Annotated in this window: 111 protein-coding genes and 6 pseudogenes (2 of these 117 running past the window's edge); 73 read left to right on the forward strand and 44 right to left on the reverse strand. The window is 38.3% G+C overall.

Features of this window, described 5'->3' with window-relative positions; all coding sequences use genetic code 11:
• Positions 1 to 2,575: the 5' portion of a carbamoyl-phosphate synthase large subunit gene (carB, locus tag ANA_RS12485; RefSeq protein ID WP_015080423.1), read on the reverse strand. It extends 680 nt beyond the left edge of the window; the window shows 2,575 of its 3,255 coding nt (coding positions 1–2,575); the start codon lies at positions 2,573 to 2,575; its stop codon lies off the left edge, out of view.
• Positions 2,576 to 3,035: 460 nt separating this feature from the next.
• Positions 3,036 to 3,590 (reverse strand): Dps family protein, encoded by a 555-nt coding sequence (locus tag ANA_RS12490; RefSeq protein WP_015080424.1) that lies wholly within the window; start codon positions 3,588 to 3,590, stop codon positions 3,036 to 3,038.
• Positions 3,591 to 3,950: 360 nt separating this feature from the next.
• On the opposite strand from ANA_RS12490, the gene ANA_RS12495 reads away from it, so the two are divergent.
• On the forward strand, positions 3,951 to 4,187 hold the full coding sequence (locus ANA_RS12495) for an Asr1405/Asl0597 family protein (protein ID WP_015080425.1): 237 nt from the start codon (positions 3,951 to 3,953) through the stop codon (positions 4,185 to 4,187).
• Positions 4,188 to 4,288: 101 nt separating this feature from the next.
• Positions 4,289 to 4,909, forward strand: coding sequence for a (2Fe-2S) ferredoxin domain-containing protein (locus ANA_RS12500; RefSeq protein WP_015080426.1), 621 nt, complete (start codon positions 4,289 to 4,291; stop codon positions 4,907 to 4,909).
• A gap of 52 nt (positions 4,910 to 4,961) precedes the next feature.
• On the opposite strand, the gene ANA_RS12505 is transcribed toward ANA_RS12500, so the two are convergent.
• The 5 genes from ANA_RS12505 to ANA_RS12525 all read right to left on the reverse strand — a co-directional run bounded on the left by ANA_RS12505 (position 4,962) and on the right by ANA_RS12525 (position 10,010).
• Positions 4,962 to 5,513, reverse strand: a complete 552-nt coding sequence (locus tag ANA_RS12505) for a hypothetical protein (RefSeq protein ID WP_015080427.1) — start codon at positions 5,511 to 5,513, stop codon at positions 4,962 to 4,964.
• Positions 5,510 to 6,058 carry a restriction endonuclease gene (locus ANA_RS12510; protein ID WP_015080428.1) on the reverse strand — a complete coding sequence of 183 codons (549 nt, stop codon included), beginning with the start codon at positions 6,056 to 6,058 and terminating at the stop codon, positions 5,510 to 5,512. Before ANA_RS12510 ends, ANA_RS12505 begins: the two co-directional genes overlap by 4 nt.
• Before the next feature lie 131 nt (positions 6,059 to 6,189).
• The gene (locus ANA_RS12515; RefSeq protein ID WP_015080429.1) at positions 6,190 to 6,921 is read right to left on the reverse strand and encodes a hypothetical protein; all 732 of its coding nucleotides are present in this window, start codon (positions 6,919 to 6,921) and stop codon (positions 6,190 to 6,192) included.
• A complete protein-coding gene (locus tag ANA_RS12520; protein WP_015080430.1) occupies positions 6,921 to 8,657 on the reverse strand; it encodes a protein kinase domain-containing protein in 1,737 nt (578 codons plus the stop codon). Before ANA_RS12520 ends, ANA_RS12515 begins: the two co-directional genes overlap by 1 nt.
• A gap of 225 nt (positions 8,658 to 8,882) precedes the next feature.
• A complete protein-coding gene (locus ANA_RS12525) occupies positions 8,883 to 10,010 on the reverse strand; it encodes a CO2 hydration protein (RefSeq protein ID WP_015080431.1) in 1,128 nt (375 codons plus the stop codon).
• On the opposite strand from ANA_RS12525, the gene ANA_RS25380 reads away from it, so the two are divergent.
• The gene (locus tag ANA_RS25380; protein WP_085929747.1) at positions 10,009 to 10,269 is read left to right on the forward strand and encodes a hypothetical protein; all 261 of its coding nucleotides are present in this window, start codon (positions 10,009 to 10,011) and stop codon (positions 10,267 to 10,269) included. The genes ANA_RS12525 and ANA_RS25380 overlap by 2 nt on opposite strands.
• On the opposite strand, the gene ANA_RS12530 is transcribed toward ANA_RS25380, so the two are convergent.
• Together ANA_RS12530 and ANA_RS12535 are read right to left on the reverse strand one after the other, a co-directional pair.
• Entirely contained in the window at positions 10,255 to 11,751 is a 1,497-nt protein-coding gene (locus ANA_RS12530) for an NADH-quinone oxidoreductase subunit M (protein WP_015080432.1), read from the reverse strand. The genes ANA_RS25380 and ANA_RS12530 overlap by 15 nt on opposite strands.
• A gap of 91 nt (positions 11,752 to 11,842) precedes the next feature.
• Entirely contained in the window at positions 11,843 to 13,699 is a 1,857-nt protein-coding gene (locus ANA_RS12535; protein ID WP_015080433.1) for an NAD(P)H-quinone oxidoreductase subunit F, read from the reverse strand.
• A gap of 656 nt (positions 13,700 to 14,355) precedes the next feature.
• Here ANA_RS12535 and ANA_RS12540 point away from each other — a divergent pair.
• From ANA_RS12540 to ANA_RS12555, 4 genes are all read left to right on the forward strand, one after another.
• The gene (locus ANA_RS12540; protein ID WP_015080434.1) at positions 14,356 to 14,664 is read left to right on the forward strand and encodes a carbon dioxide-concentrating mechanism protein CcmK; all 309 of its coding nucleotides are present in this window, start codon (positions 14,356 to 14,358) and stop codon (positions 14,662 to 14,664) included.
• 45 nt (positions 14,665 to 14,709) lie between these two features.
• Positions 14,710 to 15,054: a carbon dioxide-concentrating mechanism protein CcmK gene (locus ANA_RS12545; RefSeq protein ID WP_015080435.1), complete on the forward strand. Its 345-nt coding sequence runs from the start codon at positions 14,710 to 14,712 to the stop codon at positions 15,052 to 15,054.
• 6 nt (positions 15,055 to 15,060) lie between these two features.
• On the forward strand, positions 15,061 to 15,366 hold the full coding sequence (locus ANA_RS12550) for a EutN/CcmL family microcompartment protein (protein WP_015080436.1): 306 nt from the start codon (positions 15,061 to 15,063) through the stop codon (positions 15,364 to 15,366).
• Between the two features lie 150 nt (positions 15,367 to 15,516).
• On the forward strand, positions 15,517 to 17,178 hold the full coding sequence (locus ANA_RS12555; protein WP_015080437.1) for a ribulose bisphosphate carboxylase small subunit: 1,662 nt from the start codon (positions 15,517 to 15,519) through the stop codon (positions 17,176 to 17,178).
• A gap of 63 nt (positions 17,179 to 17,241) precedes the next feature.
• Here ANA_RS12555 and ANA_RS28230 read toward each other — a convergent pair whose 3' ends face one another.
• Complete coding sequence (locus ANA_RS28230) at positions 17,242 to 17,367, reverse strand: hypothetical protein (RefSeq protein WP_256370232.1); 126 nt, start codon at positions 17,365 to 17,367, stop codon at positions 17,242 to 17,244.
• A complete protein-coding gene (locus tag ANA_RS12560) occupies positions 17,312 to 17,548 on the reverse strand; it encodes a hypothetical protein (protein WP_041458048.1) in 237 nt (78 codons plus the stop codon). The genes ANA_RS28230 and ANA_RS12560 overlap by 56 nt, the downstream gene beginning before the upstream one ends.
• Here ANA_RS12560 and ANA_RS12565 point away from each other — a divergent pair.
• Both ANA_RS12565 and ANA_RS12570 read left to right on the forward strand, forming a co-directional pair.
• Positions 17,547 to 18,356 carry a carbon dioxide concentrating mechanism protein gene (locus tag ANA_RS12565; RefSeq protein ID WP_015080438.1) on the forward strand — a complete coding sequence of 270 codons (810 nt, stop codon included), beginning with the start codon at positions 17,547 to 17,549 and terminating at the stop codon, positions 18,354 to 18,356. The genes ANA_RS12560 and ANA_RS12565 overlap by 2 nt on opposite strands.
• 100 nt (positions 18,357 to 18,456) lie before the next feature.
• Positions 18,457 to 19,248, forward strand: coding sequence for a BMC domain-containing protein (locus tag ANA_RS12570; RefSeq protein WP_015080439.1), 792 nt, complete (start codon positions 18,457 to 18,459; stop codon positions 19,246 to 19,248).
• 34 nt (positions 19,249 to 19,282) lie between these two features.
• Here ANA_RS12570 and ANA_RS26600 read toward each other — a convergent pair whose 3' ends face one another.
• Positions 19,283 to 19,453 carry a hypothetical protein gene (locus ANA_RS26600; RefSeq protein ID WP_041458417.1) on the reverse strand — a complete coding sequence of 57 codons (171 nt, stop codon included), beginning with the start codon at positions 19,451 to 19,453 and terminating at the stop codon, positions 19,283 to 19,285.
• A gap of 83 nt (positions 19,454 to 19,536) precedes the next feature.
• Here ANA_RS26600 and nblR point away from each other — a divergent pair, with 83 nt between their 5' ends.
• The 3 genes from nblR (at position 19,537) to ANA_RS12590 (ending at position 21,728) form a co-directional block, all read left to right on the forward strand.
• On the forward strand, positions 19,537 to 20,250 hold the full coding sequence (gene nblR, locus ANA_RS12580; RefSeq protein ID WP_015080440.1) for a response regulator transcription factor NblR: 714 nt from the start codon (positions 19,537 to 19,539) through the stop codon (positions 20,248 to 20,250).
• 158 nt (positions 20,251 to 20,408) lie between these two features.
• Positions 20,409 to 20,936, forward strand: a complete 528-nt coding sequence (locus ANA_RS12585; RefSeq protein WP_015080441.1) for a DUF192 domain-containing protein — start codon at positions 20,409 to 20,411, stop codon at positions 20,934 to 20,936.
• Between the two features lie 564 nt (positions 20,937 to 21,500).
• Positions 21,501 to 21,728, forward strand: a complete 228-nt coding sequence (locus ANA_RS12590; protein WP_015080442.1) for a DUF2949 domain-containing protein — start codon at positions 21,501 to 21,503, stop codon at positions 21,726 to 21,728.
• A 60-nt stretch (positions 21,729 to 21,788) separates the two neighbouring features.
• Here the strand turns inward: ANA_RS12590 and ANA_RS12595 are convergent, their stop codons facing one another.
• The 8 genes from ANA_RS12595 to ANA_RS12630 all read right to left on the reverse strand — a co-directional run bounded on the left by ANA_RS12595 (position 21,789) and on the right by ANA_RS12630 (position 31,336).
• Positions 21,789 to 22,940 (reverse strand): pyridoxal-phosphate-dependent aminotransferase family protein, encoded by a 1,152-nt coding sequence (locus ANA_RS12595; RefSeq protein ID WP_015080443.1) that lies wholly within the window; start codon positions 22,938 to 22,940, stop codon positions 21,789 to 21,791.
• A gap of 167 nt (positions 22,941 to 23,107) precedes the next feature.
• Positions 23,108 to 23,353 carry a DUF5340 domain-containing protein gene (locus ANA_RS12600; RefSeq protein WP_015080444.1) on the reverse strand — a complete coding sequence of 82 codons (246 nt, stop codon included), beginning with the start codon at positions 23,351 to 23,353 and terminating at the stop codon, positions 23,108 to 23,110.
• 173 nt (positions 23,354 to 23,526) lie between these two features.
• Complete coding sequence (trpC, locus tag ANA_RS12605) at positions 23,527 to 24,408, reverse strand: indole-3-glycerol phosphate synthase TrpC (protein WP_015080445.1); 882 nt, start codon at positions 24,406 to 24,408, stop codon at positions 23,527 to 23,529.
• 148 nt (positions 24,409 to 24,556) lie between these two features.
• Positions 24,557 to 25,987, reverse strand: a complete 1,431-nt coding sequence (lpdA, locus tag ANA_RS12610; protein WP_015080446.1) for a dihydrolipoyl dehydrogenase — start codon at positions 25,985 to 25,987, stop codon at positions 24,557 to 24,559.
• Positions 25,988 to 26,119: 132 nt separating this feature from the next.
• Positions 26,120 to 27,295, reverse strand: coding sequence for a hypothetical protein (locus ANA_RS12615; protein WP_015080447.1), 1,176 nt, complete (start codon positions 27,293 to 27,295; stop codon positions 26,120 to 26,122).
• A gap of 25 nt (positions 27,296 to 27,320) precedes the next feature.
• A complete protein-coding gene (locus tag ANA_RS12620) occupies positions 27,321 to 28,361 on the reverse strand; it encodes a hypothetical protein (protein ID WP_148279049.1) in 1,041 nt (346 codons plus the stop codon).
• Positions 28,362 to 28,608: 247 nt separating this feature from the next.
• Complete coding sequence (truB, locus tag ANA_RS12625) at positions 28,609 to 29,490, reverse strand: tRNA pseudouridine(55) synthase TruB (protein ID WP_015080449.1); 882 nt, start codon at positions 29,488 to 29,490, stop codon at positions 28,609 to 28,611.
• Positions 29,491 to 29,575: 85 nt separating this feature from the next.
• Entirely contained in the window at positions 29,576 to 31,336 is a 1,761-nt protein-coding gene (locus ANA_RS12630) for an alpha/beta hydrolase (protein ID WP_015080450.1), read from the reverse strand.
• Positions 31,337 to 32,100: 764 nt separating this feature from the next.
• On the opposite strand from ANA_RS12630, the gene ANA_RS12635 reads away from it, so the two are divergent.
• Positions 32,101 to 33,663, forward strand: coding sequence for a serine hydrolase (locus ANA_RS12635; protein WP_015080451.1), 1,563 nt, complete (start codon positions 32,101 to 32,103; stop codon positions 33,661 to 33,663).
• 95 nt (positions 33,664 to 33,758) lie between these two features.
• A complete protein-coding gene (locus ANA_RS12640; protein ID WP_015080452.1) occupies positions 33,759 to 34,031 on the forward strand; it encodes a ribbon-helix-helix domain-containing protein in 273 nt (90 codons plus the stop codon).
• Here ANA_RS12640 and dprA read toward each other — a convergent pair.
• The 6 genes from dprA to ANA_RS12670 form a co-directional block, all read right to left on the reverse strand.
• Positions 34,028 to 35,143, reverse strand: a complete 1,116-nt coding sequence (gene dprA, locus ANA_RS12645; RefSeq protein WP_015080453.1) for a DNA-processing protein DprA — start codon at positions 35,141 to 35,143, stop codon at positions 34,028 to 34,030. The genes ANA_RS12640 and dprA overlap by 4 nt on opposite strands.
• An 89-nt stretch (positions 35,144 to 35,232) precedes the next feature.
• Positions 35,233 to 35,889 carry a DUF2301 domain-containing membrane protein gene (locus tag ANA_RS12650; RefSeq protein ID WP_015080454.1) on the reverse strand — a complete coding sequence of 219 codons (657 nt, stop codon included), beginning with the start codon at positions 35,887 to 35,889 and terminating at the stop codon, positions 35,233 to 35,235.
• A 72-nt stretch (positions 35,890 to 35,961) separates the two neighbouring features.
• On the reverse strand, positions 35,962 to 36,690 hold the full coding sequence (locus tag ANA_RS12655) for an ABC transporter ATP-binding protein (protein WP_015080455.1): 729 nt from the start codon (positions 36,688 to 36,690) through the stop codon (positions 35,962 to 35,964).
• 277 nt (positions 36,691 to 36,967) lie between these two features.
• Positions 36,968 to 37,195: an indolepyruvate ferredoxin oxidoreductase subunit alpha gene (locus ANA_RS12660; RefSeq protein WP_015080456.1), complete on the reverse strand. Its 228-nt coding sequence runs from the start codon at positions 37,193 to 37,195 to the stop codon at positions 36,968 to 36,970.
• Between the two features lie 84 nt (positions 37,196 to 37,279).
• Complete coding sequence (locus tag ANA_RS12665) at positions 37,280 to 38,485, reverse strand: ATP phosphoribosyltransferase regulatory subunit (RefSeq protein WP_015080457.1); 1,206 nt, start codon at positions 38,483 to 38,485, stop codon at positions 37,280 to 37,282.
• Entirely contained in the window at positions 38,485 to 39,417 is a 933-nt protein-coding gene (locus ANA_RS12670; protein ID WP_015080458.1) for a J domain-containing protein, read from the reverse strand. Before ANA_RS12670 ends, ANA_RS12665 begins: the two co-directional genes overlap by 1 nt.
• A 274-nt stretch (positions 39,418 to 39,691) precedes the next feature.
• On the opposite strand from ANA_RS12670, the pseudogene ANA_RS28545 reads away from it, so the two are divergent.
• The 9 genes and pseudogenes from ANA_RS28545 to ANA_RS12705 form a co-directional block, all read left to right on the forward strand.
• Positions 39,692 to 40,000: pseudogene (locus ANA_RS28545) on the forward strand (transposase); the annotation flags it as partial.
• A 24-nt stretch (positions 40,001 to 40,024) separates the two neighbouring features.
• Positions 40,025 to 40,333, forward strand: a pseudogene (locus ANA_RS28550) (transposase); the annotation flags it as partial.
• 279 nt (positions 40,334 to 40,612) lie between these two features.
• Entirely contained in the window at positions 40,613 to 40,780 is a 168-nt protein-coding gene (locus tag ANA_RS24620; RefSeq protein ID WP_371260342.1) for a hypothetical protein, read from the forward strand.
• A gap of 121 nt (positions 40,781 to 40,901) precedes the next feature.
• A complete protein-coding gene (locus ANA_RS12680) occupies positions 40,902 to 41,858 on the forward strand; it encodes a ribonuclease Z (RefSeq protein WP_015080459.1) in 957 nt (318 codons plus the stop codon).
• Positions 41,859 to 41,908: 50 nt separating this feature from the next.
• Positions 41,909 to 42,385: a thioredoxin-dependent thiol peroxidase gene (gene bcp, locus ANA_RS12685; protein WP_015080460.1), complete on the forward strand. Its 477-nt coding sequence runs from the start codon at positions 41,909 to 41,911 to the stop codon at positions 42,383 to 42,385.
• A 41-nt stretch (positions 42,386 to 42,426) separates the two neighbouring features.
• Positions 42,427 to 42,792, forward strand: a complete 366-nt coding sequence (locus ANA_RS12690) for a four helix bundle protein (protein WP_015080461.1) — start codon at positions 42,427 to 42,429, stop codon at positions 42,790 to 42,792.
• Positions 42,793 to 42,831: 39 nt separating this feature from the next.
• Complete coding sequence (locus tag ANA_RS12695; RefSeq protein WP_015080462.1) at positions 42,832 to 43,458, forward strand: type I restriction endonuclease; 627 nt, start codon at positions 42,832 to 42,834, stop codon at positions 43,456 to 43,458.
• Between the two features lie 13 nt (positions 43,459 to 43,471).
• The gene (locus ANA_RS12700) at positions 43,472 to 44,644 is read left to right on the forward strand and encodes an IscS subfamily cysteine desulfurase (RefSeq protein WP_015080463.1); all 1,173 of its coding nucleotides are present in this window, start codon (positions 43,472 to 43,474) and stop codon (positions 44,642 to 44,644) included.
• A gap of 113 nt (positions 44,645 to 44,757) precedes the next feature.
• Positions 44,758 to 45,294, forward strand: a complete 537-nt coding sequence (locus ANA_RS12705) for an amino acid permease (protein WP_051155184.1) — start codon at positions 44,758 to 44,760, stop codon at positions 45,292 to 45,294.
• Between the two features lie 218 nt (positions 45,295 to 45,512).
• Here the strand turns inward: ANA_RS12705 and ANA_RS12710 are convergent, their stop codons facing one another.
• On the reverse strand, positions 45,513 to 50,948 hold the full coding sequence (locus ANA_RS12710) for a translocation/assembly module TamB domain-containing protein (protein WP_015080464.1): 5,436 nt from the start codon (positions 50,946 to 50,948) through the stop codon (positions 45,513 to 45,515).
• 357 nt (positions 50,949 to 51,305) lie between these two features.
• Between ANA_RS12710 and ANA_RS12715 the strand changes: the two genes are divergently transcribed.
• Positions 51,306 to 51,725, forward strand: coding sequence for a DUF3110 domain-containing protein (locus tag ANA_RS12715; RefSeq protein ID WP_015080465.1), 420 nt, complete (start codon positions 51,306 to 51,308; stop codon positions 51,723 to 51,725).
• A gap of 7 nt (positions 51,726 to 51,732) precedes the next feature.
• On the opposite strand, the gene ANA_RS27705 is transcribed toward ANA_RS12715, so the two are convergent.
• Together ANA_RS27705 and ANA_RS28235 are read right to left on the reverse strand one after the other, a co-directional pair.
• Complete coding sequence (locus ANA_RS27705) at positions 51,733 to 51,963, reverse strand: hypothetical protein (RefSeq protein ID WP_235081828.1); 231 nt, start codon at positions 51,961 to 51,963, stop codon at positions 51,733 to 51,735.
• Positions 51,954 to 52,079, reverse strand: coding sequence for a hypothetical protein (locus tag ANA_RS28235; protein WP_256370277.1), 126 nt, complete (start codon positions 52,077 to 52,079; stop codon positions 51,954 to 51,956). The genes ANA_RS27705 and ANA_RS28235 overlap by 10 nt, the downstream gene beginning before the upstream one ends.
• Positions 52,080 to 52,097: 18 nt before the next feature.
• Between ANA_RS28235 and murQ the strand changes: the two genes are divergently transcribed.
• Positions 52,098 to 53,045, forward strand: coding sequence for an N-acetylmuramic acid 6-phosphate etherase (gene murQ, locus ANA_RS12720; protein WP_015080466.1), 948 nt, complete (start codon positions 52,098 to 52,100; stop codon positions 53,043 to 53,045).
• 166 nt (positions 53,046 to 53,211) lie between these two features.
• Here the strand turns inward: murQ and rpiA are convergent, their stop codons facing one another.
• Entirely contained in the window at positions 53,212 to 53,922 is a 711-nt protein-coding gene (gene rpiA, locus ANA_RS12725; RefSeq protein WP_015080467.1) for a ribose-5-phosphate isomerase RpiA, read from the reverse strand.
• Positions 53,923 to 54,234: 312 nt separating this feature from the next.
• On the opposite strand from rpiA, the pseudogene ANA_RS12730 reads away from it, so the two are divergent.
• Positions 54,235 to 54,930, forward strand: a pseudogene (locus ANA_RS12730) (S-layer homology domain-containing protein).
• Here the strand turns inward: ANA_RS12730 and ANA_RS12735 are convergent.
• The 4 genes and pseudogenes from ANA_RS12735 to ANA_RS12750 all read right to left on the reverse strand — a co-directional run bounded on the left by ANA_RS12735 (position 54,927) and on the right by ANA_RS12750 (position 60,149).
• On the reverse strand, positions 54,927 to 56,144 hold the full coding sequence (locus ANA_RS12735) for a M20 family metallopeptidase (protein WP_015080468.1): 1,218 nt from the start codon (positions 56,142 to 56,144) through the stop codon (positions 54,927 to 54,929). The pseudogene ANA_RS12730 and the gene ANA_RS12735 overlap by 4 nt on opposite strands.
• 70 nt (positions 56,145 to 56,214) lie before the next feature.
• Positions 56,215 to 56,892 carry a dethiobiotin synthase gene (bioD, locus tag ANA_RS12740; protein ID WP_041458052.1) on the reverse strand — a complete coding sequence of 226 codons (678 nt, stop codon included), beginning with the start codon at positions 56,890 to 56,892 and terminating at the stop codon, positions 56,215 to 56,217.
• Between the two features lie 58 nt (positions 56,893 to 56,950).
• Positions 56,951 to 58,176, reverse strand: a pseudogene (locus tag ANA_RS12745) (RNA-guided endonuclease InsQ/TnpB family protein).
• 290 nt (positions 58,177 to 58,466) lie between these two features.
• On the reverse strand, positions 58,467 to 60,149 hold the full coding sequence (locus ANA_RS12750; RefSeq protein WP_015080471.1) for a serine/threonine-protein kinase: 1,683 nt from the start codon (positions 60,147 to 60,149) through the stop codon (positions 58,467 to 58,469).
• A 545-nt stretch (positions 60,150 to 60,694) separates the two neighbouring features.
• Here ANA_RS12750 and ANA_RS12755 point away from each other — a divergent pair.
• Entirely contained in the window at positions 60,695 to 61,711 is a 1,017-nt protein-coding gene (locus tag ANA_RS12755; protein WP_015080472.1) for a ribose-phosphate pyrophosphokinase, read from the forward strand.
• A 163-nt stretch (positions 61,712 to 61,874) separates the two neighbouring features.
• On the opposite strand, the gene ANA_RS12760 is transcribed toward ANA_RS12755, so the two are convergent.
• The 3 genes from ANA_RS12760 to ANA_RS12770 all read right to left on the reverse strand — a co-directional run bounded on the left by ANA_RS12760 (position 61,875) and on the right by ANA_RS12770 (position 63,842).
• Positions 61,875 to 62,447, reverse strand: a complete 573-nt coding sequence (locus ANA_RS12760) for an HD domain-containing protein (RefSeq protein WP_015080473.1) — start codon at positions 62,445 to 62,447, stop codon at positions 61,875 to 61,877.
• A 106-nt stretch (positions 62,448 to 62,553) separates the two neighbouring features.
• Complete coding sequence (locus ANA_RS27710; protein WP_235081829.1) at positions 62,554 to 63,189, reverse strand: hypothetical protein; 636 nt, start codon at positions 63,187 to 63,189, stop codon at positions 62,554 to 62,556.
• A 50-nt stretch (positions 63,190 to 63,239) separates the two neighbouring features.
• Positions 63,240 to 63,842: a serine/threonine protein kinase gene (locus tag ANA_RS12770; protein WP_015080475.1), complete on the reverse strand. Its 603-nt coding sequence runs from the start codon at positions 63,840 to 63,842 to the stop codon at positions 63,240 to 63,242.
• Positions 63,843 to 64,126: 284 nt separating this feature from the next.
• Here ANA_RS12770 and typA point away from each other — a divergent pair, with 284 nt between their 5' ends.
• On the forward strand, positions 64,127 to 65,917 hold the full coding sequence (gene typA / locus ANA_RS12775) for a translational GTPase TypA (RefSeq protein ID WP_015080476.1): 1,791 nt from the start codon (positions 64,127 to 64,129) through the stop codon (positions 65,915 to 65,917).
• A 77-nt stretch (positions 65,918 to 65,994) separates the two neighbouring features.
• Here the strand turns inward: typA and ANA_RS12780 are convergent, their stop codons facing one another.
• The 7 genes from ANA_RS12780 to ANA_RS12815 form a co-directional block, all read right to left on the reverse strand.
• Positions 65,995 to 68,604: a chloride channel protein gene (locus ANA_RS12780; RefSeq protein ID WP_015080477.1), complete on the reverse strand. Its 2,610-nt coding sequence runs from the start codon at positions 68,602 to 68,604 to the stop codon at positions 65,995 to 65,997.
• A 306-nt stretch (positions 68,605 to 68,910) separates the two neighbouring features.
• On the reverse strand, positions 68,911 to 69,264 hold the full coding sequence (locus ANA_RS12785; protein WP_015080478.1) for a hypothetical protein: 354 nt from the start codon (positions 69,262 to 69,264) through the stop codon (positions 68,911 to 68,913).
• A 904-nt stretch (positions 69,265 to 70,168) separates the two neighbouring features.
• Positions 70,169 to 71,572, reverse strand: a complete 1,404-nt coding sequence (locus ANA_RS12795) for a serine/threonine-protein kinase (protein ID WP_015080479.1) — start codon at positions 71,570 to 71,572, stop codon at positions 70,169 to 70,171.
• Positions 71,573 to 71,674: 102 nt separating this feature from the next.
• The gene (locus ANA_RS12800; protein WP_015080480.1) at positions 71,675 to 72,988 is read right to left on the reverse strand and encodes a TldD/PmbA family protein; all 1,314 of its coding nucleotides are present in this window, start codon (positions 72,986 to 72,988) and stop codon (positions 71,675 to 71,677) included.
• A 132-nt stretch (positions 72,989 to 73,120) separates the two neighbouring features.
• Positions 73,121 to 73,978: a Tab2/Atab2 family RNA-binding protein gene (locus tag ANA_RS12805; RefSeq protein WP_371260343.1), complete on the reverse strand. Its 858-nt coding sequence runs from the start codon at positions 73,976 to 73,978 to the stop codon at positions 73,121 to 73,123.
• Positions 73,979 to 74,170: 192 nt separating this feature from the next.
• Positions 74,171 to 74,857: a uracil-DNA glycosylase gene (locus tag ANA_RS12810; protein WP_015080482.1), complete on the reverse strand. Its 687-nt coding sequence runs from the start codon at positions 74,855 to 74,857 to the stop codon at positions 74,171 to 74,173.
• A gap of 125 nt (positions 74,858 to 74,982) precedes the next feature.
• Positions 74,983 to 75,189, reverse strand: coding sequence for a hypothetical protein (locus ANA_RS12815; RefSeq protein ID WP_015080483.1), 207 nt, complete (start codon positions 75,187 to 75,189; stop codon positions 74,983 to 74,985).
• Positions 75,190 to 75,407: 218 nt separating this feature from the next.
• Between ANA_RS12815 and ANA_RS12820 the strand changes: the two genes are divergently transcribed.
• From ANA_RS12820 to ANA_RS13030, 45 genes and pseudogenes are all read left to right on the forward strand, one after another.
• A complete protein-coding gene (locus ANA_RS12820; protein ID WP_015080484.1) occupies positions 75,408 to 76,706 on the forward strand; it encodes a competence/damage-inducible protein A in 1,299 nt (432 codons plus the stop codon).
• Between the two features lie 661 nt (positions 76,707 to 77,367).
• A complete protein-coding gene (locus tag ANA_RS12825; RefSeq protein WP_371260405.1) occupies positions 77,368 to 78,633 on the forward strand; it encodes a glycosyltransferase family 4 protein in 1,266 nt (421 codons plus the stop codon).
• A 190-nt stretch (positions 78,634 to 78,823) separates the two neighbouring features.
• Positions 78,824 to 79,249 carry a hypothetical protein gene (locus ANA_RS12830; RefSeq protein ID WP_015080486.1) on the forward strand — a complete coding sequence of 142 codons (426 nt, stop codon included), beginning with the start codon at positions 78,824 to 78,826 and terminating at the stop codon, positions 79,247 to 79,249.
• Positions 79,250 to 79,256: 7 nt separating this feature from the next.
• Positions 79,257 to 80,213: a GDP-mannose 4,6-dehydratase gene (locus ANA_RS12835; RefSeq protein ID WP_015080487.1), complete on the forward strand. Its 957-nt coding sequence runs from the start codon at positions 79,257 to 79,259 to the stop codon at positions 80,211 to 80,213.
• A 95-nt stretch (positions 80,214 to 80,308) separates the two neighbouring features.
• Complete coding sequence (locus ANA_RS12840) at positions 80,309 to 80,764, forward strand: DUF29 domain-containing protein (protein ID WP_015080488.1); 456 nt, start codon at positions 80,309 to 80,311, stop codon at positions 80,762 to 80,764.
• A gap of 57 nt (positions 80,765 to 80,821) precedes the next feature.
• The gene (locus ANA_RS12845) at positions 80,822 to 81,442 is read left to right on the forward strand and encodes a hypothetical protein (RefSeq protein WP_015080489.1); all 621 of its coding nucleotides are present in this window, start codon (positions 80,822 to 80,824) and stop codon (positions 81,440 to 81,442) included.
• 143 nt (positions 81,443 to 81,585) lie between these two features.
• Positions 81,586 to 82,422, forward strand: a complete 837-nt coding sequence (locus ANA_RS12850; RefSeq protein ID WP_015080490.1) for an ABC transporter permease — start codon at positions 81,586 to 81,588, stop codon at positions 82,420 to 82,422.
• A 148-nt stretch (positions 82,423 to 82,570) separates the two neighbouring features.
• Positions 82,571 to 83,404, forward strand: coding sequence for a Uma2 family endonuclease (locus ANA_RS12855; protein WP_015080491.1), 834 nt, complete (start codon positions 82,571 to 82,573; stop codon positions 83,402 to 83,404).
• A 43-nt stretch (positions 83,405 to 83,447) separates the two neighbouring features.
• The gene (locus ANA_RS12860; protein WP_041458422.1) at positions 83,448 to 83,912 is read left to right on the forward strand and encodes a DUF29 domain-containing protein; all 465 of its coding nucleotides are present in this window, start codon (positions 83,448 to 83,450) and stop codon (positions 83,910 to 83,912) included.
• A gap of 14 nt (positions 83,913 to 83,926) precedes the next feature.
• Positions 83,927 to 84,016 carry a DUF29 domain-containing protein gene (locus ANA_RS27715; protein ID WP_148279050.1) on the forward strand — a complete coding sequence of 30 codons (90 nt, stop codon included), beginning with the start codon at positions 83,927 to 83,929 and terminating at the stop codon, positions 84,014 to 84,016.
• Positions 84,017 to 84,177: 161 nt separating this feature from the next.
• Complete coding sequence (locus tag ANA_RS12865) at positions 84,178 to 84,789, forward strand: retropepsin-like aspartic protease (protein WP_015080493.1); 612 nt, start codon at positions 84,178 to 84,180, stop codon at positions 84,787 to 84,789.
• 158 nt (positions 84,790 to 84,947) lie between these two features.
• Positions 84,948 to 86,207, forward strand: a complete 1,260-nt coding sequence (locus ANA_RS12870) for an ABC transporter ATP-binding protein (RefSeq protein WP_015080494.1) — start codon at positions 84,948 to 84,950, stop codon at positions 86,205 to 86,207.
• Between the two features lie 8 nt (positions 86,208 to 86,215).
• On the forward strand, positions 86,216 to 87,118 hold the full coding sequence (locus ANA_RS12875; RefSeq protein ID WP_015080495.1) for a hypothetical protein: 903 nt from the start codon (positions 86,216 to 86,218) through the stop codon (positions 87,116 to 87,118).
• Between the two features lie 35 nt (positions 87,119 to 87,153).
• Positions 87,154 to 88,245 (forward strand): DegT/DnrJ/EryC1/StrS family aminotransferase, encoded by a 1,092-nt coding sequence (locus tag ANA_RS12880; protein WP_015080496.1) that lies wholly within the window; start codon positions 87,154 to 87,156, stop codon positions 88,243 to 88,245.
• Between the two features lie 17 nt (positions 88,246 to 88,262).
• Positions 88,263 to 88,742 carry a GNAT family N-acetyltransferase gene (locus ANA_RS12885; protein ID WP_015080497.1) on the forward strand — a complete coding sequence of 160 codons (480 nt, stop codon included), beginning with the start codon at positions 88,263 to 88,265 and terminating at the stop codon, positions 88,740 to 88,742.
• Positions 88,743 to 88,754: 12 nt separating this feature from the next.
• Positions 88,755 to 90,005, forward strand: a complete 1,251-nt coding sequence (locus ANA_RS12890; RefSeq protein WP_015080498.1) for a glycosyltransferase family 4 protein — start codon at positions 88,755 to 88,757, stop codon at positions 90,003 to 90,005.
• Positions 90,006 to 90,288: 283 nt separating this feature from the next.
• Positions 90,289 to 91,188 carry a glycosyltransferase family 2 protein gene (locus ANA_RS12895; protein WP_041458423.1) on the forward strand — a complete coding sequence of 300 codons (900 nt, stop codon included), beginning with the start codon at positions 90,289 to 90,291 and terminating at the stop codon, positions 91,186 to 91,188.
• A gap of 25 nt (positions 91,189 to 91,213) precedes the next feature.
• Positions 91,214 to 91,615, forward strand: a pseudogene (locus tag ANA_RS12900) (glycosyltransferase); the annotation flags it as partial.
• Between the two features lie 121 nt (positions 91,616 to 91,736).
• A complete protein-coding gene (locus ANA_RS12905) occupies positions 91,737 to 92,720 on the forward strand; it encodes a DUF2887 domain-containing protein (RefSeq protein WP_015080501.1) in 984 nt (327 codons plus the stop codon).
• A 734-nt stretch (positions 92,721 to 93,454) separates the two neighbouring features.
• Positions 93,455 to 94,300: a DUF2887 domain-containing protein gene (locus ANA_RS12910; RefSeq protein WP_015080502.1), complete on the forward strand. Its 846-nt coding sequence runs from the start codon at positions 93,455 to 93,457 to the stop codon at positions 94,298 to 94,300.
• 320 nt (positions 94,301 to 94,620) lie between these two features.
• A complete protein-coding gene (locus ANA_RS12915) occupies positions 94,621 to 94,815 on the forward strand; it encodes a hypothetical protein (RefSeq protein ID WP_015080503.1) in 195 nt (64 codons plus the stop codon).
• Positions 94,816 to 94,924: 109 nt separating this feature from the next.
• On the forward strand, positions 94,925 to 96,130 hold the full coding sequence (locus ANA_RS12920; protein ID WP_200863823.1) for a glycosyltransferase: 1,206 nt from the start codon (positions 94,925 to 94,927) through the stop codon (positions 96,128 to 96,130).
• 14 nt (positions 96,131 to 96,144) lie between these two features.
• Positions 96,145 to 96,840 (forward strand): glycosyltransferase family protein, encoded by a 696-nt coding sequence (locus ANA_RS12925; protein WP_015080505.1) that lies wholly within the window; start codon positions 96,145 to 96,147, stop codon positions 96,838 to 96,840.
• Positions 96,841 to 96,848: 8 nt separating this feature from the next.
• Positions 96,849 to 98,054: a glycosyltransferase family 4 protein gene (locus ANA_RS12930; RefSeq protein WP_015080506.1), complete on the forward strand. Its 1,206-nt coding sequence runs from the start codon at positions 96,849 to 96,851 to the stop codon at positions 98,052 to 98,054.
• A 203-nt stretch (positions 98,055 to 98,257) separates the two neighbouring features.
• Positions 98,258 to 99,523 (forward strand): MBOAT family O-acyltransferase, encoded by a 1,266-nt coding sequence (locus ANA_RS12935; RefSeq protein ID WP_235081831.1) that lies wholly within the window; start codon positions 98,258 to 98,260, stop codon positions 99,521 to 99,523.
• A 31-nt stretch (positions 99,524 to 99,554) separates the two neighbouring features.
• The gene (locus tag ANA_RS12940; protein WP_015080508.1) at positions 99,555 to 100,544 is read left to right on the forward strand and encodes a hypothetical protein; all 990 of its coding nucleotides are present in this window, start codon (positions 99,555 to 99,557) and stop codon (positions 100,542 to 100,544) included.
• 37 nt (positions 100,545 to 100,581) lie between these two features.
• The gene (locus ANA_RS12945) at positions 100,582 to 101,550 is read left to right on the forward strand and encodes a glycosyltransferase (RefSeq protein ID WP_015080509.1); all 969 of its coding nucleotides are present in this window, start codon (positions 100,582 to 100,584) and stop codon (positions 101,548 to 101,550) included.
• Between the two features lie 152 nt (positions 101,551 to 101,702).
• Positions 101,703 to 101,948: a DUF29 family protein gene (locus tag ANA_RS12950; protein WP_051155185.1), complete on the forward strand. Its 246-nt coding sequence runs from the start codon at positions 101,703 to 101,705 to the stop codon at positions 101,946 to 101,948.
• A 24-nt stretch (positions 101,949 to 101,972) separates the two neighbouring features.
• A complete protein-coding gene (locus tag ANA_RS12955; protein ID WP_015080510.1) occupies positions 101,973 to 103,232 on the forward strand; it encodes a glycosyltransferase family 4 protein in 1,260 nt (419 codons plus the stop codon).
• Between the two features lie 337 nt (positions 103,233 to 103,569).
• On the forward strand, positions 103,570 to 104,697 hold the full coding sequence (locus tag ANA_RS12960; protein WP_015080511.1) for a glycosyltransferase family 4 protein: 1,128 nt from the start codon (positions 103,570 to 103,572) through the stop codon (positions 104,695 to 104,697).
• Between the two features lie 9 nt (positions 104,698 to 104,706).
• A complete protein-coding gene (locus tag ANA_RS12965; protein WP_015080512.1) occupies positions 104,707 to 105,345 on the forward strand; it encodes a class I SAM-dependent methyltransferase in 639 nt (212 codons plus the stop codon).
• Positions 105,346 to 105,379: 34 nt separating this feature from the next.
• The gene (locus tag ANA_RS12970; RefSeq protein WP_015080513.1) at positions 105,380 to 106,441 is read left to right on the forward strand and encodes a glycosyltransferase family 4 protein; all 1,062 of its coding nucleotides are present in this window, start codon (positions 105,380 to 105,382) and stop codon (positions 106,439 to 106,441) included.
• A 10-nt stretch (positions 106,442 to 106,451) separates the two neighbouring features.
• Entirely contained in the window at positions 106,452 to 107,822 is a 1,371-nt protein-coding gene (locus ANA_RS12975) for an O-antigen ligase family protein (protein ID WP_015080514.1), read from the forward strand.
• Positions 107,819 to 109,009 (forward strand): glycosyltransferase, encoded by a 1,191-nt coding sequence (locus tag ANA_RS12980; RefSeq protein WP_015080515.1) that lies wholly within the window; start codon positions 107,819 to 107,821, stop codon positions 109,007 to 109,009. Before ANA_RS12975 ends, ANA_RS12980 begins: the two co-directional genes overlap by 4 nt.
• Positions 109,010 to 109,020: 11 nt before the next feature.
• Entirely contained in the window at positions 109,021 to 109,422 is a 402-nt protein-coding gene (locus ANA_RS12985; protein WP_083881460.1) for a Uma2 family endonuclease, read from the forward strand.
• Positions 109,423 to 109,639: 217 nt separating this feature from the next.
• On the forward strand, positions 109,640 to 110,452 hold the full coding sequence (locus tag ANA_RS12990) for a Uma2 family endonuclease (protein WP_015080516.1): 813 nt from the start codon (positions 109,640 to 109,642) through the stop codon (positions 110,450 to 110,452).
• Positions 110,453 to 110,473: 21 nt separating this feature from the next.
• Positions 110,474 to 110,758 (forward strand): ribonuclease toxin HepT-like protein, encoded by a 285-nt coding sequence (locus tag ANA_RS12995; protein WP_371260406.1) that lies wholly within the window; start codon positions 110,474 to 110,476, stop codon positions 110,756 to 110,758.
• Positions 110,759 to 111,003: 245 nt separating this feature from the next.
• Entirely contained in the window at positions 111,004 to 111,651 is a 648-nt protein-coding gene (locus tag ANA_RS13000; RefSeq protein WP_015080518.1) for a class I SAM-dependent methyltransferase, read from the forward strand.
• A 23-nt stretch (positions 111,652 to 111,674) separates the two neighbouring features.
• Positions 111,675 to 112,457, forward strand: coding sequence for a glycosyltransferase family 2 protein (locus tag ANA_RS13005; RefSeq protein ID WP_015080519.1), 783 nt, complete (start codon positions 111,675 to 111,677; stop codon positions 112,455 to 112,457).
• A 5-nt stretch (positions 112,458 to 112,462) separates the two neighbouring features.
• Positions 112,463 to 112,723, forward strand: a complete 261-nt coding sequence (locus tag ANA_RS13010) for a DUF2281 domain-containing protein (protein WP_015080520.1) — start codon at positions 112,463 to 112,465, stop codon at positions 112,721 to 112,723.
• Complete coding sequence (locus ANA_RS13015; protein ID WP_015080521.1) at positions 112,720 to 113,106, forward strand: type II toxin-antitoxin system VapC family toxin; 387 nt, start codon at positions 112,720 to 112,722, stop codon at positions 113,104 to 113,106. The genes ANA_RS13010 and ANA_RS13015 overlap by 4 nt, the downstream gene beginning before the upstream one ends.
• A gap of 203 nt (positions 113,107 to 113,309) precedes the next feature.
• A pseudogene (locus ANA_RS27720) lies at positions 113,310 to 113,489 on the forward strand (glycosyltransferase family 2 protein); the annotation flags it as partial.
• A 12-nt stretch (positions 113,490 to 113,501) separates the two neighbouring features.
• Positions 113,502 to 114,137, forward strand: a complete 636-nt coding sequence (locus ANA_RS13020) for a YdcF family protein (RefSeq protein ID WP_015080522.1) — start codon at positions 113,502 to 113,504, stop codon at positions 114,135 to 114,137.
• A complete protein-coding gene (locus ANA_RS13025; protein WP_015080523.1) occupies positions 114,085 to 114,660 on the forward strand; it encodes a WcaF family extracellular polysaccharide biosynthesis acetyltransferase in 576 nt (191 codons plus the stop codon). Before ANA_RS13020 ends, ANA_RS13025 begins: the two co-directional genes overlap by 53 nt.
• 312 nt (positions 114,661 to 114,972) lie before the next feature.
• Positions 114,973 to 115,343: the 5' end (the start) of a GumC family protein gene (locus ANA_RS13030; protein ID WP_015080524.1), read on the forward strand. It continues 1,873 nt past the right edge of the window; 371 of the gene's 2,244 nt are visible here — the first part of the coding sequence; it begins with the start codon at positions 114,973 to 114,975; the stop codon falls past the right edge of the window.

Genomic DNA, 115,343 nt, shown 5'->3' on the forward strand with positions numbered 1-115,343 from the left:
TCCGTGATGCTCTGGGGTTAGCTTCCAAAATATACACTTGGGGAGAATAACCATTTGCACCAACTACAGCAAATTGAATATTCATTAATCCCACTACAGATAGAGCTTGTGCTAGTTGAACTGTCCATAACCGGATTTGGTTGAGGACTGCGGGAGAAAGGGAAATGGAAGGTAAGGAACAAGCTGAGTCACCGGAGTGAATTCCCGCCTGTTCAATGTGTTCCATGATGCCACCAATGACAACATTACCAGTATGATCGGCGATCGCATCTACATCCACTTCAATGGCGTTTTCTAAGAACTTATCAATTAAAATCGGGTGATCTGGTTCTACTTGCACAGCAAAGGTCATGTAGCGTTCTAACTCAGTATCAGAATAAACGATTTCCATCGCTCGTCCTCCCAATACATAGCTAGGACGCACTACCACAGGATAACCAATGCGCTTGGCAACAATCAAAGCATCTTCATAACTTCTCGCCATACCATTAGGCGGTTGAGCGATATTCAATTCTTGCAGAATCTTTTCAAAGCGTTCCCTGTTTTCCGCCATATCTATAGAATCGGGAGATGTTCCCCAAATCTTGGTGATACTATTGGAGTTTTGTAAATATTCTTGCAGGGGAATGGCTAATTTTAATGGTGTTTGTCCACCGAATTGGACAATTATCCCCACGGGGTTTTCGGCTTCAATGATGTTGAGAACGTCTTCTTTAGTTAATGGTTCAAAATACAGGCGATCGCTGGTATCGTAATCTGTAGAAACTGTTTCTGGGTTAGAATTGACCATAATTGTTTCATACCCGGCATCATGTAAAGAATACGCAGCATGACAACAACAATAATCAAACTCAATTCCTTGACCAATGCGGTTTGGTCCACCACCCAAAATCATCACCTTGGGTTTATCTGTTGGTAATACTTCCGTTTCTTCTTCGTAGGTAGAATAGTAATATGGGGTCAGAGCCTCAAATTCAGCAGCACAGGTATCAACGGTTTTGTAAACGGGGATAACTTCTAGCTGTTTGCGATAGGTGCGAACTTCATCTTCTTTGGTTTTTGTAGCATAGGCTATTTGGCGATCGCTAAAACCATTTCTTTTGACATCATACATTTGTGCTTTTGTCAACTGCTTTAGAGGAGTGCGTTTGAGAAATTTTTCTATTTCTAGCAGTTCTTGTAATTTATCTAAAAACCAAGGGTCAATTGCCGTTAGTTCATAGATTTCCTCATTACTCATTCCCAACTGCATAGCATGACGCACAGAAAAGATGCGTTCTGGGTTAGGAGTCCGTAATTGAGCGCGAATTTGTTCCCCACTGGGCAATTTTTCGGCTTTATCACAACCCCAACCAGCGCGTCCGGTTTCTAGGGAACGCAAAGCCTTTTGAAAGGATTCATTAAATGTCCGGCCAATAGCCATTGCTTCTCCCACAGACTTCATTTGGGTAGTTAAAACCGCTTCTGAACCAGGGAACTTTTCAAACGCAAACCGGGGAATTTTCGTAACTACATAATCAATTGTTGGTTCAAAGCAAGCGGGAGTTTTTTTGGTGATATCGTTTTGCAATTCATCCAAAGTGTAACCTACAGCTAACTTCGCCGCAATTTTGGCAATGGGGAAACCTGTGGCTTTGGAAGATAAAGCCGAACTACGAGATACACGAGGATTCATTTCAATTACCACCACGTCACCATTAACGGGATTTACGGCAAACTGGATATTAGAACCGCCGGTTTCTACACCAATTTCGCGGATAATTTTAATGGCCATATCCCGTAACCGTTGATATTCTTTATCGGTCAGGGTTTGGGCGGGGGCAACGGTGATAGAATCTCCGGTATGAATCCCCATAGGGTCGAGATTTTCAATAGAACAGATAATCACGACGTTATCGGCTAAATCCCGCATGACTTCTAATTCATACTCTTTCCAACCCAATAAAGATTGGTCAATGAGAATTTGGGAAACGGGACTAGCGTCAATTCCTACTTGCGCCATTTCTTCAAACTCTTCTTGATTATAGGCGATACCCCCACCAGTCCCCCCCATTGTAAAGGCTGGACGGATAATTAAGGGATATGTGCCAATTTGGAGAGCGATCGCTTTTGATTCGTCTAAAGTAGAAGCTGTACCACTGGGACATACTGCAACCCCAATCTTAGCCATAGCTTCATTAAACAGTTTTCTGTCTTCGGCTTTTTCAATTGCGGGTAACTTCGCACCAATTAACTCGACGTTGTATTTATCTAAAACGCCATTTTTCGCTAACGCTACAGCCAAGTTAAGGGCGGTTTGTCCTCCCATTGTTGGCAACAAAGCATCTGGTCGTTCTTTGGCGATAACTTTTTCGACTATTTCCGGTGTTAGCGGTTCAATATAGGTGCGGTCGGCTGTTTCCGGGTCGGTCATAATGGTAGCTGGGTTGGAGTTTACCAGCACGACTTCATAGCCTTCTTCTCGCAAGGCTTTACAGGCTTGAGTTCCAGAGTAATCGAATTCACAGGCTTGGCCAATCACTATTGGTCCTGAACCTAACAGGAGTATTTTTTTGAGGTCTTGACGACGGGGCATAGTTTTTACCTTAGATGACAAAAATACAAATCTTGACTATTTTAAGGGTCTTTATGTCCTCATTATCAACTTTTCCGGGTAGCGGTTGCGTTAAGGGGAAGAATTTATGGGAATGGGGGATTTTTGGTAATGGTTTTTACGTTTTTTTTCTCACGCAGAGGCGCAGAGGCACTCCAGAGAATCTAATTGTTTATTTATTCGTTATGGATTATGACAATAAAGCTGCACAGATAATTAATTTATCTTTTTTTATCTGCGTTTATCTGCGTTCATCTGCGTTCAATTATTTATTGTTAGATATATAAAATAGGCAATAAAAATAATTGGCTTTAAAGTCCTGATATAGAAAATGGCAGAAATGGTAATTTACTCTTTTCTGCCAAAAGGATTAATTTTGTAAAATTCTCAATTACTAAAATTTTCTCTGTCTTGATTTTGTTAAATTGAGATTATGAGAAGTTTAATTTTGAGCAAGTTGCACAAAACCCAAGGTTAAGCTATCTTTAGCTAGAAAATGAGCTAAGTGATAAGCTCTTTCTTCAGTTTTTAAGAGGATTTTTTCGTATAAGTAGCGTGTGCCTCTATCACCTAAACTCTCTGCCTGTGCGGCTTGACGGCGAATTACTCCAATTAATGCTTGTTCGGCAATTAGGTTATTTTCTACCATCTTCCGAGCAGAAAATACGCCATCTGCTTCTGGTTCAAAACAGCATAATTCAGCTAATTTACTAAAACTTGCTGCGGGTATACCACCCAAACCATTCAAGCGCTCGCCGATTTCATGGATGTGATCTTGTACTTCTTTATAACTGGCGTTAAAGAATTCATGCAGTGAATTGAATTCTGCACCTTCAACTACAAAATGATGTTTTTGGTATTGTAAGTACAATGCCTGAAAACTAGCTAATACGACATTAAATCCTTCAACAACTGGGGCGGTAACACTGTGATCTAGTAATACAGGATTGTCGTAAACCTGACCAAAATTGTGTAATATAGTTTGCGTATCAGACATGGTTTTTCTCTCTTTTTAACAGTTATAGTTTTTAACTGCTTATTTTTAACATCTTAGCATTTTCAAAATAAAATCAAGGCTACTAAATCTAAAAAATTTTGGCATTATTACCAATCATAAGTATCAATTTTTCTGCGATATCTATGCTTAAAGATATATATTTGGTATTTATCTTGACTTCAGCCTCAAAGTGTGCATATATCTCTATAAAGAAAAAATGAGATTTTTTCTCAAAATTAATGATAATATTTTGCAGTTAGTGTATTCTAAAGAAAGAAGCTAAACTCCGACTAACTCGCAAATTTAGGCTGTGGGTTTCTAGTTTTACTGCAATTTTATGGCATTTTGAGGGCTACTCGCTTGAAATCTTCTAGCTCGGACACAGATAAAAAGCACGTTATTGATATAAGTTGGGCAGATCGTTGGCAGGTTTATCAACGCTTACAAGAATTAGATATAATTTGTGTTTGTGAGACTAACCAACCTTTAATGGTAGAAATAAATAACCCCACCGCAGCTATTCAACTTTGGAGTGTGATTCAACAATTTACTGCTTCTCGTCAAGACTTGATTAAGAATCTTGAAGCTTGTTGGTAGAAAACGTCGGAACTGTGATTTTTTTGATTCTTGTGATTTTTGTGATGATGATTTTTTACTTCTGACTCTTAACCATTATTTATAGTGAGCGAAGTTGAACCATGAGTATATCTACTAATGCAGCAGTAACGGAATTTTGTTTTGAAGGCAGATTTTTGGATTTTGTCATCAAGGATGGATATAAGCTGAAAGGTTTGTTATTAGGAACTTCTGAGGGTGAATGTTATATAAAATTAGCCAAGCATTTACGGAGTGCTTTTGATTTGCGTTTACCTCAAGGGACTTGGCTGCAAGTTGTGGGGACAAAACAATATAATGCGAAAAAAGATCAGGTAACTCTGGTAGCAGAACGAGTTATGGCTGCAAGTGCTGATATGGGAACAGTTGCAGCGCAAAGTCCAGCTAAGACGAAACCAGCCAAAACCCAAACAATTCTGATTTGTCAAAAATCTGATTGTATGAAGCGCGGTGGAAAGGCTTTGTGTCAAGCTTTGGAGTCGGAGTTAATAAATAACGGGTTAGAAGATTCAGTCACTATTAAAGGGACTGGCTGTATGAAAAATTGTAAAGCCGGTCCTAATTTAGTGATGCCCGATAAAACTCGTTATAGTAAAATTAAAGCTGAACAAGTTCCAGATTTGATAGATAAGCATTTTTCTGAGGAAATTCGGGAGAAAGCAGAGGATATGGTAGTAAATATTCCCAGCTTTGTGGAAGTTTAGTTGCTGTTTATTGTTGGGTTTTCTTGCGTCAACCCAACCTACAAATATATGGTTAGTTAATTGCGACAAAAGACGGAGTAAGTGATGATAAAAATTCCATTATTTCTTGTATTAATGGATGTTGTTGTAATATCTTAATTTGTTCATCATTTATATTGCTAAATATTTTCTCATTAATTGATTGTTCTTTTCCTAAAACTGTCTCTAAAAATTCTTTAGGTTTACTTTGAGCAAATTTCCATTCTAAATCATTAAATTGACGTTGTGCTATTTTTTCAATTAATGATTTATCTTGGATTAAGATAATTTCTATTTGTGGAACAGCTAGAGAAGCTTGAAAAGGGATACCGGCAGATGCTCGACGCAATAAATAATTAATTAAATCTTGCTTTTCAAATATTTGAGATTCATTATCTGTATCTGCATCTAGGATTAAGATAACAGGAGTATTTCTGGTAGCAAGTAGTGAACTTGCTAATGATCTGACTTGATACTGTCCGTTTCCTACAACGAATTTAACATCTTGCAAAAGATGTTTAGGAAGTAATTTCTGCAAGATTTCTTGATCTATATTACCTTCTAACACTATATAAGCTAATGTCATAATACAGCCTCAGTTTTAATGTTGTAATTAGCTAGTCCTTGTTCAACACAAATACGATATTTTTTGATTAATGCTCTACGTATACACTCATTTTCTAAGGAATATTTAATTTCTTCTCCTCCCCACAATAGAATAGTTTGAGGTGCAACAAATCCAGCTAAGGTTTCCGATGCTTCTGTAAATCCACTACGACTAAATATACTCCCAATAGTTGCTGCTGGTCTGCGTAATAGTTGATTTCTTAGCTTGGCTATAGGTTCAATTTTAACAGGTTTTGCTGTGTCTTTACATTCTATTATACAAGATAAGCCATCTGCATAAACTACTCCGTCAATTTGTTCTATTTCTTCTCCATCTAAATACACGCTGTAAGGCCAGGTTACTTCGGCGTTGTTGAGTTGAAATGCTCGTAAAACGAGATATTCTAATGCTTTACCTGCATCCCAATTTGGTGTATTACCTGATTCAATTTCTGACCATAATTTGATTAAATCATCCCAGTTATAGCTGGTAATTCTTGCTTTATATTCTGCTTCTGTGGTCATGATTCTATCTGAAGTTTCGTATGTTGTAACCTTTATTATTAATTCTACGTTACGCTGTTATTGGTTATTGTTGGGTTTCCTTGCGTCAACCCAACCTACTAAATTACAAAAGCCTACTAAATTACAAAAGCCTAATTACCAAGTAATTCTCTTCTCCGTCGCTCCTGTTCCTGCTGCTCAATTCTTTCGCGTGTTTCCTGATATTCTTCTACTGCTTTTTTGGATTCATTCTTTAGTGATTGCCGCAGTGTTCTAGCTTCATCTTCATCCCCTAAAAGAGAAATCACTTCTCTTCTTTGTGGTTTATCAAGTTTAATAAACCATTCGATAAAAGCTTTTAAAATTACCTCTCTTGAACCTGATACTTCGTCATGAGCTACAACACAAGAAGGACAAACATATGGTAGGTAGGATGATATTCTCGAATAAGACCTATATTTTTGGCCTCGTGAAATATTTTGTCTGCTGTTCATGCATACGTCACCAGAGATATTGTTAGCAATAATACAGTCTAACAACTGCTTCCTATTATAAATAAGGGTGCTTGCTAGTTGTCCAACAGCTACAGAACCAGGATATCCAGGTAAAATTTCTCCTGTTGAAGCGAGTTCAGGAAATTTATCCAAAATTAAGGAGTAATGATATCGAGAGTAGATACATTGTTCTAAATCACTGTTATCCCACTTATCAACATTCAATAGCATTTGTTGATAGTATTTTTTAGAAGGAATATCTTTCTGGCAACTATCAGCCACCTCAGCCAGTGATTTCATATTAACCTGAGCATCACTTTTCATTGGCGTTAAAAACAAAGCCGAGCTAGTGACAAATAAAGCAATTAGACCTTTAACTGTGAATTTCATTATTGATTACCCTCTTTGATTACCTGTTCTAATTCATCGGAAGCTTTAGGAATGGGATGTTTATTTTCCCAAGGTTTAGTGGCATCAACTATATTATCATGTGAATGTGGTGTATTTTCTTGTTTTTTCCTCGCTTTTTGTGGTTTAGGTAGTAATTGTCGTTTCTTTGGAGTTAACACAATTGTTTTTTGTGATTTTCTTCCCAAAGCTTGTTTAGCCTTTTTAGCTTGCATTTCTGCTTGTCTTCTTTGTTTATTTTGCAGTGCTGCTTGTTCTTTCTGTTGTGCTAATATGGCTGCTTCAAATTCCCTCTTTCGTCTCTCAGTTTCCAGCTTTTCCTGTGCTTCTTTAGCTGCTTTTTGTTTCCTAATATCCTTTAGTCTTTCTTGTTCGGCTTTAGCGGCTGATTCTAATTTCCTTTGTTTCTCTATAGCGTCTTTTCTCTCTCGTTCAGCTTTTAAAGCAGCTTCACGTTTTTTTATTTTTTCCCTTTTCGCTTTTTCAGCTTGCAAATCTTCAGATGAAATTACATTTACAGGACTTGGCTGAATTTGCGTTTTAGCCTTTGGTGTAGATTCAGAAATAGGAATAACTGGTGATGAATTAGAAATACTAGGACTAACAATAGGTGTTGTATATACATTTTTCTTGGTTAATACAAAACTAATAGAGCGTCCTAAAACTAAACTAAATATGATTAGAAAAACTTGCCCCCAGTTGGTACTTTTTCCACCAGGTTTACCCGCGCTTTGAGATAATTTACCTGGACTAACAGAAACCGTCGGTAAAGAACTATTTTTTGATTGAATATTGGTGGTATTTCCGAAAATATACGGTTGATTTAATGCCTTTTCAATTTTCTGCAATCTCTGTAAAATAACTCTCGTATTTTCAGGACGCTGATTTGCAGTTGGAGCAATTAAATTATCAATTAAATCTGCTAAAAGCGGAGAAATATTAACTGCATATTTTCGCCAATGTAATTCATTAGTCAGAGGATCATAAATAGCTTTATCCTGGGGTTCTTTACCTGTCAGCAAAAATATAAAAGTCCGTCCCAATGCAAAAAAATCAGACTGTTGTACAGAATAACCGTTTTGTTGTTCTGGTGGTGAATAACCTTGAGAAATAATTCTCGTATGGGAATTTCCGGCTAAAATTGTGGTGGTGATTTGTCGCACTGCACCAAAATCAATTAAAACCAGTTGCCCACTTGGGCGTAACATGATATTCTGAGGTTTAATATCACGATGAAAATATTTTTGAGCGTGGACTAAAGCCAGAATTTCTACTATTTGTTTGAGCCAATTGAGAGCTTCTTTTTCAGAAATAGGTTGATAATTACGAAATTCCATCCATTGCTCTAAATTTACTCCTGCAATTTTCTCCATTACCAAGCAATGCAATGGTACAGAAATATTTTTAGGTAAAACCGTAAAATAACCATCTGCTTCGACTTTGGGAATACCCACACTGTTTAACTGACTCAAAACCTTGGCTTCTTGTTGAAACAATTCCACGGCTTTGGGATTATTTTCAGTTAGCACTTTTAAAACTTTTGTTTTCCCAATGTCGTCAATTTCAAAGGTGTTCCCAAAACCACCTTGTCCTAGTTGTTTGAGTACCCGATAACGATTTTGCAGCAGTAATTGTGACCCACAGTTACGACAAATAGGATTATTTGCATTTGCTAGGTCAATAGGTTTGGGACAGTGCGGGTTGATACAATAGCTCATTACGCCATACTACGTCTTGTTGGCAATTCGTTACCCTATTTATGATTAATTTTATTTAGTCTTGTTTCGTTTAATGATAAATAAATTTGCTTATGCACAGAAGATAGTTCTTCCTCGTCAAAACTATGATAACACGGTTTTCAGTTCGTGTCAATAGATTTCCTTCTTTTAAACGCGAAAAAATAATATTTTTGAAATCTGATCATGTAGCGAAGCCATATTACCCTATTTATTCACTGCTAATAATTGTGAATTCTCTAATCTTGCTAACCACTTCTCTAAATAGATTTGATTATTTTTTTGCTCAGATAAATCTTGAGTATCTAAGGGATAAGGTAAAAGTCCTAAAATCGCGGCGCTAGTTACACAAAACATCGACTTTTGGAAACTCATACAAATTTGTATTCGCAAATCATCTTCACTTCTGAGACTGCGACGATAAATATTATGTAAATATTCTGGCAAATAATGACGCATATCTTGCATTAATAATGTGGGAGGAATTCCTGCACCACCAATAGGTAAAGGATCTGCGTATAATGCACCATATTGGAATCGAGATTGATCTGGAGGAACTTGATATGCTTGAGCGTTTAAAGACACTGTTCCTAAAAATGGTGTACCTCTAAAAAATACGGCTTCTACATAGGGAATTGCGGTATCTGCAAGGAAGGTTAAACCAACTGATTTGGGAATCAGATCATAGACTTTATCGCCTATTTTGACACTGTATGTAATTGGTGTCATTGCATCTGCAACTAAAGCCAGTTTAATATGTTCTACAACTTGGGGAATTGATTTAATTTGTCCGTTGTCATAGCGATCTGATAGACTCAGAAACATATCAGCCATGACTCGCCAAAATTGACCTAAACCAGTGTAATAAGCGGAGACTCGTAACTGTTCTATTAAGAATTCGGGAAACAGTTCATTAAGTCCCAAAATCAGGGGATTATATTTAAATTTAGCAGCAATAACAGCTTTAGCTCTATCTTGAAATTCTTTAGTATCTAAATATGCGTCTAAACCACCACCACCATGCCACATCATGGTTTTCATGCAATATTCAGCATATTCAAAATTAATCCGATCATGCCATAAATGGCGGAATAATTTAGCAAAAGAAACATCACCATCAAAATATTTAAAGAAGGGAAAAAATATTAAAAATTGATGTTCAGCAATGTAGATAAGATTTTTAGAATAAGCATCTAAAACCACTCCATAACTTTTAAGAATGCCAACAACTTCTAAAACGTTTTCGGGACTATCTTTGAGTAATGCTTCTCCAGTTTGTAATCGGTGAATATATTCAGACAAAGGGTTGTAGGTGGGATTTTTTTGAGTTTTCATGATGTCAATTCTCCTGGAATTCAACTGTCTTAACTATGATTTTTGGGATTTTTTTGATTTGTTTGATGATCTGGTTGTGGTGATTATCGGCCTCCACTGTCTTAACTATGATGTTTGGGATTTTTTTGATTTGTTTGATGATCTGGTTGTGGTGATTATCGGCCTCCACTGTCTTAACTATGATGTTTGGGATTTTTTTGATTTGTTTGATGATCTGGTTGTGGTGATTATTTTTCTCGGAAAGTTAAGAATCCAATAGTTCCCGATTTGCTACTAGATGATGATTATTCGTTTTTACCATTGTGGTAATTGTGGCTTGGGTATAATGGACTAACCAATTAGGTTGAATGCCGAAAATAACGATCGCTACTGCTAGAATGATGGCAGGGATGCGATCGCTCCAATACACACGAGGTAAGTTCATCACTGCTGCTGATAACCGCCCAAAAAAGGCACGATTCAGGAGAATTAGGAAGTAAACCGCAGTTAAACCATTTCCGAGCATTGCTAACAATGTTTGTACCGGAAAAACTGCAAAACTGCCCCGAAAAACAATAAATTCGGAAATAAATCCCACCATTCCCGGTATACCTGCACTGGCCATAACGGCAAAAATCATTAAACTACCAATAACTGGTAAACCTCGTTCTGGGTTTAATAGTCCCCGAATGACATTTAAATCTCGACTACCAGCTTTTTTGTAAACAACTCCTACCAACAGAAATAACATAGCGGATATTAATCCGTGACTAATCATTTGCATTACTGCCCCCAAGACGCTGAGGGGTGTGGATGCGGCTGCTGCTAACAAAACATAGCCCATGTGGCCAATAGAACTATAAGCCACCATTTTTTTCATGTCTGTTTGCGCGATCGCACAGGATGCCCCAAACAAAACGCTAACTACTGCCCATGTAGCTAACCAAGGTGCTGCATAAGCCCAAGCATCTGGCAATAAATTCATGCCAAATCGCAGTAAGCCATAAGTCCCTAATTTTAATAATATCCCAGCCAACAGCACAGATATGGGTGTGGAGGCTTCCACGTGGGCATCTGGTAGCCAAGTATGGAAGGGAACGAGGGGGATTTTAATACCAAATCCTACTAAAATGCCGACAAGGAGTAAAATTTGCGTTGCTAAGGGTAGAGATTGGCAATTTAAGGTTGCTAGTCCAAAACTGGGAGAACCACTCAACCAAACCATACCCAGGAAACTGGCTAAAATAACGATTCCTGAAAAAGCTGTATAAATCAGAAATTTTGTGGCTGCATAACCTCGTTTTTCACCTCCCCAAATCGCAATTAGCAGATATAGAGGTATTAATTCCAATTCATAAAACAGGAAGAATAATAATAAATCCTGTGCTAAAAATGCTCCTATCACCCCAGCACTTAATAGCAGAATTAGAGAGTAATAAAATCTCGGACGTTGTTGGGATTCATCGCTGCTATAAATAGCAATACAGGTTAATAGTCCATTGAGAATTAATAACGGGAGAGATAAACCATCTATCCCCAGATTGTAGTTTAAGCCAATAGCATCTACCCAAGGTAAGGATTCAGCAAATTGTTGACCAATTTCTCCTGGGTTAAACTGAGTTGCTAGGAAAATACTCCATGCGAAAATAATCACGCTAAAGACGAAAGCAATGATTCGGGATAGTTTACCAGAGATGGTAAAAGGATAGAAACCAATAAAAGCCGCACCAATTAACGGCAGTAAAATCAATGTACTCAGCATAGAAGTTGGGGAGGTTGGGGAGGTTGGGGAGGTTGGGGAAGAATATTACCAATTACCCATTACCAATTACCCATTACCAATTACCCATTACCTAAAAAGGCAATTTGTCGAATAAACCTAATGAGAAACTAATGGCAAAACCGAGGATGCTAATGACAATGAGGATTGTTAGCATATAGCCTTGGGATTGACCAGAAATGCTGTATTTCAAACTTTGTCCGCTAAAAATCGCAGCAAAGCCGACTAAGTTGACTAGACCATCTACCAAAAAGCGATCGCTCCACGCGGATATCCTCGATAACAGCGCCACAGCACTTACAATCGTTAAGCGATAAATGCGGTCTATGTAAAAATCATAGCCTAATAAATCTTGGATAAATCTCCAAACCAAAATTCTCGATCTTGACCAGGCTTTGTGGAGATGAATTGTTGCGCCAATAGTTACTCCAGCAACCGTAGAAGCGACTAAAGATCCAACTATATACCAATCGAGGCTTTCCCAGCTAGGTAATAAATACCATTGCTGTAGCATCAGCGGTAATAATAGAGTGAGTATAGTTAAAGTCACCATTGGTAATGCCATTGGCCAGGCAACTTCTGGAGCGCGGCGGCTTTTGGGTTGGGGTTGTCCCCAAAAAACTAACCGGAATACCCTAGTTAAATTCAAAGCCGTTAAGCCATTAACTAAGATTAAAACCACAATTACCCAAGGGCTAATTTTGACTAAGCCATCAGCCCATGCTATCATTGCCCAAAAACTGCCCAGTGGTAGTAGTGTTACCATACCTGCTGAACCGACGACAAAAGCTGTGGTTGTGGCTGGCATTCTTGACCACAAACCCCCCATTTCTGTCAAGTCTTGAGTTTGGGTAGTGTAGATAACTGAACCAGAACTCATGAATAACAAGGCTTTGGCAATAGCATGACTCAGAAGTAACATTAACGCCACTCCACCCTGTTCCAAGCCTACCGCTAAAAATACCAATCCCATGTAAGCACTGGTGGAATGGGAGAGCGATCGCTTAATATCAATTTGGGCAATAGATACCAATGTTGCTCCCACTGCTGTCATTATCCCCAGCACCACTAAAGTATTTAAGGCAATGGGGGACAAAGATAATAATGGTTGAACTTTGTAGAGAAAATAAGCACCCCCACCTACCACTAGAGAGTTTCGCATCACCGAAGCTGGGTTTGGTCCTTCCATCGCTTCGTCTAACCACAGGTGCAGGGGAAATTGGGCGCACTTACCCGCAGGACCAGCAATTAAACCTAAACAGAGTAAAGTTGATGTGACTGGATTTAAATCAGCAGTTTGCGCCCACTCATACAAATCCGAAAAATTTAAGCTGCCGGCTAAAGTAGAAAGAGTCACTACAGCCATCAATAGCAACAAATCTCCTACCCGCTTCGTTAAAAAGGCATCTCGCGCCGCGGTCACTACCAAGGGTTGAGCATACCAAAATCCGACCAGTAAATAAGTAGAAAGAGTGAGAACTTCCAGCAAAGCATAGCTGAGAAACAAGGAATCACTAATTGCTAGACTACTGAGGGCGGCTTCAAAAAATCCCACCAGACCAAAAAACCGGGCTAAGGACCAATCTTTTTCCATATAGCCTAGTGCGTAAATTTGCGCCAACAGACTTAATCCAGTAATTAAAACTGTCGCCCCCACACTGACTACGGAAATTTCTAAAGCAAAAGATAATTGAAAATCAGCAGCTTGAAACCAAGTAATTACTAAATTTTCTTGATCCCGATTCCAGATATCTTTAAATACTAATAAACTATGGACAAAACCCAAGATGGTAGTCAATAAGTTCAAGTAGGCCGCAGGTCTTGGTCCTGTACGTTGGATGATTCCTATGCTCCAAGGCAAAGTTAAAATTGCCCCTAGTAAGCTATAAAGAGGCACGAACCAACTTGTTAAAAATAGAAACTCATTCATCTAATATTTTCCTTGACAACTCAGTTCCGATTCTCTTAAACAGCCTTTAAATAATCATTTGCTCAAAAAACAATATCTTTGAGAAAATCTATGTTTTCTTAACTTTTCTTAGCTCAATATGCCTAAGCACATTTACTTTAGATTAGCCTATTGTTGAGCTATTAAATATAATTTAACATTTTAGATATTCTAATAATTGTTGAACAACATTTTTTATTTTTCTGCTTTTTTTAAATTTGTTTTTTAGATACGTTGGTAAAATTTGCAGATTTTTACCCACTGTTTATGGCAATAGCGAATCACAGGAAAGATATAGCCAGTAGCTCGTCTATCCCATATATAGCACTCACCAATCCTCCTCATCAAAGAATTAGCTTGGGCTATGAACTATAGTAATTCTCAAACTGATAAAGAAATTATAAAGCATAAGTTGTCACTGTAGGGATCAGTAAACTTTAATGTCACAAAAGACCCTATAAAGTTTTGTTAACTTTTTTTAATCTATTTTATTACAAACTATTATAGTAATTTATGTTGCCAGAGATGCCAAGGTTTCATAAGCTAAGATGTGGCGGTATTTTGAAATCAGGATGAGCATCCCCGTCCAAAATTTCCATCCATAGTTCTAATTCGATTAATTTTTTAGGAGTTCTGCGATGCCAATTGCAGTTGGAATGATTGAAACTAAAGGCTTTCCCGCAGTAGTAGAAGCTGCTGACGCAATGGTGAAAGCCGCCCGTGTGACTTTAGTAGGATATGAAAAAATTGGTAGCGCTCGCGTTACAGTCATTGTCAGGGGAGATGTTTCTGAAGTGCAAGCTTCGGTAGCTGCTGGCGTTGAAGCGGCAAAAAGAGTCAACGGTGGTGAAGTGGTATCTACCCATATCATTGCTCGCCCCCACGAAAACTTAGAATATGTCTTGCCAATTCGTTATACAGAAGCCGTAGAACAGTTCCGCGCTTAGTTTAAATCTGGTACAAGTAAAAATTTAATTTAAGGACAAAAACAAATGTCAATTGCAGTAGGAATGGTAGAAACTCTAGGCTTTCCAGCCGTAGTCGAAGCTGCTGATGCCATGGTAAAAGCTGCTCGTGTTACCTTGGTGGGTTATGAAAAAATCGGTAGTGGTCGGGTAACAGTTATCGTGCGTGGTGACGTTTCCGAAGTTCAGGCTTCTGTCGGTGCGGGAGTAGAATCAGTTAAGCGCGTCAATGGTGGACAAGTGCTATCTACCCACATCATTGCTCGTCCTCACGAAAACTTGGAATATGTCCTCCCCATTCGTTATACCGAAGATGTAGAACAATTCCGGGAAGGTGTTAACACAATTCGCCCTTTCGGTAGAAGACCATAATTAATAATGCAAATTGCCAGAGTTCGTGGCACAGTAACTAGCACCCAAAAAGATCCCAGTCTGCGGGGTGTGAAGCTACTAATGTTGCAATTAATAGATGAAAATGGCAATCTCCTGCCAGTATACGAGGTAGCAGCCGATAACAGTGTAGGGGCAGGAGTGGATGAGTGGGTACTTGTCAGTCGTGGCAGTGCTGCTCGTCAATTATCAGGTAATGAACAACGACCGTTAGACGCAGCAGTAGTGGCAATTATAGACACCATTTACGTTGAAGATCGTGTGATTTACAGCAAAAAAGACCAGTATAGATAGTCAGGGAAGAGGGAAGAGGTGACAGGTGACAGGTGACAGGTGACAGGGAACAGAGAAGAAGTAAAAACTGACAACTGACAACTGACAACTGACCAATGACCAATGACCACTGACCACTGACAAAAAGCTTATTTCAGGAGGAATCTCGCAATGGTAGTCCGCAGCACGGCGGCACCCCCAACCCCGTGGTCAAGGAGTTTAGCAGAACCAAACATTCATGAAACTGCATTTGTCCACTCTTCTTGTAACCTCATTGGTGATGTCAATATAGGTGCAAATGTAATTGTTGCTCCGGGGACTTCGATTAGAGCCGATGAAGGGACACCTTTTTGTGTTAGTGAAAATACTAATATTCAAGATGGTGTGGTCATTCATGGGTTGGAGCAAGGCCGAGTCGTTGGTGATGATGGCAAGAAGTACTCAGTATGGGTTGGGAAAAGTGCCTCCATTACCCACATGGCACTGATTCATGGACCTGCTTACGTTGGCGATAGTTGTTTTATTGGCTTTCGTTCTACGGTATTTAATGCCAGGGTGGGTGCAGGCTGCATTGTCATGATGCACGCCTTAATTCAGGATGTGGAAATTCCACCGGGTAAATACGTAGCTTCTGGATCAGTAATTACTACCCAGCAGCAAGCGGATAGATTGCCAGATGTCCAAGTGCAGGATCAAGAATTTGCTCACCATGTAGTCGGGATTAATCAGGCTTTGCGGGCTGGTTATCACTGTGCTGCGGATAGCAAGTGTATTGCGCCTATTCGGGATGAACTTAATCTTTCCGTAGCTAAATCTTATACAAGCATTGAAGTCGAAGAGTTAGAAAGGAGCAGTGACGTGGCGAGCTATAGCTTAGGTGCAGAAACAGTAGATCAATTACGTTATCTACTAGAACAAGGATTTAAAATTGGGACAGAACACGTAGACCAAAGACGGTTTCGGACAGGTTCTTGGCAAAGTTGTCAAGCCATTGCAACTCGGTCTTTAGGTGAAGCTGTTTCTGCTGTAGAGTCTTGTTTGAGAGACCACAGCGGCGAATATGTGCGTCTATTTGGGATTGACAACAACAGAAGACGGGTATTAGAAACTATTGTTCAACGTCCTGAAGGTGTTGTTGCTGGTACATCTAGCTTTAAAGCCCCTGCTGCTGCATCTGCTGGCAGTTACAACGGTAATGGCAACGGTACTGCTGTTGGTAGTGCCAAACTGAGTGCGGAAACTGTAGATCAAATCCGTCAACTTTTGGCTGGTGGTTTCAAAATTGGGACAGAACACGTAGATGAGCGCCGTTTCCGTACAGGTTCTTGGGATACTTGTCAACCAATTGAATCTAATTCGACTCAAGCAGTTGTATCTGCTTTGGAAGAGTGCATTGAAACTCATCAAGGCGAGTATGTACGTTTAATTGGGATTGACACCAAAGCTAAACGTCGCGTATTGGAAGCAATTATCCAAAGACCAAACGGACAAGTAGTATCTTCTGGTAGCACCAAATCATTTACCAGTACAAGTTCTGGAACTGCAACCGCAACGGCGACAGCTACCAGCACCCGTTTAAGTACCGAAGTAGTAGATCAATTGCGCCAACTGTTGTCCAGTGGGGCAAAAATTGCAATTGAACACGTAGATCAACGCCGCTTCCGCACAGGTACTTGGACAGTTGCGGGTCAAATTCAGGCTACATCTGAAAGAGAAGCGATCGCTGCTTTAGAAGGATATGTTTCTGAATATCCAGGCGAATATGTGCGTTTAGTTGGTACTGACCCCAAAGCCAAACGTCGCGTACTAGAAGCAATTATCCAACGTCCATAAAGAGGCAGGGTCCAGGAGGCAGGGTGCAGAGAGTAGGGGAGAACATTTTTTTCCTTCTTCTTTCTAACCACTGACCACTGACAACTGTACGGGCAAAGCATTTGGAGAACTATTTTTGGCAATGAGCGATAATTTATCTTCTAAATGCTTCGCCCCTACTGACAACTGACAACTGTACGGGCGAAGCATTTGGAGAACTATTTTTGGCAATGACCGATAATTTATCTTCCAAATGCTTCGCCCCTACTGACAACTGTACGGGCGAAGCATTTGGAGAACTATTTTTGGCAATGAGCGATAATTTATCTTCCAAATGCTTCGCCCCTACTGACAACTGACCACTTCCGGCTTCCGAGGTAATAAATTCCATGTCTGTATCGCTGCTACGCCTGGGCGATAGATTTGATGCTCATATTCATGGCGATGTGATTATTCATCCCAGCGCGGTATTAGCTCCTGGGGTAGTTTTGCAAGCAGCTACTAATAGTAAAATTGTGATTGGTGCTGGTGTATGCCTGGGTATGGGGTCAATTCTCCAAGTAAGTGAGGGTATTCTAGAAATAGAAGCAGGCGCAAACCTGGGAGCCGGTTTCTTGATGGTTGGTGAAGGCAAAATTGGGGCTAATGCTTGTATTGGTGCAGCGACAACGGTTTTTAACTGTTCCGTAGCACCAGGTCAAGTTATTCCCTCTGGTTCAATTTTGGGAGATAATAGTCGGCAGATTGTTGAACCTTCAGCGGTACAACTAGAATCTACCAATCCTCCCCCAGAGAAACCAGAGGAATCAGCCGAAAAACTTGAATCTCCTCATTCTCAACCAGAGAAACCAGAGAAACAGGAAAAAGTATTTTCCTCAACTCAACTCTCGGTTGCGGCTTTTCTGGAGTTTAAACATCAATCTACGCCTGTATCTCCACCTTCACCTACACCGAAAAGCCAGTCTCCACCAGAGTCAGAAACGGCTGTGGTGGGTGATGCTACGTCGCTTGAAACTACGCTCCCAGAGTCTACAGAAACTACCACTGAGGACATAAAACCCAGCGAGTCTGATCTGGAAACTCACAATATTTTTGGCACGCAAATTTATGGACAAGGTAGCATAAATAGGCTGCTGAGTACATTATTTCCCCATAGACAATCTTTGGGCAACGAAAACTCTAACAATTCTTCAGGTTAAGTGTTAAGTATGAAGTGTGAACTTAAGTCCATATTGAAATGCTAGTTTTCATTCTTCTATGATTGAAGACGCTATATGAACCTTATCCTGGAAAATTTAGATGGAAACATACAATCAACACGCTTTGAGTACGATTCACGCAGCACGTCGCCGTGATAGCCTCAAAGATACTGCTTTGGGTATGGTATCAACCCTCAGTTTCCCCGCTATAGTTGGCACGGCTGACATGATGTTAAAGTCGGCTGGAGTCCACTTAGTTGGTTATGAAAAAATTGGTAGTGGTCATTGTACAGCAATTGTCCGAGGTGGCATTGCTGATGTCCGCTTGGCTGTGGAAGCTGGTGTACAAACGGCTGAACAGTTTGGCCAGTTGGTTTCTAGTTTGGTGATTGCGCGTCCTTATCCTAATTTAGATATAATTCTACCTATTAACCGTCTGACTCGATTTATGGGAGATGGTGGTGGATACAGCCGTTTGAGTAATCAAGCCATTGGGTTGGTGGAAACTCGCGGATTTCCCGCTATGGTTGGTGCTTGTGATGCTATGCTTAAAGCTGCTGATGTGCAATTAGCATCTTATGAGAAGATTGGTGCTGGTTTGTGTACGGCAATTATTCGCGGTTCGGTTGCTAATGTGGCTGTAGCTGTGGAAGCAGGTATGTTTGAAGCGGAACGCATTGGTGAGTTAAATGCAGTTATGGTGATTCCTCGGCCATTAGATGAGTTGGAGGAAACTTTGCCTGTGGCTAGTTGCTGGCTGGAAGAACGTCAACCAGTTAATATACCCATTAATATTAAAGATAAAATAACGGATGTGGAAGCGATAGAGTTGCCTGATTTGGCAAAACTGCCTGTGAGAGTTAAGGAAGAAATTTGGAATGATGAATATTGACACTCCCAGGTCTAAAGACAAGGGGATTCTTGGTTCAATGAGTCCAGTCAAAATGAGCAGCTATTTTTTCTAGATACCAATCATGTGACTTTAACCTAATTACCTCTGCTCGATCTTTGACTTTTTGTGGTAAATCCCTTGTTCTTAGGTTCAACAGGGTTTTATCTTGCTCACGAGTTAAAAATACCCTTAAACGAGCGCCCATATTTTAATTACCTCAGTAGATTGATTTTCCGTATTTACTCATAACTCATATTAGCAATTACCAATTACCAATCTCCAACTGCTATGATAGCTACCCACAATCCCGCTGTTTTTGTTTTGGTGATTGAACCAGATGAAACCTTGGCTAATCAATTAGCTTTTGATTTGCAAGAAGCTGGCTATGATGCCATTGTGACCCATGATGCAGCCAATGGATTAAAATACTGTAGTGATGCTTCCAGGAATCAAAGTCATCGCCAACCTGCTTTAATTGTTGTAGACCGAATGCTCGTCGGTGAATCAGGACTATCTTTGTGTAAAAATCTCAGAAATATCGGCAATCGTTCTCCTATACTGGTTCTGATGGCCAGAGACACAGTAGATGATCGGATAGCTTGTTTAGAGGCTGGTGCTGATGATTACATCCTCAAACCTTACCGTTCGGAAGATTTGTTAAGGCTGGTTCGTCTGTATCTCAAACCTGATATTGATACCGCAGAGCAATTACGCTTTGGGGATCTGATTTTAGATATAGGAACCCGTCGGGCTTTTTACAAGAGTAAGGCCATTGACTTAACCATGAAGGAATTTGAACTCTTAAAGTTCTTAATGGAACATCCCCGTGAAGTATTAACTCGTGAACAGATTTTAGAAAATGTTTGGGGTTACGACTTTACGGGTGAGTCCAATGTCATTGAAGTATATATTCGTTACCTCCGGCTCAAAATTGAAGAAGAAGGTCAAAAACGCTTAATTCAAACTATACGCGGTGTAGGTTACGTACTCAGAGATTCGTAAAATCTATAAAATCTAAATTTGTAGGCAATTTTGCAAAAATTAAGTAAGATAGTCAGAATCTAAATTGCATAAATAATTTAATTAGTGATTTGGTAAGAGGTGATTAGTAAAATCATCACTTTTTCCCTATTCCCTGTTCCCTATTCCCTAGACAACTTATGGTTTCTTGGCTTAGTTTATGTTCAATATTACTTAGTATATTACTGATGGGCTGTTCATCACCTACCACGGCTCAATCTCCAGTCGTAACACCGGAATCATCAACCCAAACACCAGTAAATACTGGACAAAATCTGCCAATTTCTGCTGAAGCTATACTTCCTAAAAATATAAAAATTCAGTTAGAAGTAGCACGAACACAAGAACAGCAACAGATGGGTTTGATGTATAGACTAGCTTTACCAGATAACCGAGGAATGCTATTTTCTTTTGCGAACCCACAACCAGTAAAATTTTGGATGAAAAATGTACCTGTTGCCTTAGATATGGTATTTATCCAAAAAGGTGTAGTTCAGTACATCCAAGCATCTGCTCCTCCTTGTGGCATAGAACCTTGTCCCACCTATGGTCCTAATGTACTGATAGATCAAGTAATTGAACTGAGGTCAGGACGAGCCGCAGAACTAGGCTTAGATAAAGGAGATCAGGTCAAAATTGATTTCCTAACTTCTGATATTTCTCAGTAAACAGGATCAATATTTTCTGACAATGATCCCGGTTGGATATAGCAGAAGTCTTTATTCTGAATTTTTATCGAATACAGAATTGTTTTGTCAAAAAAAATATTACCTAACCTGGCACAAATAGTAGTAAAGAGGTTAATATTTAGCAGTAACTTGAATAACATCGGATTTTAGTTTTTTCCAGTTAAAATCACAACTCAGGGTTGAGTAGCAAAAATCTCTCTTTTGACGCAAGTGTAAATAGTCGTCAATAGAGGAATATAAGCTATGAAATCTTTTTTACTTAAACCAGAACAAAAAAACTTGAATGATGTTAGTGTCACCATTAACATCATGGTTAAAGTATTACCTAAATATTATCCTGATGGAACACATAAGTCACTGTATTAGGGATTTCCCCCGTGATTGTAAGTACCTTGGTTTAGTAGTACATTCATGTAGGTTAATACTTTACAAAAAAGGTTATTTAGAAAATTTTTTATACCACCTTTAACTTTTATTTACTTACAGCAATGTGACAAATAAAATACTGGTTATACAATACCCACAAAATTAGATAAGCAATCTATGATCATCAATTCTACTCAAGGAGGTAAGATACAAATGACACCATCAAGATATTCTCGGCTAATTAATTTTCTCCAAGAAGATTTGGCAATTTCCGCCGCTTCCCTAGCTGTAGCATTACGTAACCGTGATCAAGATCCTGGTTCTTTAACCATGACTCTTTGGCAATATGGGTTAATTACTCTAGAACAGTTAGAACAAATTTATGATTGGCTAGAGACTGCGTAACAATTGACAATTGACAATTGACAATTATCAATTATCAATTATCAATTACCAACCTAATAACTATGAGGCAAAAACTTTTGCTGCTGCTGCTATACCAGCTCCGGGGGTGAAGTTTTCATGACCAACTTGTGGGAGGACAACTTCTAGGGAAGCGATACAGCTAAGAATATCTCTATCGCACACAAAACCCAGATGACCTATGCGGAAAATTTTATTACTCAGATGGTCTTGTCCACCTGCTAAAGCAATATCAAACCGTTTTTTCATCAAAGAGCGAATTTTATCTGTTTCGATGCCTGGTGTGGCTACAGCGGTAATGGCAGGACTGGCACATTCATCAGCAGCAAACAAAGATAAATTCAACGCCTTCATAGCCGCACGAGTAGCATTTTTTTGGCGTTCATGACGGGTAAAAATGGATTCTAATCCTTCCTTTTTCATCATTCCCAAGGTGGTATGTAGTGCCACCATTAAGTTGACGGGAGGAGTAAAGGGGGTGGTATTTTTAGCAGTGGCTTTCCGATATTTACCTAAATCTAAATAATACTTAGGCAATTTTGCGGTTTTATAAGCCTCCCAAGCTTTAGGACTGACAGAGACAAATCCTAAACCTGGGGGAATCATGTAACCTTTTTGTGAACCAGAAGCGACTACATCCAAACCCCAAGCGTCTACAGGGACATTGTAAGCCCCTAAACTGGTGACAGCATCCACAATAATTAAAGCCTCTCCATGTTCTTTAACGTGGCGGTTAATAGCTTCTAGGTCATTAATGACACCTGTTGAGGTTTCGCTGTGGGTGATAATGACAGCTTTGATTTCTTTGTTGGTATCAGCTTGGAGTTTAGCTGCAAATTGGGCTGGGTCTAAGGGTTGTCCCCATTCTGCGGTAACTGTTTCCACATTTAAGCCAAAAGCTTGACCAACTTCTACCCAACGTTCCCCGAATTTACCATTAGAAGCGACTAAAATGCGATCGCCTGGAGAAAGAAAATTAATCATCCCCGCTTCTACAGCACCCGTACCGCTGACGTTTAACATCAATACATCACTGGCGGTTTGATGTAGCCATTTGAGGTTTTCTGTCACCTCTGCCATCATGCTACTAAATTCACCGCTGCGGTGACCAATAGGGTGTTTAGCTAATGCTAGTAAAGCAGCTTCTGGAACTGGGGTAGGACCAGGAATCATCAGCATCAATTTATCGTCCATGTTTGTGTCCTAGTTGAAAATTTCAATACAATCCAAATTAACCGCTACAGGGGATAAAAACACAAAAAAAACCTACTAAAATTTTTCGTAGGAATGCCAGTTAAAAACTGTTAATTAACCCCGCTGTTGCAGGGCTGGGTTTTTGTTCAGGTGGAAATAGACATTCATCAGGAGCAATCCACTTTATCACCAAAATGATTAATAGACCAACGGTGATCAATGCTCAGAGAAGAAGATTGAAAACTTTCTTCTAGTCGCTTTTGTTGGGATGCAGCTTTTCGCATGGTAATAATCAGTTGATTAACTTGATTGCGGAGGTCTTGGTTTTGACCCAGAGAAGTCATGGTTTGTCTTTCTAAAAGTTGAAGTATAAGTTCGTAATGGATAGGAGAAGGTAAAGGAATTGGCTCCATGTAGTTTATTGTGAAGTTGTAACTTAGGGATGTTTAATTTTTAATTTAGTTAAACTTTAGTTAACTCCAAATTAATTGTTACACAAGAAATAAATAATTGCAGTTATTCAGTCACAGGCTAGAGGAAAAATGAGGATGTAAACCCTTGTTTTATATGGCATTTAAGGCTGTAATTAAGCAAAGAGATTGGCTATTGCTAATTGAGGATCTGGTTGTTTTACCAAGGATTCACCAATCAGTACAGCGGATGCACCTGCTTTTTTAACTACACTTAAATCCTCTGGGTGATGCAATCCTGATTCGCTGACTACAAGAATGTTTTTTGCTTGTAACTTTTCACCTCTATCTGTGAGTAATTGACAAGTTGTTTGTAAATCAACAGAAAAATCCTCCAAGTTGCGATTATTAATCCCGACTAAAGAAACATCATCTAAGGCTAACACCCGATCTAATTCTGCTAAATTATGCACTTCTATTAAAGCTGCCATTTTCAAGTTATTAGCAATTTTGATAAAGTATTGCAAATCTTGATCATTAAGAATTGCTGCTATTAATAAAACTGCATCTGCTCCATGAATTCGCGCCCAATACATTTGGTAAGGATAGATAATAAAATCCTTGCACAGTAAAGGTAAATCTACCGCTGAACGGACTAAGGATAGATTTTCAAAACTACCTTGGAAAAATTTAACATCTGTCAGCACAGAAAGACAACTAGCTCCACCTTTTTGATAAGATTGAGCGATCGCTACTGGGTCAAAATCCTCCCTAAATACCCCTTTACTGGGAGAAGCTTTTTTGACTTCAGCAATCAAAGCCGGATTAGTTTTACCTTGACGCAAGGCATTAACAAAATCACGAGTTGGTGGTGCTGATAGGGCTTGTGTTTGCAATTCCCGCAAAGGTAGCCTTTCTCGCATTTTCTCAACTTCTGTTTCTTTCTGCCAGACAATTTCTTCTAGAATATTATTTGGTGCAGCCCCTTCTATAGCGGATTGATACTGAAGTATAGAAATATTAATAACTGGGCTAGGTGAACGACGACGGATTTGCATATTTTTTAAGGAGTCAGGAGTCAGGAGTCAGGAGTCAGGAGTCACCGAGTCAGGAGTCAGGAGTTCGGAAAGAAGAATGAAGAAGAAAGAACATTTTTCTCTTCCCCATTACCTATTACCTATCACCTGTAACTCCTTAATTCTTCTATTAACTTACTAATGCCCGTTTATAAGCTTCATCTAAAACTTCTGAAAGTGTTGGATGAGCGTGAACCAGGTAAGCAAGAGTTTGGATAGATTGACGATTAGCAATAGCGGCTGCGGCTTCGTGAATTAAATCTGAGGCGTGGGGACCAAAGATATGTACACCTAAAACCTCGCCAGTATCTTTGCGATAAATTACCTTCGTCATTCCATCAGTATCATTTTCCGCCAAAGCCTTGGAATTACCTTTAAAGTAACTCTTACTGGTGGCGACTTCAAAACCTTGAGTTAATCCTAAAGCATGGGCGGCGGTTTCTGTTAAGCCCACATAACTAACTTCTGGATGGGTAAAAGCAGCCGCAGGAATGCTGCGATAGTCAACTGTTTTCTGACGACCCAAGATATTTTCTACAGCAATGATCCCTTGGGCAGATGCAGTATGAGCTAACATCATTTTGCCGGTAGCATCACCAATAGCCCAGAGATGGGGGATAACTTCCCCATTGGCCAATACCGCCATATTATCATTGACAGGAATAAAATTGCGGCGGTCAAGTTCAACGCCAACGGATTCTAGACCAAGATTTTGGGTAGCGGGAACCCGACCGGTAGCGACTAAACAAGCGTCAACTTCGAGAACTTCTAAATCTTCTTTAGTTTCAAAGTCAGCCAACTCAATGACTACTGGTGAACCAGGAATGACTTTTTTGGCGTAAATACCGACTTTGGTTTCAATATCGCGGGGGTTAATTAAAACCCGTTCTGCCAGTTTAGCAATATCCCGATCAAATCCTGGCATTAACTCACTGAGGGCTTCAATTAAGGTAATTTCACAACCTAAAGCCGAGTAAACATCAGAAAATTCTAAGCCGATATAACCGCTACCAATAATCGCCACCCACTTGGGTAGAGTTTCTAATTTAACGCCTTGGTCACTGGTAAATACAGTTTTGCCGTCTACTTCAATTCCAGGGGGAACGAAGGGGACAGAACCAGGGGAAAGGATGATATTTTGGGCGGTGATGGTTTTCTCACCTTTATCTGTGACGATGGTAACTTTTTGTGTCCCAGATACCTTGCCCCAACCTCGGATAATCTCAACTCCCAAGCGTTTGAGACTGTTGGTTAAGTCCCCTTGAATTTTGGAGACGAGATTGTTAGCATGATCAGCGATCGCTTGCCGTTCAAACTCGACATTGCCAATCTGTATTCCCAAAGACTTGAGATGATGGGCATTACGTAATTCCCTCACCTTTCCTGAAGCCGCGAGTAATGCCTTAGAAGGAATACAACCCCTGTTTACACAAGTTCCTCCCATATCTCCAGCTTCAATAATTGCTGTTTTCTGACCGCAACTGATAGCGTGTAAAGCAGCACCATGACCACCCACACCAGCGCCGATAATCACTAAATCGTAATCAAATCCAGGACTCACTTTTATTTCCCCGTTGTCTTCGCCTATTATCAACTTAACTTTTTTATGTAACTTTCTCAAATTAACAAAAAATAACGGAGAAGCTCTTGTGTCTCCCCGTTATTTTCTGTTAATGTGTGATTGGGCTTGAGATTAGTTGACCGCTGTTCTCAATTCTTTTAGCGCTTGACCAATTGCCACAAAATCTTGGCTTTGTGAAAGCGCTTGCAAAGTCACCGGACTACTTTGTTGAATAATCTGGTTGTAAGTATTAATAGCATTATTCAACTGGTTAATATCTACATCCGCATTTCCTTGATTGGGTACAATCCTACTGAGGATTACTCTTAAGTTATTTCCTAAGTCTGTATTAACACCTGCATTAGTTAGGAAATTTGTCAAGTTATCAGATGCGGTCTGTCCAATTGATCCGCCTTGCAAGAGGGCTACTAAAACTCCAGAATTGTTGCTATTTAATAGGTTAAAAGCAGCCTCATTTAGTTTTCTCTGAACGCTTCTTATGCCAATCCTCATTGTCTTTCCGGCTCGTGTGCGGATGATGCGAATAGAAGATGCTCTAGGTATAAGAGTTTCTCCAGAACCTGAAGGATTCTGATCATTTCCTTCATTATTATTGCCACCATTGTCGGCATTGTTAGCTGTCTCTTCACCAGCACCACTCTGACCACCAGCGTTCCCGCCACTAGGACTGGTATTCTCGTCGGGATTACCATTGTTAGCTGTCCCGTTGCCAGCACCACTCTGACCGCCAGCGTTACCTACACTAGGACTGGTATTATCATCGGGATTACCGTTGTTAGCTGTCCCGTTACCAGCGCCACTCTGACCACCGGCGTTGCCGACACTAGGACTGGTATTATCATCGGGATTACCATTATTAGCTGTCTCTTGATCAGCGCCACTCTGACCGCCAGCGTTGCCGACACTAGGACTGGTATTATCATCGGGATTACCATTATTAGCTGTCCCGTTGCCAGCGCCACTCTGACCACCAGCATTGCCGACACTGGGATTAGAATTAGTATTACCATTAGAGCCAGTAGTTCCACCGCCACTCTGACCACCAGCAGTTCCGACACTGGGATCGGGGTTGGAAATAGTATTACCACTGGTGCTAGTGTTGCCACCGCCACTCATGCCACCAGCAGTCCCCACACTAGGACTCGTATTAACTGGTCCAGGAGCGCCACTCATACTCCCGGCTGTACCCAGACTGGGCGAAGTTTGGGCTGGGCTAGAGGTCTGCCAATTGAGCGCCAATAGGGGAGTGAGACTGAGGGCAAGAATAAAAGTTCTGATTTTTAACATGGTGATTTTCTCAAAATTGAAGTGTTTATTTAGGTAGGAAATTGAATCCATAGCCTACACTTAGAACAAAGACTGTGCCGCCTTGGCTAGTATCGGTAAGATCCGCGCCGACGGCATTAATGGTCAAGGGAATAGTAGATATAGGTACGAAAGAAGCCCCAACATTTAAACCAACTCCACTCCAGCCCATACCCACACCTATTTGGGGATGAACTTGTACCCCAACTCCAGCAAATACACCTGTACTTGCATCACCTGTGCGGAAATCGCCACCACCGGCTCCTACGGAAAAGGAGATGGGCATTTTATTAACAGTATCCTTAGGCTTTAATAGGGAGTAACTTGTTACCACACCATAGACACCGGAAGGTCTCACGGTTTCTCCACCACCAACGTGCGATGCAAAAGTTCTCCAGCCAGCAGCCGCGGCTATTTGAGTGTTGTTTTTAGCATAGATAATGCGGTTGGCTTTGAGGTCAAAAGTTCCATTTGCACCAAAACTCTTGATACTGCCAATATTATAGCCAAGTTCTAGACCGATTAGTTTCCGGGCATCTCCTAACCCAAAACCCATACTGATACTCCCGTCTGGTTGAGTTCTAGCTTTACCAGTGGTTGCTGCGGATGCCCCTATAAAAACGTCACCCCAGGTAGCTCCAAAGGCGCTTGGCGTAGCAAAGGTAAGTGAAGGAGAGTAGGTTCGCTTGGCTGGAATTACTTTAACAAGGGGATCAACTAATAAATCCTGGCGTAATTTATCAGCATCAATTTGACTGTTATTTACAGGGACTGGAGTTTCTGTTTGAGCAATGATCCCTGCTTCTTTTTGCTCAACAAGAGATTCAATCTTCTGCCTGGATTCTACGTTTTTCGCTAACACCTCTTGCAGATCCGGTAAGTTAGTCTTTAAGGCGGCTTGATTAGTTATTAATTCCTTACTGCTATGGGTTTTAGACGCTATCTCATTTGTTGCATAAGCAGGGGTAACTGAAAGACTGGTGGTAGCCCATATATAGCCTAACAAAGTTGTACATATACACTTTAGCCAATTTGTGTGTAACAACATACATAGAAATTTTACCTTTCTCAAAATTTACTCCTCACAACGGTTATATGCACCCGAATGTATATTAGAGTAATTCCCAAAAAAGAGTCATGTACAGGATGAATTGTGCTATTTTTGTGAATTTGTCGTGAATTTATCAGGAGAATTATGAACTTTTGACACTCCCCTCGGCTTTAGCCGAGGGGATTCTACATTCATCGTCAACTCCTGACAGCAGTTCTTTCTTTAATTTATAATTGCTTAATTTTTAATTTGGATATTCATAAAACACCATTTGGGGAACTAATAAATCATTGGTTAATTTCCCAATTCCTAAAAAATTGGTTTGGGTTTCATAAACTCGCACAAAGTCGGGAATATCAAGATTGAGGGAAATTTTTTGACCTTGACACCATCTTTTGGCTGATTCTGCTGGTAAATTTAGGGATTTTAGGTGTTGTAATGGTGCGTCTGGGGATATGGGTTGAAATCTGCCGTTTTCGATTTCGGTGGCTAAATCTGTGAAGCTGAGACTGGTTTGAAGTTGAAAACTGCTGCTTTCTGTGCGGATTAGGGCAGATAGAGTGCCACCTGTGTTTAATATTGTACCTAAATCACGAGCGATCGCACGAATATATGTTCCCGAACCACAGGATATGGCTAGATCTAATTCTGGAAAATCTCCATCTCGCCAATCTAACACCTGAATTTGGGAAATTTCGACTGTTCGCACGGGAACTTCAACTTTTTCCCCTTTCCGCGCTAAATCATATAAGCGTTGGCCATCAACTTGAATGGCGCTGTAGCTGGGGGGGATTTGCTCAATTTTACCGATAAACTGGGAAAGGACGGTTTTGATATTCTCCAAATCCAATCCTGGACAGGGTACAGAGGTAATAATTTCCCCTTCTAAATCATCTGTAGTAGTTTGTATCCCCAGCCGAACAGTGGCTTGATAAGCCTTTTCTCCTGGTAAATATTGTAATAATCTGGTGGCTTTACCCAAGGCTATTGGTAATACTCCGGTAGCTTTGGGGTCTAAAGTTCCTGCGTGTCCGACTCGTTTCATATTCAGTAGTTTGCGGACTTTGGCTACGCAGTCATGAGAAGTCCAGTCAAATGGTTTGTTTAAATTGAGAAAGCCTTGCACAATTTTAGATTTTAGAGTTGAGATCTTTGTATTTTCACACAAATAGGAAATAGGAGATCCCAGACTTCTTGAAGAAGTCGGGAATTTAAATCAAATGCAATAGGGAAATACCGATACCCAGCAGCCAAAATCCAAAATGGACGATGGTATGAGAAAGTCTTTTTTTAACGGGGTTGGTTTCTGGGAAATGCTCACCTAAAGTTGGTGCTATTTTGAGATGATCAAGAGACTGAACAAGATTTAAACCGAGAGACTGACTAGAAATACTTTCAGCATAGGCGGCGTTAAGATAGGAAAGATATTCTAGTTTTTCGGCTATATAGGTTTGGAAGAAAGGTAAACTCAAAGCATTGATATAATCATGAGCTTGAGAAGCATCACCGATCATATCTGTTGGTAATGCCATTTGTGTACTGTCAGGATTGCTATTCCCAATGCTGGAAAAATGCGTACCACCAAGTAGCATGACTAAATATTTCTGGGGATGAGTAATCCAAGAAAAAGGGACAATTTGCTCATATAATGCGGGAGCAACGGTATCTTCACTGCTACCAATGATCATGATTGGGGTGTGAATTTGGCTTAAACCGGCTTGTCCGAAAATAGAACTGGTGATGGGATTAACAGCGATCGCTGCTCTGATTCTGGTATCTTGTAAGTTGTACTCTTGTCCTGACTGGTTGGGCAATTCTAAAGCTTGACATTGCAACAGTAAAGACATATTCCAAGTATTTCGCAATTTGTCGTGATCACAGTCTGCTTGTAGTTGTTGAAAGTTAATTTTTGCCCCTGCTAAAGCTAAGGCAGTATAACCTCCTAATGACTGTCCAAATATGCCTACTTGTTGTAAGTTAAATCGGTGCTGAAATTGTGAATCTGACTCTAATTGATCTAAAATATATTTGATATCTAAAGGTCTATCTTTAAATTCATTGGGGTGCGTGACTTGATTGCTATTACCCTTAATTAAAGATTGTAATTGTTGAGTATTACTACCAGGATGATTGGGAATAATTACAGCAAAACCATTTGTAACTAAATGATTTGCTAAATAACGAAAATTACTACTATCCAAACCTAAGCCATGAGAAATAACAATTACAGGGGCAGGATTTTGGGTATTAGGAATATATATATCTGTGGATAAATGTCTATTTCTTGAAGAGTCAAAAAACTTGATTATTTGTTTTCTTGCTAAAAGATTGGGTTGATTTGGCAATTTTGGGAATGGAGACAAATTAGCTTGGGAGATTTTAGCAGCTTCTAATTTTGATGTTTGGATTAATGCGGAAATAGTTTTTTCAGTTTCGCTGATCATTTTCTCCAATTCATCAGCAATTTTTATGCTGGAAACCATATCAATTTTAATATTATTTTGAGGATATTTACGTAATAAATTTAATAAATTCAACCCTTCCGGTTCAGCCGCAGCGGCAATTAAGGCTGTGCGTAATGACTGAGATACAAATTTTGGATAATGGGATTTAGTTTTAATTAATTCTGCTAATCTTTGTAAGATAAATTTCCCTTGTTGGGTGTCAAGAAATTGGGCAGCTACAGCCGGACTAATTTTCAGCGGCTGCATTAAAATCTTCCTTACTTCTGGCAGTTTGTTTTTGGGAATATATTGATAATATCCGGCTAAATCTGGATTAATTATTCCATATTTAGCATAGCTTTCTAAGGCACTAATGGGGATAGAAATTTCTAGTGCTGAATAAGAAGCATGAATTTGTTCTGCTGCCATAACAGAGTCACTTATCCCAAATGTTGGCAGCAATATGGATAAAATCAGTGATAGGAAATTCCTTTTCAGGGTGCTGCCCCAATTACCAAACATATTCATCGCTTAACTTTTGTGGTGATGTTGTTGAGCGAGGCTCAAATTTTGGTAGTTATTTAAACACCCTGTTAACAAATTTAAAATAATGCCTATGACAAGCTACGCAAACAAATTTAAGACTGGTTTAAATGAGGTTGCTGCTAATTAATTACTAGGACTTCTTGTAAGATCATAATAAATACAGAAATTATCTACATCAGTATTTATTATGTGTTATTCCTGATTAATAAAATCTAAATAATGCTAATTAATCCTATTAATTAGATTTCTTTAATGCCATAGATGTCAAACTCATAACAATTTAAAATGCACTCATAATTAAATACCACTAATCCGAACTTTGAAATATCATTGATAATGACTAAATTAGACAAATCATTTTGACATGATAGTCAAGTACCAGTAATACTTAATTACTTCTGGCTGTTGGCTAGGAGTCCGGGTAATATTAATTTTAGATACCTCAGCAATTAAAAATCAAAACTTGAAAATGAATAAAGATATCTGTGGTAAGGCTTCTAGCAATTTTGATTATGCAAATTGTCTGCATGGCAATTTTAATTTACATAATTTCATGTAAATCTTCTTACTGTTGACTAACCGTAATATTAAAAACGCCAATTTGGGTTATCATGTACCTAACTGATTACCCAAAAAGATAAATATAAAGTAGACTAGACACAAAAATGCTACTTAGTCCCAAAAGGTAAACTGAGTATCAAGGTGCATAAATTTACAATCTGGGTCGAGGGTGACAAGGAGTAGCTATGTCAGAAACGAGTGACAAACTCATACCTATATCACAAAGGCAACCTGTACAGCGTCGCCGGCGTAAACGTCCAGTCTCCAAGACAGGACAGAAAAAAGTTATCAATCAGCCGGCAGTTTCTAGCCCAAGAGAAGCGGCAGCATTGGCTTGTATAAATAATCATATCAGTTCTGCGCCTATCCCGTCTGGGGGGCGAAGACCAGCATCACGGAAGATGATGCCCCCAGGTGTTAAACCCGTCCCTACGGTCAAGAAGAATACTCAAATTTCGCCACCGGGGAATGTGAGATTAAAGACGGTACCCATGGAAAAGCCGAAAATAGCCAGAAAAGGATCACGCAAGACCAGGTTAAAACCCATGGCTAGAACCATGTTATATGCCTTGCGGTTGTTGATTGTCGGGGTGGGTGTCGGTGCGATTGTGGGTACGTTGTTGTCATTCCTAGACCCTGCTAATCGCATTAATTCAGTTATGTCGGTAGCTCAAACTACAACTTCTCAAAAATCATCTCAAAGTTCTAATACAAGCTTATATCTGGCTCAGGAAATTACTCCTTTAAAAAATTCTTTGCAAACTCTCACCACCGCTAATTCTGATTTGATACCAGGGGTGTTTTTATTAGATTTAGATAATGGTGGTTATATAGATATTAATAGTAATATAAGTTTTGCTGCGGCCAGCACGATTAAAATCCCGATTTTGATTGCTTTTTTCCAGGATGTGGATGGGGGTAAAATCCGCCTGGATGAAATGTTGACTTTGCAAAAGGAGATGATTGTCGGGGGTTCGGGAAATATGCAATATCAACCCACAGGCAGCAAATACACGGCTCTTGATGTAGCTACGAAGATGATTACAATTAGCGACAATACAGCCACGAATATGCTGGTCGCTAAATTGGGTGGACAAGAGGCGTTAAATGGGCGTTTTCGCAGTTGGGGACTGATAACGACGATGATTCGTAATCCTCTCCCGGATTTAGAAGGGACTAATACTACTAGTCCGCGAGAATTGGGGAATTTGATCTCGATGGTGAATCAAGGTAATATGGTGAGTATGCGATCGCGTGATTTAATTCTTAATATCATGAGTCGCACTGAACGAGATAATCTTTTACCTGCTGGCTTAGGAAAAGGCGCAAATGCTTATCATAAAACAGGTGATATTGGTACTATGTTGGCAGATGCGGGGTTGATTGATGTCCCGACAGGTAAGCGTTATATTGCCGCTATCATGGTAAAACGTCCCAATAATGATCCTCGCGCTGCAAAATTAATTAGTTCTATTTCTAGCGCTGCTTATCAACATTTTAGCCAAGCTACAGTCACACCCAGCAATCCAACAAATAATCAACCAGTTACTCAACCAATAACTCAACCAATAACTCCACCTATTTCTAATTATCAACCACCTGTTCCTCCTTTGATTCAGCAACCAATTCAACCACCACTGATGAATCCTACTATGCCTAATGGGATGGTTAATAATATGCCTGTAGGTAGTTATCCACCGCCTGTGATGACTCCACAATTGACTCCGCAATATTATCCACAACAATAAATAATTCCAAAAATAATTCAAAATTCGGTGTTGCAGAAAATGTGGGTTTATTGTTAGAACAGCGTTAAGGCTATCTATCAGATGGAGAATACATTATGAATATTCAAATTAAACCTGAAACAGAGGAATTAATACAAGCTTATATTGACACGGGGCGATTTGAAAATATAGAAGATGCAGTAAATGAGGCTTTTAGTTTGCTGCTGGACAGAGAAAGAAGACTGGAGGAACTACGGGGAAAAATAGCGGTAGGAACTGAACAGATTAAGAATGGACAAGTAACAGATGGTGAGGTAGTTTTTGCTAGACTACAAGCAAAAATTAAACTTGTTTGCGTAAATTTTATAACTTTCTCACCATTATTTTAACATTTTTGATATCGCATTCCTGGAAGTTGGGTAATTAAACCCATGAGTTCTAATTGTAATAAAGAACTAGAAACTAAAGCCGCATTCATACCTGTTTTTTGAATTATAAAATCAAAAGATAAAGCATCAATAGTTAAAGTATCTATGACTTGTTGTAATTCTGGTGGTAAGTTAGGAGGAGGGGATTTAATTATAGTAGTTTCTATATCTATTTGGGGAATCGCACCCAACAGGGTTAATAGTTCACTGAGTTCTTGATTAATTAAACCTGCACCTTGACTAATTAATTTTAAACAACCTTGGGATGGTTGATCATCAATTCTTCCTGGTAATGCGTAAACATCTCGACAAAATTCATTCGCATAAGTAGCTGTGATTAAAGCACCAGATTTTATTCCTGCTTCTATGACTAATACCGCACGACTTAAACCGGCAATGATGCGATTTCGACGGGGAAAATGGGTGCGGTTGGGTGTGGTTTTCGCAGGATATTCACTAATTACTATGCCAGATGTCAATATCTGTTTATATAAACTTTGATTTTTATAGGGATAAATAACATCTACTCCTGTTCCCACCACTGCGATTGTTCTTCCTCCGGCTTTCATTGCTGCTGCGTGACTTTCGGTGTCTATTCCTTCGGCCATTCCAGAAACAACGGTAAAACCATTTTTGGCTAATGCGGTACTAATTTGACGCGTCCATTTAATTCCATATTCTGTAGGTTGACGAGTTCCCACAATTCCCACTAAGGGTTTTTGTCCTGAATTTTCCTGTAAATCAACTTCTCCCCGATAGTACAATAATGGGGGTGGACTGGGGATTTCTCGCAGTAATTGGGGATATTCTGAGTCTGCTGGTGTCCAGAAATGGGGGTTTATTTGTTGGTGTTGAATGAGGAGTTGTTCTGGGTTTAAACGGGATTTTTGTTGAACAACTTTTTCTAATGTTTGAAATCCGAAACCTTCAACTTTTCGTAATTCTCCAGGACTGGCTTTCCAAGCTGTTTCTAAATTACCAAAGTGCTGTTGTACTCTTTGTAGTAATATCGGACCAATTCCCGAAATTTGCGACCAGGCTAACCAATATTTACGTTCTTCTGTGTTTGACATAGGAAATTAAGATTTTTAGAATGATTTAACGCAGATAAACGCAGATGGACGCGGATGAATACGGATGATTTTTATTCTGTGCAATTAGATTAAACTTTTGCTAAATGTTGATTTTTTAAATAATCAAATACTGATTTATCGCCAATGTCGGGAGGAATGGGTTGGATAATTTTTCTCACAGCAAATATTAAGAATAAAATTGCCCAAGTTGCTAATAAAATCGGTTCTGCTTGTGTTGATAAAATTCCGGTTAAATGTCCTAATAGTAGTAAGGGAACAAGGGGGGTTAAGATTTTGGTTTCTAAACGATGGAAACAAAAACCTTCTTTGAAAAAAATTCCTGTTAAAGCTGCAAAGGTAAAACCAATTCCTAATATGGTTAGGGGTTGATTATAAATAGTAATTGCAAATGCTTGACTATCACTATGTCCAAAAATAAAGGCACAAATGCTGCCAATTATCCAAAAAACTTGGAGAATTCGGTGCAAAAATGCCATGTAAATATGAATAGTTAATAAACTAACTCCAAGTGCAATACTAAAACAGGTGTAGAGAGGGGTCAGGGCGGCAATTGCAGCGGGTTGGGGATAGAATAGGACTAAACCGCTACCAATGGCAAAACACAGGGCTGCTATCATTAATCCTGCCCGATAAATTATCACACTTTGGCGATCGCTTTGGGTAATTGTAAATTCGCCAAATTGACCTTGATATACTTCCGGTGATGATATTGTTTGTGTAGTCATATTCATATTCCTTAATAGTATAGTCTTTAGATCCCCGATTTCTTGAAGAAGTCGGGGATCTTGTTTTTGTTTTCAATGTCTCTTTCCAGCACCTAAATATAATTCTCCCACTTTTGGATCATTTAATAATTCTCTACCTGGTCCTGACATAGCATCTTTCCCTGATTCTAACACATAACCACGATCTGCCATCTCTAAGGCTTTTCTGGCATTTTGTTCGACTAAAACTATCGCAGTCCCTGATGCTTTGATTTGTTTAATTTGCTCAAATACTTGAGTTACCAAAATGGGCGATAATGCGGCGGAAGGTTCATCTAAAAGCAGTAAACTCGGTTCTAACATTAATGCTTTTCCCATTGCTAACATTTGCCTTTCTCCACCGGAAAGAGTTCCCGCGCGTTGACGACGGCGATCGCTCAATCGGGGAAACATATTGTATATTTTATCTTTAAGAGGTTTTAATGGGATATTCCGCACAAAAGCCCCCATTTCTAAGTTTTCATCTATGGTTAAAGATGGAAAAACATTAGCAATTTGCGGAACATAAGACATTCCTTTGGCGACAATTTGATTTGATTTTAAACCAATTAAATTTTTCTCTTTAAAGGTAATAGTTCCAGTATGAGGTGTTAAAAGTCCAAAAATAGTTTTTACTAAGGTGGATTTACCTGCACCATTGGGACCAATGACTGTGACTAATTCTCCTGGTGCAATGTGAAAGTTGATACCTTGCAAAATATCTACATCTTTAATATATCCAGCGTGGACATTTTCTACTTTTAATAAATAGTTATTAGTCATTTGTGATTAGACATTTGTAGGGATTTGGTAATGCTTACTCCTGTCAACTGAAGCTTAAAATAGCTTATCTGTTAGCTGACCTACCCGCCCGGAAATAAATTTCCGGTCTTATAGCTAAAGTGCGTTAAAACGCACTCTAATTACCTAAAAATCAACCTTCATGTTTTCAATTGAAGAAATAAGGACACAATAGTCGGTTTTAACCGACTTTAGCTATAAGACAGGGAATTTATTCCCTGGATTCTGGATTCTGGATTCTAGATTCTGGAACTTCTGACTATGCTGTGATTTTTTGCAATTCTGGTCTTTCTTCTGGTAAAATCGCCTCTTCCACTGGGCAAACTGCTATACAAATGCCACAATCTATACAGGTAGCGAAGTCAATCCAGTACCAACCTGTACCTTTAACGTTTTTCCCTGGACCTTCATGAATACAAGCTACAGGACAAGCACTTACGCAGTCAGCAACACCTTCACAAACGTCTGTAACAATGGTATGTGGCATTTTTTCCGATTCCCTCTTTTTTGTCAGTCTCTCTTGTTCTACTCCTGTAGGGGTTTAGCATTGCTAAACCCCTACAACTCCTTTTTAACATCCTGCTTCGATGGTATGTGAGCCATCGGCTTTAATCCAAGCAATTTGGGCAATGGTGCGATCGCTTGCATATTGACGAATCGCCTCTGCGTCCCTATCTCCCAAATCTATTTCTACTCTAATTAAATCAGAAGAATTACGTAATTTCTCAGCATAGGCAAAAGCCGCAGCTTCAGCGCCGGGGGTTTCTGGGACGACTAACCAATTACTAGCGGGGATATCCTGGGGTAGTTGCTGATTTAATAGGAGAATTTGGTATAAATCATCAATATTCAGTTCAAAGCCGATACCGGGAATATTTTCTTTTTGGGGATGATATAAACCTAGTAATTGGTCATAACGACCACCACTTCCTAAAATCTGTGCTTGGGAATTTGTCTCACTAACTACTTCAAAAACAATGCCTGTGTAGTAGTCAATGGTTTGAATTAGGCTCAAATCAAGGATTAAAGGAAATTTGCCATCTAGTAATGCTACTAGGGATTTGAGGTTATTTATTGCCTCATGCTGGTCTGGTTCTAGATGTAAACTGCTGACTTTTTCTAAAACCTCTCGACTATCACCCCGCAAATCCAACATGATTTTAGCGCGTTGGCGGAGTTCTTCGCTCAAAGGTAAGGTATCAATAGCTATACTATCCAAATTAGCGATCGCCCTGCGGACTTGATTTCTGATTTCCGGGGGAAAAGCATTCAGCAAAGAACGAGTAATTCCCGCTTCCCCTAAAATTAACCGCCACCCTTGTAAACCCAATGCTGTTAAACAATCTGCGACTAATAGCAATACTTCCGCATTGGCTAATAATCCCCCCGCACCCAGTAACTCCACCCCAGCTTGATAATACTCTTGCTGACGATTATGGCGGCCTTCCCAATTACGGCGGAAAACATTAGCGTTGTAATATAGTCGCTGGGGATAGGTCGCATCTGTCATGCGAGTCACCACTGTGCGGGCGATAGAGGCAGTCAATTCTGGACGCAATCCCAATTCTTCATTTTGACTATTTTGGAGTTGAATCACCATGGGACGCTGAATTGCTTCACCTGCCATGAGGGTATCCATTCGTTCCAGAGTTGAGGTGATAATCCTGTGATATCCCCAACGTTGAAATACTTGTTCTAATCTATCTTCAATCCAGCGTTTTTGCGCCACATCTAAAGGTAGTAGATCCCTTGCTCCCGCTGCTGGTTGATACACCATTATTTTTTCTTCCCACCAAACAAACCACCAAACAAACCACTTTTTCCAGACTTATCTGGTTGCTTCTCTTCAGTTTTAGAAGCGGAACTCCCTTGAGAACCACTGTTTCTAATTCCTAAAGCTTGATCTACCTTGGGTTTCCATTCCAAAGCGATTTTTTCATTAGGATCTATTTTCAGGGCATTATCAAAGTGAATTTTTGCCATTTTCAGTTGATTTTGCCGTAAATATACCATTGCGATTAAACTATGGCAACGACTATTTTTCGGCTCTAACTTTAGGGCTTCCTGTAATTCTACTTTGGACTGGGACAATTGGTTTGTTTCTAGCAAATTTTGAGCGCGACGCAGGTATTGTTCTACTGGTGAATCTTCTTCGGGTGGTAAGGTTAGAGTTGGTGGTAAATTTGGGGCAGAACCTTGAGGTTGACTAGATGGGGGCTGATTCGTTGACCCTCCTGCCACCCGCATCAGGTAAACTAGATTTAGCTCACTAATTTGAGCGATAATTTGGGATGCTTGTTGCAAATCACTAAATTGAGTTTCGGCAATTTTAGCGATCGCTTCCTGATAGGACATACTAATATTAGGCGCAGTTATCAATTGCTGGGCTAGTTCCGTTTTTAATCTGATTGCTCCTGGTTGTTGTGCAAACCGTTTGCCCATTTGTGATAAAATAAACAAGTATTCAGCCCGATTGGCTTCTACCGACAGCTTTTTATAAGCCGGGTTAACTAGCTTTGCAAACAGTTGATTAGCTATATCTTTTTCTAATGCACCCACTACCTTGGAACTATCTGGGTGTAAGCGCCGGGCAATTTGTAAATAACGTTTACGTATTTCTGGAAATTCAGCATTAACTGGCACACACAAAATTGCGTGATGATCTATGAAATCATAGATAAATAATCCACCATCTATTTTTAACGACATCTTTATTACAAGTATTGCACCACAGCATATTCTTTTTAGTTTACAGGGAATAATAGAGAGTTGCAAATCTAGTCATAACCAAAAAGTTGAATCAGAGAAACTACGGTGCGGACACATATTTAATAAACCCCACCCTAACCCTCCCCTTGGTAAGGGGAGGGAACTGAATTTTCCGGTTTCCCCCCTTAGCCCGGATTTCTCACAAAGAAAAGAAAAAAAGGGGTCAAAAACTGCGAAAATGTATATCTAAAAAGCATTTCAGCAATTATAAAATATGACCCCAATAAGAACAGATAGTACACCAAAACAGTTCACTTTTAAACAAGAAAAACTCCCTCCAGTAGTAGTGAATTTCCAGGGTGGTAAAGTAACATCGGATGCAGGTCTAAGTTTAATTGCGGAAATAGACCGAAAATTGCAAATAACATCACGTTTAGCTTTGGGTTTCCAAGACTACAGAAAGCCAAATAAGACGTTACATCCCATAGAAAGCTTATTAACACAACGGATATATGGCTTAATCATGGGATATGAAGACTTAAATGACCATGAAGAATTACGTCATGATCCCATGTTCGCACTGGCATTAGGAAAAAGCATTAGTCAAGAGAAGGAACAACAATTAGAATTATTTAGTGATAGAACCAGTACCCATACATTTGCAGGTAATCAATTACGTTTGTGGTTCTCTTCCATTGCTTATGTTTTGATGAATGCTTTGCGAAATAAATGTTTAGTTAAAACTGAATTACAGAATGCTCAAGTTGGGACTATCCGTACCAAGTTGTTGAAGTTAGGAGCTTTGATTACAATAACAACTAGACGAGTTTTAATTGCGATTAATAGTTCTTGTCCCTATCAGCATATTTATGCTACTGCTTACCGTTGTTTGCAGTTGTTACCCAATCCTGGTTAATTCTTTTGGGACGATTATTACGCTCATTTTTAGCTTTAATTTAGGGTGGGGATAAAAGTTTTTTCTTCACTCTGTTTTCAGATGCCTAATTTTACTATTAAATTATTTATATCAGTATATATTGCCTGAATAGCTCTTGATATTTAACTGAGTTTCTCAAATATATACTTAGAAGATTTCCTTTTTTCATCTTTGCTATTTATGTATCAAATAAACTTCCTTTTTTTCGCTTTTTATGAATATTTTTTTTCGCTTGTGAGAAATCCGGGTCTAAGCATTATGGATAATGGTTTAGGAATTAACTCATCAAAAGAAGGTTGGGGGACAAAACAATTTAAAAATTTAGCCCAACAAATTAAAGGTAAATTTAGGCGAGTTTCCCTTTATCCTCAAGGTACTCTTTGTGAATTATCTTGGCCTTTAGCAAATTCTTTTTGGTGGCAATAAAAACTAGGAAAATTAGAAAATCTTGATATTTTACTTTTTCTCAAATAGCTGACTGTGCCAATACTGTGCCAAGATAGAGAATCAACAACTATATTGAGCAAAAGGACAGCTAAAAAACGCCGTGCAGATTACATTTTTAGGGACTAGTTCCGGTGTACCTACAAGATCACGCAACGTTTCCAGCGTGGCACTGAGGTTACCACAACGAGCAGAATTGTGGTTATTTGACTGTGGGGAAGGAACTCAGCATCAAATTTTGCGGAGTGATTTAAAAGTTAGCCAACTATCCCGAATTTTTGTCACCCATATGCACGGTGATCATATTTTTGGCTTAATGGGATTGCTTGCCAGTTGCGGTTTAGCAGGTAATGTAGACAAAATTGATATTTATGGTCCATCGGGATTAAACGAATACTTACAAGCCGCTTCCCGTTACTCTCATACCCATTTTTCTTACCCCATTAAAGTGCATACTGTGCAGTCGGGGGTAGTTTATGAAGATGATGAATTTACAGTTAGCTGTGGTCTTTTACATCACCGCATTCCTGCTTTTGGCTACCGAGTAGCAGAAAAAGATAGAACCGGACGCTTTGATATAGACAAAGCCAAAGCCTTAGAAATTCCTTCAGGTCCAATTTATGGACAACTCAAGCGCGGTGAAACAGTCACCCTGGCAGACGGAAGAGTAATTAATGGCAGTGAATTATGTGGTTCCACAGAAATTGGTCGGAAAATTGCCTATTGTACAGATACAGTTTATTGTGATGGTGCAGTACAATTAGCACAAGATGCAGATGTGTTAATTCATGAAGCAACGTTTGCTCATCAAGATTCAGAAATGGCTTTTCAGCGGTTACATTCTACAACCACAATGGCCGCGCAAACAGCATACATTGCCGGAGTTCGCAAACTGATTATGACACATTTTAGCCCCCGCTATGCTCCAGGTAATACCATTGAATTAAAAGACTTACTTAAAGAAGCAAAGGCAATTTTTCCGAAAACAATTATGGCTCATGATTTTATGGTTTATGATGTCCCTCGCAGACGAGAAATTGAATCCAGTGTGAGTGCCTAATTTCACTATAATTTTCATCTATTCCCAATTTATCACCCTCTAACTAATATATGAGCAATATTCCCCAAATTGGCCAAACTGCACCAGATTTTTCGACCCCAGACCAAAACAATAATTTAGTTAATATTGCCGATCTAAATCAGTGGCTAGTTCTCTATTTTTACCCTAAAGATAATACACCTGGCTGCACCACAGAAGCTCAAGACTTTACAGAATTATCCTCAGAATTTACTACAGTAGGCGCGAAAATTATCGGCGTTAGTCCCGACTCTGCCGCATCTCATTGTGAATTTATTGACAAACACAATTTATCAATTACCCTCTTAACTGATCCTAAACATCAATTAATAGAAGCTTATGGTGCATGGCGTTTAAAGAAGTTTATGGGTAAAGAATATATGGGGGTTGCCCGTTCCACCTTCCTGATTTCACCTAATAAAAGCATCGCCTACGCTTGGCCGAATGTCAAAACAAAAGGTCATGCTGAAGCTGTACTTAAAAAAATCAAGGAATTAGCAGCTATTTAAACTTTTATCAAACAGGAGTCAGGAGTCAGGAGTTAGAATAAATGCAACCTGCGAGAACATTTGAAGATTTAATAGTTTGGCAAAAAGCACATCAATTTGTGTTAGAAGTATATCAGATAACTGGGAATTTTCCTAAATCCGAAATATATGGACTCGCTTCTCAATTTAGACGCGCATCAATTTCTATTCCTGCAAATATCGCTGAGGGCTTTAAGAAAAAAGGAGATTTAGATAAAGTAAGATTTATGAATATTGCACAAGCTTCTCTGGAAGAATGTAGATACTATCTTATTCTCACAAAAGATTTAGGATATGCTAATACATCAGAATCAATGTTAAAACTACAAGAGGTTAGTAGATTATTAGATAGTTATGCAAAAGCTATTCTCAACAATTCTACCTCCTAACTCCTAACTCCTGACTCCTGACATCCTATTATTTGTATTATGGTTCAGTTCATCCAAGCACAAAATATAGGCATTGCCTATTTAGAAGAAAGATTTAGTTTAGAACAAACCGACAGTGAAGCGTTTTTTCCTGAATGGTGGGAACATTTGCCAGAAATTTCTGATTTAGAAAAGCAATATCTAGACAAAGTAAAATTTCATTTTCTCCGATTGGTTAAACATCCTCCTTTATCAGAAGAAACCGTAAAGTTAGTTGTTTTATCTCCCTTACTCAGTTTAGCTGGATTTTATGATGAACCTTTCTTGATTAGAAGTGAATCATCAATAGAAATTGCCGTCGAAAATGAAGACGAAGTTATCAGAGGCCGAATTGATGTTTTAGTGATTCAGCAACAATTATGGTTATTGGTAATTGAATCTAAAAAAACTGCTTTTTCCCTTGCACAAGCCATACCTCAAGCACTTACTTATATGCTGGCTAATCCTCATCCTGATTATCCTGTATATTCATTAGTCATTAATGGAGAAGATTTTCAATTTATCAAACTTCTGCAAAAAGATCAACCTAGATATGCTTTGTCAGACAGATTTACTTTGTATCGTCGAGAAAACGAACTTTATCAAGTTTTCCGAATCTTAAAAAAACTAAGTCAAATTTTGAATTAACTCTGAATTAATTATGTCCAGTCGTCCTATCTATCTCGATTGTCATGCTACTACCCCCGTTGATGAAAGGGTAATGGCTGCTATGATTCCCTATTTTACCGAAAAGTTTGGTAATGCGGCGAGTATTAGCCATATTTACGGTTGGGAATCGGAAGCTGCTGTTAGACAAACACGGGAAATTTTAGCAAAAGCAATTAATGCTACCCCCGAAGAAATTGTTTTTACCAGTGGTGCAACGGAAGCAAATAATTTAGCTATTAAAGGTATTGCTGAGGCTTATTTCCAAAAAGGTCAGCATATTGTGACTATTGCCACGGAACATAAAGCAGTTTTAGATCCTTGCGAATATTTAAAAAGTCTTGGTTTTGATATTACAATTTTGCCAGTACAAAAAGATGGACTAATTGATTTAAATCAGTTAGCAAAAGCTTTGCGTCATGATACAATTTTAGTATCTGTAATGGCTGCAAATAATGAAATTGGGGTTTTACAACCAATAGCCGAAATTGGAGAAATGTGCCGGCAAAGGCAAATTATTTTGCACACAGACGCAGCCCAAGCTATTGGTAAAATCCCTTTAGATGTAGAAGAGATGAATATTGATTTAATGTCTCTCACAGCCCATAAAGTCTATGGACCAAAGGGAATTGGGGCTTTATATGTCCGCAGACGTAACCCTAGAGTTAAACTTGCTTCCCAACAACATGGGGGAGGACATGAAAGAGGAATGCGTTCTGGGACTTTATACACACCGCAAATTGTCGGTTTTGGTAAAGCTGTAGAAATTGCTGATTCAGAACAAGAAACCGAAAATCACCGATTAACAGCATTAAGAGCAAGATTGTGGCAACAGTTATCTACTGTCGGGGGAATTCATGTAAATGGACATCCTCAAAACCGATTAGCAGGAAACTTAAATATTAGTGTGGAAGGTGTAGATGGTGCAGCACTTTCATTAGGGTTACAATCAACAGTAGCGGTATCTTCGGGTTCTGCTTGTTCTTCTAATAATGTTGCCCCTTCCTATGTGTTGAAAGCATTGGGACATTCGGATAAATTAGCTTATGCTTCCATGCGATTTGGGATGGGGAGATTTAATACAGTTGAGGAAATTGATCAAGTTGCCAACCAAGTAATTTCTACCATTCAAGGTTTAAGAAGTGCTTCAGTAGTTAGTTTTCAGTAGCAATTATTAGTTAATTTGTCATAAATCTGCCAGAATTGTTATATTCTGTAAACTTAGGTTTGAGTTTACTTTCAGACAAGTATCAATTAACTTATTTACTAAGTGGACTTTTTATGTCCTTTTACCCACAGGTTAAAGAATTTTTTCTCGGTAAATCCTTACCAACAAGCGAGGCAATATCTGATGGGGTGTTAGCTTTTAAACCTCCAGAATCGAAAAATGCTCGGCTGACTTTGTTGTATTTAGGAGTAATTTTGGGATTCATGTTTGTAGGTATCACTTACTTGGCAAACATTTATCATATTGTTCCCGGAGAAGGACAAACAGTAGTTTCTCTTTTGGGGAGAGCAATTTTGGGAACAGGGCCTGTTTACTATTTCCTGCAAGTTGTTACCCTGTTGGTTTTGATGTTAGCTGCTAATACCAGTTATGCAGATTTTCCCAGACTGTGTTATTTTTTAGCCAGAGATGGATTTTTACCCCGCCAATTGTCTCTATTAGGCGATCGCTTGGTCTACTCTAACGGGATTATTCTCCTTAGTACCTGTGCAGGAATTTTAGCCATTATCTTCAAAGGTCAAGTTAACGCCATTATCCCTCTCTACGCAGTTGGTGTATTTACTTCCTTTACCTTATCGTTCAGTAATTGAGCCAATTGTAGATTTTATTGGTCAGTTCCAGGAAAGTCACTCAGGTGTTTTCACAACTATCATTATTCCCGTTTTTGTCCCTCGAAATTGGTGGGATAGTATTTTACATAACCAAACAACTTTGTTTTTGAAGACTGCTTTACGAGCAAACAAGAGTCGTATTGTCACAACTGTTAGATATTACTTGTGATTATTGGTAATTATCAATGATCAATTTTTTAAAACCTCCGTTCAAACTCAATTACAGCCCGGGTATCATCAGTTAAATTAGTGGAAGAACGAAGACGAAATTGATTATTTATCCGGTAATTAATCCCCCATTGTAAAGGATCATTTGCTGTTAAAATCTTAATAGTAGAAAGGGAAAATTTCGGAGAAATATCAATTCCGGCTTCTAAAGCTAATTCTAAAGATGAGTTATTTCTTCCCGCTTCTGGTCTTTCCGAAACAATAGTCGGAAATATCCGCAATTCACTTAAACCAAAAGCATCACCAATTTCATTAAATGCACCTTGGAAATTACTGAAAACAGCCGAACTAGCAATATTAATTAAACCCAGATTACTGTCACTACGTCCTTGATTGTCAATAAGTCCACCTCCTAACAAAGTGACAATTTGTGTTTGTGAACGAGAAGGATTACTTTTTAGTTGTAAGTTATCATTAATTTGACTAGCTAAACCATTAATACTGGCTTCAACTCGGACTGTTTCCAACCCGGCTAAACCTGTAGAACCTTGTCTGCTAATATCACTATTTTGAGTTACATCTAGAATCTTCGCAAATAGCCGAATATCCAAATTAGGATCACGGGGTTGACGAGGGCTAAAAGTAGCGGTGTGTTCATGACCTTTTGCTAAATTTAATTGGGTAGTAAATAAATTTACTGCACCTTTATTTAACTTAATAGTTCCTTCTGGTATCGGTTCAACTAAAGAACCGTTAACAATTAGATCTCCAGAAGCTTGGAATTTAAAAACTGGTGATTTGACAATTTGGATATTTCTACCTAATTTTAATCCTAAATTATTTAACCTAGTAATTTTATTTTCTGGATCTGGTTTGTTTTGGTTGCCAATTTTATTAGCTGCTGAATTCTCATCTGGAGATTCTGTTAACAATACTTGACCATCAAATAATTCTATATTACCGCCAATTATTGGTTTCAGAATAGAACCAGTAATTTCTAAATTACCATTAGCACCTCCTTGATATAACCCCTTGAGATTTAAAACTAATTGTTTTAAAGTCACAATTAGCGGCACATCTATTTTGGTATCTCGACTATTAAAAATTGGCAATTCTCCAGCAGCTTGAATATTACCATCACTAAATTTACCTTCGAGACTTTTTATAAACACACGGGTTAAATCAAAAATTGCTTTACCATTCACATTGGTTAACTTTCCTGGTAAGGTTGGGGATCTAAAAGTAGCATTATCGAGAGAAGCAGTTCCTTTAACGAAAGGTTGTTGTTGAGTTCCCCGAACTTTTAAATCTAATTCCCCTTGTCCTTTTTCAAAAGATATCTCATTAGTAAACAGATTGAGAATTGTTAAACCTTCATTTTTGACATTGATATCTAAGGTAATTTGATTACTGTTTGATTTTTCAGAAGCAAAGGGCAAAGTATAGGGAATACTACCATTAATATTTGCAGGTTCAGTCCCTACTCCCACTCCCGTTACCTGACTACCAAAGTTTAAACGTCCGTCAGCATAACTGAAACTAGTATTAGCTGATTCCACTGATTTCTGATCAATTGTTCCTTCTGTAATGTTTAATTCTCCTCTAGCTTGAGGATTGATAATACTCCCAGCTATTGCTGCGGTAATATTCAGCTTACCGCCAATTCCCAGTGGCAGTTTCACCAAATTATTTAGTCGCTGAATGGGAAAGTTTTCGATTTTCAATTGACCTGATTGCGCCTGACCACCAATGTTACCTGTAAAGGCAATTATTTTTTGCTGAGATTGAATTCGTAAAGGTCGGAACCGGAAAATTCCTTCTTCAAAACTACCTTTAGCTATGACTTGTTCCGCACGATAAAAGCGGCTTGGTTCTGTTGATTTACCCCAGGTGAAGTTTTCTCCTTGGAGGTTAAATTTTATCCTGGGTTCGTCCGTTGTGGCAGTATTAATAAAAATATTCCCATTCAAAATCCCCTTTAAGTCTCTTAAATCTGGGATAGGTTTAGCCGTAGACCGTTGTTGTTGTTGGGTAGTTAGTAGGGTATCAATTTCTGATAACCGTTGGATTTGGGTCAATAGAGACTCTAAAGGTAATCCTTGGGAGTTGGTGGTTAAGTCCGCAGACTTGCCGTAAGTCGGTGCTTTTAAACCACGTTGGAAGTCTTCTATGTCAAAGATTTGAGCCGCATTCAAAAAGTCTTGAATGTTGCCTTTTTCAATGTTGATTTTTGCTCGCAGTTGCGGTTTTTTTGCCCACGGTTTGATATTGGCATCAAAGCTATATCTGCTTTCACCTTTGCGAAGTTCGCTATCACGAAGGACGAATGTATTGTTATCATAGCGCAGTTCGGTCCTAAAGCGATCGCCTTTAATCCGGCCAAGTTCGGGTTTTTCAATGGCTATATTTCCTGCTGTGGCTAATGTCTGCGAATTAATTTGCAAATTTGCTGTTAATAATCCTCTCACTCCTCCCGGACTTAAAGGAGTATTCGCTGGTACAGCTATATTTAAAGCTTTCAATGGGAAATTAGCCACATTCACACCCCAGTCAGATCCCGTTGCTGCACCTGATAGCAATGCTTGTTGCCACTGAACTAAAAACGATTTGGGGCGATTGTTACCATCTAAATTAATTGCTATCCGTTCCTTTACACCTGCAACATCTAAACTTAACCCCTGTCCTGATCCAGAATTCACATTACCAGTCAATAATGGTTCAAAAGCAAATTCCTGAACTTGGAAATTCCGTAACCCCAACTTACCTATAATATTTGGTGCAGTGGGTTTTCCTGTCACTTGTCCGCTAAAATCTAAGTTGCCAGCAATATCCGCAGTATCAGGTAGTTGCACTGGCAACCGTTGCAGACTATAATTTTTTGCCTGAACATTAAAATTTAATTGCGTAATTTCTGGGATACCTGCTTTCTTAGCATTAGCTAATAAATAACCTTTAGCTTGAAAGTTAGCATTATTAGAACTATCAACAGTTAGCTTTTCTCCATTCCACCCGATATCAGCTTGAATAGGTGAATCAAAACCTTGTAAACCTTGACTAAAGCGCACCTGACCAACAGCAGCCACATCTGCTAATTTAGAAGCAGTCACATTTCCCGATACTTGCAACTTTCCTCCCAACTGTCCTTTTAACTGCTGATTGAAAGGGTTTAATTGTAAACCTGAAGTAGCCAACAATGCTTGATAATTACCATTATTAAGTTGAATAGAAGAGGCTGTAACTGTACCACTTGGTAATTTCAAGCTGCCTTTTCCCTCCCCTTGAATAGTTTCTGGTTGGAACGACTCGACCGAACCAGTTACTTGCAACTGACCGGCTATATTTCCTTGGAATTGTGGTGGTACAGATGCTAACTTTGTCAGGGGGACATTTTCCGCTTGAATTTTCGCCTGATAGCGACCTTCTGCAACTTGAATATTAGCAGCTTTAATTCTCCCTCCACCAACAGAGAGGAATCCTTCACCTGTTCCAGCAAAGGTTTTGAGGTTAAAATTTTCCCTATTACCGACAATAGTGAAATTACCTGCGAGGAGATTATTTAAAATTGGGTTAGCCTGTTTTAAAATTGTTCCTAAACGTAAATCTTTCCCAACTAATAAAGTTGTAAAATTTTGGTCTTGTAACTTAATTTGCGAAATATTAACTGTGCCACCAGCAATGTTGATATTGGCATTTTTAGGAATAATCGTCTCTATTTGAAATGGTGAAGAATTTCCTGATAATTGCAAATTACCGTTAAATTCTACCCCAGCTAGAGAAATATTTTCCTGCTGTTTTTGGTCAACAAAAGATGCTAATTTAATCTTGCTAGATTGAGCCGAAGCTTGCCAACGCTTGCTATCATGACTATAAATACCACTACCATTCACTACACCTCCACCAACAGTTGCAACTACATCACGAAAAGAAACTGTGCGGTCAGGATTAATAATACTTGTCCCTGTTACTGGATATTGGGCTTGAGGAGCTTGCCATTTAACGAAAGTGTGGGTATTATCAGCTACACCTTTTATTTCTGCGGTGGCTGTGATCATGCCAATGGGGAATCCTGTTTTGATATTATATACTTGAGCGATCGCATCCCCTGGCATATTTTCCGCTCGGAGTTGAAAATTCAGTGCAGATACTTTACCAAGTTTAATAATTCCCCCGCCTTTAACCTCACCCCCATAGGTAGTTTTGCCTTGAATATCCGTAATTCTCAGGAGAGATTTACTACTAATAAGCTCAAATTTACTACTAACTTTCCCAAAATCAACTTGATCAATTCGAGCAGTTTTCAACGTCCTCACATTACCAGATAGCACTGGTTTAGTAGTTGCTCCCATTAGCTGCAAATCGGCTTGAGCTATACCACTCACAGGAAATGGTAACTTTACCTTTAAAGTTGCTTGAGCATTGGCCAAACTTACCGCATTCACACGTGCTTTTAAATTAAACCCTGCTTGTTGATCAATAGTCCCCGATGTTGTGAACGGGATTTGTCCGTAGTTTGTGACTATATTATCTAATTTAATTACCAGTCCATCAAAAATGAGATTTCCCTGACTATGATTGAATAATTCGGGGATTTTTGCGATTTGTAGTGTTACCCCCTCCATCATAGCATTGCCATAGAGTAAGGTTTTCTGCTTTGGTGTTATCTTAATTCGCAAATCACCATTTACTCTCCCACTTTGTAAAGTCAGTGGTAAAGTTACAAGCCGAGTAATATCTGCGGACAGGAGATTTTGCCCTCGCACTCGAAAATCCCCTGCTAAAACTTTCTGAGGAATTAAATCTCCGACAATGGAAATATCACCCCCACTTACTGCCTTAGCAGCCAAGTCTAATTTAATTAGTTTATTTTGATTTAAGAGTTGAGCAGTTCCATTAATCCCAGAAAATTTTACAGGAACTTGTAAAGAAAAATCTCCCCCCATTTTTCTCGGTACTAATACCAAATTTGCATCCCGAAACCGTAACTTATCCAAATCAGTTTTAATCAATCCCTTACCAGTACCTGGGGTGATAGTAGTCGTTAACCAGCGGGCTTGGGGATCTTGTTGAATATAAACATCTGGATTAATTAAAGTTACATCTAATCGGAGATTGCGGTTAATAACTAACTTCCAAATATCAAAACCTACATCTACTGCTTTGATATTTGCCCTATCTGGATCTGTGGCTGTAGCGGGAATCTCAGAAGCGGCAAACTGAACGCCAGTCAGGGAAAAGGACTCAATTGCTCCCAGTTTTACCGGACGGTTGAGAGTAGTAGTCAGACTTTGGGTAGCTAATGGTACTAGTTCCTGGTAAACAAAATTCTGCAATCGCCAAATACTGAAAATAATTCCTATCAATAGCAAAGCACCTACACCTAAACAACTACGGTTCAATATCATTAACCATAGAAGCCTAAGCCCAGAATCAGCGGGGCGAGAATTTTGACTAGGAGAGTTAGACATAGGTTTTCACTCTTGGATTACCAGATATCTGGAAGAATACAAAATACTAATTTTGACATAATTTTACGTTTAACTACTAGTAGTTTGTTGTAGTGTGAGCGTCTCGCTCACGCGGGCAAGATGCCCACACTACTGTAGTGTCTTGCTGACCCGTATTTAATTTTCACCAGATGTCTATTAGAGTATAGCCAAATGATGGCAAAAATTACAGCTAGGTTTTTGGCAAAATTAGAGAACTATATCTTTTGGTCTATGCCTGATTTCCCGCAATCACACAAAAATTATTAGAGATTTTCCCGAATGTACAACCTAGAACTTTAAGATAAATTAGAGAACTAATCAATCAAGGGATGGATAATGCGTGTTTTTGTACTGATTTTCAATGCTGGTACTGATAATGAAGGAATTCACAGCATTCGGATTAGCAATGGCCAAGGTTTAGAAGGCAATAAAATCCTCATGTTTGAATCAGAGGACGATGCCACCCGTTTTGCTTTAATGTTAGAAGCTCAAGACTTCGCTATCCCGACAGTGGAGATGATGAATGCTGATGATGTTCAGGAATTTTGCCAAAGCACTGGCTATACTTGGGAAATTGTGGCTGAAAACAGTGAATTAGTAATTCCACCCGAAACGAACGTGGAACAAACTGATTGGCAAGCCCAAGCACAAATAGAGGATGCTGATAAAAACTTCTTCCCTACCAGTCTATCTGCCCCAGAAAGTGTTAATTCTGATTTAGACAGTATTCGTCGTCAACTGGAAGGTTTATTGTAGTTTGTTATTAGTTATTAGTTATTGGTGATTGGTGATTGGTGATTGGTGATTGGTGATTGGTGATTGGTGATTGGTGATTGGTGATTGGTGATTGGTGATTGGTGATTGGTGATTGGTGATTGGTCGTAAATAACAACTGACAACTGACAACTGACAACTGTACGGGCGAAGCATTTGGAGAACTATTTTTGGCAATGACCGATAATTTATCTTCCAAATGCTTCGCCCCTACTGACAACTGACAACTGACAACTGTACGGGCGAAGCATTTGGAGAACTATTTTTGGCAATGACCGATAATTTATCTTCCAAATGCTTCGCCCCTACTGACAACGGACAACTGACAACTAACAACTGACACAGTATACACAAATGACAAATTTCCAGGAACGCGGGCATCTGCTCACCGAACAAGTTAATCCCCATAGTCTCAATTTAGACCAGCTCAACTCTTTAGAATTGGTAGAATTATTTAATAGCGAAGACCAAAAGGCAGTAGCAGCAGTAGCAGCGGCTAAAGTTCAGTTAGCAGCAGCTATTGACCTCGCAGCAGAAAAACTGCGTCAAGGTGGCCGTTTATTTTATGTGGGTGCAGGGACAAGTGGCAGATTAGGAGTATTAGATGCTGCCGAGTGTCCACCTACTTTCTGTACTTCCCCAGAATTGGTACAAGGGATTATTGCTGGTGGTGCGGGAGCATTAGTCCGCAGTTCCGAGGATTTGGAAGATCGAGCGGAAGATGGGGAAACTGCGATCGCGCAACGACAAATCACGCAACTGGATGTAGTCGTCGGCATCACGGCTGGGGGAACAACGCCTTTCGTTCACGGTGCCATTAATGCAGCGCGTCAACGGGGGGCTAAGACTATTTTTATAGCCTGTGTTCCCACAGAACAAGTCGGTATTGAAGTTGATATTGATATTCGTTTATTGACAGGACCAGAAATTTTAGCTGGTTCTACTCGCTTAAAAGCGGGGACGGTGACAAAATTAGTGTTAAATACCCTTTCGACTGGGGTAATGGTTAAACTAGGTAAAGTGTATGGGAATCGCATGGTTGATGTCGCTGTCACGAATCAAAAATTACATGATCGCGCTTTACGGATCTTACAAGACTTAACTAGTTTAAGTCGAGAAGCAGCCGGGTTTTTACTAGAACATAGTGGTAAATCGGTTAAATTGGCATTATTAATGCACTGGACTGGTTTAGACCAAGAATTTGGGAAACAACTACTAGCCAGCCATCAAGGCAATCTTCGACTGGCTGTAACTAGCTGTCAACCAGACATAAAAGCCAAGAATAAGAAAAGTCAGGAATAATTCAATCTAAATTCTGATTCGGTGACGAACTGTTTTTTTCGGGCTACGCATCTTTTAAAAACATCTTTTTTTTGACAGAAGCTCTAAACTGGTGCAAATGAGTGTTTCTTATCTGTTCCCAGTTAAGAGTTTCCTTCTTTTGTAATTTATGTGATTAGGTACTAATTTAAAGTTGTCTGACTACAGGTTTACCGTCAATAACTTCACCAACAAGCACGATATCTGCACAATTGACGAAAATGCCATTTTCCAAAACACCAGGAATATTATTCAGGGTTTTTTCCAGGTTTACAGGGTCATCAATGCTATCGAATGTGACATCCAAAACCATGTTACCTTGATCAGTGATCACAGGTCCGGCTTTTCTCACACCCATCCGCAATTCTGGCTTACCACCAAGTGCTTTAATGGCATTAGTGACGGGGGTAAGTGCCATAGGAATAACTTCAACTGGTACAGCGAAACTAGAACCCAAGCGCTCTACTAACTTACCACCATCAACGACGACAATAAACTGTGTTGCTAGGTAATCTACAACTTTTTCGCGGGTATGTGCCGCACCACCACCTTTAATCAAGTTTTTGTGGGGGTCTACCTCATCTGCCCCATCTATGGCAATATCAATATGGTCTACAGCGTCTAAAGTGGTGAGGGGAACGCCATACTCTTTTGCTAACACTTCTGATTGAAATGAGGTGGGGATACCGACAATATCTTTGAGTTCCCCTGATTTGAGGCGTTCTCCTAAATACTGAATGGTGTAAGCTGTGGTTGAACCTGTACCCAAACCAACTATTGAACCGGATTTTACTAAATTGGCGGCCGCTTTGCCAACTTCTTGCTTCATCAATTTAACTGGATCTGCTGGTATGGACATTCTTTAACTCCTGAACAATTAAGGCTATAGAAAATACTATCACAGCCAACTATATTATAAAATTGGTAATGAGAATTTAGAATTTAGAATTTAGAATTTAGAATTTAGAATTGAGGATTGAGAACTAAAACTCCCTTGATTTTTGATTTCTGAGCGAAATTTTGGATTTTATTTACAGACAATTTGTTATAAAGATAAAGGTTTATCAATTATATTTAAAAAATCTTTATTTTTAATTATCTAGAAAATCAGCAACTTCAATTATGCAATCACCGTCAATATTAGTAATACAGTTATAAAATAATAGTCGCAATGAAAAAATTACTAGGGATATTGACTTTAATCACACTTCTCCAAAATTCCCCAATTATTGCCCAAGAACAATCACTAGATCCAATACCTGTTACCAGTTCAGAATATATCCAAAAGGTAGTTGATTCTAAGTTAATGGATAATTTTCCCGATGGTAAATTTTATCAGGATAAGTTAATTAGTCGTGCAGAATTAGCGTCAATTTTAGTGAAGGCATTTTATTTAGATAAACGGGCTATTCTGCCAGAAAAAAAATCTGTATTCATCCCGGATGTTCCTCCTTCTCATTGGGCATATAAAGATGTTCAGATAGTTTTGAAAACTGATATTATGAAAGGTTATCGAGGAAATCTATTTTTCCCAAATCAACGGGTTACTAGAGGTGAAGGTTTAGCGATTTTTGCCCAAGCTTATGGGGTTTTCCAATTTCCTGATCAAAGCGTTGATAAGATTCTCTCATCACATCCAGATGCCATAAATATACCTGATTGGTCTAGAAAAGCGAACTGACAAGTCAGCGCTTACGCTATCGCTACAGTCATTGCTGAAGAATTTGTGAATATGGATACACAAGGTAATATTTACCCACTAAGCCCCATGACAAGAGGAGATTTAGCTTATGTGCTGAGTAAGTATTTACAACGTCAACAGCAGGAATCAGAAACACCTGTAATTCCCAGTATTTCTCCATTTTAAGCCAAAAACTTGTTTACACAGCGAACAAACATTTCCACACCCATTGGTAAAGCCGTTTCATCAAAATCAAATCGGGGATGATGATGAGGATAATCTAATTTTTTCTCTGGATTTGCAGAACCAAGAAAAAAGTAACAACCGGGAACTTCTTGCAAGAAAAATGACATATCTTCCCCACCCATTGTTTGACACTCAGGAACGATACCAATGGGGGTTTCTATCACTTCCTCTGCAACTGAACGAACTAATGCCGCGATTTCCGTATCATTGATAACTGGTGGATAAAGATGAATATAATCTAAGTCATAATTTGCACCGTGACTTTGACAAATTCCCCCAACAATTTGTTGAATGCGTTCTTTAAAAAAACCTGCTAAATCAGGATTAAAATATCTCACTGTCCCACCCATTCTTGCGGTATCAGCAATCACATTAACTGCTGTGCCGGCGTGGAGTTCTCCCACTGTCACCACAGCCGCATCAATGGGGTTAATATTACGGGAAACAATAGTTTGTAAAGCATTGACTATTTGCGCCGCTATCACGATAGAATCTACTGTTTGCTGAGGAATTGCCCCATGTCCACCTTTACCAAAAATGGTGCAGCGAAACAATTCTACAGCGGCCATTAATGCCCCAGCGCGGACTCCCACAGTTGCCAATGGCAGATTATTCCATAAGTGTAAACCGATAATGGCATCAACATCAGGGTTCTTCAATACACCTGCTGCGATCATCGGTTTTGCCCCACCGGGACCTTCTTCGGCGGGTTGGAAGATAATTTTTACTGTGCCACTAAAGTCTTGTCGGTGTTGATTGAGGTAATATGCCGTACCGAGAGCGATCGCTGTATGTCCATCATGTCCACAAGCGTGCATCACACCATCATGTTGAGAACAATAGGGAACTTCATTCTCTTCTTGAATAGGTAAAGCATCCATATCCGCCCGTATTGCTAATACTTTACCATGTCCAGATTTTTCACCTTTAATAATCGCCACAATTCCCGTTTCTGCAATACCTGTTTGATGTGCAATTCCCCAACTTTGCAACTTTTCGGCAATAAACTCAGCGGTAATTTTTTCCTGAAAACCTAATTCTGGTTTTTGGTGAATTTGTCTTCTCCACTCTACTAATTGCGGTTGCAAAGCCCGAATTGCTAACCGCACATTTTTAAGATTTACCGTTGAAGCCAAAGGAAATGTAGAAACCATATTTATCAATTAAAAATTAAAAAAACTCTTCCCCATTACCTATTACCAATCACCAATTACCAATCACCCATTAGCTACAATATATTTCCCAATCTAAAGCCGCAGCAACTTTTGCAAGTTGTTCCAAATCTCTGGGATTTTCCAGATAGGGAACATAACCTAAAACGGGAATATTTGTCAATGATTGAATTAACTCTGGTGGTGTTAAATCAGCAATTTCTTCCTTGGTGCGGGGTTGGGTGTAATTAAGAATAATTCCGCGCAGATTGATTTTATGTTGCCTAGCTAATGCTACATTAGCAACAGCCTGAGCGATCGCCCCCAATCTGACCGGCACCACCAAAAAAGTCTGTAATCGCCATTCACCCGCCAAATCAGCCACCGTCAACTCATCAGTAATCGGTGAACCCAAACCCCCCAAAGATTCCACCAACACAAAATCACGTTGTTTCTGCAAAGCCAACAAAGTTCGCCAAACTATCGCTAAATCAATTTGACGATTTTCCTTAGCCGCAGCTATGGGAGGGGCTAAAGGGGCTTGAAAATACAAAGGTGTAATTTCTTCTGGTGACTGGTCCAAATTAAACAGAGTTTGGTACAGTTCCCTATCACCCAACCCCGATTGAATTGGCTTCATCATCCCCAAACTACGCTGGGGATAATATTTTTGCCAATAAGCGGCTATTGCTGCTGTGATAACAGTTTTACCAGCATCCGTATCAGTTCCCGCAATCAGTAAAGTATTCAACAACGTTTTTTGCTAAAAATGACAACTTAATTTGCTTCTTTTCTTGACACTCCCCGGTCTAAAGACACGGGGATTCTACATTCACTGACTCGCCATTAGACGACAGGTTTGCACCAATCGCCCAAGAGGGCAAATCTCCTGTAGCGTAGCTGACCGTATCCCTACCGTAGTTAATCCTAATCTTAGGATGTTGATACTAGCATTAATATCTCTATCTTCTACAAACCCGCAATGATGACAATTATGGGTTCTGGTTGATAGGGATTTTTTCACTTTTTGACCACAATTAGCACAATTTTGAGAAGTATTATGGGGAGGAACAGCAACTGTTGCCTTCCCATATTTGAGTCCAAAATATTCTACCCATTGCCGAAAAGTTGCCCAGCCAGCATCAGAAATTGATTTAGCTAAATGTCGGTTTCTTACCATGCCTTTAATATTTAAGTCTTCATAAGCTACCAAATCGTTAGACTGGATCACGGAATATGCTAATCTCTTGCAATATTCTTTTCGCTGCCTACTTACTCTTAAATGTTTACGGGCATACCTATTTTTAGCTTTTAAATAGTTCTTGGATTGTGTTTGTTTAGCTTTTTTCTTATCTCTGTCAAACTTCTTAGATTTTTTACGATTAGCTCGACTTAACTGTTTTTCTGACTTTCTATAGAATTGTGGGGCAGGTTCTACATTACCTTTTGAATCGGCAATAAAGTATTTCAAGCCCACATCTAAGCCAACTATTTGATTCGTTGGTTGGGATTCAATTCTAATTTTGACATCAATTGCAAATTGAGCATAATATCCATCAGCCCGACGGACTAAACGAACTCGCTTAATTTGTTTGATATCATAAAAATTAAGATCGTAAGTACCTTTTAATTTCAGAGTACCTATACCTTTCTTGTCAGAGAAAGTAATTGCTTTTCTGGTTTCGGATAACTTCCAGCCGGTAACTTTGTACTCAACTGAACGGCAATTCTTTTTGAATTTTGGAAATCCCTTTTTACCCTTAACTTTCTTTTTACAATTGTCGTAAAATCGAGCTATTGTACTCCAAGAACGTTCCGCAGCAGATTGTCTTGCCATTGAATTAAGTTCATCCGCAAAAGGAAATTCAGATGCCAAAATCGCGCAATATTTATTGAGATCATATTTCGTCGCACCTTTATTGTCCATCCAATATCTTAAACATTTATTTTGGATGAATTGAGATGCACGAATAGCCTCATCTATTGCGCGATACTGCCTATCTTTTCCTTTGACTTTGAACTCATAAATTATCATGGTTACTGAGCCTGTCGATAGCGTAGCGTGGCGTTAGCCATAGTATGGCTACGACCTAAACACCACGAAGCTATGCTAACTCACAAAGTATAATCTTGTCAACAGGAAAAACTTTCAGTGGAGGCTGAAGCCTCTATCTGGCTTTCATCCCTTGCCTAAAGGACAGTTGAGTTTTTCCGCAGTTCGACAAGTGTTACAGTGAGCTTGCCGAACTGCTCACTGACCACTACGCTCCAAAACTCAACTTCAAGGGTTTTCAGCCTAGTCTCTTATAATTTAACGTTAAAACGTTAATTAGTCCCATTAAACCCTGGAGTTGACGTTTCTGTAGGAGTTGGCGTTTCTGTGGGAGTTGGCGTTTCTGTGGGAGTAGGGGAAGTCGTAGGAGTTGGCGTTTCTGTGGGGGTTGGCGTTTCTGTAGGAGTTGGCGTTTCTGTGGGGGTTGGCGTTTCTGTGGGAGTTGGCGTTTCCGTTGGCATTGGTGCTTCTAAAGCTACATTCAAACTATAATTAACCTCCGAAACACCCCCAGACAAACCTAATCGAATAATATATCTCCCATCATTAGCTAATATTCCTTCATAAGAAGTAGATTGTTGATCTTGAGTATTAATGATTTCACCATTAGCAGTTAAAATCGTCAGTACAATCCCACTGTTTTCATTTACAGATACAGTTAATTTTTCCCCAACCTTACCTTGTAAACTATATTCAACCAATTCATTTTCCCTCAGTGTTCCGTCAATTGTCGCCTTGTTAGATTTGTCTAATCTCAGCCGTTGACGATTAATCACAGGTTCACTATTAGTTACTGTGGGTGTTGGAGTTGGTGTTGGTGTTAATAATGTCCCACTAGGAATAACTGGAGAAGGAAATGATTGTGGGGTTGTGATTGTTTCTGTTGCTGGACGAGACTGATTTTTCAGTGAATTCACCAAAGTCCAAGAACCAAACCCTGCTAAAATAATCACAACACCGCCAATTCCTGCCAACGCCCAAGCATTATCCAAAATAGAGCTACTTTGTCCAGAATTAACTGAAGGTTGCGGCTTTTCCGATGTTTTTGATATCGGCTCAGGACGATGCCCGATAGCGATAGTTTGTAGATGAGATAAATTAGCAGCAGGTTGGCTACTATAACCTAAGTTAAGCAGTGCCTGAGTAACATCAGCGGCACTTTGATACCGTTCCCCCGGCAGATAACTCAACATTCGCTGCAAAATTTGAGCGAATTCCGGTTTTACTGTTGCCCACTGTTGCCAATTCCATATTAGTTCCTGCTCATCAAATAAATCTGCGGGTTCTTTCCCCGTCAACAAAACTATCGTCGTCACAGCCAACGCATACAAATCACTACTAGGATATGCCCTACCCGTTTGCATTTGCTCACTAGGCGCATAACCCAATTTACCTACAGTAGTTACTGATGTGGGGACTGAGGATTGTAATTTTGTGACTAACTCCTTGACTACTCCAAAGTCAATTAATACAGGCAGGGAATCACTTTCCCGTAAAATCATATTCTCTGGGGAGATATCCCGATGAATAATTCCCTGACCGTGAATATAACTAAGAACAGGCAACAAAGTGCGTAATAAATGCAATACCTCTGCTTCAGTAAAAGTTGTGCCAACATCTTGGCGTTCTCTGAGCAAATTCCGGTAAGTCTTGCCAACGACAAAATCTTGCACTAAAAATAACTTTTCGTTTTGGGCAAATTTTTCCCGAAATTTGGGAATTTGTGGATGCTCAATTTGATACAAGATAGCAGCCTCTCGTTCAAATAACTCTTGTGCCTTTTCTCCACCGGATGTTCCCGTGCTTGGGGCAATTAACTCTTTAAGCACACAAAGTTCATTAAAGCGTCTTTGGTCTTCTGCTAGATAGGTTCTACCAAATCCCCCCTGTCCAATAATGTGAATTATGTGGTAACGATTTTGTAGGATAGTACCAACTGTAATCGGTGATTGCATGGTCTATTGATTGAATATAATAATAACAACAGAGCTAGAACTTAACAAAACTATCGCCTGTCCACAACATGACTCAAAGTGTCTCAATTGTGGCTTCCGTAATTTTCCTCAGTTACCCCGCCCACAAGGAAGTGTATACTAGAAACAAGTCTGGCATTATTCTATTCTGACATTCGGACTTTAGTCAGGACTTGTCCAATATAGTAGCAGGTATAATCCGGGATAAATAAATCAATTGGCATCCACAGCAATGTCAAAGTTGATCTTTAATGGTAGGCATTCAGCCGTCAGCTTTCCGGGAAATATATAAATATGGAAGTTCAAGGTATAGATAATTTTGCTAGGTTCTTTTTGATTCATAACATAAATATTTAATCTTCAATTCACGAGGTCGTTAATTGGTAATAAGTATCATAGAATAATTGTTTGCACTTTCGCTGCTATTTAATCGTCGGTTTTCTAACACCCCCAGGGCTAACTTGAAGATCAATATTATTTGTTTACTCAATTTCGGCTAAATTTGCTCAATCTCTGATGATATTTCTATGAATGCACTTCGAGGATCTGCTGTGCTAAGTTCTGCCACTTTACCAGTCCAGTCAATAGCAACGGGACTACCTGACAATAATCGTCTGCGGCTTTTTTCCGGTTCTGCCAATATAGCGCTGTCGCAAGAAGTCGCTCGTTATCTAGGTATGGACTTGGGACCAATGATTCGCAAAAGATTTGCGGACGGAGAACTTTATGTTCAAATCCAAGAATCTATTCGGGGTTGTGATGTCTATTTAATCCAGCCCAGTTGTCAACCCGTCAATGATCATTTGATGGAATTACTAATTATGATTGATGCCTGTCGTCGAGCATCTGCACGCCAGATTACAGCAGTAATTCCTTACTATGGTTATGCTCGTGCTGATAGAAAAACAGCAGGGAGAGAATCTATCACTGCTAAATTAGTCGCTAACTTGATTACCCAAGCAGGTGCTAACCGAGTTCTAGCAATGGATTTGCACGCAGCTCAAATTCAGGGTTATTTCGATATCCCCTTTGATCATGTATATGGTTCACCAGTTATCCTCGATTATCTCATTAGTAAAGGATTACAGGATATTGTGGTTGTTTCCCCTGATGTGGGTGGGGTCGCACGGGCTAGGGCATTTGCGAAAAAATTGAATGATGCACCTCTAGCAATTATTGACAAACGTCGTCAGGCTCATAATGTGGCCGAAGTCTTAAATGTGATTGGTGATGTGAGAGGCAAAATTGCCATATTGGTGGATGACATGATTGATACTGGCGGTACGATTGCGGCGGGGGCTAATTTACTGCGTCAAGAAGGAGCTAGTCAGGTATATGCCTGTGCTACTCATGCTGTGTTTTCACCACCGGCTATTGAAAGGTTATCAAGTGGGGTGTTTGAGGAGGTTATAGTCACTAATACTATTCCCATCCCAGAGGCTAATCAGTTTCCCCAATTAGTGACGCTTTCAGTCGCTAATCTGCTGGGAGAAGCAATTTGGCGGATTCACGAAGATAGTTCACTCAGTAGTTTATTCCGTTAATCAACAAATAACTATCTTCCCAAAGGAAGAAAAAAGGAGTCAGGAGTCAGGAGTCAGGAGTCAGGAAGAAGAAAGAAGAAAGAAGGAGTAAAAGCATGATAACTTTGTACCTCCTGTAACCTGCAATATGCTGTAAATAATGAAGGATGAAAGTTTTCGTTCTTCATTTTTTATATGCAGCTAAAATTTCTAATTCGGACACTACTCTTTCTAATTCTGCCACTAAGGGCGTAATTTGATGTTTCTGGAAAGCATCTGCTAAAGAACGATAATACCAAAGTGTGCCTTCTTTGCCACCTTGAAACCTTTCCCAAACTGCATCACCAATCATGCGATAATCTTTGAGAATTGAGCGGACATTATGGAGTTTGTCAGCGGCGGAAACTAGCAATACTTCAGGGGAAGCGGTGGCAATATGGGCAATATAGGCTTCTTTCCGGGGTTTCCAAGGGGGTTTGGGTGTGGTGTCTGCGTCTGTACAACCATCAACTATAGCAGTGACATGATCCCCAAACCGCCGGCGAATTTCTGCTCTGGTGGCTGCTCCACCTTGGTCTTCTATGGCATCATGTAGTAAGGCAGCGATCGCTTCATCTTCGTTTGCACCATATTCTAAGGCTATACTGGCTACTCCTAGTAAATGGGTAATATAGGGAATATCCCCAGCTTTGCGTTTTTGCGTGGCGTGGAGTTCATGGGCGTAGGTAAGCGCTTGGGTAAATCTTTCTGATAGCATTTTTAGTTGGATGATGTTAAGAGGAAATGAACCACGAAGGAGCGAAGGACACGAAGGAAGAGAAAGAGAAGGAAGAGAAAGAAAGAGGTTAGTGTTTTTAACTAAATTAGTATTTTGCAGTTCGACAAGCTTTATCCATCATTTCTTTTGCTAATGGATGATAACCATTATTATTTAAAAATGCTAATATTGACTCTTTTACTTGATAACTAATTGCTTCTCCTGTTGTGACTAATCTAGCAAAGTGTTCACAGTTCCAACCCAATAAACCATAATCCCAAGTTTTGAATAATTCATAAGCAATTAAACATCTATCAAGGACTTCTTTTTTCGGCAATAATGTCACTGATTCTACGCTATATGATACTGTCGGAATTCGGAATACAGCAAATCCATTTCCACCAAAGTTAAAGGCGTGGGTATCAGAGATAGTTATATGATAATGCAATGCGAGGTCTGAGCTACTTTCTTTATGATGAATTAGCAATCCTGCTGTAGAACTTTTATAATCAACATGAGTTTTAAACTCATGAATAATCTTATCTTCAATAATTTGTGTGGCGGAAAGAATAGTATTATTGCTGGTTTTTTGGATATTCAAAAGAGATAACCACTCATTTATTGACTGAGAACGATTTTCTGGCTTTAATTCCATTCCTTTAATTATCGCCTGATTTACTTTATCGCTAATACTAGAATTTATCTTTTTTGCTTCTTCTAATTCTGTACCAATTGCTCTCATTGGTGATATAGTTGGTAATTCTCCAGTTAACACAGAATACAAAGTTGCAGCTAAAGCATAAACATCTGTAAATGCTCCCCGTTTTGCTTTTTTATCATATCAATTGGTGCAAAACCATCAGCTAACATTTGCGTATGTGTTTGAGTTAAATTCTGGGAAAACTCTCGCGCAATCCCAAAATCAATTAACACTGCTTCTGATTTACCAGAACGCAACATGATATTTTGTGGTTTAATATCTCGATGTAATAAGCCATTATCATGAACTACAGTTAATGCTGATCCAATTTGCTGAATATAGCGTAATGCTTCAGTTTCAGATAAAATACCTTGATTTTCTACTACAGTTCCTAAATCTTCACCATCAATATATTCCATCACCATACACCAAAGATCATTTTCATGAATGACTTCGTATATTTGGACAATATGGGGATGACTACATTTAGCTAATTTAATCGCTTCGTTGAGAAAGTCTTGTTGAAATTTAGCAAAATCAGCACGTTTTTGGATTGCATCATTTAGAGTTTTGATAACAACGAAATTTCCCTGATTATCTCTAGCGCGATAAGTGATCCCAAAACCACCTTCACCTAATTCTTTTTCTATGGTATATTTACCATTTTGTAATTCCTGTCCTGATAACCAAGCCATAACCTGTAAATTTATAGATTTATAAGTTCATTTTGGCACAATTTTAGTTTTAAGTGCTAATTTCACGTCGTTTAGGGGTATACGCGAGTTAGCTTTATTGAAGCAAGTACCCTATATCTTAAAAATGCTCTTAATATTTATTATCAAAATAACAATATTTGTGACAATTACGCTAGAATCATTACAAGGTTCGTTACAGATGTGGTAGATAATCTCCACTTCTGTTAAAACGACCAAAAATAAGCCTCTTAATCTAAAAACCTTAAAGTTTACCCAAACCATCTATGACGCTCCCAATTCGTAACGTCGCCATTATCGCCCACGTTGACCACGGTAAAACCACCCTGGTTGATGCTCTCCTCAAACAGTCCGGCATTTTCCGCGAAGGCGAAGACGTTCCGGATTGTGTCATGGACTCCAATGATTTAGAACGGGAACGAGGCATTACAATTCTCTCTAAAAATACAGCGGTTCGCTACAAAGAAACCCTAATCAATATTGTTGATACCCCTGGACACGCTGACTTCGGCGGAGAAGTAGAACGGGTACTCGGCATGGTAGACGGTTGTATTCTGATTGTTGATGCCAATGAAGGACCAATGCCCCAAACCCGCTTTGTCTTGAAAAAGGCTTTGGAAAAAGGTTTGCGTCCTATCGTTGTTATTAACAAGATTGACCGGGGACAAGCTGACCCCCACATTGCTGTTGATAAGGTCTTGGATCTGTTCTTAGAATTAGGTGCAGATGAAGACCAGTGTGACTTTAAATATTTGTTTGCTTCCGGTATGGCTGGTTTCGCTAAAGAAAGCTTAGAAGCAGAATCAGTAGATATGCAGCCGCTATTTAATGCCATTCTTCGCCACGTTCCTGCACCAGTGGGAGATCCTAACAAGCCTCTACAATTACAAGTTACCACCCTAGATTATTCAGAATATTTAGGCCGGATTGTCATTGGTAAAATCCACAATGGAACTATCCGCGCTGGACAACAAGCTGCTTTGGTAGTAGAAGATGGCAGCATTGTCAAGGGCAAAGTTACCAAGTTGATGGGGTTTGAAGGTTTAAAACGGATAGAGATGCAAGAAGCTACCGCAGGTTATATTGTGGCTGTAGCTGGTTTTGCTGATGCTTATATTGGTGAAACTATTACAGATCCTAATGAACCTCTGGCTCTGCCATTAATTAAGGTGGATGAACCAACTTTGCAAATGACCTTCTGGGTGAATGATTCGCCTTTTGCTGGTCAAGAAGGTAAATTGGTAACATCTCGGCAAATCCGCGATCGCTTATACCGCGAATTAGAAACCAACGTAGCTTTGCGCGTTGAAGACACCGACTCTCCTGATAAATTCCTGGTTTCTGGTCGTGGTGAATTACACCTAGGCATCTTAATCGAAACCATGCGCCGTGAGGGTTTTGAGTTCCAAGTATCCCAACCTCAAGTAATTTACCGTACAGTTAACGGTCAAAATTGCGAACCTTTTGAACTTCTAGCATTAGATGTTCCCGCGGACGCAGTTGGTAGCTGTATTGAACGCTTAGGACAACGGAAAGCGGAAATGCAAGATATGCAGCCTGGTGGTGGCGATCGCACCCAACTAGAGTTTATCGTAGCAGCCCGTGGTTTAATCGGTTTCCGAGGTGAATTCATGCGAATGACTCGCGGTGAAGGCATCATGAACCACAGTTTCCTTGATTATCGTCCCCTTTGTGGTGATATTGAAGCCCGGAACAAAGGCGTTCTCATCTCCTTTGAAGAAGGTGTTTCTACTTCCTACGCGATGAAAAACTGTGAAGATAGAGGCGCATTCTTTATCAGTGAAGGAACTAAGGTTTACAAAGGGATGATTATTGGTGAACATAATCGTCCCCAAGATTTGGAATTGAACGTTTGTAAAACGAAGCAGTTAACCAACCACCGTTCATCTGGTGGTGAAGAACTTACTCAGTTACAAACACCCATAGACATGAATTTGGAAAGAGCTTTGGAATACATTGCTCAAGATGAATTGGTGGAAGTTACACCTGAATCTATTCGTCTTAGGAAGATGTCCAAGAAATTGGTGAAACGTTAAGATCTGTAGGGGTGGGTTTTCCCACCCTGATTAAATTTATAAACTCATATAAATCAGGTAAATCACACAAATCATAGTTAAGAAATTGCACTTCTGACTAAAATTACGGTACTATCAACACCAGATGCGATTGCTTCGGGAATATTACCTTGAATTGCTTGTTGTAATAATCCCTCACGAGAAGCACCCAAAACTACAACGTCGAAATCTTCAGTTTTGACTAATTCAATGACTCCAGCGGTAACAGATTCAGCTTGCAAAGATGCAGCGACAACATTACTTTGTAAATTGCGGTGACGCATGAATTGGCGAGTAGATTCCTCTAAAACCGTCATATCTGGTGCAACTTCCCCAGGTTTAACTACCTGAGTTAAGCGGATTTCTATGTCGTTTTCCAAAGTTACTAAAGCAGGTAATAATTTAATGGCAATAGGTGCATTTGGTCCTCCAGCCATTGGTATTAACCAGCGTTTAAATTGCTGGTAGGAATGGAAATTATTGCCTAATTTGACCAAGACAACATCACAGTTTGCTTGACGAATTATAGTATCTACTACGCTGCCAAAAATCCTGCCAGGGGTAGATGTATTTCCCTTCCAACCCATGAAAATTAAGTCTATATATCGTTCCTTGGTAGTTTCTAAAATAGCTTGGGCGATATCATGGGCGACACGAATTTGGGTATGAATGGGAATGTGCAGTTTTTTGGCTAAACCTTCGGCTTGTCGGAGTAAGCGGCGACTTTTAGCGGTGTTAACTGGGGTTTCCGCTGGAGAAACATGACGGGATACTAAGATGATTTGTAAACATTCTATTTCATAATGGCGATCGCGGGCGATCGCAGCAGCCATTTCTAGTAATGCGGGGGCGGTTTCCGGGTTAGCAATGGTAACTAATAATCTCCCTCTCCCAATACTAGGCGATCGAGTTTGGTATACTAGATAGGAAGGTTCAGCTTGGGGACCTGTCACCCCGGTTTCACCATTCAAATGATTTGCTTCCGTACGGATAATATCTGCACGGGTAATAATCCCAATTAATTTTTGTCCATCTACCACAGGTAAGCGACTAATTTGATATCTATTTAATAAATAGAGAACATGACTTAATCTATCTGCTGGTGTGACTGTCACCGGTTTGGGTGTCATAATCTCTCTTAAAAGAGTCTCATGGGGTGAGAGATGATTACGGATTTTCTGTAAATCTGTCTGGGAAACTAATCCTACTAATTTATTATTTTCTACCACAGGAAAGCCGCGATGATGGGAACGGGAAAAGGCTTTAATAACTTCATCTCCTGTCATTTCTGCTTCTAGGGTTTCCACGGAGGGCTGCATTACATCCTTAGCAGTTAATTGAGTTAATATTCCCTCTGTGGGGCTATCTTTTTTAATAATGATACCATTTAATGTGAGCAGTTTTTCATACAGTGAACCCGGAACAACCTTCTCAGCCACCAGATAAGATGTCACACATACCACCATTAAAGGTAATACTAAATTGAAATCTGTCGTCATTTCAAAAACAATGACAATCGCCGTTATCGGAACTTTGGAAACCGCGCTAAAAAATCCCCCCATTCCGGCTAATGCGTAGGTAGTCGGTGAACCAAATCCAAATACTTGCAATTCACATACGCCAATAATATGTCCTAAACAAGAACCTAAAATTAAACTTGGTGCAAATAATCCTCCTGGTGCGCCCGAACCAAAGGCAATTAAGGTTAAAATAAATTGGGCAATAAAGACAATTCCCGCTAAAGGTATATTCGGTTCACTAGCAATCATAAACTCCCGCAAACCTGTATTATCCCGAAAGGTTTCTGGTAGTAAGGACATAATCAAACCAGAAGCCAAACCAGCTAAAGCCACTCGTAAAGGTAAACTAATATGTAAACGGCGATAAGCTTGAATACTGAAAATTAATCCCCGATTAAATAAAGCTGCTAATAAACCCGCTAAAATTCCTAAAATTAATAAAGCCGGAATTTCTAATAAAGAAAAACTGCTAGAATAGTCAATTAGTTTTAAGTCTAATTGCAGACTCCCACCACCCAACCACCGGGAAATTACACCACCAATAAAAGCAGCAATAATTGCCGTTCCTAAAGTTAAACCTGATAGATCTTGTAATAACTCTTCAATAATAAATAATACCCCGGCTAGAGGTGCATTAAAAGCCGCTGCTAAACCAGCCCCAGCCCCCGCTGCAATCATCTGTCGGCGATGATCTGGAGAGGTAGGAACTAAGCGACTCATTCCCGCTGCTAACCCCGCACCAACTTGAACTGTGGGTCCCTGTCTTCCCAAGGTTAACCCCGAACCCAAGGCGATTATCGAACTGATTAACTTGACAAAAGCTACTCTCCATGATAGTTTAATTGGCACATTTGCCAAAGCAGCTTTAACTTGGGGAATGCCACTACCAGCCGCTTCTGGTGCTAATCGCTGCACTAACCAACCAGAAAGAAACCCCAAACTTAGACCAATAAATGGTAGAGATATCCAGGCTGGGAAAATGTGAGTTGTATGCACTCGCCATGTCCCCAACCAGCCTGAACCTTGTTTGAGTAATACCGCAGATAAAGCGGCTACTATCCCAATTATAGATGCTTCTGCAATAGCTAAACCCTTTCTAGGTTGCCAAAAGTTCCGAAAATACTGAGTTAGCATTGTCAGGGAAATCATAATTTTTAAGTTTAAATTTTTAATCTTTAAATTTTAATTTAAAACTAACTCTTTCTTGAGTTTTTTAGATGGGTATCTTATTTCGCTTATTAAGTATTTTTACTGATAAGCTTGAATAAGAAAAGACAGTAAAATTATTAAAAAATACTATTGACAAGTTTCCAAGTTTCAGTTATAGTTTAAATATAGTGGAAATCTGTGCGCCCATATATATAGGGGTTTGCTTTTCCAAAAGTATTTTTGTCAGAATCAGGATACTCAGGATTTTAGGATTTACAGGATGTGGGTTTCAAGTATAATGATCAATTATGATTCATAAATAAAATCTGCTAAACAATTACCTAATTTTAAATTTTCTATACTTTTAAAATCACCATGTTGATCTATTTCATTAAATTGTTGAGTATTAAGTAAAAATTCAGTTTCATCTTCTTTTGTCCATGTTCCAGCAAGATAATCTAAATCATGGTAAGGATAAGAATTAGAAAGGTTTTTTTCTGCTGTTTCCAAGGTTTCTGATGGTATATTTTGGGGTGAAAAAATCCCATTTTTTACACTATTTATTTTATCTGTAAATTCTTTTATCCATTGATAAAGATTATCTAGCTCTTGTTCTGGTATTCTGTCAATTTCTGCTTGAATAAGTTTTTTTACCGTCATAAGTAATACTCCTGCTGGCAATTTATTATATTATATCTGAACGATGTCCAGGATTTGAGGATTTACAGGATGTTGTTGGATGATTTTTGGTGGGAACTTGGGGATTTTTTTGTCAGAATCAGGATATCCAGGATTTGAGGATGTACGGGATGTTATTGGATGATTTTTGGTGGGAGTTGGTGATTTTATTTGTCTGAATCAGGATATCCAGGATTTGAGGATTTACAGGATGTTGTTGGATGATTTTTGGTGGGGAGTTGGTGATTTTATTTGTCTGAATCAGGATGTCCAGGATTTGAGGATTTTCAGGATGTTGTTGGATGATTGTTTTTTGGAACTTGGGGATTTTTCAGGATGTTTTTGAATGATTGTTTTTGAATAATTTAAACCATCTATAAATTACCATCCTGTTAATCCTTTAATCCTGGACATCCTGATTCAGACAAATACAACTTTCATCACCAAATAAACCATCTATAAATTACCATCCTGTACATCCTTTAATCCTGGTTATCCTGATTCAGACAAATACAACTTTCATCACCAAATAAACCATCTATAAATTACCATCCTGTACATCCTTTAATCCCGGTTATCCTGATATGGCTAACGCCACGCTACGCTATCAGACAAATGCAAATTTCATCACCAAACAAACCATCTATAAATTACCATCCTGTACATCCTTAAATCCTGGTTATCCTGATTCAGACAAATGCAAATTTCATCACCAAACAAACCATCTATAAATTACCATCCTGTTAATCATTTAATCCTGGATATCCTGATTCAGACAAATACAACTTTCATCACCAAACAAACCATCTATAAATTACCATCCTGTACATCCTTTAATCCTGGTTATCCTGATTCAGACTTAATAATTTTCTGTAACCCTTAAATGTTACAACTTACAAGTCTCGACGCGAGAGAAGAAGACCCCAGACAAGAGAGAATCAGACCCAATCAACCCCTCAACCCCGAAAAACCACTCAATTTGTCCTAGTTGAAAGCGAAAATCCTGCGGGAGGTGGCCTTCAGATGCTTTTTTATCAAAAGTAATATCTGTGTACTTCAACCAGTTGCCCCACCGTCCCCTCCATCCTACCTTGTCCCCGAACTTCTCCCAGATGTATGAGTCATATTCTCTCGTTCCACCAAAACCTTGATAAATTCGTTTCTGCACAGAAAAACCAAATTTACCATCACTGTATTTTACCCACAACTTATCAATAATACTCAGGTCTTCACAGGGAAAATTATCAATACTTTTATCATCTAACCAACCTTCCTTTTCCCGTTTCGCAACTGCTAACATTACCCTTGTTGTTTCCTCGTCTGCTTCCTTCCATTTTCCTGCTTTGAGTAAGTCACGCAGTTTCCTATAGTCCATTCCACAAGATGATTTTAGTCCCCCCTCTTCGCTTGCGGGGAGGGGGTTAGGGGGTGGGGTTCTTCTCGGTTGAACAACAACCAAACCCAAATTTTCCCGAAACTTTAACACTGTTGGAGTCCGATTTTCCGGTTCTATTTCCATACCGTGCAAAATAGCATCATTCACCCTCTGACTAATGCGAGAATTATAATGTTTTGGTGCGGGTAAAGGTTCATTCTCATATTTCCGGTTAGTTGCGGGTACTGGACTAACTTCCCCCTCTTTGTTGAGTCCGTCAGCCGTCAGCAGATAATATAAAGTAGCAGCTAAAGCATAAACATCGGTATGGGGTCCAAAACTCCCTTTGCGACGATATTGTTCAATAGGTGCATAACCTTCTGTTAAAGAAGCTGTCATACTTTTAGTAGCAATACTGCGAGTTAAACCAAAATCAATTAAAACCGCTTCTTGTTTATTTTGGCGTAAAAGAATATTCGCAGGTTTAATATCTCTGTGTAAACTGCCTTTGGCGTGAATATATTCTAAAGCCTGACCAATTTGATCTATATATAATAGTGCTTCGCTTTCGGCAAGTTGTCCCTTTTGTCGAAGATATTGAAATAAAGTTACTCCATCAATATATTCCATCACCACGCCAAAAAGCTCACCTGCTTGAATGACTTCATGGACTTTGAGAATATGCTTATGATCAAAACCTTTAATTGTCAAGGCTTCGTTAATAAACTTAACCTGTTGTTCTGCAAAGTCCTCTTGCAATTGCATTTGCTGATTGAGAGTTTTAATGGCGTATAATTTACCCGTGCTAGGTTCTAAGGCTTTGTAGGTAGTCCCAAAACCACCGCTACCCAAAGGTTTACCTTGAATGATAAATCTACCGTTATTAATTTGTTGCCCTGGTTGCCAAATAATCATACCCTTGATAGTAGATACGGTGGAGATGAATCTAATTATATCATTGCGTTGTGTTAGATCCCCGACTTCTTGAAGAAGTCGGGGATCTGGGATGTTATAATATTAACTATTTTTCCCAGTAATGGATAGTCCTTCTACTATCAGAGATGGTGTATAACAAGAACCATTCCAATCCGCATCTCCACCTAGTTGCACCACTTGTTTCAGGGCTGTGTAGACATTCCCTGCCACCATCGTATCTTTTACCCTGCCAATTATTTGACTATTTTTGACCCGATATCCCAAATCCACATTGATGGAAAAATCACCTGATAGTCCGCTACAACTACCTAGCATTTGATCGATAATTAAGCCATCATCCATCTTGCTAATTAAGTCTAAGAGGGAAAGATCACCAGGTTGAATTAGGAAGTTAAATAGCCCTGGTGTGGGATAACTACCTAAACCGGGACGAAAACCATTACCAGTGCTACCACTGTTTAATTGTCGTCCAGTAGTGCGATCGCTATAAAAATTCCGTAAAATCCCATTTTCGATAAATACTAATGACTGGGTAGGTTGACCTTCATCATCAAAGGGACAGCTATAAGGTCCTGCTGCTGGATTTTGGTACAGGGTAAGGGTGGGGGCAATAACTGGTTTACCCAATCTATCAGCCCAGGGAGAAGCTTTTTCCAAGATGTGCTTACCATTCAAAGCTGATTGCACAGTTCCCCACAGCATATCTGCTGCTTTAGAAGTGAACAATACAGGACAGCGACCACTGGGACTAGGAATGTTATCTTTAGCCCAATTTAATCGCTGTAAAATTTGATTGGCTACTTTCTCTGGATTGAGTTGATCGCGTTGGGTTTGACCATCAGCAACACTGAGAAAATCATCACCTCTGACCCATTCTGCTGACATATAGCAGCTAAGAGTAGTGTCAGTGTGGTGAGAATTTAAACCCTTGCTGTTAATGAGTTTGGTGTTTTCTATATCGCATTCCCAGTCACTATGACAAAGAATATCTGGATAGACATCACGAATTAGGGCGATCGCCTCCTTGCCCCATTTAATCAACATTTCTACGGATACAGATGTGCCTAAATCGGGATAGGATGTCCCAGCATGAGTCCCTAATTCTACTATTTCTGGTGGATTTAATTGACTCAGTGCCAAAGATTTTTCCACCATAGCTTGGGGATCAACATCGCCATAAGCCACCGCCAAACCGGGACAACCATCCCGCCATAGCCGCAGGGCTGTCCCCTCAGCTTGACTGGTTTCTAGTTGTTTGAGACGGTTGGCTTCAAAAAAAACTGGTCGAGAAAGCGATCGTGATTGATACACTTCCGCAGCCTCAGCACCAGACTTGAGGGCAAGTTCTAGCAGTTGTTGAGCCAGTGTATCTTGTAACAAATTTTCAGAACCCATGTCCCTTTATGAATTATGGATTTTGGATATAAATCGCTTAATCGTCGCAGTCTATTATCCCATTAGCGTGTCATCAACTTACCAAATTCCAAATAATGGACAACTGACCACTGACAACAGACCACTGACAAATTAGGGCAAATTGATTTCTTGTAATAGCCAAAATCCCGCAAAATCTTGAGATTGAGGATCAGACTGGACACCAATAAAATGCACCCCATTAGCCTGTTCCTTAGCTACAGTAAAGCCCTGTGCTTCTGCTAAAAGTTCGGGAGTGCGAATATTAGCCACAACCCAACTTTCCGTAGCCCCCGTTTCTAAAATCAGGCGATTTCCTTGCTTAGTGTCAAAGTGCAAATAAGCCATTTCTAAACCAGACATCCAACCTGCTATGGGTAAAGCCCTGGGTGAGAAAATCAAAATTCCCGGAATCCGAGTTTCTGGGCGTAATTCCGCCAACTCTAGGGGAAAAGCTTCACCAAAGCCAATTTCCCAATCCGGCATTTGAGCCAAATCACTAGCCTCTAATGTCACAAAAGCCCATTGTTTTCCTTCTAAAGCATCTGGTAAACGTTGAGGTAAGGGCTTATCCAAACGCACAGAAGGATTGGCTACTCCCTGATATCCCGGTTCTTGGGGGTAGACTTCCTTCATGCGCTGCTGTATCCACTGATTAAGAACCAAAGTCCGCCGACTTGGTACAGCGGGTACTCCCACATCTTCACAGGATTTTGTAATCATGTTATTCATTTGGCGGCGGAAAAAGCGGATTTTGGTGGGGGAAGCACCGGCTTCTTCTATCGCTTCCTGGATTGCTGTCCGTAGCCAACCCGAATTTACCTGGGTACTTGGGCAATATTTAGCATAGCGAAACAGAGAATCCGTTTGTGTACCAATATCTACAGGACTTTCACACACTAACATTTCCCATACTTTTTTCTGATTTTCGTCCAAAATCGGACGGGAGTAAAAATCGAGTTCCCAATACATTTTTCTCTGGCTGCCCATGTTTTAGTGGTAAAAATCTGATGACTTGATATTTTGTAATTTCCTAACTTTACCAACTTACAGGAGCATTGGTAATTGGTCATTGGTAATTGGTAATTGGTAATTGGGAAAATTATTCCCTATTCCCTGTTCCCTGTTCCCTAGTCATAACGACAATTTTTAACGCCAACCTACTTAATTTTGATCCTGATTTTTGAATTCATCAAACTTAGCCCGAACCACCTGTATATCTTGCCACATTAACCATTTAGGCTTTCCTTGTTCCCGTGAAGGGTTACGCAACAAGTAAGAGGGATGAAAAATAGGCATACATAAACGCCCTTCCCACTCTAACCATTGACCGCGAATTTTAGTAATCGGGCGTTTGTCACCAATGACACCTTTCACAGAAGTTGCACCTGTTAATAAGATAATTTTGGGGTCAACTAGGCGAATCTGCTCAAATAAATATGGTTTACAAGCAGCAGCTTCTTCATTAGTTGGTACACGGTTTTCCGGTGGTCTACACTTGCAAATATTGGCAATATATATATCTGTTTCTGTACTTAAATTTACTGAAGCTAAGATACTTTCTAGTAATTGTCCTGATCTACCTACAAATGGTAAACCTGTTTCATCCTCATTTTTTCCCGGTGCTTCCCCAATAATCATAATTTCCGCTTGGAGATTACCACGGCCGACCACAGCATGAGTCCGGTTTTCACTTAATGCACAACGCTGACAGCCATTGCAATGTTTTGTCAATTCCTCTACATTGTCATAAGTTCCCGGCGGAATGGGAATTTTATTACTGGTAGTAATTAGCTCTTTTTGGTTTAAGCTAGAGTTATCAAATAAACTAAGTTGAGTTTCATGCTGCATGGAATTTAGAATGGTAACTGGAAACTCCAGAATATTAACGCAAATATTACCACCCATCCTATCAATTAATAGACAGAATTAGATTGGGGCTTTGTCTACCCTTTTTTCCAGACAGCACACTCTCATTAATCAAGTTTTAAAGCATTAACTGGCACATCATCCCAAGATCTAACTACCCTTAATTTTGCAGTCCAGCCCTCTGCCTTTTGAGAGTTGGTGAGATTAGTCTTAAACGACTCATGACAATCCTTAGCCTGAGATTCATCACAAGAGGCAATACAGGCGTGAATCAGCCCAGAAGGATCAATTTGTTCATTTACCCAAATATTCATAGTTTATACTTTGAAAATATCGTGTTAAAACCGCCATCTTTAATTTTATAATGTTTGTTGAATTTATGTACAAAAATAGTTAACAGGGAAAGAAGCGTGATAGATATAGATATGGAAATACCTGATTGTTAAAATCAAATATTAGTCCTATATTTAACCGAGTATTTAATATCACCAGTTCCTCCCAAATTCCCATTCCTAATTCCTTCTTAACCCCCATGAGTGCAGAAATTATTTGCGTTGGTACAGAAATGCTGCTAGGAGATATCCTCAACAGCAATGCTCAATATCTTGCCCAGCAGTTAGCACAGTTAGGCATTCCTCACTACTATCAAACCGTCGTCGGGGATAATCCAGACAGACTCAAAGAAGTGATCGAAATTGCCGCTTCCAGAGTACAAATTCTCATTTTTACCGGTGGTTTAGGCCCCACACCCGATGATCTCACCTGCGAAACTATCGCTGATTTTTTTGGCGTACCTTTAATAGAACGAGCCGATATTATCGAAGATATAACCGAAAAATTTGCCCAACGGGGACGAGTAATGTCTGCCAATAATCGCAAACAAGCCTTAATTCCCCAAGGTGCAGAAATTTTACCCAACCCCACAGGAACAGCACCAGGTATTATTTGGCAACCTCGTCCGGGATTAACTATTTTTACCTTCCCTGGTGTTCCCAGCGAAATGTATCGAATGTGGACAGAAACCGCCGTACCTTTTCTGAAAAGTCAAGGTTGGGGAAAGGAAATTATTTATAGTCGTAGTTTAAGATTTTGGGGAATTGGAGAATCAGCTTTAGCCGAAAAAGTAGCCCCTTATTTTGACTTAACTAACCCCACCGTAGCCCCCTATGCGGGCAAGGGAGAGGTCAGACTGCGAATTTCCGCCAAAGCCACAGACGCAACAACCGCAGAAGCTTTAATTACGCCCATTGAAAAACAACTCATAGAAATTGCTGGCTTAGATTATTACGGCATTGATAATGACACCCTCGCTGCTGTTGTTGGTAATTTATTAAGGTCTGCGGGAGAAACCCTATCTGTCGCTGAATCTTGCACCGGTGGGGGACTGGGGCAAATGTTAACAGAAATTTCCGGTAGTTCTGATTACTTTTGGGGTGGAGTAATTTCCTACGCCAACTCCGTAAAAATTGGACTATTAGGGGTCAAAGCAGAGGATTTAGAGGAATTTGGCGCAGTGAGTGCGACAGTAGCTGAACAAATGGCTATTGGTGTTAAAAATCGGCTCTCAACTACTTGGGGATTAAGTATTACAGGCATTGCTGGACCGACCGGGGGAACCCAAACCAAACCAGTGGGTTTAGTCTATATTGGTTTGGCTGGTCCTGGCAACGAAGTAATCAGTTTTGAACATCGCTTCGGAACAATTCGGGGACGGTCTTTAATTCGTTATGTGAGTGCAAATGCAGCTTTGGATAATCTGCGGCGACAGTTGCAAAAAAGGCTAGTACCGCAGGGCGGAAGTCAAAAGTCAAAAGTCAAAAGTCAAAACTAATATACAGTAGACTTTTTGGCGATTGAATATGGTTGCTTTATTTACGCCGTGATGTACTAGTACCGCAAGCCGGAATTAAAAATTAAAACACCAGATTACACAGTCCTTGTATCTGCTCAGTAAATGGGGGCGGACTACCTATTCGGGAACGATTTTACGCCATTTGAGGCTTGTCATTGAACGATTTACCCCGAATTATTGAGCGGTTACCAGTCCTTTTCCCTATTTTTAATGATGCCTTACTTGCGATTCAGATGTCTCTTTTATACTGATTTTCCATGACTCAATATTTATACTTTGTGACAGTTTCATCCAGATAATGCTTGACAATAGCTAATGAAGAGGGTAAGGTTATGACGGTTATAGAGTTAAACTTTTGACGCAGAGATTCATAAAACATCGGGGTAAGTGGTAAACTCAGCGGCTTTAGCCCTGAAAGTATCAATATTAGTGGTTTGTTTCATTTTCAAGTTTTTTAATGGACTTATAATAAAGAATGGCACCAAATTAAAGGCAGAAAAATTCCAATTCTTATCTTCTCATCAACGAGAATCAATATTTAACAAAAACTCATACAGAGTTAAATAGTGATAGCGTATCTACTATTACAACTAAAACAATGTCAAATCATAAGAGTTCTCTAAAATCTTCTTTGCATTCAATGCAGGCTGTTATGCCTTCTGAAGTTAGTGATACTTTATATCATAAACTAACTACTTTGTCTGTAATCACCGAGTTTTTTCCTCCAGACTATGCTGCAACCGGACAGTTGATTGAAGAACTAGTGAAACAGCTTGAGAAACAAGGAATCATGATTAGAGTATTTACTGGACAACCAGGGTACGCTTTTACTACGGCTAAAGCCCCAGCCTTAGAGCAATTAGGCAACATTCGCGTCCAAAGATCCCGATCTACTCAGCTTTGGTCTAAGAGGATTCGCGGGAAGGCTGTGAATGGTGTTTTATTTACATTGCGGACTTTTCTCCATATTATCAAGAATGCTCGCAAAAATGATGTATTTCTATTAACTTCAGCACCTCCTTTTTTATCAATAGCCGGATATTTCGCTCATTTGTTATTAAGATTTCCCTATATATGCTTAATTTATGATCTATATCCAGATATTGCGATCGCTTTAGGAGTAGTTTCCAAAAAGCACTGGTTAGCTAAGTTTTGGTGGGCAGTCAACCGCCAGATTTGGCAAAAATCCCAAGGGATTATTGTGCTGAGTCCTGCTATGAAAGAGAGAGTCATAGCAATCTGTCCAGAAGTGGCTGATAAGGTGTCTGTGATTCACAGTTGGGGGGATTCTGAGTTAATTGTCCCCATTGCCAAAGAAAAAAACTGGTTTGCCAAACAACATAATTTGGACACCAAATTTACAATTCTTTATTCTGGTAATATGGGTCGGTGTCATGATACGGATACAATTTTGGCAACTGCTCAAAAATTACAAGATGAACCGATTCAATTCGTTTGTATTGGTGGTGGACCCAAACGTGAAAGCTTTATTCAAGATGTGACTCGTTTAGGATTAAAAAACTTTCTCTTTCTCCCCTATCAAGACAAAAGTGTGCTACCCTATTCCTTGACAGCTTGCGATTTATCCTTAGTCAGTGTAGAAGAAGGTTTAGAAAGTTTAGTTGCTCCTAGCAAACTCTATCCAGCTTTAGCTGCGGGAAGACCCATAGCAGCTATTTGTCCAAAAGATTCCTACTTGCGACAGCTAATAGCAGATGGTGAGTTTGGTATTAGCATTGACAATGGAGACAGTGATAGTCTATCTAAGTTTATTCTCAACTTAAAGAGCGATCGCCAACTTGCAGAAAAAATGGGTAATGCCTCCCGCGAATATTTGCAGTCAAACTTTACGCCAGAAATCATCGCTAAACAATACATCAATGTGTTAGAACAAGCTATAATTTGAAATGTCACTCCAGCGTTATCAACGTCAGTGTGTGAACAAATTCAGTAAATTTAAGACAACTCAGTTAACAAAATTTAATACCTCAGACGATGTTGAATCAGGAGTTGGGCTTTGATGGTCTTTTTGATCTCAGTCCCTCCCATGCAACCTTCTTACGATCTATTGTTTAGTTAGTGATCAGGAGGCCAAAGTGCAGAAAAGGTGTGAGCGAAATCGGAAACGTTCCCAACGCAGGGCTATCCATTGTCCCATACATAGCTGCTATATAGATAGTGTTAGCCAAAAATACGGACTATTTGCCGAACAAGCCGGACAACTACAAGAGCGGGGTATTGCTCGTCGAGAAGCGATGATTTTAGTCGCCAATAAAACTACAGTTTCTTTAACTGGTGAGTGGTTAGAGGCTTTTTGGTGCGAAGAGTGCCAGGAAACAAAATGGTATCATGTGCATAAGCATGGATCTAAATATGAAATATCTCTTGCCCCAGCCGAACTTTGGCAACAAGCAACAGGTGTAATTCATCCCCATCGGAATCCTTCTGTGGGAGAATTTACCTACAGACAATCTCGGATGCTTGGGGGTAACAGTGTTAAAGACTTCTGGGTAATGAATTGATATTGATATGAAAAAAGCTCTCATTTGTGGAGTATCTGGACAAGATGGAGCTTATCTGGCGCAATTGCTGCTAAAACAAGGCTATACAGTCTGTGGAACTTCCAGAGATGCCCAAATTTCTCCTTTCCAGAATTTAGTCCACTTAGGAATTAAAGACCAAGTAAAGCTGGAGTCAATGTCCTTGACTGACTTCCGTAGCGTCTTACAGGTACTGACAAAAATCCAACCAGATGAAGTCTATAATTTGGCCGGACAAACTTCCGTCGGTTTATCTTTTGGACAACCTGTAGAAACATTAGAAAGCATAGCTACAGGCACACTAAATTTATTAGAAGCCATTCGGTTTTTAGGCGCGACCATTAAACTTTATAATGCCGGTTCGAGTGAATGTTTTGGTGATACTGGCAATGTAGCAGCAGCAGAAAATACTCCATTCCGTCCCAGAAGTCCTTATGCTGTAGCTAAAGCCGCTGCTTTTTGGGAAGTAGCTAACTACCGAGAAGCTTACGGATTATTTGCCTGTTCTGGCATTTTATTTAATCATGAATCTCCCCTGCGTCCAGAAAGATTTGTCACTCAAAAAATTATTGCTACTGCCTGTCGCATTGCCCAAGGTAGTAAGGAAAAATTATATTTAGGTAATATGTCAATTCAGCGGGACTGGGGTTGGGCGCAAGAATATGTGGAAGCCATGTATTTAATGTTGCAACAATCACAGCCAGATGATTATGTAATTGCAACGGGAGAAAGCACTTCCCTGGAAGATTTTGTCGCAGCAGCATTTGTATCTGTAAATTTAGATTGGCATGATCATGTAGTAGTTGATAGTAACCTGTTCAGACCTACAGATTTGGCTGTGGGGAAAGGTAATCCTAGTAAGGCTAAGAACCAGTTAGGGTGGGAAGCTAGATATAAGATGCAGGATGTGGTGAAAATGATGGTAGACGCGAGATTAGAATCATGAAAAAAATCTGATCCAGTCGGGAACTTTTGCTAAAATAGTTAAGTGAAACATCGCTGAGATTGAAATCAAACATCAACTGTAATTGAGTAAGTAAAATGCCACCTACACAAGCAAATTGTGAGATTTATGAACAAGATTATCCGGAGTGGTTGGATATTACCCTTACCCAACTGCAAAATCGGGATTTAGAAAATATTGACTGGGAACATTTGATTGAGGAAATCACTGCATTGGGAAACGAACAAAGGCGTAAAGTAGAAAGTTACTTGAGACAACTTATTAAGCATTTACTTCTTTATCAATATTGGGAAGCAGAGAGATTCTATTGTGCCAAAGGATGGATTGAAGAAATTGATAATTTTAGGTCTGAATTAGATTTATTATTAGAGTCTAAAGTTCTTTATAATCATTGTGAAAAAATCATAGATAAAATTTACACCAAAGCTAGAAATAATACAATTCGTAAATCTGAACTATCTCCAACAATATTCCCTGAAACTTGTCCTTATTCTTTAACAGAAATTCTCAATCCTGAATGGTTGCCATCATAATATTTATTATGTTTATAAACTTAGCCAAAACATTAAGCAAAATTAAGGTTATAAGAAATGGCTTATAGTGACTTTACTCTAGAGAGAATCACTAAAATATTTGGCATTAATATTGAAGAAAGAACAAATGTTTTCACTGCTTTCGACCAGTTAACAGTTGATGCTTTTTTTATCAAATACTTACAAAATAATATTCCCTTAGCTCAAGCAATTAGTACAGAGAAAGCCAAATCAGAAATGATTATTGCCCCTGTTTTAATTGAAGTAAGAAGATTATTAGATAATAAAATTAGTTTATTCTCAGGAATTGATTTTAATGTTAATATTGAGCAAGGTTTAAATGGATTTTGCGATTTCTTAATCGGTTTATCATCTCAACAGTTATATGTAACATCTCCTGTGATTGCTTTGGTGGAGGCGAAAAATGATAATCTTAAACAAGGATTTGCTCAATGTATTGCCGAAATGATTGCTGCTGCTCAATTAAATCAATCGGAGGGAAATAATGTTGAAAATATTTATGGTTGTGTTACCAATGGCAATCAATGGGTGTTTTTGCAATTAACTGGTAATCTAGTGGTAGTTGATTTAGATGAGTATTATATAAATCAACCAGAAAAAATTATTAGTGTATTTGTGAGTCTAATTAAGTCAGAGTTCAATCGGAAGCAAATCTAGTTTTTGAAAGAAATTAGAACAACCTAACTGCTATTGAAAAACAGAAGACTACGAGTTAATTCCGGGGTTTTCAACCTATTTTCTTATAAAATATAAGATGTCGTGAAAATGATGGTAAATATGAGGTTAGCTAGATCAGAGTCATGAAAGAAACCACTTCTCCACCAGAACTAATAATTGAAGCAGGGCGGACAGAAAAGCAATACTGGCAAGATTTATGGCGATATAGAGAACTATTTTACTTCCTAGCTTGGCGAGATATTTTAGTTAGATATAAACAAACAGCCATTGGGATTGTTTGGGCGCTAATTCGCCCTTTTTTGACAATGGTAGTATTTACAGTAGTATTTGGGCAATTGGCAAAATTACCTTCTGAAGGTGCGCCCTATCCAATTCTCGTATTTTCCGCCATGTTACCTTGGCAGTTCTTTTCCAATTCCCTCTCAGAGTGTAGTAATAGTTTAATTGGTAATGCCAATTTACTATCAAAAGTCTATTTTCCCAGATTGGTAGTACCTACTAGCGCGGTAGTAGTTAGCTTTGTGGATTTTATGATTTCTGGGATAATTTTATTGGCTTTAATGGCTTGGTATAACTTTGTTCCCACTTGGCGAATTTTAACCTTACCATTATTTATTGGTGTGGCCTTTGCTGCTTCAATGGGTGCAGGATTATGGTTGGCTTCCTTGAATGTGCAGTATCGAGATTTCCGGTTTATTGTCCCATTTATTGTCCAGTTTGGTTTATACATTTCACCCGTAGGATTTAGTAGCACTATTGTTCCTGAAAAGTGGCGGTTTCTCTACTCCTTAAATCCAATGGTGGGAGTAATTGATGGTTTTCGGTGGGCAATTTTGGGCGGTAACTCCCAGTTATATTTACCAGGTTTTATTCTCTCTATGGCTCTAGTTGTTTTACTATTAGTGAGTGGAATTTGGTATTTTCGGAAGATGGAACGAACGTTTGCAGATGTTATTTAAGATCATTTGCTAGAATGGAAAAGTTATTTTCACTGATATTTTCTGTCTGAATTCTCTCTCTAAGAACAAGATTTCATGGTTATGTCAGTGATAATCAATCTATAGTTGAATCTTGGCAACATTGATTAAATACAGGAGATAATTAACAATGTATCAAAGCGATGTGTATAACAAACCCAGCTATGAGCCATTACCTCCTCAACAAACACTGCCAACCATGTATGATTTACCTAGCGAAGATCCAGAGGAGCCAGGGTTGCCAGACGAATTTCACCTTTTACAACCAGAATTATTGCGTAGCACTTTTCGTCCACCTTCTTATGCAGAAGATAATGTATTTACAGGTAGTGACTTAAATTTATACTATGACAGCAAGCATACACAATGGTACAAACGCCCTGATTGGTTTGCAGTTTTGGGGGTATCCCGTTTTTATGAACAAACAGAATTAAGATTAAGTTATGTTACTTGGTATGAAGGAACATACCCCTTTGTGGTAGTAGAATTAATATCTCCAGGAACAGAAAACGAAGACTTAGGCAGAAATTTACGGGAAGTTAATCAACCTCCTAATAAATGGACAGTATATGAGCAAATTCTCAGAATCCCCTATTATTTTGTCTATAACCGTTATACTAATGAATTTAACTGTTTTGGTTTGGTAATGAACCGTTATCAACCGCTCTCTATTAATGGATTAGGGGTATGGCTAGAAGAAGCTGAATTAGGTTTAGGATTATGGGAGGGAGAATATCAAGGACTAACTAGACAGTGGTTACGTTGGTATGATAAAGAGAATAATTGGTTGCCTACTCCAGAAGAACGAGAAAAGCAACGGGCAGAACAGGAAAAGCAACGAGCAGAACAGGAAAAGCAACGGGCAGAACAAGAAAAGCAACGGGCAGATTCTGCTGAATTAGAAGTAGCTAAATTACGACAATTGTTATTAGAACAAGGTATCAGCTTACCTAATGATCAATAGGGTTGAAAAATTGTCCGGTACAAAGGTAATCATTACTAATTTTATGTCTAAATCACCTCTCTACGAAACAGATTTCATGGATTGGTTAACTCAACAAAAATTAGCCTTAGCCAGTCAAGATATCACAGCTTTGGATTGGGAGAACTTGGCAGAAGAATTAGATAGTATGGGCATTAGTGAAAAAAATGAGTTAAAAAATCGGTTAATAATTTTATTAACTCATTTGCTAAAATGGCAATACCAATCTTCTAAACGTTCTATTAGTTGGTTTACCACCATTGCCAACCAAAGAGATGATTTACAAGATATACTCAATGAAAAACCAAGTTTGAAACAATACATTCCTGATATTTTACCCAAAGCTTATCGAAATGCGAGAAGAGAAGCATCAGCAGAAACAGGTTTAGTATTAAGTACGTTTTCAGAAATTTGTCCTTATGATATACAAGAAATATTAAATCCTGAATTCTTGTGTAACACTACAGATGATTTTGAAAAAGCTATGTAGTGAGCTAATCAATCATGTATCAGATAAATCCACCATTATCTTTCCCTGAAACTTGTCCTTATTCTTTAAGAGAAATTCTCAATCCTGAATGGTTTCCATCATAATAGTTATTACAGCAGATTTCGCTCTAATGAGGTACAAACTTGAACCATGAAACTATTGTAGTGCGGGCATACTTCGACAAGCTCAGTACAAGTCTTGCCCGCTGGATATGTACCTCATAACACCGGAAAGTGCTGTATGATGTTTATAAACTCAGTTAAATATGAACGAAAAATACAATAGTGCCAAAGAATGGCGTAAAGCAAATTACCGAAAACTAAAACAATATCGTGGAGAATGGATTATTTACACTAAGGATGGTGTAATAGCTCATCACCAAGATTATAGAATCATGACACAGCAAATTGACCTTCAGAACTTAAAATCTTCTGACTACATCACTGAACGGATCTACGAGAACGAATTTGTTGAGCCAGTGAAGTTTTTCCCAGTGCGTTTTAGAACAGTCAAAAAACATGATTGGCAGCCAAAATACGAAGTCTGTCTAACTTTTCAAAATTCTAAAATTCTGGAAATGCTTGTAGATTCTGGTTCGGATATTAGCCTAATTACATTTTATTTAGGCACAGACTTAGGATATGCCCTCTCTCAAGGAGAAGTTCTGAGTAATGGAGAGGGAGTAGGGGGAATTGTTCAATATGTACTCCGACAAGTTGAAATGCAGATTGATGATTATACCTTTTCTGCTCCTGTGGCCTGGTTACAAAATGAGGATTGCCAGGAAGTTTTATTAGGTAGGGAAGTTGTGTTTGATTTATTTGATATTGAATTTAAACAAGCTGAGGAGAAAATCCTATTCAAATATAGGGGATAACTACTGTTAACTTATAAAATAAGTGTGTTATAAGTGAGCTAATAATATATTATGGGTGGGTAATTTGGCTACTTCTATAATTAAATGCTAAATTTAGCCTAATCTTGAGATATATAAGCCGTCAAATCAATAATTTTCAAATTGATAAATTAATACTTATGTCAGATACAGTTATTCGCGTTGAAAACCTGGGCAAAAAATATATTATTGGCCATCAAAAGCAGGAACGTTACACTGCGCTGCGAGATGTGATTACTAATAAGGTTAAATCTATTGGTAGTTTACTAAATCCGCAAGCTAAGAATGAAAATCCTGCTTTTGAGGAATTTTGGGCTTTAAAGGATGTATCTTTTGAGATTAAACAAGGTGATAGAGTTGGGATTATTGGGCGCAATGGGGCGGGAAAATCAACACTATTGAAGATTTTAAGCCGTATTACAGAACCAACTACAGGAAGTATTAAAATTAAGGGTAGGGTAGCGAGTTTATTGGAGGTGGGAACTGGGTTTCATCCAGAGTTGACAGGGAGAGAGAATATATTTCTCAATGGTGCTATTCTGGGAATGGGTAAGGAGGAGATTAAGCGGAAGTTTGATGAAATTGTGGCGTTTGCGGAGGTGGAGAAGTTTCTGGATACGCCTGTGAAGCGGTATTCTTCGGGAATGTATGTGCGGTTGGCCTTTGCGGTGGCGGCGCATTTAGAACCAGAGATTTTAATTGTGGATGAAGTTTTGGCAGTGGGAGATGCACAGTTTCAGAAGAAGTGTTTGGGGAAAATGGAAGATGTGGGGAAGGAGGGAAGGACGGTTATATTTGTGAGCCATAATATGGCTACTGTAACAACGCTATGCCAAAGGGCTATTTGGCTAGTTAATGGTCAGGTTAATTCAGAGGGGGACGCAGAACAGATAACTAGTAAGTATTTAAACTATGGTGCCGAACATTCTGGAGAGATTATTATTACTAATAAATTTGACAATCAGCGCTTTTGGTTTAACAAAGTTTCTTTACTAGATACAAAAGAAAATGTTAGCTCTGTTTTTGATGTACGAGAGCCAATAAAAGTTTGCTTAGAGTATGAACTTGCAGAGAATATTAACGGATTAGAAGTTGGTTTTAAGGTGATAAATTCTTCTGGAATTCCAATTTTTGCTGTTGATAGGTCATTTCATTTGTCTCCCGAACTCTCTAAGGGAGTTTACTTAGCAGAAGTTGAAATTCCTGCGCTATTTCTAGCTCCTGGCTGTTATAGTATTAATGTTGGTTCTCATATTCCCAATGTCGAAATTTTATCTCATCACCAATCCCTGATGAGTTTTGAGATTGAAGAAACTGGTAGCAAGATGGCTTTATATAAAGGTCTGGCTTTTGGAGTAGTGCTTGTAGATTTTCATTGGAAAGAATTAGCTATAAAATAGGCATAATTATGAATATTATTACTAAGATTAAAGCAAAAATTAATTTGTTGGGGGCTATATTTGACAAACTTATTTCGATACAAAGTAGGCTAATTAAAATTCAAGAAACTTTGGGAAGAATCGAATCTCGGCAGTTACAATCTCTAGATAAATTAGAATTACAAGATAATGAGTTTCAAGTGTTTTCTCAATGGGGAGAAGATGGGATTATTCAGATGCTTTTAAGACATATTGAGATACCTAATAAAATATTTATTGAATTTGGAGTTGAGAATTATACCGAATCCAATACTAGATTTTTACTGATAAATGACAATTGGGCAGGTTTAGTTATTGATGGAAGTCCTGAAAATATTAGTTATATTAAGCAAGATTCCATATATTGGCAGCGAAATTTAAAAGCTGTTCAAGCATTTATTGATCAAGATAATATTAATAAAATTATTGCTGAAAATGGTATAAAAGGAGAAATAGGAATTCTGTCAATTGATATTGACGGTAATGATTATTGGGTATGGCAAGCTATTGATGTTGTAGCCCCGGCTATAGTGATTATTGAATATAACTCTAGATTTGGAAAAGATAAAGCTGTAACAATTCCCTATGATCCATCTTTTGTTCGTTCTGAGGCTCATTATTCCATGCTGTATGCTGGAGCTTCTCTAAAAGCACTTTATAATTTAGGAAAAGCTAAAGGATATTCATTTGTAGGATGTAATAGTGTTGGGAACAATGCTTTTTTTGTCCGTCAAGATTTAAAACCAACTGCTATTAAAGAATTGACGGTAGCAGAAGGGTATATAGCAAGTCAGTTTCGTGAATCTCGTGATGAACAAGGAAATTTATCTTATCTTTCTTGGGATGAAGGAAATAAAATATTATCTTCTTTACCCTTAGTGGATCTTGAATAAAACAAAATATAGTTAATCAAATACTCTTAATAAAAATGTACAAAATTCCTGTCTATCAACCCAGCCTTACTGGCAATGAAAAAAAGTATGTTAATGACTGTCTAGATTCTAACTGGATTTCTTCCAAGGGAAAATATGTTTCTCTATTTGAGAAAGAATTTGCAAATTATGTTGATGTAAAATATGCCACCGGAGTTTCTAACGGAACAGTTGCCTTACACCTTGCATTAGTCGCTCTTGGCATCGGTACTGGTGATGAGGTTATTGTTCCTACTCTAACTTATATTGCTTCAGTTAATACCATTGTTTACACAGGAGCTACACCTGTATTTGTGGATTCTCTTCCTGATACTTGGCAAATAGATCCTGAAGAAGTTCGCAAAAGCATTACACCAAGAACTAAAGCAATTATGGCAGTCCATTTATATGGACATCCTTGTGAAATGTCAGTTCTCAAAGAAATAGCTGATGCACATAAACTATTTCTGATAGAAGATTGTGCTGAAGCTATAGGCTCTAAATATCAAGGTAATCATGTCGGTACTTTTGGAGACATAGCAACTTTTAGTTTCTATGGGAATAAAACCATAACAACTGGTGAAGGAGGAATGTTAGTCACCAATGATCAAACTATCTTTGAGCGTGCTGTTCATTTTAAAGGACAAGGTTTGGCTAAATACCGTGAGTATTGGCACGATGTCATAGGTTATAACTACCGCATGACTAATATTTGTGCTGCGATTGGGTTAGCTCAACTGGAAAGAATAAATGATTTTCTATCAAAAAAACGTCAAATTGCTGAACTATACAAAGAGTTGTTAAAAGATACAGAATTCAAAGTACATCCTGAAGTTGGCGATGTATTTCATTCCTATTGGATGGTTTCGATTCTGATTTCTCAAGCTAATCAAAGGGATACAGTAAGAGAACATTTATCAGAAGCAGGAATCGAAACTCGTCCAGTTTTTTATCCTGTTCATACTATGCCAATGTATACTCAAAAGTACCAAAAACATCAAGTAGCTGAAGATATTGGTTGGCGAGGAATTAATCTTCCTAGTTATCCTGATTTATCTCCAGAACAAATTGATTATATTTGTAATAATCTAAAAGAAATTACTTTTTAAGTTAAGTGTATTTTTCTATGCCATACATTAGTTTCAGGATATTAAATAATTCAGATGCACAATCTTTAAGCAATCTATTACTTAATAGTTCCTCAGAATATTTAAAATATTTCCATCCTTTTGATTTTCAACCTTTATCAATTCAGAAAATACTTGATAGTGTTGTTAATGATAAATTTTTTGCGATAGAGATTAAACAAGATAGTTTAGAATCGGAACAATTAATTGGCTTTTATATGTTGAGAGGAATGGATGAAGGATATACTGAGCCAATGTATGGTATTTTTATTACTGAGGAATGGCAAAGAAAAGGAATAGCTAAATTAAGTCTTTACCATGCAGAATGCTTTTGTATGCTCAATTTATATAAAAGAATTTTACTAAAAGTACATCCTAACAATTATCGTGCTAAAAAACTATATGAGTCTATAGGGTTTCAATTCTTAAGAGAAGAGATTAAGATTAATAATATTGTATTGTATAAAAATATTTATTAAGTTAGGACATTTATGATGAAAATAGGTTATTACTTAGGAAATGCAAGTATACATGGAGGAGGAACTTCTCCCTATGCTTGGCGTATGCTTGAATTATTGTTAAGTCACAGTAAAAATCATAATATTGAGATTTTAGTTTTATGTAGTGATGAAGTGCAAAAAGATTGCTTTGAATTAATAAGTAAGTATCAAGCACGAGCAAAAATAGCTATTATAAAAGGTTATAATTTTAATTATATTGAACGTATAAACAGAATATTGGGAATCGCTTTAGCTAAAATCTTCAATCAATTTAATATTGATCGGAAATTCACGCTCTACTTAAATCCTGTTTATCGCTGGTTTGCCTCCTTAAATATTGATTTACTTCATGTTCCTTATCAAACAGCACCAATTTACGATTTACCTTATCCATTTATAGTAACGATGCACGATGTCCAAGAATTACATTTTCCTGAATTTTTTACCCCTGAAGAACGTGCTTACAGAGCGGAACATTATTGGACATCTCTCAAATATTCTAGTGGTGTTGTTGTTTCTTTTAATCATGTCAAACAAGACTTAGTTAAATATTTTCACTTACTTGAATCAAAAATTTATGTTTGTCCACCTCCTTATAATCAAATTAAGTTAGTATCTCCTTCCAAAGAACAAGCAGAAATTTATTCCCAAAAATATACTAATTTAAAAGATTTTATCCTTTATCCTGCTCAAACTTGGGAACATAAAAACCATTTATCTTTGATAAAAGCAGTAGAACTAATTAAAACTAAGTACAATCGTTTTGTTACTGTTATTTTTACTGGTAAAAAGAATCCTGTTTTTTTTCCAAATATAGAAAACTATTTAGCTCAATCAACAATATCAGAGCAAATCCATTTTATGGATATTGTACCCGAAACAGAATTATATTGGTTATACAAAAACTGTTCTTTAGTGGTTGTTCCTACTTTATATGAAGCAGGGAGTTTTCCACTATTAGAAGCAATGTCTTTAGATGTTCCTGTAATTTGTTCTTCAGTTACTTCCCTCCCCGAAACTATTGGAGATTCCAGATTTATTTTTGCTCCTTTGAACATAGAACAGATGGGAGATTTAATTGTAAATATGTTAAACAATGAAAAATTAAGAATGGATAACATAAAAAATAGCCAAGTTAGGATTGAAGAACTAACTAAGATAAATACCTTTGACATGATTTTGCGTGTTTGGGAAAAAAATAGTAAACCTAAGAGGATGCTTGAAAAGTTGAAGAGATATTAAAAAGCTCTCTGGGTATAGCCTCTTGTATCACTTTTAGAAACACGAAATTTATAACCTTTATTAAACAAGAGTTTTGGCAATTTACTAATGTTACAAAATATTTTCCAAATTTTATTTATAATAAAAAATTCAAACCTTTATCATATAAAGATTTGACAATTAGGAAATTATCTTTATGAATCCTGAAGTAATGGAAAAGAGATAAGCTGTGAATAGACAGCACCAAGAGAGCAACATGAGTAAAGAATACCCCTCCAAGGACAAACTCAAGAGATCAATGCAAATGTCACCATCAAAGTTTCCTAAAATCTCTATAGTTACCCCGTCTTTCAATCAAGCTCCTTTTTTAGAAGCAACAATTAAAAGCATTCTTATACAAGAATATCCTAATCTTGAATATATAATCATTGATGGTGGTAGTACAGATGGAAGCATTGACATTATCAAGAAGTATGAAAAGCACTTAGCTTTTTGGTGCAGTGAACCTGATGGTGGACAATATGATGCAATCAACAAAGGATTTAGGCAATCCACAGGGGAGATAATGGCATGGCTTAATAGTGATGATATGTATTTACCTTGGGCTTTGAAAACAGTAGCTGATATTATGTCTAGTTTCCCTAATATTGAATGGTTGACTACACTTAGTCCAGGACATTGGGATTATGACGGTTTTTGCTCTGGTTTTGGTTCTACTCCAGGTTACGCACTCGAAGCATTTCTTGAGGGTGGCTATCTACCTAGAAATAACTATGAAGCCATAGCTTGGATTCAACAAGAATCAACCTTCTGGCGTAGAGGGCTTTGGGAGAGAACAGGTGGGTGTCTTTCTACTAATATTAAACTTGCTAGTGATTTTGATTTATGGTGTCGCTTTTATACTAAAACTGATTTTTTATATGGTACATCCTCTCCTCTAGGTGGATTTCGTCACCAACTATATCAAAAAAGTCGAAATATTGAAGAATATCTTGAAGAAGCAGAAGCATCTTTATTAACTATGCGTCATTCCTTACAGTGGAAACCTAACTTATTTAAAGATATATTACTAACAGGACTGAAGAAAATTCCTAAAGTCAGAAAATTTTTAGTCTCTCAATGGGGATATAAGTGCAAAAAATTGATAAGGGAAAATTCAGATCATCCAGATGGTTATTGGGAGATAAAAGACTACAAATTTTAAACTGAATAAAAATAACTATATTATTTATTGTGGTATCTGTCTTTTGATAAATATGAAAGTTTTCAGCTTTGGTTATCTTAAAAGCGATCGCCTAAAATCAATAGCCTATTCTGCGGCTGATTTGTTTATATTTCCTACCCGTGCCGATAATTTACCATTAGTATTACAAGAAAGCATGGCCTGTGGTACACCGATGGTATCGTTTAATATTGGTGGTGTACCTGATTTAGTGCGTCCAGGAATTACTGGTTATTTAGCACATTCAGAAAATACACAAGATTTTTGTGATGGAATTGTCAAGTTACTTGAAGATGAACCATTAAGGCAAAAAATGAGTGAAAATTGTCGAGATATAGCCCTTAAAGAATATTCTCTTGATTTACAGGCTCAACGGTATATACAATTATATCAGCAATTATTGCAATAAATAATACCCTAAAATTATTAAGTGGTTACTAGCAATTACTTAGGTGATCGCTTTTAGAAGCAATGCGAACTGCTTGCACCAGCATTTGCGTGATCGCTCATATACTAGAATGTAAATAAGCATGAAGACCGACAAACTATTTTACCGGATATTTCTCAATCAACCAGGTCTTCTTGCCGAACTCCTCCCCGGAATCCCCCCAGATTGTCAATTCGATTACTCAGCACCAGTCATTAAAGAACAGGAATTTCGTCATGATGGGATTTTAACCCCTTTAGGAAAAGACCCCAATCTTCCCCTAGTGTTTCTAGAAGCGCAAATGCAGCCAGACACAGACTTTTATGGACGCTACTTTGCCGAAACCTACCTTTATTTAAAACAGTATAAAATCATCAGACCTTGGCGAGGATTACTAATTCTCAAATCCCGTGGTCATGACCTGGGTTCAGAAATTCCTTACCAATTCCAGTTAGATAACCAAGTCCAAAGACTCTACTTACAAGACCTCCTACATCAAAATTGCCTAAGTCCCAATCTAGCATTACTGCAACTGATTATCCTCCCGAAAACAAAAACCATTCAAGCTGCTCAAAACCTACTAGAAAGTAGTAAAGGTCAACCAGAATTTAGGCAAAAACTAGATTTAGTTGAAGCTATACTAGTAAATAAATTCCCTAACCTAAGTTTGGAGGAAATATTAAAAATGTTAAACCTAAAAACTGCTGATATTACCCAAACGCGTTTTTATCAAGATGTTTTTCAATTAGGTATTCAAGAGGGTAGACAGGAAGGTGAGCAAAAAGGTAGACAAGAGGGTGAGCAAAAAGGTAGACAGGAGGGTGAGCAAAAAGGTAGACAGGAAGGTGAGCAAAAAGGTAGACAGGAAGGGGAATTGAACCTGATTATCCGCTTATTAAACCGTCGTTTGGGAGTAGTTACCCCAAATCAAGAAAACCAAATTCGCAGCTTATCCCTTCCTGGACTAGAAGCATTAGGAGAAGCACTCCTAGATTTTACCAACCCCACGGACATAGATACCTGGTTAAATACCCACAGGAAACTGAATCCTCAGATACCCGACACATTCCCCGAAAATGATAGTTGAACAAGGCGTTGCTGAACTTCCCGCCTTGGCGTGAGGTAAAATCTTTATTAACTTTCTGCTGGAGTAAATTTAGAAGAGGAAAGTTTAGCTCAAGGAAGAAATAAAGAAGATGTGAAAAAATTCGGATACCGTTTTCTGGAAATTGCTAGAAATAGTCAGAAGTAAAAATGAGTGAAAATTGTCGAGCGATAGACAACTAAATTTTCGCCTTTAATCTATCCCCTAAGGCCAACTTATAATCGCCTGAGATATACTTTAGTTGATCTTGAATGCGATCGCTAATTTATGAAATCTCAAATTAGTCCTTGGGGAAATTCTTTGGCCTTCACTCTATAAATAAAAGTAAGAAAATCAGATCCCCGACTTCTGAGAGAAGTCGGGGATCTGAAACTGTTGATCTTGAAAGCGATAGCGAAGCACTGCTGCAAGCAGTTCGCTTGGTTAAATGAAACTATTATACTCAAAACGGGTAGAAGCTGGACTTTTTTATCATACAAAGAATAAGGTTCAACGCCTCTCCCTTACCCTCTTCTAAGAGGAGAGGGAAAAGGAATAACATTTAATACTGGAGAGGTTTACCAGAGGGGTTTGATATTTGATTAAACTATGAACCGTTTGCAGTATAAAAGCTAATTAGCTCTTTACTATTTTGTAAAAAAATAACCTCTAGTATAGATTTAAAGGAATTTTGAAACTGCTTAGTTAAAAAAATATTGTGAAAATTAGTTATATAAATGAAAACAGATAAATTATTTTACAGAATTTTCTTAAATCAACCAGATTTAATAGCAGAATTAATTCCTGGTATTCCTAGTGATTGTGAATTTGAGTATAGCGCACCTGTACTCAAAGAAAAAGAAACTAGGTTAGATGGGTTATTAACACCGATTAGTAATAATTCTGATGTACCGCTAATATTTCTCGAAGCACAAATGCAGCGAGATCCAAAATTTTATAGTCGCTATTTTCAGGGAATATTTAGCTATATTGACCAATATGAAATTAGCAGAAATTGGTGCGGATTACTAATTTTACTGAATAAACGTTTGGAATTAGGTTCAGAACTTCCACACAGAAACTTACTGAATAGTCAAGTAGAAAGATTATATCTAGAAGATTTATTACATCAAGATAATTTAAGTCCTAATTTAGCTCTACTAAGATTAATAGTAACGCCTAAAGACCAAGCAGGATTAGCAGCTAGGAAAATTTTAAACAGTGTCAGCACAGAAGCAGAATTTCAGCTAAAATTAGATTTAGTAGAGTCAATACTAGTCAACAAATTTACACAACTAACCCTAAAGGAGATTCAAAAAATGCTTAATCTCAAAGAGGCTGATATTACTCAAACCCGGTTTTATCAAGAGGTGTTAGAAATTGGTGAGAAAAAAGGTTTACAACAAGGAGAAGCAAATCTAACTATACGCCAGTTAAAACGCCGTTGTGGTAATTTAACTGCTATTCAAGAGCAAAAAGTGCGATCGCTCACCATTCCTGAATTAGAATCTTTAGGAGAGGCATTATTGGATTTTCAAAATATGTCAGATTTGGAAAATTGGTTACAAGATAATCGCCGTTGATCTTAAAAGCGATCGCTAATTTATGAAATCTCAAATTAGTCAGTGGAGAAATTCTTTAGCCTTCACTCTATAAATAAAATAAGAAAATCAGATCCCCGACTTCTTAGAGAAGTCGGGGATCTGAAGCTCTAGAGTGGCGGCAATTGAGATATACTTTGTTTATCTTGAAAGCGATCGCTAATTTATGAAATCTCAAATTAGTCCTTGGGGAAATTCTTTGGCCTTGAGAATCCCCAAATATATTGCAGATGAAAATGAAGAATGAGAACTGCTTGCACCAGCACTTGTGCGATCGCTCATTTATATCAATAGGTTCTTGAATGAAAAAAATTATTCAAGCTATTCCCTTTGAGTTAAAGTTAAAACTCCGAAACCTGGGTTGGCAAAAAGTATCTTACTCGGACTTAAACCATATTGTTTATTATTTAAGTGCTAGTTTTATAAGACTTAAAGAATTCGATAATTTGGAGTTACCCGACGATAATTTATCGGCAAAACAGTTGATAAGTGATTAACATTCTTAAAATGTAAAACACTAAAACGGAATCAGAAAATATCTTAAAGGGAGTCCTTTAAATCTGAGATTTAACGTAGAGGATCTAGGTAATGAAGTCTTGCTTATTAATGGATTTATGTACTTGGAAAGGACATCATGAAATATATTTCAAAAAGATTTTATTATCTTTAACAAAATCTGGCTTCTTCGTTTATGCTTCCTGTGAAAACAATCCAGCACTTAATCAATGGTTACAAGAATTAAACTTACAAAATTGTCATGTATTAGAAGCTAAACTATCACTGATAGATAAATTATTCTTTAAGATTTTATCTATAATTGACAATATTTGCTCAAATTTATCCCCTAAAACAACCTTTCGATTCTCATCAATTGTACATCTGCTATTCACCAAAAATTTATTGCAACAAATTGGTCAAGAGATTCCTGTTTTTTTTGCCCATGGTGATTCAGCTATTCCCTCTATTCCTCTTTGGGTTGCTAGACTATTATTACCTTCTAAATGGGTAGCATTATCTATTCAACCATCTTATCAATCAGCTATTGCTTTCGGTAAACTTAAAAGTCGTCAGCGTTTTGTAGCAGAAAAGCTGTTTTCTCTAAATTCTTGTAAAGCCGTTCTTTATTTACATCCAGTGTATACCAAGTTCTTTAAAACTCGCTTTCAAGAAAATAAGTTTTTCGTTTTGCCAGAAATAGTTGATGTCAATGTTAGTGAACATTCAGAAATAGCTGATAAAGTTCAGCATTTAGCATCTGGAAGAAAAATAATTTCTATAACGGGTGCTTTACTACCCAAAAGAAATTTACAACTATTTTTGAAATCAGTACAACAATTAAACCCAGATGAGTATTTTATTCTTATCGTTGGGCATTTACCTCAGGAATGTTACTCATCAGAAGAACTAAAAATTATTCAAGAACTTTCATTCAAATTGTCAGAAAATTCTTATATCAGATGTGATTATTATATACCAAACGAAGAAAAGTTTAATGAACTACTAAAAATTTCTGATATTATCTATCTTCAATATCAGAAACATTCATCTAGTAGCAATCTGTTATCAAAATGTATCAAGTTGAGGAAACCAGTAATTGTTGGTAATGGTTATGTAATGCAAAAAGTTGTAAACGCTTATAATTGGCAAGCCATTGTTTCTGAAGAACCAGATAAGATTGTTGAAGCTATTATACGTCTTGCTCACCATTTTAAAATTGATGAAGTAAAATATCAACAGTTTTTAATTGACTATGCTGAAGAAAAATTTAACCTGGCAATAGAGCAAGCTATAAAAATGATCAACGAAAATTAAGGTCTTTACCTTGCATGGAGTGGGTAGCAAATAAAGGTTGGCTTAATCAGCATCAAATGAGCTTATTCTTAAGTGCAATTGATCCGAATTTTCACAAACCTATTGATGGTATAATCAAAGATATTGATATTCTCTTTGTTGGCACATTGCTACCAAGACGGCAAAAAATCATTTCTGAGTTATCTGATAGCTTTTCTGTCACAACCTGTTCTGCTTTCGGTGAAGATATGGTTAATTTAATTAACCGTGCTAAGATTGTTTTAAATATCCATGGAGAAGATTTTCTAGATACAGAAACTAGAGTTTATGAAACTCTCGCTTGTAAAGGGTTTCTTTTGACAGAGACTTTATCATCTGAAAATCCGTTTCAAGATGGTGTTCATTTAGTAGAAACAAAGAATATCAAAGATTTAAAAGAAAAAATCGCTTACTATTTAGATAACCTAATCAAAAGGGAAACTATAGCTGAAGCGGGTTATCAAGAAGTCATCCAGCACCATACACTTAAAAAGCGTGCAGAACAAATCCAGCAAGTGATTGGGTCTTATATACCATTATTAAGACCAGGCAATGATCCTATAGTAAAAAGACGTTTACAAATGTTAAAGATGTCGGAAAATTATCTACAATTCAGGGATACATCGTTATTTAAAATTCGTCGCTATTTAAGCTATTTCAAACAAAACTTAATCAAAAAATACAATCATTAAAGATTATTATGAATATTGGTATTGTGACAATGTGGTTTGAGCGAGGAGCAGGTTATGTTTCTCGTCAATATCGCCAAATATTTAGTTTAAATCACAATGTATTTATCTATGCTAGAGCAGGTGAATATCCAAAAGGTGATCCAATTTGGAATGATGCTAGTGTAACCTGGGGAAAAATAAGTAATTTACCCGTACCAACCGCAATCGATCAAAAAGATTTTGAAACCTGGATTAAACACAAAAACATTGATGTTGTATTTTTCAATGAGCAGCAATGGTGGGAACCACTAAGTTGGTGTCTCAATCTAGGAGTAAAAACAGGCGCTTATATTGATTACTATACTGAAGAAACTATCCCATTTTTTGCTGCCTATGACTTCTTGATTTGCAACACTAAACGACATTACTCTGCATTCTCATGGCATCCTCAAGCTTTTTATGTACCTTGGGGAACTAACATAAGTATATTCAAACCTCAAAATTTTGAACCTAGTAATGCAGACAAAATTACATTTTTCCACTCTTGTGGATATAGCCCCAAGCGCAAAGGTACTGATTTTGTAATTGAAGCTTTCAAGAATACTACTAAACCTGCAAAGCTGATTATTCATAGTCAGGTTGACCTAATAAAAGCACTACCAGAACAGAGCCAAGTTATTCAGGAACTGAAAGATCAGGGTTCACTTGAATGTATCGAAAAGACTGTTACAGCACCAGGTTTATATCATTTGGGAGATGTATATGTTGGACCATCCCGTTTGGAAGGGCTTGGCTTACCTATGATTGAAGCTCAAGCTTGCGGCTTACCTCTGGTAACTTGTGATAACCCACCGATGAATGAATTTGTGATTGAGGGAGTTAGTTATACTGCAAAAATAGAGAGATTATGGAGTCGCAATGATGGTTATTACTGGCCTCAATGTTCTCCTAATATTCAAAACCTTACAGAAATATTAGATTTATATGCAGGGGAATTCAGCAATATTCATAAATTGAAACGTGATGCTCGTCGTTATGCAGAGGATAATTTTAATTGGATGGATAGAGCAGAACAGATTAATTTCATTCTCAATGAGACAAAAATAGATGATGCTAGAAAAAATCAAGCAATTAAGCAAGTTGTGAATTTTGAAAGAACTAGACAGGGTATAATATATCGTTTTGCTAGAAAATATCCCTTGATTTGGCAGTTATATAAACAAATCAAAAATTAATTAGGTTTTTTATTGTGGTTTCTTTGATTCATATCATATTTAATTAAATGGTATTTAATTCTTATACATTTGCCATCTTTTTTTTACTCGTCTTAGTTGTGTATTACACGATTAAAGATTGGAAGATTCGCAAATATTTTTTATTGTTTGTTAGTTACATTTTTTATATTGCTTGGAATCCGCCTTTCATTCTGTTGTTATGGTTGACAACAATTATAAATTGGTATTTATCCGCAAGGATTTATCATGCCAAGAAAATTTCCTTAAAAAAGCTATATTTATTGTCTGCCCTTGTAACTAATTTTGGTTTACTAGGTTTCTTCAAATATGGCGATTTTTTGTTGACTAACTTTACATTATTAGCCAAGACTGTTGGAATTGATTTTCAGCCAATTCAGTTGGGTATTATGCTACCGGTTGGTATTTCTTTTTATACTTTCAATACCCTTTCTTATACATTAGAAATTTATTTTGGAAAATTTAAACCTTGGCACTCTTTTTGGGATTATGCTCTTTTTGTAACTTTCTTTCCTCAATTACTAGCTGGTCCGATTCTGCGATGTAGTTTTTTGCAGCAATGTGTTTCACCAAAGCCATTTTTATTTGCTAACTTGGCATGGGGTTTAAGTTTAATGGTTCTGGGATTGTTTGAAAAAGTAGTTGTGGCTGATGCTTTACTTGCTCCCATTACAGAGGTTGTCTATTCTGTTACCACTATTCCTAGTTTCTCCGCAGCATGGGGATCAACTCTTGCTATCGCTGGTCAAATATATTGTGATTTTTCGGGATATTCCATTTGTGCTATCGGTGCATCATTGTGTTTAGGGTTCACCTTACCTAAAAATTTCCAATTTCCCTATGCCTCTATTGGCTTTTCCGATTTTTGGCGCAGATGGCACATTTCTCTATCTACATGGCTAAGAGATTATTTATATATTCCTCTCGGTGGCAATCGTCAGGGCAATTTGCGTACTCAGGTAAACTTGATGATTACTATGCTCTTAGGTGGGCTTTGGCATGGTGCTTCTTGGACTTTTGTTATTTGGGGAGGCCTACATGGTTTTTATCTTGTGCTAGAGCGAAAACTAAAACAATTATTTGGTCATTATTCTGTTTGGGAATATTCTGTAGTCAAGATAATTTTATCTCTATTAACTTTTGGACTAATTTGTATAACTTGGGTTTTCTTTCGTGCAAGTTCATTTACACAAGCGATTAATATTATTAGCGCCATGTTTTATATATCCTATGGACAAACAATAAATATGCTTAGTAAAGAAGCACTTATAACTTCCCTAGGAGTGGTTTTTTGTATTATCGTTATCCACTGGCTGTTTAAAAATAAAACACTAGAAGAAATTGTAGAAAAAACTCCTTGGTGGTGTACATCCATTATATTGGCGTTTATGTTATATGCGATCGCTACTGTACAGGGAGAAGATCGCTCTTTTATTTACTTTCAATTCTAATCATTGTTGACGATAGATATAATAAATTATTATGAAGTGGCTTAAAATATGGTTACTTACACCAAGTTTGTTACTAATGGGAATTGCTTTTAATGAAAGCATACTTCGTAAAGCTGCTCATCAACCTTCAGTAGTCAGTGATGCGAATTTATTTTGTGATGTATATTCTCAAGTAAACAAATTAAGTAGTAATGATGTAATCTTGCTGGGTGCATCTCGAATGCAGGCTGATTTCGATCTCAGTGTTTTTGAGCAGCATTTTCCTACTAAAAAGGCAATTCTTTTAGCTCAGTCGGGACGAGGCACTTCTTATCCAGTATTTAAGGATATTGTGGAAAATACCAATTTTCGAGGAGTTGCAATAATTGATGAAACAGAACAAACTTTAATGGAGCAAAAAAGTTATGATCAACAAGGTTTTGTAGATTATTGTTATACTAGTTTTTCTTTCAATCGTCAACTAAATTATCGTATTTCAGCATGGTTACAAAGTGAATTGGTTTTTCTTAATCCTCAAAGTAGTTCTCTCCGTTTATGGAGTAACTTACTAACTAAGCATAAACCACCCGTTCCTTTTTATACAAAAACAGTATTTACCAGAGAACAATTAATAGATTATAAACGGGCTGACGAAAAATTCCTCAAAGAACTGCATGACAGTAGATTGAATGGCATTAAATCGCAAGCAAAGTCAGCTTTTTTAAGTCCCGATAAATGGCTTGATGAAACTAAACACTGGGACACTTTGGTTAATAAATTTCGCGCTAGGGGAGGTCATATTATTTTTGTTCGGATGCCAATTTCTAAAGAAAGGTGGAAATTTGAGGGTCAGATTACTCCACCAGAAAAATATTGGAAAGTATTTACAAACAAACTCAATGTTAAATCTGTATATTTTGCTGATTATCCAGATTTGTCTAACTTTGAATTGCCTGATACATCGCATTTAGATATGCGGGATAAACCAGCTTTTACTCATTTGCTACTAAATCATTTACAAAATGAATTGAAAACAAATTAGTTGTTTCAATTTTTTAGATGAAAATAAATTAAAAAAAATGTCACCTTTAGTCTCCATTATTATCCCCTGTTATAACAACCAAAGCTTTATTGAAAATGCGATCGCCAGCGCAATCAACCAAACCTACAATCATATAGAGGTAATTGTCATTGATGATGGTTCAACTGATGGTAGTCTGGAAATAATCAAACAATTTGGTGATAAAATTTACTGGGAAACTGGCAAGAATCGCGGCGCACCATTAGCAAGGAATAGAGGAATTGAATTAGCTGAAGGTGAATATATAAAATTCCTAGATGCAGATGATGTCCTCTTACCAGATTGTTTAGAAAAACAAGTGACTCAAGCAAGCAAACTTATACCAGATAGTAAAGCTATTGTCTATGGTGATGCCATCTGGGTTGATCAACATAATCAACCTATACCCGGTTATCCGCTACGTCCGCGACAACCTGACGAAGATAACATTGCTCATATTTTAGCTAATAGTCCCTTAACATCTTGTCCCCTTCACAAACGCGAGTATTTATTAGAAATTGGCGGTTTTGATCCAACATTACCACGAGGTCAAGAATATGACCTGCACTTGCGTTTGGTATTAGCTGGAGTGGAATTTGTATATTATCCCGGTTCAGTATATGAATATCGTCAGTATGTAGATAACGCCCGGATTAGTCAACGGGGCTACAGCAGCAAAGGAGCAATGTTTCACTTTCAAACCTTACAAAAACATCAGCAACTCATAGAAACTCAGACAGATAAACCTTTATCTCCAGAAGCACGAAAAATTTTAGCTCAACGTTTTTGGGCTTTCGGACGTGCTATTTTACGAGAGGGTTATATCAAGGAAGCACAGGAATATTTTCATGCTGCTCGTAACCTCGACTCGAAAAACTGTGTAACAGGAAATATACCTTATCCTTGGTTAGTAAAATTGTTTGGTACTTATTGGGCAGAATTATTTATTGATAAACTGCGAAAACTTATTCCCACAACTTCCATTTAATCAAATCTCATATAATTGTTATAATATAAAGAGAATTTTTTATATATGACAAGTATAGGGCTACTATTTGATTTTTGAACAGGCCGTAAACCCCATCGAATGAACGATTGAGTCTCAGTATAATGAACAAGAATCAAACCAGACCCCTATATATGAGCCAAATAATAAAAAAAACTAAGAATCAGCTAAATACTTTGTATGATCAAGATTTCTATGAGTGGATACAAACCACAGTTCAAAACATCCGTAATCAAGATTTAAAATCTTTACATTGGGAAAATTTAGTAGTAGAGTTAGAAAATTTGGGTAATCAACAAAAGCATCAATTAGAAAATCGGTTAATAGTCTTATTTAAGAATCTACTTAAACTTAATGAGGAGTACGATTTTGATTTTTAGAAATAATTTCACTTGAGAACCCACATGAAAGTAATCTTTGATATTTCTTCAGTTGGTGATAACCCGAAAACAAGAACAGGTGTAGCTCGTACAGCTTGGACATTAGCTGATTTATTGCATCAAGAACTAGGAAACAATCTAAGTTTTTCTGCTACTGGCTCGATAGAAGCATCACTTCAAACAGAAAGGTTACTTAATTCCTATCCTGATCTTCGTTCTGCTATATATCCAGTTAATTCCATTGCTAGAAGTGTTAATCAGTTGAATACACAATTCAGTAAAAACTATTCTGGTAAGAGTATTTTTCAGAAAATCCAGCAGTCAACTTTAGTTAATATTTCTAGATTATTTAATATAATTAGGCAACCACTCGCTCCAGAAATACTAGCTGAGGCAGACATTTTTCATTCTTCTTATCCTCGTATTCCCAAGCAAGTGAGAAAAGCACTTCCCAATCGCCATTTACAAACAGTTTATGACCTAACCCCTTTAATTTTAGATGAAAAATATTTTCTTCCAGGTCAACGTGGGATTACTAAAAGACTTATAGACACTATCCAGCCTAATGATTGGGTAACGACGATATCAGATGCTACTCGTAATGATTTATTAAACAGACGACAGTTAAATCCTGAAAAAGTCGTTACAATTTATCTAGCTGCGTCTCCTGAGCTTTTTTACCCGGTTTCAGATAGCTCAATTATTCAAGCAGCAAAGCAGAAATATCATCTTCCTGAAGGAGATTACTTTCTCTCTCTTCATTCTCTCGCTCCTCATAAAAATATGGCTCATTTAATAGCTTGTTTTAAACAAGTTATTATGCAAGAGAAAAATAAAGATTTACATTTAGTAATCTGTGGAGGACATAAAGATGCGGCAGTATCTATGATTAATGCTAATCAGTTGACAGACGCTGACTTAGAATTAATTCACTTTACAGGATTTGTAGATGACAATGATTTAGCTGCAATATATAGTGGTGCAATTGGGTTTATTTTCCCTTCTCTGTATGAAGGGTTTGGACTACCAGTTTTAGAAGCAATGCAATGTGGATGTCCTGTTATTAGTTCTAATACATCATCTTTACCCGAAGTTGTAGGAGATGCTGGATTTTTAGTTTCACCTACAGATAAAGATGCTCTTTGTCAGTCTATACTCAAACTATATTGCAACTCTGACTTACGCGCTAAATACTCTCAGTATAGCTTGGACAGAGCGGCTTTCTTTCGCTGGGAAAAAACAACAAGTGAGACTTTAAAGTTTTATAGAAGTATAAGAAGCTAATCAGCATTTAATTTGCATACTAAGAAATGTTCTTGAATTATGCAATTTAAATATGTTTTAGCTTACAACATAACACCAACAGTTTATTATCTTAAACAAAAACAAAGGTAAATATGAATTTTTTCAAAAATGAATGATTGAGTATTGTGGCGACGCTTTAGAACTACAAGGTATAACCTTAAAAAGCTATGTTGATTCAATTATGAATTTTGGTTATATCCCAGTTCATTTTAACTTAGACAGGATTGAAAAAGCAAAAAATGGAACTTATCAGGCACAAAAAGAGATTTAAAATCTTCTTTTTGAAAAAAACACTTAATACATTTAATTTTTATTCGTGAACATTATCTCCTATATCCATCCCACCCGTACCTATTTACCCTGTACAGGTGCGGGAAGACATATCAACAACACTTTGCTGGGATTAGCATCCCAGGAGTCAATAAACTTACAGTTGCTATGCTCCCAACAGTGGTTACAAGCAGATGGTAAACTTGATTTACGTTCTCCCCTGCGAGATATACCATTAAAAACATTCCCTTTACCGGAGAACCTCACCGAACGACTGTGGAAATTAACTCAATTTCCTAAAATGGATAAATACCTTTCTCCAAACACAGATTGGTTATTTACACCAATGGAAACCTATATTCCAGTTTCACGCTGTCCAGTAGCAGTTACAATCTACGATATTCAAGCATTTGAGACTGATTTACCTTGGTCAAATACCCGTCAACATCGTTGGTTTCGTTATAAATGGAGTCAGTGGATTTATAAGGCCTTAGCCAATTATCGTGCTATTTTTACTATTTCTGAATTTTCTAAACGCCGGATGGTTGAATTACTGGGAGCAGATGCAAATAAAATAGTTGTTGTCGGTTGTGGTGTAGAACAATCTTTTTATGATATTGCCTCAATTGATCCACTGAAGCTAGAAAAACCTGTCAACAATTCTTACACCTTCGTCATTGGTGGTTTAAGATTAAGAAAAGGTGCAGATTTTGTCCTCAATGTAGCCAAAGGTTTACTAGATACAAATTCTGATATCCAGATTGTCGTAGCTGGAGATTCAGAACCAGAATATATTGCAGCAGCTAAAGATTTACCTAATGTAAAACTATTAGGAATAGTACCAGATAATGATTTACCTCGGCTGATGCGTTGTGCTTCCTCACTGTTGTTTCTTTCCCATTATGAAGGTTTTGGCATTCCGGCAATAGAAGCAATGGTCGTAGGTACTCCCACAGTAGTCAGTAACCGCGCTTCTTTACCAGAAGTAGTAGGAACAGCAGGTATTGTTGTTGAACCAGAAGATACAGCAGCCATTGTTGACATCCTCATCCAACTTGAGGAAAATTCACAACTGCGACAAGATTATAGTCAGCGAGGAAAAGAACACGCAAAACAGTATACTTGGTCACGCTGTGTTGATCTTGTCCAGAAAGCATTTTATGAGTATAACTAGGTAAAATATATGTTATCAGCCACAGAAGCTCGTTTTACTCAATTTGGTTGTGGACTTTGCGCTCCACCAACATGGTTAAATTTTGATGCTAGTCCAGCTATGCGCTTGCAAAAATTACCTGTTATCGGCAAGTTGGTTCCATCTGGTCCTTTTGGGCGCTATCCAGCAAATGTTAAATATGGTGATATCGTTCAAGGTTTACCAATTCCCGATGAAAGTATAGAGTTATTGTACTGTTCTCATGTTTTAGAACATATCAGCCTAGAAGAACTGCGTTATGCCTTAGCTAATTGTTATAGATATCTTCAACCAGGAGGTATTTTTCGCTTAGTAGTTCCAGACTTGGAAATTATGGCAAAAACTTATGTTAACTCTAATACTCCTGAAGCAGCCCATGAATTTATGAGAATTACTTGGTTGGGTAAAGAGCATCGGCAAAGAGATATACTTAGTTTTATCAAAGATTGGTTAGCTGGTAACACTCATTTATGGATGTATGATTACAATTCATTGTCTTTAGAATTGAACAAAGCCGGTTTCCAAAACATTCGCAGGGCTGAATTTGGTGATTCTGGGATTGATTTATTTAGCGATGTTGAAGACCCAGAACGTTGGAGATCAGAACTTGGTATTCAATGCCAAAAGTGATTAATTTTAACCCTTACATAACTATATATTATTCATGACTAAAGTTATTTTCTGCTGGTCTGATATTTCAGGCTACATGACAGCTTGCTGGCGAGCATTGCAAGATATACCTGAGATAGAAGTATTTGTCATTGCTTTTCAAGCTCGGACTCAAACTGCTTTTGCTGATGACTTAATGCAGGGTATTCCTCACCGTCTTCTAGATTTACAGGAAAGAGATAAACCAGAATTAATAGAGAAATTGGTAATTCAACACAATCCTGATGTGGTAGTTCTGTGTGGATGGTTTCATTCACCCTATCGTCAATTAGCTTTCTCATCTCAATTGCGCCATATAAAATTCATTATGTGTATGGATACTCCCTGGTGGGGTACTTGGAAGCAATATTTAACTCGTTGGATGTTGCATTCTTATTTACAGCGTATGGCTCATATTGTAGTTAATGGAGAGCGTAGTTGGCAGTATGCTCGCCGCTTGGGAATTCCATTGAAAAACATTTCTCCTTTGGGTATGTGTGGAATAGATTATCAAACTTTTTCTCCTCTTTTAGCAGCAAGAAACCAGTCATCTTGGCCACGTTCATTTTTATTCGTAGGACGGTATAGCCACGAGAAGGCAATAGATATTTTAGTAGCAGCATATCAACAGTATCGCCAAGCAGTACAAGACCCTTGGAAATTAATTTGTTGCGGTAAAGGTGAATTAGAATCATATCTACAATCTCAACCAGGGATTGAAAACCGAGGTTTTGTGCAACCCAGCGAGATGAAAGATATTTGGCTTCATGCAGGGGCTTTTTTATTACCTAGTCGTTTTGATCCCTGGCCGTTAGCACTGGTTGAAGCCGCTGCTTCTGGTTTACCTGTTATTTGCACTCAAGTTTGTGGTTCATCAGTAGAGGTTATCCGTTCGGGATATAACGGAATAATTATTCCTGCTAATGATGCTCAAGCCTTAGCCCAAGCTTTACTCAAGATACATAATAATTATAATGATTTGCCAATCTGGGGACAACGCGCCCAGAGCTTTGCAGAACCCTATGGAGCAGAAATATGGGCAGAGCGCTGGTTAACCATCATCAAATCTGTGCAGTAAGTAGGCATATATGAATTTTGTCAATCAATTACTTAATTTTATTGTCACACCTTTGGGTTTTATACTCTTAGGTGGTGGTTTATTCTTCGCTTTACAAGCTAACCAAAGTAGCCCCCGTTTGGGCTGGTTTCTGGTAGCTATCTTTGGTTTTGCTGCATCTCTCAATAAATTCGGCAACGAATTTATCAAAGAACCTCCACCGCTAGTTTTTCCCCTCCAGCAAATTCGTGAAGTTGGACGACCATTAACGATAGTTTTGCTGGTGTTATTAATATTTATTGCTTTAAAGGCAAAGAATATCTGGCGGAAAAAAATCATGCCTCAGCCGCTTACTTATCTGATCTTAGTTCAAAGTGTAATTTTCTTCAAAATATTAGTTTATGGGAATTTAGGTTTTGCTTTTTTAAGTGCTGCTACCTTTGGGGGATTAGTGTTAATGGTGATTTTGGGTCCATCAAGATGGCTTCAGAATGAAGAGAATTTTCAACTAGGGGTATGGTCAATGGCTATGGTAGGGGTGATATTTGGTATTGCTAATGGTTATCAAGCATTAATTGACAAATATGCCATTACATTCGTTCATGGCTGGTTTTTGGGGACTACGGGCAATCCTCATCACGCAGCCATTTTGATTACTGCTACTATACCTGCCTTCTTATTCCTATTCTTTCATAATGAAAAACATTCCTGGATTAAGTGGATCTGGGTAGGGTTTTTAGCTTTGGCAATCTTCGGCTTATTGATGACCGCATCCCGCACAGGTACAATTGTGGCTGTTGTTTCAGTGCTGATTTTTTTCCGCCGTCAGGGTGGAAAATTATTGCAAATAGTATTGATTTTCGCAGTAATTGCAGCATTTGTTCTACCCTCCCTCAGTCCCACAGATCTAGATACACCAGGACTATTATCCGCAACCTCTTCCAAGTGGTCTAACTTAGACACCAGTACCCGTGACGGGGTTTGGAGTGGCTATTGGCGAATATTTCTAGAGTATCCCCTATTTGGAGCGCCCTTTGTAGGCGATCGCCTGCGCTTTGGCGAAAGTTCATGGCTGGGTGTCTTGGGAAGCATGGGTTTAGTAGGTGCGATACCAATGTTTATGTTTGGTTGGACTAGTTTACAAATGATATTCAAGCTGGATCATCTCTCCAAAATTAGACCAGACTATTATCTAAAATGCAGTGTAGTTATGGCTGGGTTGCTTTCTTTGTTAGTTGGTGGTATATCAGAAGCCTATCTATTAGGTAATTTGACATTCTCACTCCTTGCGGTTTTCTTATATCTTGTTCTCGGTAACTATTTGATTGAATTTGCACAGCGAGAGTATAATTCCTCAATCTCTCAGTATTACCACAATCATAAGCTTTCATTTAAATCATGAAGATTCTTCATGTCATTCCTTCCGTCGGTTCACACCGTGGAGGAGCAAGCCAAGCCGTCTTGGAAATGCTGCAATCTCTCAAAAATACCAAAGTTAACGTAGAATTAGTAACGACTAATGACAACGGAACTGATTTGCTAGATGTTCCATTATGTCAATTGACTCAGTATCAAGAAATTCCTACTAGGTTCTTTCCCCGCTTCTCTCCCCAAGTCTCTTTTGTTCGGGAATTTGCCTTTTCTTGGGAGTTAACCAAATGGCTATGGAAACATATTCATGAATATGATTTAGTACATATTCATGCTTTATTTTCTTATGCCTCAACTGTAGCAATGATAATTGCTAGATTTAAGCAAGTACCTTATATTAATCAACCGCATGGTTTACTGTGTGAATGGTCTTTACAACAGAGTCAACTGAAAAAAAAGATATATTTATCACTGATAGAAAAAAGTAATCTTCAACATAGTCATATTTTACAACTAACTTCCACAAAGGAAGTTCAAGAAGTTGAACTTTTAGGGTTAGGAGTTCCACCCGTTGTTATGCCATTAGGACTACAAATTCCGGCAGATATTCCCCAAGCTCGTCAAAAATTACGGGAAATGTTTAACATACCTCCAGAGCAAACAATTATCTTATTTATGTCACGGTTACATTATAAAAAGGGATTAGATTATCTAATTCCGGCTCTGAGTAAAGTAAAAAGTAAAGAGTTTACATTCATCTTAGCAGGTAATGGCTCTCCAGATTATGAAACCGAAATCAGTGAAATATTGATTAATAATCAACTTGATCATTGCACCCATCGTCCTGGATTTGTGACAGGTGAAATGAAAGATACTTTACTACAAGGATCTGATATATTTGTTCTGACTTCTCATTCTGAAAATTTTGGAGTTGTTGTACTCGAAGCAATGGCAGCAGGTCTAACTACTATTGTCACTCCTGGTGTAGCTTTAGCTTCTATGATTCAGGAGAATGATGTTGGTTACGTTCCCGAACTAGATATTGTAGAAATTACCAGCGTGATTGAACATTGTCTGAATCATTCTCAAAAATCTCAAGAAATGGGCGATCGCGCCCGGCAGTTTATATTAGAAAATTATACATGGGATAGGATAGCCCTAAAAATGATTTCAGTGTATCAAAATCTAATTAACTTTTCAAATTCCTCTAATTCTTAGAGAGGGTTAGGGTGGGTTCATATTTCAAAAATGAATGTATAATAAAACAACCTTATGGCAAATGGTATTTTTATGAGCAAATTTTAAGAATTCCTGTATATGTAATTTTCCATCCCCAAACAGGGACATTAGGTGTTTACCATTTAGTAGACGGTAAATATGAACAACAATCCCCAGATGAAAATAAGCGATTTTATTTAGAATCCTTAAACCTATTTCTAGGTGTATGGATCGGAAAAAAAGCGGAAATGGAAACCTCTTGGTTACGTTGGTGGGATAAATCAGGAAATTTATTACTTTGGGGAAGTGAATTAGTAGCACAAGAACGTCAAAGGGCTGAGGAAGCTGAACAAAAAGCTGCTAAATTAACTGAAAAACTTCAATCTATGGGGATTAATTCCGAGGAGATTTAGTAACCCTCAAGTTTAAATTTTCAGAATTTCTTAGATCATCCTCAATCAGCTAAAAAAAATGGGCGATTCCTAGGTCGCGCTTCGCTATCGCGCTCGTCAGTTTATATTGAATAATTATACATGGGATAAAATAGCATTAAAAATGGTTTCAGTGTATGAAGATATAATTTTTATATCCCCGACTTCTTGTTAAGATGAAACACAGGAGATAGTCATCATGTATCAAAGTGAAGCACCTCCGCACAAAAACCTGCCCACCATGTATGATTTACCCAGTGAGGATATTAATGAAGAATTAGACTCCACAATTCATCCCCGTCCACCATGGGAAACCATGCCAACCATGTATGACTTACCTAGTGAAAATCCAGAGAAGCCATGGTTGCCAGACGAATTTCATGACTTTCAACCGCAATTATTACGGGAAACCTGTCAATCTCCCGTTTATCCCAGGGAGGAAATGTTCATTGGTACAGATTTAAACTTATACTATGATCCTCGCCATTATTCATGGTATAAAAAACCAGATTGGTTTTTAGTGTTAGGAGTGCCTGCTTCTGAAAAACAGGAGGATATGCGCTGGAGTTATGTGATTTGGCAAGAAGGATTATTTCCATTTTTAATAGTAGAATTATTATCACCAGGTACGGAAGCAGAAGATTTAGGACAAACATTAAGAAGCGCGAATAAACCGCCGACAAAATGGCAGGCTTATGAACAGTATTTGCGATCGCCATATTATGTTATTTTCGATAGATATGAAAATCGTCTCCGAGTATTTCAACTATTTGGGACAAAATATCAAGCAGTGGAACTGTTAGAACCAAAATTCTGGTTTCCTGAGTTGGAATTAGGAGTAGGAGTTTGGGCGGGAAAATATCAAGGTACAGAAGGTTTGTGGCTACGTTGGTATAATCAAGATGGTGATTGGATTCCTACTTTTGCCGAAAGAGCAGAACAGGAGAAACAACGGGCAGACAAATTAGCTGAAAAATTGCGGGCTTTGGGAGTCAATTTAGATGAGATCTAAATAAAATTAACTGAAAAAAGCATTTCTGCAGGTATGCCAAAAGCGGAAAATTGGCATGAACAACTATTGTTACAAATGGCAGAAATTGGTGGAGAAAATCGTCCTCCTTTATGGCAAGGTTCACTATTATTACAATTAAATGATTCTCGCAAATTTAGACACTTAGCACGTCATAATTATAATCTGCAACTGCGAAAAGAAAGAGTATTAGAACTAGCCAAGCAAACAGAAGTAATTGTAGCAAAAATCCCAGCAGCGATCGCTCTTTTTAATCAATGGTTAGAATCTCCAGTAAAAGACTTGTAAGTTACCGAAACCAAGAATCCAGTTTACTTCAGGGGACTGAAAATTAATCTTTAGTCTACTTCAGTAGACTTGAGCTATTAGACAGGGAATTAATTCCCTGGCGGATTATGGGATAATCAGAAAGATGTGAATAAAAGACAAACATAAACCATCATAGCAAAAATCCCAGCAGCGATCGCTATTTTTAATCAATGGTTAGAATCTCCAGTAAAAGACCTAACTTACCAAATGATCTATTCAAACAAATGACTAACACACCTAACCAATACGAATATTCTTATCAAGATAGTCAAGCTGGACATCATCATGGTTATTTGCTAAAACCACTTATGGAAATGATGTCAGAAATGCTACCCCCCCCCAATAAACAAAAACCTCGGATTTTAGATATTGGCTGTGGTAATGGTAGTTTAAGCAATTTCCTAGCACAGCAGGGTTATGAGGTTGTTGGTGTTGAAGAATCTGAATCAGGTGTAAAATTGGCTAATCAAACTTTTCCCAATTGTCACTTTATTCAAGGTAGCATTTACGATTTACCATATTCTGAACTAGGAAACAACTTTGATATTGTGATTTCTATTGAGGTAATTGAGCATTTATTTTATCCTAAAGAATTAGTCAGAAGCGCTAAAAAACTCCTCAAACCCAATGGTCGTTTAATACTTACCACACCCTATCATGGTTATCTAAAAAACTTAGTTATGGCTGCTACAGGGAAAATGGACAACCATTTTACCGCTCTTTGGGATGGTGGTCATATCAAATTCTTTTCTGTACCAACTATGACGGCTTTACTTAAATCAGAAAACTGTACAAATATCAAGTTTAAGTTTGCGGGTAGATTTCCCTATCTTTGGAAAAGTATGTTGTGTTCTAGTACCATAGTTCAATAACAAGAATTTATTTAAATATCCTAATGTTAGAACAAATTACTCCTCTCATCCTTACCTATAACGAAGCGCTCAATATCAATCGCACCCTGGAAAAACTCAATTGGGTTAACAAGATTGTTGTAATTGACAGTTATAGCACAGATAAAACATTAGAAATTTTGTCTTCCTACCCTCAATTAGAAGTATTTCAAAGAAAATTTGATTCTTTTGCTAATCAATGCAATTATGGACTGTCAAAAATTACATCAGAATGGGTACTATCTCTAGATGCAGATTATATATTAACCGATGATTTAATTCGGGAAATTACATCTTTGCCAATAGATTCAGCTATAAATAGCTATAGTGTCAGGTTCAAATACTGTGTTTTTGGTAAACCCTTACGTGGTACTTTGCTTCCACCCCGCAAAGTCCTTTATAAAAGAGAAAAAGCAATTTATCAAGATGATGGACACGCTCATAAAGTGATTGTACAAGGTAAATCTAGTCAATTATCAGCATACATTCACCACGACGATCGCAAACCATTGAGTCGTTGGTTATGGGCGCAAGATCGTTATATGGTAATTGAAAGTAAAAAACTTCTAGAAACACCAGAGCATGAACTTAGTATAGGCGATCGCCTTCGTAAACGCAAAATCCTCGCACCTTTAATAATCTTCATCTATTGTCTCATCCTCAAAGGCGGTATTCTCGACGGTTGGCATGGATGGTATTATACATTTCAGAGAGTATTGGCAGAAATATTGCTGAGTATACATATAATAGAAGCAGAGAAAATAGATATTGAGCGAACCCAAAAATAAAAAACATGAACCCCGACGGTAATATGACAACCCAAATCATCCCTAAGCCAGAGATACTACTCAACAAGATCCAAGCACTTCCTCCCGAACAGCTTCAGCAAATTGAAGACTTCATTGAGTTCCTTAGCCAAAAATATGTCCACCCACACATTAAAGACATTATTCCCCAACCACCTCGGATTCTTGGACTCCAAAAAGGCAAAGGATGGATGAGCGAAGACTTTAACAATCCCCTCCCGGATGAATTTTGGCTAGGTGAAGAATGAATCTATTGCTAGATACCCATTCTTTCATTTGGTGCGGCATCTGTCCAGAGAAACTCTCTACAAGAGCCAGTAGCCTGATTTTAGACCGAAGCAATATCCTTTTCCTGAGTATAGCCAGCATCTGGGAAATGCAAATTAAACTCCAGTTGGGTAAACTCCGCTTTGATATGACCTTATCCGAACTGTTAGCCGTCCAGCAGCAGATTAATGACATCCAATTGCTGCCTCTTGAATTAGCCCATATTTGGACTTTAGGTAGCCTTCCCCCCCACCATCGAGATCCCTTTGATCGGATGCTCATAGCTCAGTCCATAGCCAGCCAAATGCCAATTCTCAGTGTAGATTCTGCCTTCGACAGCTACTCAATCCAAAGATTGTGGTAGACACAATAATTTGATCAGATTTTCCCTGTCGAGGTTTATTGTTGAGCGAATGAATCTTTCCAATTAGATACTTGCTTTAAAGTTTTTCTTGGGAAATGCGATAGCGTATCCCTGACGGGACTCGTTCGCATAGCGTTCCGAAGGAATAGAGATAGCGCGACCTAGGAATCGCCAAAATAAGATCATAACAGAAATCTAAATTAATCAGCGATCGCATCCGCAAAAAGAAAGTTTTAGCACCTTTAATAATTTTAGTCTATTGTCTGATTATCAAAGGTGGTATTCTTGACGGTTGGCATGGTTGGTATTATACATTTCAGCGAGTATTGGCAGAAATTCTCCTCAGCATACATATAATTGAAGCAGAGAAATTGAAACTTTAAGTAATATCTCTAATGAAATTGTTGCATTGCAAAATTGCAAAGTATGTAGTTTTTGCCTCCACAGGCTTGATCATGATATTTCTAAGTATTATACCCATCCGAATAGCGATCGCTTCCTACCAAGCCCCCTATCCCCAAGTTATCTTTACCCTTGGTGGTAGTCCGGATCGGGAAAGATTTACCGCAGAATTTGCTCAAAACCATCCCAATTTAGATATTTGGATCTCTAGTGGCGCTCCCCCAGCCCAAGCTTTTTCCATTTTCCAAGCTGTAGCTATTCCCACTTATCGCATTCACCTTGACTACCGTGCTGTTGACACTGTTACTAATTTTACTACGCTCGTTAAAGATTTCCAACAGCGCCATATTCAACATATTTACTTAATTACCTCTGCCTTTCATCTGCCCAGAGCTAAAACTATTGCTACCTTAGTTTTAGGAAGTCAAGGTATTACTTTTACTCCTATCTCTATCCCTTCTCCACAACCTAGAGAATCTATACTTCGCATTGTTCGTGATAGTGGACGTTCCCTGTTGTGGATTGTCTCAGGTCGGACAGGAGCCAGCTTTAACCCACGTTTTCGCCCCCCATTTTATGCGTTTAGACAATTACACAGTCGGCAGCTACACACCCGGAGCGCCATATAGTCAACAACTTTTATGGTACTTTATTGGCTCACCATTAGTTGAAAGTTATTGGCTACCTATCTCATCTATAAAAGTTTCGATACTGAGGCTTTTTGGAGCTAGTATCGGCAAAGGTGTGAATATCAAGCCTGGAGTCCGCATTAAGTTTCCCTGGCGCTTGACCATTGGTAATCATGTTTGGATTGGAGAAAATACCTGGATTGACAATCTAGCAACCGTAGTCATCGAAAATCATGTGTGTTTATCCCAAGGCGTTTATCTTTGTACTGGTAATCATGACTGGAATCACCCCAATTTTAAACTGATTCCTGCCCCCATTCATATTCAAGAAAGCAGTTGGATAGCAGCTAAATCAGTTATCGGTCCTGGTGTCACCATTGGTAGGGGAGCAGTTTTAGCATTAGGTAGTGTCACAGGTAGATCCTTAGAAGCTAGTATCATCTACTCAGGAAATCCGGCTCAACCAATCAAAAAAAGGACAGAATGGGAAGATGTTGTGTCTCGCACCACCAAAAATGAATAGTTGCAAAAATTAGTATATAAAAAAATACTGTCTGTTTTGGCAATATATACAAATACTGGATGAGTAAGAGTATAATGTGCAAATACATTGTTTTTGGTATTCCAGAAGCTTAAAATAGTGGCATGACCTAATTATCTCTAAGTTTATACAAAATCTCAGGCATGAAAATTATACCAAGGTTTGGTTTATGACAAATTCCATTTAAGTATATCTTCCAGCTTAATTGAGTTGTTGAATTAACAAATAGCAATTTCTTCACAATAGTAAAAACGTTTATATATCATTCCCTTACCACTTACACAATAGAAATCAATGCTTAATAAGCAAATTACAAACCAGACCAATTCTATCAATAGCATCATTCCTACATCTGGATCATTTCCAGATTCTACATTTTCTCAGTTTGCTGAACAGGAACAGTCTGATGGTCTAAGTTTTAAGAGCTTTTTTGAACTTTTACAACGCCGAGCAATTATCATTGTAGCGGTTATTTCTGCTGGTATGACTGGTGTTACTTATTCAACACTGAAGCAAGAACCTATATATCAAGGAAACTTTCAAATCTTAGTTGAACCTGTTAATAATGATGATCAAGTAGGGAAAATAAACCTGGAGGTAGAATCTCCTTTTTCTAAACCTGGACTAGATTACGAAAGTCAAATTCAAGTTCTCAAAAGTTCAGA

It is taken from the genome of Anabaena sp. 90 (assembly GCF_000312705.1).
In the GTDB taxonomy this organism is placed as follows: Bacteria; Cyanobacteriota; Cyanobacteriia; order Cyanobacteriales; family Nostocaceae; genus Dolichospermum; species Dolichospermum lemmermannii.

Bases quoted from the DNA above. Each gene is read 5' to 3' on its own strand.
- ANA_RS12570 (WP_015080439.1), top strand. From the start codon at position 18,457: ATGGAAACATACAATCAACACGCTTTGAGTACGATTCACGCAGCACGT.
- ANA_RS12865 (WP_015080493.1), top strand. From the start codon at position 84,178: ATGAACGAAAAATACAATAGTGCCAAAGAATGGCGTAAAGCAAATTAC.
- nblR (WP_015080440.1), top strand. From the start codon at position 19,537: ATGATAGCTACCCACAATCCCGCTGTTTTTGTTTTGGTGATTGAACCA.
- ANA_RS12640 (WP_015080452.1), top strand. From the start codon at position 33,759: ATGAATATTCAAATTAAACCTGAAACAGAGGAATTAATACAAGCTTAT.
- ANA_RS12890 (WP_015080498.1), top strand. From the start codon at position 88,755: ATGATGAAAATAGGTTATTACTTAGGAAATGCAAGTATACATGGAGGA.
- ANA_RS12910 (WP_015080502.1), top strand. From the start codon at position 93,455: ATGAAAACAGATAAATTATTTTACAGAATTTTCTTAAATCAACCAGAT.
- ANA_RS12920 (WP_200863823.1), top strand. From the start codon at position 94,925: ATGGATTTATGTACTTGGAAAGGACATCATGAAATATATTTCAAAAAG.
- ANA_RS12555 (WP_015080437.1), top strand. From the start codon at position 15,517: ATGGTAGTCCGCAGCACGGCGGCACCCCCAACCCCGTGGTCAAGGAGT.
- ANA_RS12670 (WP_015080458.1), bottom strand. From the start codon at position 39,417: ATGTCGTTAAAAATAGATGGTGGATTATTTATCTATGATTTCATAGAT.
- ANA_RS27710 (WP_235081829.1), bottom strand. From the start codon at position 63,189: ATGAGAGCAATTGGTACAGAATTAGAAGAAGCAAAAAAGATAAATTCT.
- ANA_RS12905 (WP_015080501.1), top strand. From the start codon at position 91,737: ATGAAGACCGACAAACTATTTTACCGGATATTTCTCAATCAACCAGGT.
- ANA_RS12795 (WP_015080479.1), bottom strand. From the start codon at position 71,572: ATGATTATTTGGCAACCAGGGCAACAAATTAATAACGGTAGATTTATC.
- ANA_RS13015 (WP_015080521.1), top strand. From the start codon at position 112,720: ATGAATCTATTGCTAGATACCCATTCTTTCATTTGGTGCGGCATCTGT.
- ANA_RS12715 (WP_015080465.1), top strand. From the start codon at position 51,306: ATGCGTGTTTTTGTACTGATTTTCAATGCTGGTACTGATAATGAAGGA.
- ANA_RS12695 (WP_015080462.1), top strand. From the start codon at position 42,832: ATGGTTCAGTTCATCCAAGCACAAAATATAGGCATTGCCTATTTAGAA.
- ANA_RS12545 (WP_015080435.1), top strand. From the start codon at position 14,710: ATGTCAATTGCAGTAGGAATGGTAGAAACTCTAGGCTTTCCAGCCGTA.
- ANA_RS12810 (WP_015080482.1), bottom strand. From the start codon at position 74,857: ATGCAGCATGAAACTCAACTTAGTTTATTTGATAACTCTAGCTTAAAC.
- ANA_RS12705 (WP_051155184.1), top strand. From the start codon at position 44,758: ATGTCCTTTTACCCACAGGTTAAAGAATTTTTTCTCGGTAAATCCTTA.
- ANA_RS12855 (WP_015080491.1), top strand. From the start codon at position 82,571: ATGTATCAAAGCGATGTGTATAACAAACCCAGCTATGAGCCATTACCT.
- ANA_RS12800 (WP_015080480.1), bottom strand. From the start codon at position 72,988: ATGGGTTCTGAAAATTTGTTACAAGATACACTGGCTCAACAACTGCTA.
- ANA_RS12565 (WP_015080438.1), top strand. From the start codon at position 17,547: ATGTCTGTATCGCTGCTACGCCTGGGCGATAGATTTGATGCTCATATT.
- ANA_RS12510 (WP_015080428.1), bottom strand. From the start codon at position 6,058: ATGACCACAGAAGCAGAATATAAAGCAAGAATTACCAGCTATAACTGG.
- ANA_RS12825 (WP_371260405.1), top strand. From the start codon at position 77,368: ATGCAGGCTGTTATGCCTTCTGAAGTTAGTGATACTTTATATCATAAA.
- ANA_RS12805 (WP_371260343.1), bottom strand. From the start codon at position 73,978: ATGTATTGGGAACTCGATTTTTACTCCCGTCCGATTTTGGACGAAAAT.
- ANA_RS12690 (WP_015080461.1), top strand. From the start codon at position 42,427: ATGCAACCTGCGAGAACATTTGAAGATTTAATAGTTTGGCAAAAAGCA.
- ANA_RS12950 (WP_051155185.1), top strand. From the start codon at position 101,703: ATGAGCCAAATAATAAAAAAAACTAAGAATCAGCTAAATACTTTGTAT.
- ANA_RS12560 (WP_041458048.1), bottom strand. From the start codon at position 17,548: ATGGAATTTATTACCTCGGAAGCCGGAAGTGGTCAGTTGTCAGTAGGG.
- ANA_RS12840 (WP_015080488.1), top strand. From the start codon at position 80,309: ATGCCACCTACACAAGCAAATTGTGAGATTTATGAACAAGATTATCCG.
- ANA_RS12540 (WP_015080434.1), top strand. From the start codon at position 14,356: ATGCCAATTGCAGTTGGAATGATTGAAACTAAAGGCTTTCCCGCAGTA.
- rpiA (WP_015080467.1), bottom strand. From the start codon at position 53,922: ATGTCCATACCAGCAGATCCAGTTAAATTGATGAAGCAAGAAGTTGGC.
- ANA_RS13025 (WP_015080523.1), top strand. From the start codon at position 114,085: ATGCGTTTAGACAATTACACAGTCGGCAGCTACACACCCGGAGCGCCA.
- ANA_RS12820 (WP_015080484.1), top strand. From the start codon at position 75,408: ATGAGTGCAGAAATTATTTGCGTTGGTACAGAAATGCTGCTAGGAGAT.
- dprA (WP_015080453.1), bottom strand. From the start codon at position 35,143: ATGTCAAACACAGAAGAACGTAAATATTGGTTAGCCTGGTCGCAAATT.
- ANA_RS12530 (WP_015080432.1), bottom strand. From the start codon at position 11,751: ATGCTGAGTACATTGATTTTACTGCCGTTAATTGGTGCGGCTTTTATT.
- ANA_RS12630 (WP_015080450.1), bottom strand. From the start codon at position 31,336: ATGAATATGTTTGGTAATTGGGGCAGCACCCTGAAAAGGAATTTCCTA.
- ANA_RS12860 (WP_041458422.1), top strand. From the start codon at position 83,448: ATGTCTAAATCACCTCTCTACGAAACAGATTTCATGGATTGGTTAACT.
- ANA_RS12620 (WP_148279049.1), bottom strand. From the start codon at position 28,361: ATGTTGTTACACACAAATTGGCTAAAGTGTATATGTACAACTTTGTTA.
- trpC (WP_015080445.1), bottom strand. From the start codon at position 24,408: ATGCAAATCCGTCGTCGTTCACCTAGCCCAGTTATTAATATTTCTATA.
- ANA_RS12615 (WP_015080447.1), bottom strand. From the start codon at position 27,295: ATGTTAAAAATCAGAACTTTTATTCTTGCCCTCAGTCTCACTCCCCTA.
- ANA_RS12885 (WP_015080497.1), top strand. From the start codon at position 88,263: ATGCCATACATTAGTTTCAGGATATTAAATAATTCAGATGCACAATCT.
- ANA_RS12975 (WP_015080514.1), top strand. From the start codon at position 106,452: ATGAATTTTGTCAATCAATTACTTAATTTTATTGTCACACCTTTGGGT.
- ANA_RS12635 (WP_015080451.1), top strand. From the start codon at position 32,101: ATGTCAGAAACGAGTGACAAACTCATACCTATATCACAAAGGCAACCT.
- ANA_RS24620 (WP_371260342.1), top strand. From the start codon at position 40,613: ATGGATAATGGTTTAGGAATTAACTCATCAAAAGAAGGTTGGGGGACA.
- ANA_RS12940 (WP_015080508.1), top strand. From the start codon at position 99,555: ATGAAGTGGCTTAAAATATGGTTACTTACACCAAGTTTGTTACTAATG.
- ANA_RS12780 (WP_015080477.1), bottom strand. From the start codon at position 68,604: ATGATTTCCCTGACAATGCTAACTCAGTATTTTCGGAACTTTTGGCAA.
- ANA_RS12835 (WP_015080487.1), top strand. From the start codon at position 79,257: ATGAAAAAAGCTCTCATTTGTGGAGTATCTGGACAAGATGGAGCTTAT.
- ANA_RS12845 (WP_015080489.1), top strand. From the start codon at position 80,822: ATGGCTTATAGTGACTTTACTCTAGAGAGAATCACTAAAATATTTGGC.
- ANA_RS12880 (WP_015080496.1), top strand. From the start codon at position 87,154: ATGTACAAAATTCCTGTCTATCAACCCAGCCTTACTGGCAATGAAAAA.
- ANA_RS12535 (WP_015080433.1), bottom strand. From the start codon at position 13,699: ATGAATGAGTTTCTATTTTTAACAAGTTGGTTCGTGCCTCTTTATAGC.
- ANA_RS12930 (WP_015080506.1), top strand. From the start codon at position 96,849: ATGAATATTGGTATTGTGACAATGTGGTTTGAGCGAGGAGCAGGTTAT.
- ANA_RS12665 (WP_015080457.1), bottom strand. From the start codon at position 38,485: ATGGTGTATCAACCAGCAGCGGGAGCAAGGGATCTACTACCTTTAGAT.
- ANA_RS12655 (WP_015080455.1), bottom strand. From the start codon at position 36,690: ATGACTAATAACTATTTATTAAAAGTAGAAAATGTCCACGCTGGATAT.
- ANA_RS12660 (WP_015080456.1), bottom strand. From the start codon at position 37,195: ATGCCACATACCATTGTTACAGACGTTTGTGAAGGTGTTGCTGACTGC.
- ANA_RS12850 (WP_015080490.1), top strand. From the start codon at position 81,586: ATGAAAGAAACCACTTCTCCACCAGAACTAATAATTGAAGCAGGGCGG.
- bcp (WP_015080460.1), top strand. From the start codon at position 41,909: ATGAGCAATATTCCCCAAATTGGCCAAACTGCACCAGATTTTTCGACC.
- ANA_RS12550 (WP_015080436.1), top strand. From the start codon at position 15,061: ATGCAAATTGCCAGAGTTCGTGGCACAGTAACTAGCACCCAAAAAGAT.
- ANA_RS12980 (WP_015080515.1), top strand. From the start codon at position 107,819: ATGAAGATTCTTCATGTCATTCCTTCCGTCGGTTCACACCGTGGAGGA.
- ANA_RS12735 (WP_015080468.1), bottom strand. From the start codon at position 56,144: ATGGTTTCTACATTTCCTTTGGCTTCAACGGTAAATCTTAAAAATGTG.
- ANA_RS12815 (WP_015080483.1), bottom strand. From the start codon at position 75,189: ATGAATATTTGGGTAAATGAACAAATTGATCCTTCTGGGCTGATTCAC.
- ANA_RS12990 (WP_015080516.1), top strand. From the start codon at position 109,640: ATGTATCAAAGTGAAGCACCTCCGCACAAAAACCTGCCCACCATGTAT.
- ANA_RS12700 (WP_015080463.1), top strand. From the start codon at position 43,472: ATGTCCAGTCGTCCTATCTATCTCGATTGTCATGCTACTACCCCCGTT.
- ANA_RS12965 (WP_015080512.1), top strand. From the start codon at position 104,707: ATGTTATCAGCCACAGAAGCTCGTTTTACTCAATTTGGTTGTGGACTT.
- ANA_RS12770 (WP_015080475.1), bottom strand. From the start codon at position 63,842: ATGGCTTGGTTATCAGGACAGGAATTACAAAATGGTAAATATACCATA.
- ANA_RS12755 (WP_015080472.1), top strand. From the start codon at position 60,695: ATGAATGCACTTCGAGGATCTGCTGTGCTAAGTTCTGCCACTTTACCA.
- ANA_RS28230 (WP_256370232.1), bottom strand. From the start codon at position 17,367: ATGCTTCGCCCGTACAGTTGTCAGTTGTCAGTAGGGGCGAAGCATTTA.
- ANA_RS13010 (WP_015080520.1), top strand. From the start codon at position 112,463: ATGAACCCCGACGGTAATATGACAACCCAAATCATCCCTAAGCCAGAG.
- ANA_RS12585 (WP_015080441.1), top strand. From the start codon at position 20,409: ATGGTTTCTTGGCTTAGTTTATGTTCAATATTACTTAGTATATTACTG.
- ANA_RS12870 (WP_015080494.1), top strand. From the start codon at position 84,948: ATGTCAGATACAGTTATTCGCGTTGAAAACCTGGGCAAAAAATATATT.
- ANA_RS27715 (WP_148279050.1), top strand. From the start codon at position 83,927: ATGTATCAGATAAATCCACCATTATCTTTCCCTGAAACTTGTCCTTAT.
- ANA_RS13020 (WP_015080522.1), top strand. From the start codon at position 113,502: ATGAAATTGTTGCATTGCAAAATTGCAAAGTATGTAGTTTTTGCCTCC.
- ANA_RS12515 (WP_015080429.1), bottom strand. From the start codon at position 6,921: ATGAAATTCACAGTTAAAGGTCTAATTGCTTTATTTGTCACTAGCTCG.
- ANA_RS12490 (WP_015080424.1), bottom strand. From the start codon at position 3,590: ATGTCTGATACGCAAACTATATTACACAATTTTGGTCAGGTTTACGAC.
- ANA_RS12955 (WP_015080510.1), top strand. From the start codon at position 101,973: ATGAAAGTAATCTTTGATATTTCTTCAGTTGGTGATAACCCGAAAACA.
- ANA_RS12925 (WP_015080505.1), top strand. From the start codon at position 96,145: ATGGAGTGGGTAGCAAATAAAGGTTGGCTTAATCAGCATCAAATGAGC.
- ANA_RS12945 (WP_015080509.1), top strand. From the start codon at position 100,582: ATGTCACCTTTAGTCTCCATTATTATCCCCTGTTATAACAACCAAAGC.
- ANA_RS12600 (WP_015080444.1), bottom strand. From the start codon at position 23,353: ATGGAGCCAATTCCTTTACCTTCTCCTATCCATTACGAACTTATACTT.
- ANA_RS12710 (WP_015080464.1), bottom strand. From the start codon at position 50,948: ATGTCTAACTCTCCTAGTCAAAATTCTCGCCCCGCTGATTCTGGGCTT.
- ANA_RS12505 (WP_015080427.1), bottom strand. From the start codon at position 5,513: ATGACATTAGCTTATATAGTGTTAGAAGGTAATATAGATCAAGAAATC.
- ANA_RS13000 (WP_015080518.1), top strand. From the start codon at position 111,004: ATGACTAACACACCTAACCAATACGAATATTCTTATCAAGATAGTCAA.
- ANA_RS12915 (WP_015080503.1), top strand. From the start codon at position 94,621: ATGAAAAAAATTATTCAAGCTATTCCCTTTGAGTTAAAGTTAAAACTC.
- ANA_RS12650 (WP_015080454.1), bottom strand. From the start codon at position 35,889: ATGACTACACAAACAATATCATCACCGGAAGTATATCAAGGTCAATTT.
- ANA_RS25380 (WP_085929747.1), top strand. From the start codon at position 10,009: ATGATGTCAATTCTCCTGGAATTCAACTGTCTTAACTATGATTTTTGG.
- ANA_RS12520 (WP_015080430.1), bottom strand. From the start codon at position 8,657: ATGAGCTATTGTATCAACCCGCACTGTCCCAAACCTATTGACCTAGCA.
- ANA_RS12895 (WP_041458423.1), top strand. From the start codon at position 90,289: ATGTCACCATCAAAGTTTCCTAAAATCTCTATAGTTACCCCGTCTTTC.
- ANA_RS12590 (WP_015080442.1), top strand. From the start codon at position 21,501: ATGATCATCAATTCTACTCAAGGAGGTAAGATACAAATGACACCATCA.
- typA (WP_015080476.1), top strand. From the start codon at position 64,127: ATGACGCTCCCAATTCGTAACGTCGCCATTATCGCCCACGTTGACCAC.
- murQ (WP_015080466.1), top strand. From the start codon at position 52,098: ATGACAAATTTCCAGGAACGCGGGCATCTGCTCACCGAACAAGTTAAT.
- ANA_RS12500 (WP_015080426.1), top strand. From the start codon at position 4,289: ATGAGTATATCTACTAATGCAGCAGTAACGGAATTTTGTTTTGAAGGC.
- ANA_RS12760 (WP_015080473.1), bottom strand. From the start codon at position 62,447: ATGCTATCAGAAAGATTTACCCAAGCGCTTACCTACGCCCATGAACTC.
- ANA_RS26600 (WP_041458417.1), bottom strand. From the start codon at position 19,453: ATGGGCGCTCGTTTAAGGGTATTTTTAACTCGTGAGCAAGATAAAACC.
- ANA_RS12875 (WP_015080495.1), top strand. From the start codon at position 86,216: ATGAATATTATTACTAAGATTAAAGCAAAAATTAATTTGTTGGGGGCT.
- ANA_RS12595 (WP_015080443.1), bottom strand. From the start codon at position 22,940: ATGGACGATAAATTGATGCTGATGATTCCTGGTCCTACCCCAGTTCCA.
- ANA_RS13005 (WP_015080519.1), top strand. From the start codon at position 111,675: ATGTTAGAACAAATTACTCCTCTCATCCTTACCTATAACGAAGCGCTC.
- ANA_RS12750 (WP_015080471.1), bottom strand. From the start codon at position 60,149: ATGCAATCACCGATTACAGTTGGTACTATCCTACAAAATCGTTACCAC.
- ANA_RS12525 (WP_015080431.1), bottom strand. From the start codon at position 10,010: ATGAAAACTCAAAAAAATCCCACCTACAACCCTTTGTCTGAATATATT.
- ANA_RS12970 (WP_015080513.1), top strand. From the start codon at position 105,380: ATGACTAAAGTTATTTTCTGCTGGTCTGATATTTCAGGCTACATGACA.
- ANA_RS12785 (WP_015080478.1), bottom strand. From the start codon at position 69,264: ATGACGGTAAAAAAACTTATTCAAGCAGAAATTGACAGAATACCAGAA.